This window comes from Pseudoalteromonas sp. APC 3893, assembly GCF_030408095.1.
Lineage (GTDB): Bacteria > Pseudomonadota > Gammaproteobacteria > Enterobacterales > Alteromonadaceae > Pseudoalteromonas.
Genome location: NZ_JASDCD010000010.1, coordinates 57672 through 163910 on the forward strand (window position 1 = coordinate 57672; position 106239 = coordinate 163910).

Consider the following 106239-nt stretch of genomic DNA (forward strand, 5'->3'; position numbering starts at 1 on the left):
AAAGCATATTGCTATGATGCAAGGTTTAAAAGAGTTATTTGCAGGTACTCACCCAGTTAAAAAGTTGATACGCGGTGTTGGTTTGAGCATGGTTGATAACCTAGGGCCGATAAAACATCTTTTTGCCAAACAAGCGATTGGTAAATAAAAGCAGCGGCGTGTATAAAAAAAAGAGCGCCAATGGCGCTCAACAAGGGGAGTGTAATTCTTTAAAATCGGTATTTATTCTTCTAGCTCAACGAGCATTTTATTTTCTATGATCTCTATACCTTGAGTGTTCTCGATAAATTTTTGCGCAAGGGCACGTTCAAAACCGTTGCTCGCGATGCCATTTAATTCAATTTTGTTACCTATCACGGTTAAGTTTAGCTGTGAGAGGTTTAAGTTTGGGTTGTTAAGTAACTTGTTAACTGTAAGCTGTTGTAAAGTGGGTTGAGTTGAAGCGCTACTGACCATAATACTGCTTGGCGCTGCACTCACTTGCGTTGCACAGGCAAGTAAAAAAACACAACTAAGCGATATAAGTGATACGGTTAATTTGAAGCGGTTCATGATTTCCCTCAAGCTTGCTTAATTAAAGATATATTCTTAATTACAAATACCATTCCAATAATTAACACATTGAAAATTAAAAGGAATAAGTTATGCTTTTGTTGTTTTACTCGTTAGTTAGGTATTTTTTACATCTAAATAAGTAAAAAATTCTTTATTAATGAGAACTTTTTATAGTGCTGCTTACTAAGAAAGTGTGAAAAGTAATCAGATCTAACTTTGAGCTAGGTTTTTTCGAGATGATTAGGGTGGAGTTCGGGGCACGCTGGGAGTGATAAAAAGCCGAGGCTCATTGAGGCTCGGCTTATCGTTTTATAAAAAGCTACTTCTTTTTCTTCACTTTTGCCTTCGCCTTTTTACGGGCTTTAATTTTAGCTGGATCTTTTAGTTTCTTGACTGGCATTTTAGCTTCTTTATGCTGTGGCTCAATGCCTTTTATTACGCGGCGTTTAAGTTTTTGCTCAGTGTAACGCTCAACCTTAGCTAAAACGGCCACATCGTGCGCTTCCACTAATGAAATCGCGATGCCTTTTTTACCTGCGCGACCAGTACGACCAATACGATGTACATATACGTCGGCGGTACGTGGCATATCAAAGTTAATGACATGGCTAATGTCAGCTACATCAATACCGCGTGCGGCAACATCTGTTGCAACCAAAATTTTGGTACGGCCACTGTGGAAGTTTTCCATTGCTTTCATGCGTTTGTCTTGTGGCATTTCGCCACGTAACCAGGCTGCTTTTACCCCGTTGTTGGTGAGTTCACCAATGAGGGTTTCAAGGCGCTCTCGAGTTTTAACAAACACAATTGCTTTGCTGACATCTGGGCCATTTAAGGTATTAACTAATAGCTCAAGCTTATGATGGTAGTCATCGGCTAAATGTACCCATTGATGGATCTTAGCTTTTTCTTTACGTGACGACTCTGCTTCAAGCAGTGCCGGATCATTTAAAATACGCTCTGCGAATTGCTCTACGCTGTCGCCTTCAAGTGTTGCTGAAAATAGAAAGCACTGACGACGGTTTTTAGCTTCATCACAAATGCGCAGCATTTCTTTACGAAAGCCCATATCTAACATACGGTCTGCTTCATCTAAAATAAGCATCTCAACATTTTCAGCATGAAAGTTTTCTGTTTCTAAGTATTCCATTAATCGCCCAGGGGTAGCGATTAAGATATCGTTATTTTTTTCAAAAATTTCTTTATGCGTGCCGTAATTAATACCGCCTGTAACCACACCTATTTTTAAATGTGTTTGTTTGGCAAGTAACTCACATTGTTCATGAATTTGATACGCAAGTTCACGGGTCGGGGTCATAATTAACACTCGCGCAAAGCCAGGCTCGCGGCGTGGGAAATCCAGTAAGTATTGAATTGCTGGAATTAAAAATGCAGCGGTTTTACCTGTGCCTGTAGGCGCTGATGCTAAAATATCACGCCCTTGCAGTGCTTCAGGAATAGCTTGTTGCTGAATGCTGGTTGGGGTCTCATAACCCATTTTAGCGACGGCGTTTAGTAACTTGTTATCGATATCAAAATCAGAAAATTGCATAGAGTGTCAAAAATAGAGGACAATTGACGTTAATTATACGCGCTATACTGCGGTTGGTGAACGAAAAGGTGAAAAAATGTCAGGTTTTGTGTTTAAACAATTTAAAGTCGAGCATGACCAATGCGCTATGAAGGTATCGACCGATGGCATTTTACTGGGAGCGTGGGCAAAATTAGTCAGCGGTCAAAGAGCGCTTGATATTGGCACTGGCACTGGTTTACTTGCATTAATGTGCAAACAGCGCGCTGCTAACTTGGTTATAACCGCTGTTGAAATAGACGAGCCTGCTTACATTCAAGCAAAACAAAATATCGCAAATAGCCCTTGGCCTGATATTGCACTTTTCCATCAAAGTATTCAAAATTTTGCAGCTGATGAACTATTTGACGTGGTGATCAGCAATCCTCCTTACTTTAATAATAGTTTAAAAGGGGATGATACCGCACGAAACGCGGCACGCCATACTGACGGCTTGAGTTTTAGCCAGTTGATTGCTGCATTTAAACGATTAACGCATCATGCTGCACTGTTTAACTTAATTTTACCAAGCAGCGAAGCTCAATTATTTATAGCACAAGCGTCTGCGCAAGGGCTTTATTTACAACATCTTTGTTTAGTGCAAACTAAAAAAACTAAGCCTGCAACGCGCAGCTTAATGTGTTTTGGCTATCAAGAGGTTGATTGCAATCCTCAGCATTTAATTATTCATAATGAAGACGGCCAATACAGTGATGATTTTGTTAAGCTGTGTAAGGACTTTTACTTAAAAATGTAAGCTTTATTGAATAGTAGGTACAAATAACGCACACTGACCAAAATGACTCGGAGTAAATAGATATGGATAATCAATTACCTAAATCACTCATGATACTGCTAGCAGTGTTACAAGGGATTGCTTTAACATTGTTATATCGCAGCCTTGAAGCCGCAACATGGCCCGCCGCCGACCCTATTTGGTTTACCTCTTTAGCTACATTTGTAATCAGTTTTCCTTTACTGACGTTACTCGCTGTGGAGCAAGGTAATATAAAAAAACTGCTTATTTATTTGCTTCCTTTTTGCTTATTGTTGTCACTATTGGGCGCATACATTGGATCTGAGCATTACCCGTTAGCGTTTATTGATAATGATTGGCTAACTGCTACGTTTGTAATGACCTCTTTGGTAGCAAGCTTTAAAGCTTTAATGTATATCCAGCAGTTTATAGATAAAGAGGCGATTCATTATGCTCAGTTGTTTAAACTTTCATGGCGTAATTTTCTTTTATTTATAGAGTGTTGGTTATTTGTATTAATTTTCTGGGGCATTTTAAATTTAGGCGCAGCCTTATTTGACGCGTTGGACATTGAATTTTTCACAACGCTATTAAGAAAAGAATGGTTTTGGATCCCTACAATTACCTTAGCGTTTGCTTTTGCGAGCATTGTATTTAGAAGCTTGTTAAATGCAGAGCAAAGCATAGCAACATTACTGCAAGTTCTAATTAAGTTTTTACTGCCTGTTTTAACTATTGTTTCTTTTGGCTTTTTAGCGACTTTACCCTTTGCTGGGCTTGAAAAATTATGGCAAACAGGCAGGGGGACTTCGTTAGTGTTGTGGCTGCAACTATTAACACTCTTTTTTATAAATACGGTTTATCAACAGGCGTCATTACAGCGCCCTTACAATGTTGTATTACATAGATTGATTATTATAGGTGTTGGTTTATTACCTATTTATAGCTTAATTGCGGCCTATGGGCTGTGGTTACGTGTTGAGCAATATGGTTTAAGTGTTGCTAGATGCTGGGCCATTTTAATGTGCTTTTTATTGGCGTGTTTTTCGTTTGGCTATTTAGTGGGAATTATTAAAAAGCGTGATGCGTGGCTTGAGGTTCAAAACAAGGTCAATATTGGTATGGGGCTCACTGTGCTGGTAAGTATGCTGCTGGTGAATTCCCCCATTTTAAATTTTCAACGTATCGCGAGTGATAGCCAGATTGCGCGCTTAAATGATGGTAAAGTCACACTTAAAGAGTTTGATTATAATTACTTTGCATCAAATCTGGGGCGCCAAGGTTACCTTGCAATGCAAGATTTGAAAGCGCAAATACAAAACTCACATCCAGAGCAAGTAGCAATCATTGAGCGAATGTACGTAAACCCTGACTTTGAGACTGTTAAAGAGTTTGAAACACTCTCAGAGTTTATTGCGCACAGTGTATTTTGGCCGCAGCAAGAAGCGTTTCCAGATGATTTAATCGAGTCTATCTTCGATACGGTGCATTTCAGCAACTGGGCACCTTTGCATAGCCATTCATTTTATTTTGTCGCTATTGATTTAAACAACGATGGGCAGTTAGATTATGTTTTCATCGATGAAACAAATGATTTCACCGATGCTAAATTATGGTCTCATAATGGAAGTAAATGGCAGCAGTATTACATGACTACTGATAACCCAGACCAAATTAAGTGGTTACAAAGTCTAATAAACGCCAATGATATAAGCGTAGAGCAGCCTCAATATAACCACTTAAGAGTCGGTGATGCAGTATTTACAGTCACAAATGAAATAGAAAATTAAAGTTACTAGTTCACTCAGTGATCGTTGCTTTGATCCCTGATTTGTCTAGAACAAAAGTATATGAATTATCGTATGATGTATGACAAATAGACAAAGGCTCATTATTCAATTCAATATCTGAATTACAGTCATCAACATAATACCAATCACTTATTTCACTTTGCTCGAGATTTAAGGTTTTACTATTAATTGTAATTGGCATATCTGTTGATGCTAAAAATCGGATAGCGAAAAAGCTACTTTTATTTTTACTTTGATTTTGAATGATGCTGAAGTTGAGTCGTTCATTATTTTGCCAAGCAATAAAGTGATAATCTTGTTCGTTTTTCACTTTGTATGTTTTTTTTACTCGTTTACTCTTGTGAGTATGCTCTTGAATATAAAAGGTGATTTCTCGATTAGTATTGTGTTCATGAGTGACTGATTTGGGCTCTGAGTCAGTTGAAAGTGTATCTATATAATACTTGTTTTTCTCTACATCACGGGGATCTCCATCTAGCTGTGTATTTGCTAGATGATAATCAATCTCTAGAGCAGTAGCATTTACTAATGTGTAGTCATTTTTGTAAAAGCTAGAGCCAAAATTTGCTGTTTCTAAGTCTTCAGAGTTACAGCCTGTAAAAGCGAGAGGAAATAATAATAAGCTAATTGCTTTTTTGAACATAGGTAAATCCTTTTAATTTATTTGAACACATAAATCATAATTCATCACTTGGTATTAATGTGTATAAAAATGTAATTTTTTGTATTAAAAAAAGGTAAAAAGAGTTGATGGATATATAAAGAGCTTTTGGGCGCTCATTGTATCTTTTGTGATTGCGAGTTGCTGTTTTTTTAATACACTAAGTGACGTTCGAAGCGATTTATACTTAGCCCTCGAGGTTACAAACCTCGCGCCGTGATTAAACCGCCCCTAGTTTGAATAAGCTTTAATCCGCAAAGGTCAATAGACCCTAAACAAAAGAGAGTTGTTTGATAACCAACTTAAATCGCTTTTAATTTTGAGGACACAGCGAGGAACAATCTTTTGTTAATTAAAGACTTTCACTATATTCGTTCATTATTTGCTCAACCCAGTTGGCAATTCGCTCATCACTGTGCTCGTATTGACTGTCTTCATCAAGAGCTAGGCCAACAAAATGTGTGTTATCTGTGGTGAGTGCTTTTGATGCTTCGAACTCATAGCTGGCGTCATTGGGCCATAAACCGAGTAACGTAAATTCTTGATTGCTAATTTCATCGTGTAGCATGCCTAGCGCATCTTGAAACCATTGGCCGTAGCCTTGCTGGTCACCCATGCCAAATAAGGCGATGGTTTTTCCTGTTAGGTTGACGTCTTTGATGTCATCCCAGATTGATTCCCAATCTTCTTGTAATTCACCAAAGTCCCACGTTGAAATACCAAAGATGATAAAGTCGTAATTCTCTGCATTTTTTAGTGGCTCATCTTTGATGTTATGTAAACTGACAATGTCTTGCCCAATAATATCGCGGATTTTTTCTGCTGCTATTTCCGTATAACAAGTTGTAGAGCCATAAAATAAACCAATTTGCATCGTATTTATCACTGTGTGTTTGCCTGATATGATAGGCTCAAGTTTACCGTAAGGTATTACTAATTGATACCTTGATTAAAATGGAATAACTGTGACTAAGTTTGCAAAAAATGAATCATTAAGCCCACTTACAGAACACCAAGACGAGCTTATCAATAATAGCGACTATCTTGAGTCGTTTTTAGATAACCTTTATCTTGAGCAGCATGTTAGTGATAACACGTTATCTGCATATCGAAGTGACCTAGATAAGTTCGGTTTATTTTTAGAAGGGCAAGATTTACTCACGGTATCCGCTTTAGACATTGAAAGTTATTTAGCGCATCGGGTTGATTTAGGTTTAAAATCACGCAGCACAGCGCGTAGCATTAGTGCGTTAAAACGCTTTTATCAATATTTAGTACGCGAAAAGTACTTAAGCGAATCGCCGATGGTGAATATTGCTCAGCCAAAAGCAGGGCAGACGCTACCTAAAACGCTTTCTGAAAATGAAGTTGAAGCATTACTTGCAGCCCCCAATGTTGATGAACCCATGGGGCTGCGCGATAAAGCCATGTTAGAGCTTTTATATGCAACGGGTCTGCGGGTTAGTGAGCTTGTAGGTTTACGTATGGAGCAAATAAACCTGCGCCAGTCTGTTGTGTTTGTTAAAGGCAAAGGTAATAAAGAGCGTTTGGTGCCACTTGGCGAAGAAGCCATGTATTGGCTTGAGCAGTTTTTAAAATTAGGGCGCGGGCAAATGATTAAGCATGCCACCGATTTTGTGTTTCCCTCTAAGCGTGGCGTGGGCATGACACGACAAACTTTTTGGCATCGGATCAAACACTATGCTATTTTGGCATCGGTTGAGTCGCCTTTATCGCCCCATACGCTGCGTCATGCTTTTGCAACGCATTTACTTAATCATGGTGCAGACCTTAGAGTTGTGCAAATGATGTTAGGGCATAGCGATTTATCGACGACACAAATTTATACCCATGTTGCGAATGAACGATTAAAATCGGTACATCAGCAACATCACCCGCGTGCTTAGTGAAATTTTTTTAGTACACTAGCGGTCATAGTAAAGATGAATTATCAGGATATAAGAGAACAATATGAAAAAGTTAGTATTAGCCGGTGCAATGTTAGGCACCAGTTTAAGTGCGTTTGCAAATGGTGTATTAGCCGTACCTGATGCCAATGACCCAATTGTGACTAAGTTTGCTGAGCTAGGCGTTACTGTAAAGCATATTAATCCAAGCCCTGTGGCTGGATTGAAAGAGTTAATTACCGATAAAGGTGTATTGTACGCAAGTGCAGATGGCCAATATTTAATGCAGGGCACCTTAATTGACTTAAACAATCGTAGTAATTTAACCGAACAGGCTCTTAACGGTGTTCGTAAAGAGGGGTTATCTGAATACGAAAACTCAATGATTGTTTACAAAGCGCCAAATGAAAAACACAGTATTACTGTTTTTACAGATATCAGCTGTGGTTATTGCCGTAAATTACACCGTGAGCTTGACGATTTACTCGAGGCGGGTATTACTGTTAAATATTTAGCGTTCCCACGTGGCGGTTTACAAGGTTCTGGTTATGCTGATTTAATGAATGTTTGGTGTGCCAAAGATCAACAAGAAGCACTCACTGAGGCAAAAGCAGGCGCTGACACTAAAGTGATACAAGGTTGTGCTGCACCAGTTGCTGAACACTATCAGTTAGGTCAGAGTTTTGGTATTAGTGGCACACCAGCTATTATTTTAGAAGATGGTACCATGATCCCAGGTTACCAACCTGCGGCAGCGCTTAGTGCTGCACTTGAAGCGAACAAGTCTTCATAATTAAATAAAACGTTTAAAAAAGGCCGTTTTAGGCCTTTTTTTGTTAGCTCTCCTAGCTTAAAAGTATCGCCTGCTGCATGAAAAAAATAATTCAAGCTCGACAATGTGTTGATGACTCACACCTACCCAATAATTTACACCCAGTTATTAAGCAAATTTACGCCAATCGCCAAGTAAGCCATGCCGATGAACTAAATAATAGCGCAGCCACATTGCATGATTTTAGGTTGTTTAAAGATATTGATAAAGCTACTGAGCTATTAATCTGGGCGTTGCAAACACAAAGTAAAATTCTTATTGTGGGTGATTTTGATGCTGATGGTGCTACCAGTACCGCAACATTAATGCACGGCCTGAGCATGTTTGGTTTTGCCCATTTAGATTACCTTATTCCTGACCGATTTAGCCTCGGGTATGGACTAAGCCCAGCGCTTGCTGAGCAAATAGTCACAATAGCGCCAGATTTAGTGATCACTGTTGATAATGGTATTTCATGTATTGCAGGTATTGAGATTGTTAAAGCCGCAGGAATTAAAGTCCTAGTAACTGACCACCACTTGCAAGGTGAGCAATTACCAAATGCCGATGCTATAGTTAACCCAAACCGTCACGACTGCGATTTTCCATCTAAATCAATTGCAGGTGTTGGGGTCGCGTTTTATCTACTGATAGCACTGAGGAGTGCATTACGTGATTTAGGCCACTTTGAACAGCAACAACCACCCAATTTAGCTGAATTACTTGATATCGTTGCGCTTGGTACAGTGGCGGATGTGGTCGCGCTGGATGCGAATAACCGCACTTTAGTGCATCAGGGGCTAGCACGAATTCGCAGTGGCAATACCCGCCCAGGGATTATCGCATTAATTGAAGTTGCAAATCGCAATGCTGCACGCTTAAGTGCCAGTGACTTTGGCTTTTCATTAGCACCACGCTTAAACGCAGCAGGGCGCTTAGATGATATGAGCTTAGGGATAGCGTGTTTGTTATCAGCGGATTTAAATCAAGCAAGGCGTATTGCTGGCGAGCTCGACAGCTTAAATCATGAGCGCCGCGAAATAGAGCAAGGCATGCAAGCTGAGGCACAAGCGGTACTCGACCGCCTAGCATTTAGTAGTGATACCGTACCAGATGCCATTTGTTTATATCAGCAAGATTGGCATCAAGGTGTAATTGGTATTTTAGCGGGACGCTTAAAAGAAAAGTATCACAGGCCCACCGTTATATTCGCTGGTGGTGATAATGGCGAAATCAAAGGCTCTTGCCGTTCGATTGAAGGGCTGCACATGCGTGACCTACTCGAGCGTTTGAATACCTTACACCCACATTTAATTAGTAAGTTTGGTGGTCATGCCATGGCTGCGGGACTGAGTATTAATGAACAGCACTTTAGTGAGTTTAAACAGGCTTTTGAGCAAGCAGTTACCGCGCAATTAAGCGAAGAGTATAAGCAGTGCGTTATTCTTACTGACGGTGAGTTACCCGCTGATTGCTTTAACATGGATTTTGCGCAGCTAATTAAACAAGCAGGGCCATGGGGGCAGCAATTTCCTGAGCCAGTGTTTGAGCACACCTTTGAAGTTGTACAGCAGCGTATTGTTGGTGAAAAACATTTAAAACTAGTGCTTAAACATCAATCTGGTCGTTTGGTAGATGCGATTGCATTTGGCGTTGACGTTAAAGCGTGGCCTGACACTGAAGTGCGTTTTGTTGATGTTGCTTATCAGCTGGATATAAATGAGTTTAGAGGTAAATATACGCTGCAATTAATTGTCCGTGAGCTACAAAAGAGCCCTTAAAAAATATCGCACTAGGGCGTATAAAGTACTAATAAAACGCGCGGTTTTTTGTTAAAATCGGGCGTTTTTATTATTTAAAGAAATTTATAGGGCAAATTGCCGTGTAAATCAGCCATTTTGGAGTAACGTAGATGTTTGAAGTGAATCCTGTGATTAATCAAATCAAGGAAATTCGCGAACGTACCGAGCTGCTTCGGGGGTACCTTTGACTACGCTCATAAACAAGAGCGCCTAGAAGAGGTTAACGCCGAACTTGAAGACTCAGCGGTATGGAATGAGCCTGAACGTGCGCAAGCACTTGGCCGTGAAAAATCAGCACTAGAGGCTGTTGTCGAAACGATTGACAACCTTGTTGCTGGTGCCGACGATGTTGAAGGTTTACTTGAACTTGCCATTGAAGCTGAAGACGAAGAAACGTTCGCTGAAGCGCAGAGTGAGCTGGATGACTTAAACGAGCAGCTCGAAGGTTTAGAGTTCCGTCGTATGTTCTCAGGAGCCCACGATTCAAACGATGCTTACTTAGATTTACAATCTGGCTCAGGCGGCACCGAAGCACAAGACTGGTGTAACATGCTGCTGCGTATGTACTTACGTTGGGGTGAAGCGAAAGGCTTTAAAGTTGAATTAGTTGAAGCCACTGACGGTGATGTTGCGGGTATCAAAGGCGCCACAGTACGCTTTGTTGGTGAATACGCTTATGGCTGGTTGCGCACAGAAACAGGTGTTCATCGTCTTGTGCGTAAGAGTCCATTTGATTCAAGTGGCCGTCGTCACACATCTTTTGCTTCAGCATTTGTATACCCTGAGATAGACGATAATATCGAAATTGATATTAACCCGTCTGATTTACGAATTGACGTATACCGCGCATCAGGTGCGGGTGGTCAGCACGTAAATACCACAGAATCTGCGGTACGTATTACCCACGTGCCAACAAATACGGTTGTACAGTGTCAAAACGAGCGTTCTCAGCATAAAAATAAAGCGCAAGCGATGAAGCAGTTAAAAGCAAAATTATTTGAGCTCGAACTGCAACAACAAAATGCTGAAAAACAAAGCCAAGAAGACGCCAAATCGGATATCGGTTGGGGTAGTCAAATTCGTTCATATGTACTTGATGACGCCCGTATTAAAGATTTGCGTACTGGCGTTGAAAACCGTAATACCCAATCGGTACTTGACGGTAACTTAGACAAATTTATTGAAGCCAGCCTAAAATCTGGTTTATAACCACCAAGCTAAAAAAGAGCTAAAAAATGACTGATCAAATCCAAGACGAAAATAAGTTAATCGCTGAGCGTCGTGGCAAATTAGACGCTATTCGCGAAAATTGCCCAGCCAACGGTCATCCAAACCAATTCCGTCGTGAGCATTACACGGCAGATTTGCAGGCTGAGTTTGGTGATAAATCGAAAGAAGAGTTAGTAGAGCTTCAGCATGTAGTTTCAATTGCTGGACGTATCCTTGCTAAGCGTGGTCCTTTCCTTGCAATTCAAGACATGAAAGGTCGCGTACAAGCGTATGCATCTAAAGATGTACAAAAAGACTTAAAAGCAAAATATGGTCAACTAGATATCGGCGATATCATCGGTGTTAAAGGTGCACTTAATAAATCAGGTAAAGGCGATTTATACGTAGAAATGACTGAGTATCAATTGCTTACTAAGTCATTACGCCCACTTCCTGAAAAATTCCATGGTCTATCGGATCAAGAAACTAAGTATCGCCAACGTTATGTTGATTTGATCACTAACGAAGCAACTCGTGAGACGTTCCGTATTCGCTCACAAGTAGTTGAAGGTATTCGTCGTTTCTTAGCTGACCGTGACTTCATGGAAGTAGAAACACCGATGCTACAGGTTATTCCTGGTGGCGCAACGGCGCGTCCATTTGTGACTCACCACAATGCTCTTGATATCGACATGTACTTACGTATTGCACCAGAGCTTTACTTAAAGCGCTTGGTGGTAGGTGGTTTTGACCGCGTATTTGAAATTAACCGTAACTTTCGTAACGAAGGGTTATCAACACGTCACAACCCAGAATTCACTATGATTGAGTTCTACCAAGCATACGCTGATTACATCGACTTAATGAACATCACCGAAGATATGCTTCGTACAGTGGCAACAAACGTACTTGGCAGCCCAATTGTTGTTAATACAACAAAAGACGAAAACGGTGAAGTGATTGACTCAGTAGAGTATGACTTTGGTCAACCGTTTACCCGTTTAAGCATGGCGGATGCAATCTTAAAATATAACCCAGACTTTGATGCTGCGGTATTTAACGACCCAGAAAATCATTTTGAAGAATTAAAAGCGTATGCTAAACAAGTGCACGTTAAAATTCCTGAAAACTGTGTGTGGGGCCCTGGTAAGTTCTTATGTGAGATATTTGAAGAAACGGCCGAGCACATGCTTATTCAACCTACATTTATCACAGGCTATCCGTGGGAAGTATCACCACTTGCACGTCGTAACGATGAAAACCCATTTGTTACTGACCGTTTTGAGTTCTTTGTTGGCGGCCGCGAGCTTGCTAATGGTTTCTCTGAGCTTAACGATGCACAAGATCAAGCAGAGCGTTTCACGCGTCAAGTTGAAGAAAAAGACGCGGGCGATGATGAAGCAATGCATTACGACGAAGATTACATTCGCGCACTTGAATATGGCCTACCGCCAACAGCAGGTGAGGGCATTGGTATTGACCGTTTAGTTATGTTGTTTACTGATTCACCTACAATCAAAGACGTTATCTTGTTCCCGCATATGCGTCCACAAGCTGACTAATACTATTTTTATTAAATAGTAGAAAAACGCCGCTTAAATGCGGCGTTTTTGTGTACGATATATCTGCAAGGTGCGTACGCTATTTCGTAGTATTAAATCTAACATAGTCGATAATCAGCTTTTTGCTGATGTAATTAACTGATTTTTATTAAATTAGATAATTATTTAGATGTAATCTTATTAAAAAGTACAAAGATATAAATATCGGGTAGATTATTAAGTGTAAATACAGCGTAAAGTATGTACTCGGATTTAGAAATTAACCCTAAAGTGTTTTATAGATAAATGGATTTAGATATGAAAGATAAGAAACAGCCAAAGCTAAGCTCTTTGGATAGCTTCACAGATGAACAGCAAAGACAAAACTACTATCGTGCGTGTATTGCCGAATTTCAACAATTAGGTTATCAAGATCAGTATTTAGAACAGCTAGGTGATGAGCTTGTTCCATTGTTGGGTGTTGAGACTGATATTAAAAAATCCTAAGTTGCTTAATCATCAAGCTTAAAGCGCTCTTTTTTTACACTAATGTGTATTCTCTAACCGAACAGCTACTTTTAACAAGAAAAGTGTTTGACATATTTTCTGAAATCTTTATTATACGCCCCACAAGACGGAGAGGTGGCCGAGTGGCCGAAGGCGCTCCCCTGCTAAGGGAGTATAGGGTTTGTAGCTCTATCGAGGGTTCGAATCCCTCCTTCTCCGCCATTTATTTTATAAATGGTCTCTTGTAATGTAAAGAATGGGCGCATAGCTCAGCTGGATAGAGTACCTGGCTACGAACCAGGCGGTCGGAGGTTCGAATCCTCCTGCGCCCACCATCCTTTACTTGCTTTTTAAAAGCAGACTCTACTTAGAGGATAAATAAGAAATCAAAAAAGTGGGCGCATAGCTCAGCTGGATAGAGTACCTGGCTACGAACCAGGCGGTCGGAGGTTCGAATCCTCCTGCGCCCACCACTTTTGAATACAATTAGTTTAGCAACTGATTAATGCCGTCAGATAAGACCTTAAAATCGAAATAGAATGTGGGCGCATAGCTCAGCTGGATAGAGTACCTGGCTACGAACCAGGCGGTCGGAGGTTCGAATCCTCCTGCGCCCACCACTTTTAACTCATGCTTCAGAGTATAAAAAAGTAAAGTGTTGGTTTAACAACCAAGCGGTCGGAGGTTCACTTTTTGAAGATACGTCCTACGTCCACCACTTTCTATTACTATTTAAGTTAATAGAAAATAGCCGACACAAGTCGGTTTTTTTATGTCCTTAAATAGAGTGTATGAGTCAGATAAGACCTTAAAATCAAAAATAGAATGTGGGCGCATAGCTCAGCTGGATAGAGTACCTGGCTACGAACCAGGCGGTCGGAGGTTCGAATCCTCCTGCGCCCACCACTTTCTATAATTTTTATAGAAAAAGTAACCGACGAGAGTCGGTTTTTTTATGTATGAAATTTGCAATAAGCTCTGGTTTATCCCGCGCTTTTTAAAGATTAAACCACCAACCGAGCGGTCTCAGGTTCACTCTTACAAGATACGTCCTGCGCCCACCACTTTCTATAATTTTTATAGAAAAAGTAACCGACGATAGTCGGTTTTTTTATGCATGAAATTTGCAATAAGCTCTGGTTTATCCCGTGCTTTTTAAAGATTAAACCACCAACTGAGCGGTCTCAGGTTCACTCTTACAAGATACGTCCTGCGCCCACCACTTTCTATAATTTTTATAGAAAAAGTAACCGACGAGAGTCGGTTTTTTTATGTCTGAAATTTGCAATAAGCTCTGGTTTATCCCGTGCTTTTTAAAGATTAAACCACCAACTGAGCGGTCTCAGGTTCACTCTTACAAGATACGTCCTGCGCCCAGCATTTTCTATTACTATTTAAGCATTTCGTTATTTCACCTTCTTTTTTCTTTGTGTAATAGGTTTTAAGTCAATTATTAACAATGAGCTTAAGAGGCATTTCGCTTTAAGAACTAGGAGGAAAGTTCTTAATTGATATCAGAATCAAATCTGGCGTGGGCTTGCATTGCTTTAAATGTAGCTGAGATTAATATATTTTTGTTTTGACAATTAAGTATAAACCTACTTCATAAGCGATTACATGAGTAATTTGGGTGGCGCTAAATCCTAAATAGTTAAAATCAGCCAAGTAGATAAATTTGCTTAGCCGTAAATTTGTGTTAGATTTAATAAAATATTCCTTTAATGTCGTTTTATTTAGAATTTAATTTTCATTATTTGTTCGAGCTATCTACATTGTTTAAACCTCAACTTGTTGCCATGTAGATAGGAGATAAATAGACTAGCGAATAAAAAATAACAACAATGGTAAAAACGAAACTAACAGATCAACTCATTTGTTAGTGATTCAACAAATTCTAGGGGGACATATGCGTCGTTCAATTATCGCCATTTCTATAGCTCTAAGTTGTGCTCTTTGTAGTCCTGTACAGGCTCAAGGTTGGCAATCTGATGTAATTGGCGTTACTCAGTCACAGCTGAGTGCGCAGCATTGGCTTAAACAAAATGTATCAGCCAAAGTGTTAATGCAGCCAGAGCAGATCCAAGCATTTAACCAAAAGCTAATTAGCGATAACGATTACATTGTAGACCCGCTTGATTATAAAAAAACACTCAGTAAAGACGATTTAGAAGCGGCTATTTTAAAAGCGAGTTCAGTGCCTAAAAGTCCGCGTTTTTATACTGATGGTCGTCAGCTGAGTGCCAAGCATTTTGCTAAATATACCGATAATTTAAATCTAAATGCAGTAAAAAATACTAATAAAGTGCGTTTTGGTATGGTGGTAAAGCGCACCGCATTACGTACTTTTCCAACATGGGATCGTGTTTTAAATAGTGGTTTAGATAAAGATCTCGATCGTTTTCAAGAAAGTGGCATGTTCCCTGGTGAAAGTGTAGCTGTACTGCACCAAAGTACAGATAAAAAGTGGCTTTTAGTTCGCGCTTATAATTATTTGGCTTGGACGCCAGCTGAAGATATTGCTTTTGGTGATGCGAATACTATTCGAGAGTACAAAAACCAAGTTGACTTTTTATTAGTAACGGGTGCCAAAGTGAGGACTGCATATGTGCCAGATGATAACTCTCGCTCAGAAGTACAGCTCGATATGGGGGTGCGCTTACCTTTAATGGCAGCAAAAGATGTTCCGCATTTACTAAATGGTCAAAATACCTATGCAAGTCATGTTGTGCAGTTACCGACACGAAACGAGCAAGGGCTATTAGAAATAAAACCTGCAATGATCAGTAAATCTGCGGATGTAAATATGGGGTATTTACCCTACACTGAAGCTAATTTGATCAAACAAGGTTTTAAATTTTTAGGTGAACGTTATGGTTGGGGCCATGACTACAATGGCCGGGATTGCACCGGTTTTGTTGGTGAAATTTATAAAAGTTTTGGTTTATTAATGCCTCGTAATTCAGGGCAACAAGGTAGTAGTGAGTACGGCACTAATAACCGTTTTGATAAACAAAGCACCGAGCAACAAAAGCTTGGTGTAACACAGCAAATGAAAATAGGTGATCTTATTTATATCCCTGGCCATGTAATGATGTACCTGGGTGAACAAAACGGCCAGCCATACGTGATCCACGACGTAAAAGGGTTAGGTTACAACAATGCTGATGGCAGTTTTTACTCAGGGTCACTTAACGGTGTATCGGTAACACCGTTGCTGCCTTTACGTTTATCCCAAAAGGTGAGCTATTTAGACCGAGTTTATAATATTAAGCGTATTCGTTAGGAGCCAATATGAAAATAAAAACAATACGTTTTGCCAAACTTAAAGTGCCGCTAGTTACCCCTTTTAAAACAGCGTTACGAGAAGTCAGTTTTATTGAAGACTTAGTGATTATTATTGAGACAAACTGCGGCCAACTAGGTTACGGTAGTGCAGCATCAACACCTGTTATTACGGGTGATACCCACCAAGGTATGATGAGTGTAATTAGTCAATTTATTGCCCCAAAATTGATTGATAGAGAGATAGAAAATATTAATCAGATTTGCCAGATTATTCAATCAACAGTGGTAGGCAATTACAGCGCAAAAGCAGCTTTAGAACTGGCTGTTTATGACCTGTGGGGTAAGTTGTATCAAGCACCGCTTTATAAGTTACTTGGTGGTGGCAGCAAAGATCTTAGAACCGACATAACCATTAGTGTTGATGCGATTGATAAAATGCTTGCTGATTGCCAACTTGCAGTGCAACAAGGCTTTGATATTTTAAAAGTAAAAATAGGCAACGACCTACAGCAAGACATTGCTCGCATTAATGCTATCTACCAAGATTATGGCCAACAAGCGCAAATACGCTTAGATGTAAATCAAGGCTGGTCAGCGAAGCAAACGGTGTTTGCGTTACAACAGCTTGAAAATAACAATGTACAATTAGAGCTTGTCGAACAACCCGTTAAAAGTGATGATTTTAAAGGATTAAAATACATAACAGAGCGTGTTAATACACCCATAATGGCTGATGAAAGTGCGTTCTCGCCGCAGCAGGTTATTCAGTTGCTAGAACAAAACGCAGTAGATATTATCAATATTAAAGTGATGAAGACTGGCGGCCTTAGTCGCGCGATAGAAATCGCCAATATTACCGCACAATATCAAGCACAATGCATGATTGGTTGTATGCTTGAAGGAAGTATCGCAGTAGCAGGCGCAGCTCATTTGGCATCAGCAAAAGCGCAGCAAATCACTAAAATTGATTTAGACGGCCCTGCACTTGGCCAGTACGATCCAGTACAAGGTGGGGTTGAGTTTAAAGGGCCTGCAATCACGTTAGGTGATGCGCCAGGTTTAGGGATAATTAAAATAGATGGGTTACAAGATATAACCGATGGAGTCTGGCCAATATGAAAAAATATATAAAAATAACCACTGCGGCACTTATATTGAGTAGTTCTGTGGGGTGTGCGCAGCAACATGTTAGTGCTCAAAACACGGTTATACCAGAGCAAACAAAACAATTGGTAGTCGTAATTGCTGATGATTGGCAAACCACACAAGCGCAATTGTATCGTTTTGAACAAAGTGAGAGTGGGTGGCAACAAGTCGGTGATGATTATTCTGTGGTATTAGGGCGCACAGGTTTAGCATGGGGAATAGGCTTACATCCAGAGCAAGGGGGCCTGCAAAAGCAAGAAGGTGATGGTAAAGCGCCTGCAGGTATTTTTGAGCTAGGTACCGCATTTGGTTATTTAGACTCATTACAAACTAACATGACCTATCAAGGTATGACAGCTAACGACTATTGCATAGATGTAAAAGGCTCGCCATTTTATAATCAATTAGTTGATAAGTCAGTCGTGGGTGATACGGCGGTTAAAGGGTCGTCCGAATGGATGCGCCGTGATATCTATAGTCAAGACAATCTGTATAAAAAAGGCATTGTTGTAAAGCATAATAGTGAAAATATCGATGGTGCTGGTAGTTGTATTTTTATGCATTTATGGCGAGCCCAAGATAAGCCAACCGCTGGCTGTACAGCTATGACTGAGCAAAATATGGATAGTTTATTAGCATGGTTAGATAAAAAAAATGCCCCATTAATGGTGAGCTTACCAAAGCAGCAATATGCACAAAAGCAAGTAGTGTGGAACCTGCCTAGTATTAAATAGCAGATTTTAAAGCAGAGTTGAGCAAATGAAATAATAAAATCATTTGCTTTTAATTTATTTGATGGAATAATATATTCCTTAAGTTGTTTTTTGTTGGGATAATAAATGAGTGCACAATACACCTTGTTAGATTGGCTCGTGTTTGCAAGCTACGGTGCAATTTTATTGCTTAGTGGCTGGTGGTTTAATCGTAAGCGTGCCAATTCAAGCCAAGATTTCTTTTTAGGCGGCAATAGTATGCCAACATGGATGGTGGCAATTTCGGTATTAGCAACATCGCAATCAGCCGCTACGTTTATTGGTGGGCCAGATCAAGGCTATCAAGGGGATTTGTCTTATTTAGCAACTAATATTGGTGCTTTCATAGCTGCCTTTATAGTATCTGTATTTTTGATCCCTAAGTTTTACCAGCAAAAAGTTTATACCGTATATGAGCTGCTTGAAAAACGCATTGGCCCAAAAGCTAAGCGTCGTAGTGGATTAATGTATTTATTTGGTCGCGTGTTTGCCAGTGGTGCACGTTTATATATGGCGGCTATAGCGGTAGCTATGATTTTGTATGGCAATATAGAAGCGCAAAGTGTGATCATAGCCACTTTATTGTTGGCTTTAGCTGGTTTGTTATACACCGTGTTTGGTGGCATTCGAAGTGTAATTTATTCAGATGTGCTGCAAAGCATTGTTTATGTAAGTGCCGCAATTGCCGTTATTTGGTGTTTGTTATTGTTAATACCGGCGGATTTTTCGACCATTATGGCAACTTTAAATGAGCCTGCTCCTGGTGCTGACTCTAAATTAGCCATTTTTAAGTTTGATCTCGATTTTGGCCCCAGTGGTGTGTTCAATATCGCCTCGGTATTAACCGGATTTGTACTATTAAATATTGCAGCATTTGGCTTAGATCAAGACATGACACAGCGGTTGTTAACCTGCAAAAGCGAGAAAGAAGGTAGTAAAGCCTTAGTACTTTCGATTGTGATGGTTATTCCAGTCATGTTGGTTTTTATCTTTATCGGCCTATTGCTTTATGTGGTTTATCAACAACCCTTATTGATGAACAGTGATGGTGCTCAAGTAGTGCAAGAGTTTAATGGTGAGAAGATTACTATTTTCATGTACTACGTACTCAATGAAGCCCCTGCCGGGGTAAAAGGACTTGTCAGCGTAGGTATTATAGCGGCGGCAATTTCTACACTAAATTCCGGTTTAAGTTCAATGTCTTCGGTTATAGTACAAGATTTGTATCGCCCATATTTAGAAGCTAAAAACAAGCAGGTCGCTGACAGTCATTTTGTTAAGGCAGGACGCGTGGGAATGGCGTTTGTGAGTCTTTCTTTAGCCGTTATGGCCATCCTTTGTTATTTTTGGCAGCAGTACTCTGATATGCCACTGTTAAAGTTTGCGCTAAGTGTCATGGTATTTTCGTATAGTGGTTTGTTAGGTGTGTATTTTACTACTTTGTTCACCAAACGTGGCAGTGAAAGTTCAGTGCTTGCAGCTTTGATTATAGGCTTTTTAGTCACTTTATTAATGCAGCCATACATGATTGACTGGTTATTACCGCAGGAGCAACGTTTTTACTTAGGCTTTACTTGGCAGCTTTGTATCGGCACTGCATTAGCCACAATAGTGTGTTGTTTAGGGAAGCCTGTATTAAGGAAGTCGGCGGATGAGTAAAATAAATTATTTACTCGCACTTGATGGCGGTGGAACTAAAATTACTGCACATATTATTCACTTAAACAGTGATACCACCTATGTGGCGCATGGCGGCGAAGCATCATTAAGTAATAACTTTCAAACGGCATTAAACAACATTGAAGCCATGATCTACAACTTGCTTGAGCAAAGTAACGCAAAACTAGACGAAGTTATTGCGGTCATGGGTGTGGCCGGAGGTGGCTCAAAAGAGCTGTCGGAACGGTTAACTGCAGCCCTTGAGCTTGGTTGTGACATAAAGTTTGCTCAATTACATATATACAGTGATGCAATAAGCTCTTTGTATGGTGCAAATGAAGGCAAGCCCGTTGCCATGGTAGCCTTAGGTACAGGCGCGGTTGGAGCAAGACTAACCGAAGATGGTAACACTCACCTTATTGGTGGCTGGGGCTTTATGGCTGATGATTTTGGTGGCGGCGCACATTTAGGTTTGAGCGCAGTTCAAGCGCTTCTTAATGATATAGATTGTTTTGGTGCGCCAAACAGTAAGGTAACTAAAAAAATAGCTAATCTCATTGGTTGCCAACGGGCTCAGCTTAGTACCTGGTTACATGCAGCTAAAGCCATTGACTATGCTCGTTTTACATACCTTATTTTTGAACTGCAAGACGACTGCGAAGTCGCACACACATTACTAAAAAATCATGCTCGACAAGTTGAGTATTTAATTAAAAAAACACGCGCAAACAGCGAATTACCTGTTATGTTAACAGGTGGCTTAGCTGATGTTACGATAGCGCTATTAAATCAGCAAATGCAGCAATTGATTACCCCTAGGTTGGGAGATTCATTGCGTGGTGCCACCTTATTGGCACACCAGCATTTGCAAAATGACTATATAGGATAAACCGATGAGTTCTGAATACGCATTTGAACAACAACGTACACTTTTAGAGGAACTAAATGGTATCGTCTCAGAAGGGCAGAACCCAGATACTCTAGATATTGACTTGCTTGATAGCATGCAAATCTTGACCAAAATAAATCAAGAAGATCAGAAGGTTGCCCAAGCTGTTAAATTGGTTATTCCACAAATTAGTGAAGCGGTTGACTATATTGAAACAGCGTTTAAACAAGGTGGCCGACTGATCTATATAGGTGCAGGCACAAGCGGGCGCTTAGGGATTTTAGATGCCGTAGAATGCGCACCAACATATAGCGTTAATGATCAACAAGTGATGGGGATTATTGCCGGCGGCGAAACAGCGTTTAAAAAAGCCGTTGAAGGAGCTGAAGATAGCCTTACTTTAGGTGTTGAGGATTTAAAAGCGATTAATTTACAAGCCAAAGATGTTGTAGTGGGGATTGCCGCCAGTGGCCGTACTCCTTATGTACGTGCTGCAATTGAATACGCTAAATCTGTGGGTTGTAAAACGGTTGGTGTTACCTGTAATCCTAATTCGTTAGTGATGAAGTTACCTGATATTGGTATTTGCCCAGTTGTTGGTGCAGAGGCGGTAACAGGTTCAACTCGGATGAAGTCTGGCACAGCGCAAAAACTCGTTTTAAATATGCTTAGTACTGCCAGTATGATCCGCACAGGTAAGGTATATAAAAACCTCATGGTGGATGTAAATGCTAGCAATGAAAAGCTTCATGCCCGTGCTATTCGTATTGTTATGCAAGCAACCGACTGCTCACATCAGCGAGCTGTTGATGCACTCGCACAGGCAAAACAAAGCGCGAAGTTAGCTATCTTAATTGTGCTAACAGGTAAAGATGCAGCGCAAGCAGAGCAAATGCTCACTCAAGCTGATGGCTTTTTACGTAAAGCAGTGGAGTTATAGATGTTTTTAAGAGCGCTTGTGTTATTAGCTTGCTTAGTGTTAGTGGCTTGTAACAATTCACCGCACGCTGAAGTCACTCAACCTGTGAGTCTAAAACTACAGGTAGCTGCAGCGCAATTTGAGCAATATTTACCTGAGCTACAAGGTAAGCGAGTTGGCTTAGTTGTTAATCAAACATCGCAAGTCGATGGTGTGCACCTTGTTGATGTGTTACGCGCTGAAGGTGTAAACATCATTAAAATCTTTGCTCCTGAGCATGGTTTTCGTGGCGATCATGATGCAGGTGCTCATGTAAAAAGTGCTGTAGATGCTAAAACAGGCATTGATGTAGTGTCGATTTACGGCAGTAATAAAAAGCCCGATGCCGAAGTACTGAGTGAACTTGATGTGATCATTTTTGATATTCAAGATGTGGGTGTGCGCTTTTACACTTATATCAGCTCGATGCATTATATGATGGAAGCCGCGGCGCAAAACAACGTAAAATTTATGGTACTTGATAGACCAAACCCAAACATTGCTTATGTTGACGGGCCAATTTTAGAGTCTGAGTTTCGCTCTTTTGTTGGGATGCACCCCATTCCAGTGTTACATGGTATGACTGTGGGTGAACTAGCCAAAATGATCAAAGGTGAGAATTGGATAGATAGCGCTAACGAACTTGATTTGAGCGTATTTCCTGTAGCCAATTATACTCGCAATACCTCATACCAAGTGCCCGTAAAGCCAAGCCCTAATTTACCTAATGCACAATCAATTACCTTGTATCCGTCATTATGTTTTTTCGAAGCAACACCCATCACGATAGGGCGTGGTACTGACTTTCCCTTTCAAGTTGTTGGGTATTCGCCTGTAGCTCTAGGAGAGTTTAGCTTTACACCTCGTGCGATTAAAGGCGCGTCTATGAACCCTAAATTTAAAGATGTGACGGTGCAAGGCGTAGATTTACGTGACAGTATGATAAAGGGACTCGATTTAAGCTTATTTATTAGTGCTTATAAAAAACTCACCGTTAATGAACAGGTGTTTTTCGAACGTGCAAGTTTTATGGATAAGCTGGCCGGCACCGATAAACTGCGCTTAGCAATTGAAGCAGGGCAAACCGAACACCAAATTAAACAGAGTTGGCAGCAAGGTTTAGAGCGCTTTAAACAACAGCGAAAGCCGTATTTGCTGTATCAATAAAAGCATAAAAGCAGTACCTTATTAACTTGATAAACGCAGACTAGTCTGCGTTTTTATTGCGCTTAAAAAAGGCGTATAGCTAAATTTAATGGAATAGAAATAATGAACCTGTAAGAAAGTGGTCTGATTTTTTAGTTAATTCGAGTCTTGTCCAATCTCACATGAGTACCCGTATTTTACCAAGCCAAGCAAATGTACATGCAGTTACATTAAAAGATAAAGATTACTTAACCTGAACTCTGGTTAAGAGATGTACTAATGTATTGACATTAAATCACAAATATATTTATTAGTCTCCAGCCGGAGACTTTTAGCGATAACAAGGCGAATTTACGCGTCAATAGCTGGCCTATTGCAAGTAAATTCAACGCAGTTAGCGTTGAAAGTAGTCGCTGGAGATAGATTTATTATCCAGAGTTCAGGTTACTTAAGCAAAGCGCTTGAAATGGATGGACAAGTTCTAATTGAGCTTTGTTATTGCTCTATCTATGAACAATGCTGGGTAGTCGACAGAAACAACCAACCCAAAGAGGTTGCTCAATGTGAAATTGCTACTGATCAGCGCTTTGTGCAATAAGTTCTGTATTTAAGGTATAAAAAAGGCCACTGATGTGGCCTTACCCTGGATTGGGGGAAATTAGTGCTTGGTTGTCTAACCCTTAAAATTCAAAGTTGAATGAAAGTTGTAACGTACGGGGGTTGTAGTAGTTACGGTATTCCCCAAATGTTTCTGAACTCATATATGGGTTATTGTTGTAACCTGTTTGGCGATTAAATACGTTAAACAAGTCAGCTCTAAATTGCATCTCGAAATCACCTGCAACTTTAAAGTCTTGCGTATAGTTTAGATCAAGTTGCCAGTGGCTCGCACTGCGACGGCTACCTGCAGGCTCTCCATAGCGGCTTGTGTCGCTTGAATAACCATAGATTGAACCATCCCATGCTTCCCATGGTTTACCTGATTGAAATACAAAGTAAGCGCCCACATTCGCTTCCCAAGGAACCGTGTAGTAACCATAAACTTTTAACAAGTGTGGTTTATCACCTGATAATGTGCCGGAGCGGTTATCCCATGGATAGCGACCACGACCATCACCATAGTAAGACGACCCAATAAAGTTATTCGCATCATTAGTCGCGGTGGTATTATCTTGGTCAAAGTTACCGTAGTAATGACTCCATACGTATGATGCATTTACATAGCTGTTTTCACCCATGTACTCAGCTTCAATGCTGGCTTCCCAGTATTTGGTTTCGCCGCCATCAACTTCAGCAATAACATAAGAAGAACCACCAATCTCATCACGAATCGCATCTAGATTATCGACATATAACCCTTGTGCAGCAATATCAGCTGGTACACCTGATGCTTCAACCTCTGAATAATCAGTTAAGCGTCCAGTATTCGGCATATCTTCCCAAAAGTGATTACCTTTACGATGACGTACGTGAGCACGAAGTACTAAATCAGAACCGACATACTTAGTCGTACCAATTGTAAATTCGGTTACACGTCGTGGTTTCATGTCATCGGCAAATACTTTACCTGATGAACCTTGGCGAGGCTCTGCATAGATAACATTACCTGCATCATCAAATTCTACTTCGACTTCAGCACGAGTATTACGGTCCCATGATGCTGCACGTGCTAGTGAACTTGCTTCAGGGTTATAGATTGAGAAGTTAGCAAATACTGAATCTTCATCAGAGTAGGTCCAAGTTGCACCTAATCGCGGCTGCAGCATGTCAGTCCAATCTGTTTGGTACATTTCATATTTATTACCCGGAGCAACTTCGTAACCTGATAGTGTGCCAGATGCTTCGCGTAAACCTTGACCATACCAAGTGTCTTGGCTTACTAGTAAGCCAAGGTTGTAAGTCCAGTCACCCACTTCAATCGTGTCATTAATTTCAAAGTTAAGACTACGTGTTTCAGATTTTATTCCTGAAACGGGTGTGCTGCCATCAGTTGCAAGGCTCATTTGTTGAACATATGCACGATAAACAACTGGCGCAGTACTGCCTTCTTCTAAGCTTTCATCAAGCCCACCTACGTAAGAAACTCGGCCCCATCCATTTGATAAACGAGTAAGCTCTTCAACGCCTTTCTCCCACTTAGCACCAAAGTGAAGTGTGTGGTATGTATCACCCCAATCAAATTCGTGTTCAAGGTTTACTTCAAAGCTATCGCGAGAAAAGTCTTGGTTATCATATTGATAATAAGCACCTACGCCACCGCCACCAAGCATTTGACCATCTTCAGTATAACCATATTGGTTAATAAGTGGCGTTGCACCGTTATTAAAGGCATCAATCTGTGCTTGGGTATAACTCCCTTCTGGGTCGTAATCACGAATACTAGGGACTGAGAAGTAACCCATTTGTTCTAGGTTACTGATATCGAGCTGGCTAGATAGCGACGGAGTTACAGACAACACGTTATCTGGCTGTGAGCCTGTATCTAGGTCAAATTTACTATATTGAAATGAGAGCGTAGTTGCTGAACCTAAAATCCAAGAACCATCTAACGTAAAGATATCTTGCGATGCTTTATCACCAACAGATACTGAGTCAGTTTCATAAGCACCAACAGAACGACCATTGATCTCTTTATCTGAAGTACGTTGTGAAATGTTTAACAGGAGATCATCAGTAGGGGCCCAAGTTAATTTACCAAAGTACTCATCACGTACGCTTTCGTAGTCTTTTACTTCACCGTAGGCGGTATCTTTATTCGAACGTGTTTCTTCTGGGCGGTAGTAAGAGGTATAAAAATACAATTCATCTTCAATCAGCGGGCCGCCTAAACTAGCTGTTAACCAGCTTTTATCAAGTTCATAGCTTTCTGAACCAACAGGTGTTGCAACAAAGCTTTTAGGTTGCACTTTATATTCAACGTTGCCGTGAAATTCATCAGTACCAGACTTTGATACAGTATTGATTGAAAAACCACCCGAGCGATTAAATCCAACGGCTTTTGCACCACCTCTGTCCATAGTAACAAACTCAACATCGTGAGTAGACGGTTCAGACGCTAAGTTACCATACATAGGCAATGATACATTTACGCCATCAAAGCCATATGAATTATCAACCCCTGAACCACCAGCAGATGGGCCAAGGGTTGAGTTTTGTGAAAGCTCAACACCGGGTACTAGTTTTAATAAATCGCGATAGTCTTGACCTACAGGTACGCTTTCAATCGCTTTTTTACCAAGCGAGTTACTTAATGACGAATTACCTTGGCGGAATAACTTACTGCCTGTTACCGTAATTACTTCAACGCTTTCTTTATTAGCACTTAGTACTACATTTGCACTCGAAGTTTGCTCAAGCAGTACATCAACGGTCATCGTTTGGGTAATACCGTTGTTGTCTTCAAACGTTAGCTCGTAAGTACCTGGTTTTAGTTGCGGTAAATCATAACTACCATCTTCACGCGTTACAACAGTACGTGCTTTTGGCATGACGTTACTGCGAGCTGTGATCGTTATTCCTGCGAGTGATTGGTTTGCTTGTTCTGTTACTACTTTACCTTTAATTGCACCGTTTAAGTTGGCGAGTGCTGGAGCACTACTCAGAGCTGCGGCTATCAGCGCACCTGTTATTGCAGTTTTTGGTACTCGCAAAGCGCGGTGTGTTGCTTGCGCTAAAGAGCTTATATTGAAGGTTGGTGCATGTTTTTTCATCGTTTCCCCGTCCTTATTATAAGTTTGTTTATTGCTCTGAACTGTGTTGATTTCCCGAATAGAGTCATAAACTTTTATTATTTGTTGCCATTCTATTAAACATGTGTTGCCAGTACTGGTCAAGAATAATTTCTTCTGAAACTGCTGTTTGATAGAAATAATATATATTAAAAGTATGGTGGTTATAATTTTTCACAATATGACTAAAGATAAATTTTAACAAAGTTGAATTAAAGCAATGAGTTACCTTGAGTCCCTCTTTGGGAAATATTTTCTTAAGTAAATAGCAAACGGGGTTGATTTGTAATTTAATAGTATCTTTTAAAATTAAATAATTCTTTATGGAGGTAGCGTTGAAATATTTTATAGAGAAAAAGGATGTTGTTGGATTCAATTGAAAATAAAAAGGCCGCGAATGCGGCCTATTCTATAGTGATATGTATTTAGTGGTTTCTAAACTCGCCAACTACATCATTAGAGTGCTCTAACAACTTGCGGCCTTGGCGACTAGACTGGGTTAATGCAATAAATAGGATGTCGATTACAAAATCTTGCGCGGTGCGAGCAAGAATAGATGATAAGCGCACGGATTCTTCTTCTGCAACAGAGTACAGTTTCACATTTGCTGCATCCGCCACGGGACTATTGCCAAACTTAGTAACAGAAATTACATGGCTATTGTTATGCTTTGCTTGTTTTACCACTTCAGCAATTTCACGAGTTACCCCTGATTCACTAATCGCGATCACTAAATCACCCTTACCAAACGTTGATACATAAGAAAGTTGTGCATGACCATCGGGTTCTGCGATAGCGGGCATACCAAGCTTTTGTAGTTTATAAGAGAAATCTTTGGCTACGAGCGCTGAGCCGCCTAAGCCACAAATTAAAATACGTTTAGCGGATTTAAGCAAACTAACAGCTTGTTCAAAAGAGGGGGCATCGTTAAGGTTTTTAGTTTCACTTAGTACGGCTAGCTTGCTACTTAATAATTTTTCGGCAATTTGTTCTAATGAATCACTTAATGTGATTTTACCGTGTAATTTCGGCTCGCTGGTTTCATCATTCAATGCATCGATAACCGCTAATTTAAAGGCAGGGAACCCTTTATAGCCCAGTTTCTGTGAAAATTTAACGACACTTGATTGGCTAACACCAACAACCTTGGCTAACTCAACAGAAGAAAGATTACGTATAGCATTAGCTGAATTCAATGTGAAGTCTGCTAGTTTTGCTTCACTGCTTGACAAAGACTGACGCAATGCTTTGATTTTAACAAATGTAGACATAGTGCTCGCTTATTAAAGTATTTAGTGTATTTATAGCATTAAATGAAATTAGCTTGTACTTATTTTGGGTTCACTTGTTGCTATAATTTATATATTAAATTTATAAGTAAATATAATATTCCAATTAGTTGTAAGTTTTTATTTGGAATAATACTTAAGAATAATAGGAATAATATAGTTTGACAACCAAATTAAGAAAAACTCTAATTAAAGCAATCGTAGAATCATTTTAGATATAAAATATCTTTCGCTATTTGTTTTTTGTAAATAAATTATTTACAACTTGTTCATCTGTGGTAGTGTTTAGCATAGGGAAAAGGTGAGATTGGTACTTGATAGTTTAAGCCTCACTATTTATGTTTATTATGATTTTTCAGTAATGAGAGAACTATGACGTTTGTATCTTGGTTTAAAAAGCTTGGCTTATTGACGACGGCAACCTTACTTGTAAGTTGTGCTTCTACGCCTTATGAATTTACTCAGTCAGCTAATTATAGCCATCGCGTTAAATTTTTAGTGATGCATTACACAGCCATTGATTATGAAAAATCGATGCGCGTATTGGTCGAAGAAGGCGGCCTAAGTGCTCATTACTTATTACCTGAATCAAACGATGCGAGCTACCCCGAAGACGAACTTAAAATTATTCAGTTAGTGGATGAGCACGATAGAGCATGGCATGCCGGACGCAGCTTTTGGCAAGGCCGAGAAGATTTAAACGACCAGTCCATTGGTATTGAAATAGTCAATGTGCCCACTTGCCATTACCCTGAGGTGCCCGCTGATGTACACATGGAAAATGATGCATCAAAACTGTGTATCTTTCCTGATTATGATGCCAAGCAAATGGAATTATTGATTGAATTAAGTAAAGGTATTTTAGCGCGTAATCCAGATATTGGGCCTACTCAAGTGGTCGGTCATTCCGATATTGCACCGAGTCGTAAAAACGATCCGGGCCCACGATTTCCCTGGTATCAACTTTATAAAGCTGGCATTGGCGCGTGGTACGAAAGTAAAACCGTTGATAAGTATTGGCAACAATTTAGTTTAGTTAAACCGTCGATAGCGTTAATGCAAAAAGCATTACGTGGCTATGGTTATGATGTTCAAGCAACAAACCAACTTGACCCACAAACACTTGATACCTTAAGCGCATTTCAAATGCACTTTTTACCTTGGCATGTAAGTGGTAATGCCGATGCCCGTAGTGCATCTGTACTGTTTGCTTTGATGGAAAAGTACTTTCCTAAAAAATTAACTAAGTTAATGGCACAATATGAAAAAGAACAAACAGTAGATGTTGCCAAACCAATCACCTTAAGTAATGCACAAGTTGTTGCACGGATCCCTGATAACAACCCAAGTAGCCGATTATTAGTTAATGACAGAGGGACTTTTAAAGCATATAAAGGCCGTGGCGAGCTTATTATTGAAAACACTAATGCAACCAGTGCGGATATTTTTATCAATGGTGAAAAAATCAACATTGCAAACCCATTAACCCCTCAACAACATTATAAATATAGCCTTGCTAAGCGCACTCATAATGGCACTAATACCTTCAAAGTAGATAACGTTATGCCTGAAGGTGCAAGTTTAACTTTACGATTTTCCTACCCAACACTTGCCAATAAAACCGCAAAAAAAGTGAGTTTTAAAGAAGTTGATGCATTGATCAACGAAGAAGTAAACCAAGGTTTCCCCGGTGCTGTTCTAGCCGTGGTAAAAGATGGGCAGCTGATTAAGTTAAACCACTATGGGGATGCAAAAAAATACTCTGCAGATGGAAGTTTACTAGCCCATCCGCAAAAAATGCACGCTGATACCCTATTTGATATTGCATCCAACACAAAAATGTTTGCCACTAACTTTGCGTTAATGAAGCTGGCTAGTGAAGGTCAACTGGATGTTGAAAAGCCACTATTTTATTACCTACCAGAATTTAGAGGTGCAGGGCGCGAGCAGCGCTTAGTGAAAGATTTATTGACCCATAGCGCAGGTTACCCTGCGGTGGTGGACTTTCACCGTAAAGATAATAAATTTGGCGAACGATTTTTCTCGCAAAATAGCTTGCGCACTAAAAACTTGTTACTGACAGGCATCCCCTTTGTGGCTGGGCGTAATGTAAGGCACCTCTATTCAGATATCGACTACATGTTACTTGGCGTATTAGTTGAGCGTATTACGGGGCAATCACTCGATAGCTACGTAGAAGGACAAATTTACCAACCCTTAGGCTTAACTCAAACTGTTTATAATCCACTGCAAAAAGGTTTTAACAAAAATCAAATCGCCGCGACTGAGCTGCAAGGTAATACCCGAGGTGGACGTTTAGAATTTGAAAATGTACGTACAACGGTATTGCAAGGCCAAGTGCACGATGAAAAAGCATTTTATGCACTCGGTGGTGTTGCTGGCCATGCCGGTTTGTTTAGCACCGGGCATGATATGAGCATAATGATGCAGCTGCTATTAAATGGTGGTGGCTATGGCAACAAACAATTGTTTACTCCACAAGTAATTGAGCAATTTACTAACGCACAAGCGAGCAACGAAACTTATGGTTTAGGCTGGCGAAGAGCCGGTCATGGGGCGCAAAAATGGCATTTTGGCCCTTATGCAAGCGCGCAAGCATATGGTCATACAGGGTGGACTGGCACAGTAACGGTTATCGACCCTGTGTATGACTTAGCAATAGTATTATTAACAAATGCCCGCCATACACCCATTGAAGGCAGTGACACTCACTATGAGTTTATCGGTAAAAAGTTTGAAACAGGCAAGTATGGCTCAGTGATTTCGCTTGTTTATGAAGCTCTTTTAAATCATTAGTCGAATTATGTTGAGTTTATTACGCAACATATTAAGCTAGTGGGCTTATTTTGGCCTCAGGCTGATAATAATTATAACAGCGGCGTAGTCGCAACTTAAAAGGTTTTTGTATGTCTTGGTATTCCATTTTACCGCCGTTGATAGCGATACTAATCGTATTTTGGCGCAAAGAAGTGATTATGGCACTGCTTGTTGCCGTTGCTTCATCAGAGTTTTTATTAGCCTTACAAGGCGACGGTAACACGCTGTTTAATACTTTTATCAACACCATTGAACGTGTCGTAAGTGTGGCAAGCTCACCGGGTAATAGCCGAATACTCATATTTAGTATTTTAATAGGTGCATTGCTTGCTTATATTCGTGAGTCTGGCGGTGTGGCTGCCACTGTTAATATGTTGATGAACAAAGGCGTGGCCAAAAGCAAACGCCAAGTTGGCTTTTTAACTATGTTCTCAGGGATTGCAGTATTTATTGAATCTAACCTAAGTGTACTTACTGCGGGTATTTTGTCGCGTGGTTTATTCGATAAATTCAAAATGAGTCGTGCCCGTTTAGCGTATGTTATCGACAGCACCAGCGCGCCGGTGTGTATTTTAATATTACTCAATGGCTGGGGGGCATACGTACTTGGTTTATTGGGTAACTATGAAATGGACGAATCGGCCGTATCGGTTTTATGGGGCAGTATAGGTTATAACTTCTACGCCATTATTACCTTACTGATTGTGTTTTACACTATTTCATTTGATAAAGTTCACGGTCCACTTAAAAAAGCAGAAGAACAATTAGAACATCAACAAACAGAACTACAAGAAGAAGTAAAAGGTACAAAAGCACGTTACATGCTAGTGCCGCTAATTACCTTAATTGGTAGTATGGTTGGCTTTATGTATTGGTCAGGTAATGGTGATATTGCCAGCGGTAGTGGTTCTAAATCAGTACTGTATGCCACTATTTTAGCCTGCGTAGTTGCTTACTTTTTAATGGTGTCATCACGCGAGTTTACTCACCATAAATTAGTTGATATTGGCTTTAAAGGCATGGGCGAGCTACTGCCTTTAGTTGCTATTGTTTTGCTATCACTTACTTTAGGTGCCAGCTTAAAAGACTTAGGCACGGGCGTATTTGTGGCAGGGCTGGTGGGTGATTACTTACCTATATACTTAGTGGTGCCAGTACTGTTTGTAACCGGTGCGGTTATCTCGTTCACCACGGGTACGTCTTGGGGCACGTTTGCAATACTTATCCCCATTGGTGTGCCACTGATCCAAGCGCTAGGTTTACCGCCTTCATTAGTGATTGCGGCAATCTTAGGTGGCGGCGTATTTGGCGATCATTGCTCGCCAATATCCGACACCAGTGCAGTTTCAGCAATTGCATCAGGTTGTGACTTACTCACTCACGTTAAAACCCAAATGCCGTATGCGCTATTCGCTGGTGGCTTAACATTTGTGGCTTACCTCATTACAAGCATTATTGTTTTGTAGAGAGTTAGCGAGAGTAAAGTTAACGAGAAAGCCTGCAAATTAGCAGGCTTTTTTATTGCTGAATTAACTTTTTATATTTGGCGGGAGTTATTTGCAAAATGGCATTGAATTCATTGTTTAGATGGGATTGATCGGCAAACCCGCATTCAAGGGCGATCTGTACCAAACTTAGCTGTGGGCTTTCTTTTATCAATTTTTTAGCCTGCCTGATTCTGTAAATACGTGCTAAGTGCTTGGCGGTAATGCCGCAGGTATTTTTAACGTAACGCTCTAATTGTCGCTTACCTTTTGGGCTATCATCATAAGCAGTAGTGAGTGGGGTCAGATTGATTATTTTATGGATCAGTGCTTGTGTGTGCTCAATAGTATGATGATGTACTTCTGGTGCATTGAAGTGTGCTGATAACAAATCTATAAATGAATCTAAATTCGCATCTTGGTCAAGCGCTTGTGCAATATCTCTTAAAGTAGTTGGTGCAACAAGGGAATGATTGACCTTTTGTAGGTGAGCATGCCCTGCGGGCTTAAACCTGATCCCACAAAAAATGGAGCCTGCAGTAAATGTCACTTTTTCTGATTGCGTAGAGATGGTTTGCATAGAATAGGGGAGATTCAATGGTTTGCCAGCTAAGTTAAGCTGCCCAGAAATTAAAAATATCACTCCTTGGGCGCCATCGCAGGGGAGCCAACTCTCCCCTGAAAATTGGGCGCGAGCAAACCAAATTGCTTGTACATAATCAGCTATTTCGCCTGTTGGGCTGTATAGCTCAAGTAATAGTTTATCGTTCATTAAACTCGACTGTAGGTTTAAACATTTTGACTATACGATTCCAACTATTTATAGCATTAATAGCTACGGTGAGCGCGACTAAACTTGGTTGATCAAATAATTTTTCCAGAGTCAGGTAAAAATCATCATCAATGTGCTGTGACAAGGTTAACTTCTCGCAAAGCGCTAATGCAGCACGCTCTTTATCGTTATAAAGAGGTGCGTCTTGCCAAGCACTAAGAGCGATAATGCGGTTAATGCTCTCACCATACTCCAGCGCTTGTTTACTATGCATTGCCAAGCAATACGCACATTGGTTTAACTGTGATGATCTTAATTTCAGCAGTTCCCAAATAGTCACTCCAAAAGTGTTTTCGACTTTTTGTTTGATCAATGCTTCTTGATCAATTAAGTAGGTTATTAACTCGGGTTCAACTTTATAGTAATTAGCTCTTTGCATAATCGTTCCTAATAGATAAATAACAGCTATCTAGTTTAGTGACGAGTAAATAAAAATAATTGCAAAAAAGCGACTTTAGTAACCTGAGAACAACAAAAAAGCCCTGAAAATATCAGGGCGTGAATGTTTAGTGGTAATCGTAGGTTAGGCTTTTGGCACTATGCGGTAAATTCCCATACCATCAATGCCCAGATATAAATCACCATTTGGGTGAGTTGAAATACTGCGTACGCGGCCAGCGCCTTCAAACAGCTTACTGTGACCCGTTACTTTATTGCCATCAAGCTCAACTAATACTAAGTGAGCAAACTTCATTGCACCAACGAGTACGTGACCTTGCCACTGCGGGTACTTATTACTGGTAACAAATTCCATACCAGAGGGCGCAATAGACGGCACCCAAACCCAATCTGGTTGCTCCATTCCTTCGCGGCTTGTTTCATCAGTGATTTTAGTGCCAATGTAATTAATGCCGTGGGTTACTTCTGGCCAGCCGTAATTGGCACCAGCCTTAATAATATTGATTTCATCACCGCCACGAGGGCCATGTTCATGACTCCAAATTGCCCCCGTTTGTGGGTGTTTTGCCATGCCTTGAGGGTTACGGTGGCCATACGAATAGATACTCTTATGCGCATTTGGCTGACTTACAAATGGGTTTGATTCAGGAATTGAGCCATCGCTGTTAATGCGGTGAATTTTACCTGCATCGTACTCAAGGCTTTGAGGGTGAACATCACGCTTACCGCGATCACCGATAGAAAAATATAAATAACCGTCGTTATCAAACTCAATACGCGAACCATAATGTTTGGTTGCCGTGGTATTAGGTGCACCATCAAACAGTAATTGAGTATTAACGAGCGCCATGTCTTTTAGTTGTGCGCGCATGATTGACGTATTATAGCCTTCGCCATCACCTTCATAGCCCGAGTATGAAAAGTAAATCCAGCCGTTGTCGTTAAAATTAGGATCAAGCTCAATATCTAATAAGCCGCCTTGTCCTTGAGCATGTACTTTAGGCACGCCAGTGATTTTTTGATCTAGCAATTTGCCATCACGAATAAGCCTAAGTTCGCCAGCGCGGTCAGTCACTAATAAATCTTGTTCGTTAAGCCATGCCATTCCCCAAGGAATTTGAATGCCTTTAGCGATTAATTCAAGCTCATATTTATCAGCACTTTTAGCGACCGGGATTGTTTGTTCGGATTGTGCGCAGGCTTGTAGGCTGGTTAAACCAATGAGGCTGATGATTAAGCTAGTACAAAAAGACTTTTTCATAATGACTCCAATTTTTAAACATGGTGCTATTAGCCTAGCGCGTTATGATTGAGATTGTTATTAACTTTCGCGAAAGTACGACTATTTACGTAATTATAAGATAAATGAGGGAGTTGCCGCGCGGATGTTGTAGGTTGGGTAGAGTGCAACGAAACCCAACGAGCTTAAATTGTAGAATGTCATTTAGGACGAAAAAGAGAATTTCACCACTGAGGGCACAGAGGCGCTTCGCTGCACAGAGGTTAAATATTTGATGTGGGAGATGGCTTTAGCCACGAAGGGATTAACATCAGTGATAAATGAGCCTCTAATAGGTGCTGAGCTTGCTGGCGCGTGTAATTTGTAGGTTGGTTAGAGTGCAACGAAACCAAACGGGTTTGGTTTAAATTGTAGGTCGCCCTTTAGGGCGAAAAAGTGAATCTCACCACGGAGAGCACAGAGGCGCTTCGCGCTGCACAGAGCTTAAATATTTGATGTGGGAGAAGGCTTTAGCCTCGAAGGGTTTAACACCATAGGCTCTGAGCTTGCTGGGCTTTTATCCCAAAAAGTTGCATCATCTTGGCTGAAGGTTTTTTCTGCTAACTTGCTAACTTGCTAACTTGCTAACTTGCTAACTTGCTAACTTGCTAACTTGCTAACTTGCTAACTGTTTAAAAAACCTTATTCAAGGTTTTGTCGCGCTGGCGACGGCAGCCAAAGAGGGGCTGCCGCTGGCCCCTCTCTGGACTCTCCCAGCGCCACCCGAGCATCACGCTTAATCCTTCAATGCGTAATTGATGTGAACGTAAACGGCGAAGATAGGCCAACTTGCACATCCATGTACGCTCCCCAGTTCGGTCATCCATGACCTCTCGTTCAAAGCTACGTTTTTCACCCATGGCGAAGTCACGGCTTAACGCGCATTGCCTACATGGATGTAGGTACTTAGGATTTGTCGGGAACAAAATCCTGCCATGCGCGATATTACTCATCAATTACTTATTTTCAGGGCGCGATGACGGGGGAAGGGTGTTAAACGTGAGATTAGTTTTTAGTCTTGGCAAGACAATAGGCCTTACTCAGTGCATTTTTATGAGGGCTATTTAAGAATTATATTTCTTAACTTTGTATGGCACTATATAAAAAAGAGATATTTAAGAGGGAATTTGATGGCTGATATAAATGACTTTGATTGGAGCACATCGCCAAATAGTAAAATAGATGAGTACTTTCCTGCTGATAAGTTAGATAGAGCTAAATACGCAACATTTCTCACAAGGTTATTAATTCAAGAAGGTTTTGACGAGAATAGGCCACATGAAGAGCAAAAGAGAAACTACGTATTAAACTTAAATGCCGAGTGGGGCGCAGGTAAAACATACTTTCTCAAGCGCTGGTCACAGGAACTCAAAAACTTTCCGGTTGTTTATATCGATGCTTGGCAACAAGATTATTCTGACGATCCTTTTTTAACTGTTATTGCTGGCATTATTAAGCAGCTTAGTGCGCAGGCTAATTTCGCTATTAGTATTCCAAATAAAGCAGCGTCAATGTTTAAAGCTGTTGCACCTGCTATAGCACAAGGCTTAACTAAAAAAATAACTGGTATCAATATAGATGAGTTAAATACATTACTCTTTTCTGAAGACGAAGGTGAAGAAACTGAGAAGGTAGAATCTAGCAAACAAAATAGCTCAGAATTCTCACCAGCAGTCAAAGCGCTTGCTCAAAATCTGATTAAAGAGCATGAAGCAAAAAATAAAAGTATCGAGGTCATAAAGTCTAAGTTAGCAGATTGGGTCAGTAAATTTGAGCAGCAGAAAGATAAAGAATTACCTATCTTCGTGTTTATTGATGAGTTAGATCGTTGTCGTCCAAGTTATGCTGTTGAAATGCTCGAAACTATAAAGCATATATTTGATGTTAAAGGCATCGTCTTTGTGGTGGCGACCGATACAGAACAATTACAACATACAATTAAGTCAGTTTATGGTGAAGGGTTCGATGCTAAAGTCTATTTAGGCCGATTTTTTAACAGCCGATATAGTTTAAAACGCCCTGCACTAAGTGAATTTTTAAATGTGCATGCCGACGGAACAAAGTTTGAGCCCGAATATCTTAAGAGCAGAAATATTCAAATATTACCTCAAACTGAAAAAGCTGAAACTGCATTCGCAAATATTTCAGTAGTATTAGATGCTTTTCAAGTATCGGCGAGAACAGCTATACAAATTACAGAACGTATTACAGCCATTATTGCAAACTTACCAGGCGGTAAAAAAGTAGATATTCTTGTGTTGGCTACTTTGTTTTGTATCTATGAAAAAGATCATCCGCTTTATGAAGAGATTATGAGTGGGCGATTTAAAAGAACAGAGCAAAATAATAAAGGCGAAATTAAAGACATAAGTTTGGCTGACTTTCTTCAATACAATATTTCAGATGAGTATTTATCAGCAAAGGTCGCATCCTTTATTGAGCCGCAAAAATATCAATTGAATTATGGAATTTACAGAGGTGGTAAAAAGGAATACATCATTTCTCTTGTTAAATTTATTGAACAAATATTTTCTAAAATCTTTGATGTTGAAACTTCAGGTTTTTATGATTTTATGGGAGGAAGTAGAGAGAGGAGGCCCTTGACGGAAATTCAAAAAGCAGAAGAAGCTTTAGTAAAACTTGATCATGAACGCTCTGAACCTGAGGAAGTGGGAATCCATTTGGTTAAATATATTTATGCTCATGATGAATATACCCAGATTACGAAAGAACATTATCGTGATTTTGTAGAGTTATCTTCGCCGTTAGATTACATGGGAGATAACTGATTTTTATACATGATAATTTTAGAACTTGGCTTTTTGAATAAAAGCTAAGCCAAGGTTTCACATCTCAAGCTCTTCTCTGTGTAGCGCGCAGCACCTCTGTGCCCTCGGTGGTGAAAATCACCCCTTACAGACCTTAACCCCACTCCCAGCATGCTTAAGTGCGATAATCTGGCCTTGGCTGTTGTGGGCCATGGCGAGCATGTCGCCCATGGTGATGTTGCTTTCAATGGCGTGTTTGGTGTTAAGGTCATTTAATAGCGAGTCTTTTATTTGAATGAGCATTTCGCTGTGGCAGCTGGCGATGTACCAGTCGTCATCAACGTTAACTAATTGGCCGTATTCAATATAGCGCTGTTGATGTAGGCGCAGGTCGGCGGCGAGTTTATCGTCGAGCCTCTGTTTTTTTCGGGTAATTTCACTTGAATAACTGCCCGCATTATCGACTTGATGAACTTCAATAAAATGATACTTACTTTGCTGTACGGCATACGTGTTAAGTGTGCTTAGTTGATCGGGATTGTTATCTGTTGTGTTAAACATGGTAAAACCAAGTGCCACTAATGCGCAGGCAAGGCCGGTCATTTGTAGGGGTAGTAAAAAGCGGGTGGGTTTTTTGTTTGGAGCGCTATCTGAGAGCTGCGCTAATGTGGCACGTTGCTCTGCACTGAGTGAATGGCGTTTTTTACGCTCACTAAAATGTTGTTCAAGTTGGTGTTCAAACTGCTCGTTATGCTTGGTCATTGTCAGCTCCTAGTATGATTTTTAAGTTTTGTTTTGCATAACGTAGCCGTGTTTTTACGGTTTCATGATTACTTTGGGTAATATGCTGTATATCGTCTAGTGAAAAGCCTTCTTGTTGTAAAGTGAGGGCTTCACGTTGCACAAAGCTTAGCTGCATTAAAGCGCGATTAAAGCTGTCATAGTCAAAACTGGGCTCTGTTTGAGCGGTTGTTATTGCTGTATTCTCTTCAAGTTCAACAAAGCGCTGTTGCTTGCGGTATTCATCAATTAACGCATTGCGAGCTAAGCGAAATAGCCAGGCTTTAGGGTTGTTTTGACCTTGATAGTGATGGCGTTTTTCCATCACTTTTAACCACGTTTGCTGGCTAATATCAAAGGCGAGTTGCTCATTACTTTGCGTCACTAAATAATGATATAAGTCGTTACCGAACAAGGTGACGAGCTTAGTTAAGTGACGTGTGTCGCCACTTTTTGCATAGTCAGCTAAGTAATCATCACTTGGCTGACTAATAAACCATGATTTTAAACTTGTAAGCATAGGCACCCTAGTATGTATTCGCGCTACTGGTTTTGATCTAATTTAAAGTCAAGCTGCACACTTTGACCAGTTTGCAGTTGTGCTATGCCATCAATCACTTTAGGGCGGTATTTCCAACGCTTGATTGCTCGCAGTGCTTCGCGGTCAAAAATACGTTTTGGTTCAGAGTCAGTTACTTGCGCATCAATAACTTCCCCACTTGGTGATATATTAAAGCTTAATTGTACCCAACCTTCAATGCCTTCACGTGCTGCAATTGTCGGGTATTTAGGGTTAATTCGCACAATGGGTGTTGCTTCACCTGTGGGTTGTTGTAAATGTGTTTTAATATCTCCACCTATTTTATCAATACTAATATTGGGTGTAATTGCTGTTGTGATTACATTGGTATCAGTGCTAGGCGGGTTACGGGGCGGTACCTTTGGCGGTGTTTGCATTTTTGGTGGCGGCGGTAGTGTTTGCTTTTGTTGCACTTTGGTATCTTCAGGTACTTGAAATATTTCTACTACAATATCTTTAGTGTTTAAATTTGTGGCGCGTTGCTCACCACTGATTAAGTATTGCATAAAAGCGAATGCGGCAAACGTCATGGCTGCACCACCAATAATTGCGGTTGATGTTTTTAATGTTGGGTTAGTGTGTGGAAAATCTAATGTTTGCATAAGCGAGCCTTTGTAATTAAGAACATAGTGATTAGTAAAACGTGTGATAAATTAAAAAGGGGTGATATTTTTTTATAGCTTTTGCTTATTTATTTAAATTTTTATATAGCTGTTTTATTAGGTTGTTGTATTTTATGTTAAAGTTAAAGGGCTTTAGTCGTCTTTCATTTATGTTTATACAAGGTATAAATTCCAAATATGTTTGTAATCGATAATATAATTCTTGTCAGTGCCGTATTAATTTTATTGGGGGTTATTTCGAGTAAGTTATCTGCTCGAGTTGGCCTACCTGTACTTGTTTTATTTTTACTTGTTGGCATGCTCGCAGGGGAAGATGGCATTGCCGGTATTTCATTTGATAATGCCGAGGCCGCTCATGCACTCGGTACGTTGGCTCTGGCGATTATTTTGTTTGATGGGGGGCTGCAAACACCGATAGGTTCTATTAAAAAAGTTTGGAAACCTGCATCAGCGCTGGCAACCGTTGGGGTATTTTTTACTGCGGTGATTACCGGCCTAGTGGCTACATATATTCTTCAATTACCTGTATTACAAGGCGTTTTATTAGGGGCTATTGTTGGCTCAACCGATGCCGCAGCCGTTTTTGCGCTACTACGAAGTGCGGGTATCCATTTAAATAAAAAGCTTAAATCAACACTAGAAATCGAAAGTGCATCAAATGATCCAATGGCTATATTTTTAACCATTGGCTTGCTTGAAGTTTTAGTCAATGAAATGAAATTTGGCGCTGGATTATTACTTTTGTTTGTCCAACAAATGGGCATAGGGGCATTGTGTGGTGTGCTCATTGGTAAGTTAGCTATGTGGCTGATAAACACAATTAAGCTCAATACATCGGGTTTGTATTTAGTGATGGTGACTGCATTTGGTTTGTTGTCATTTGGTTTATCAGCCTCGTTGGGCGGTAGTGGCTTTTTAGCTGTATTTATAACCGGTGTTATCATAGGTAATAGCGAATTTGTATACAAGCGTGGTATTTTTCTGTTTCACGATGGCTTAGCGTGGCTGGGTCAAATAACGATGTTTGTGGTGTTAGGTTTACTGATTAACCCTTCGTCATTAGTTGATGTGTGGTTAGAAGGACTACTCATTGCATTAGCGCTTATTTTTATCGCTCGTCCTCTTGCTGTGGCACCTATTTTAAAGTTATTTGGCTTCAGTAATAAAGAAACCGTTTTTGTTTCGTGGGTGGGGCTACGTGGTTCAGTGCCAATTATTTTGGCTATTTTCCCTTTACTATTTGGTTTACCGGGTGCTGAGCTTATCTTTAATGTGGTGTTTTTCGTGGTGCTTATATCGGCAACATTGCAAGGTGCAACGATGCCATGGATTGCTAAAAAATTAGGTTTGGTTGAGCCGCCGCCATTACATGCCGCAGCAAAGCTTGAAATTACCGCTCTTAATGAGATAGATATTGAGATTGTAGAATATACCCTCAGTGATGAGTCGCGAGTTGTAGGACGGCGCTTATCAAGAGCTGCACTACCTGAGAGTGTTGTAGTTGCGATGATTACCCGAGGTACATCAACAATTCCACCAAGAGGCTCAACGACATTAAAATCGCAAGATCATCTCTTTGTGGTTTTAAAGCCTAAAAATAGGGCGTTTGTAGATTTAGTTTTTGCAGCAACAGATGAAACGCATCAAGATGATAATCATCTAACAAAGAATGAACTTCGTGTTAAGGGAGTCACTTTAGTCGGTGATATTTATTACTCGTATAATATGAAAATAGATGCGCCCGAAAATCTAAGTTTAGAAGAGTTAATTAACGAGAAGTTAGATCAGCCTCTGTGTAAAGGGGCTACGTTGGTGATAAATAATGTGCATCTGCGTGTGATCACTATGGTTAATACGCGCATTGTGACTATTGGCTTAAAATATATAAATGATAAGAGTAAAGAAATTACAGTTAATTAAGCTGTGGTATGTTGGTACTAAAAGCTTGCGCTATTAGTTACAATAGCTTGTTATTTTTACTCTTATTTTACTAGGCAGTTATGCAACTTATTCAAATTGATAAAGCTCGTTATCGTAAGCACTTAAACCGCGTCATTATTGGCTGCGGTTTAGCGTTAGCGGGTGGCAGTTTAGCTATTTCGCAAACTTTGATTGCGTTGTTTCCGGATGAAAGTGGCAGCCACTTTCATTGGAATTTATTGGGTGTTGTGGTGACGAGTGTTGCTATTGCCTTTTTACTTAACAAATACCGCAAACACGACTGCATGACCGAAGTAGTGTACGTGTGGGAGCTTAAACAAGCGCTCAATAAAATTACCCGTAAAATGCCGAAGCTTAAAGCTGCTGGGCGCGAGGGCGATGCGAATGCATTACTCGCTATTCATTATAGTTACGCAGGGTCACGTTTGTTGTGGCAGCTTGACGATAATACTATCACTATGGATGAATTAGCTATTAAACAAGCTGAGCTAGATAGTGTTGCTGAGAAGTTTAACTTAACGTTAAACGCAGATGATTACGATGAAGCAATTCTAAAACAATATTAATGAACTCAATTAACGCTATAAGCGTATGTTTAATTAAATTAAAATACGTTTATAGTGCTGAACATGAATAAAGTAACCCCCAAAAAATTGCTCAACAGTAAATGGACAGCGGTATCTCCTATCAATAAAGACAAACATTTCATGATCACAGTGATAGAATTTGATGAAGAAGGCCATGTTATCCATTGTGAGATAGAAGCGCTTATGTCTAAACGTACGCAGGTTATCGATTGGCTACAATTAAAAGATCAACACATCTGGTTACAAGGTTGGAAGTGATAAGTTATGATAAAGTTCTTATCCATAAAAGGCTGTAAACATGATGAATACTAAGCTGTACAAAGTGGTACTTAATTTAGCTGGTGAATTGGTAGAAGCAGCGCAAAGAAAAGATCAAAAGCGGTTTGATATGCTTTACAAGCAGCTATCTACATTGTGTACTGAGAATGAAAATACGCCAAAAGATCACCCTGTGCAGTGGGAAACTCTCGCTGACTTTACCGATGAATTTGCTGATGCAATCACGCTTTATGAAAAGGCGTTAGCAAAAGCAACCGTAATCAATGCGAAAGATTACATGTCATCAATAAGCTATTCATTAGCCACTATGCACCTTGAGTTAGGGCAAGAAGAGGCGGCAATTACTGCGCTGGAAAGTGCCAAAGTCAGTGCAAATAAAATTGCCGATAAAGAGCTAAAAGCCGAAATTGATGAATTGTTAGCTGATTTAAAAAGTTAAGAAACAAGGATCTAAAGCCTGAAAAAAGTGCTGGTGGTATGTTTGGGTAATATTTGCCGCTCCCCAACAGGAGAGGCCGTTTTACGTGCTAAGGCATTGCAAAAGAATGTTGAGCTTGAGGTCGACTCAGCAGGGACGGCAGCTTATCACTGTGGTAACCCTCCTGATAAGCGCTCTCAAGCGGCGGCTTTAAAGCGAGGTTATTCATTTAAAGGGATCCGTGCACGACAAGTCGAGCAGGGGGATTTTGAATATTTTGATTTAATCTTGGCAGCGGATCGACAAAATCTAACGGATTTAAATGCTCTTTGCCCTGCACACTTACAGTATAAATTAGCGCTTTTCTTAAGTTATGGCGACAGTGATATTGAAGAAATACCAGACCCATACTACGGTGGCGATAATGGCTTTGAGCAGGTGCTCGATTTAATCGAAGATGGCAGTGATAAATTACTCGATAGTTTATAATGATAGCTCTAACAAGGGCTATCATTTGATAGCTTAACTGCCGATTCTAAAATCAAGTTGCACTTCAGTTGTGGCAACTACGGCTTGGCCATTTTCAAACTTAGGTGCGTAGCGCCATTTTTCCATGGCCTTTACTGCTTCTCTTTCAAAGGCTGTTCCGCCTTTAGATTTAATTACTTCAATATTTTCAACAAAGCCTGTTTTACTTACGTCAAAGCGCATCTGAACGTAGCCGTCTCGTCTTTGTTTTACTTTGTTCATTGGGTACTCGGGAGGTTCGCGATAAAGGGGGGTTTGTTCTTGATCTTCTTTCCAAGGCACCATTTTAGCTATGGCGATACAGTGTTTAGTGGCTTCGTCACTTTGGCCTTCTTTCTCATAAAGGTAGACAAGTTTTGAGTGCGCAGAAAGCTCTGCTTGGTGATCAAAGCTGAGCTCTTTATCAAACACACTGACTACACGGTTTAGTCGCTCTATTGCTGTGCTGTAGCGTTTTTTCCCTTGTGCAAATGCCGCCACTAAGAAGTCTGCTTTTATGCGTTCAACTGAGTTTTCGGGTAAATTTTTGCTATAGTATTCATCTGCTTGCTCTAAATACTTGCGTGCTGTTAGGTATTTACTACCTCGGTAGTTATAAGCGAAGTCTTTTGCGGCGCTAAGTTTTAAGTCCGCTGCAAGTTTAGGTAACCCTTGCTTATCTAGTAATTCTATAACTTGCTCGTATAAATCAGCAGCTCTATTTGCTGAAGGAGCGCTATTGGCCATGCCTGATAAAGGGTCGACAAGCTCTAAACTTTTGGCACTATGATTGTTTAGTAAAATTTCATAAGCGCTGTTGAATAGTTGGTAACGCTTAGCTTTTAATTCTTTATTGGTATTGGCTATTTCGTTAGCGTAATTAACAGCTAGATTTGCTGTGTTGTCTGATTGCAGGCCGTAAACTTTTTTACCCAATTTATAGGCTTGCTCAGCGAAAGGTAAGGCATCGTCCGTGGTTTGTTGTGCAGCTAAATAACCTTGGTAGGCTGATTTAAATTGCTTATTTAAGCTGTCATCAGCTGATACGTAACCGCTAAAAGCGAGGCTTAAGCACAGTATTAATGCAGGTACTTTCATAATCATCCTTATTATTGTTAGAAAGTTAAGACTATCAAATGGGTACGATATTGTCATTGAGTAATATGTTATAAAAGCAAAATTGGATGAAACGTCTTTTGAAACTCGTATCTTGAGGTGGTTCGGGTATAATACTTGAATTGCAGGTAACAGCCTCAATATAGTTACCACTTATTGCGATGAACTTCATTAATGCTATTTTGTGATGATCTTAGATTTACAGTATCACATTTGCAGTATCGCATTTACTTTATAAATTTGGATTTGTCGTGGCGCAAGTAAGAGCTAGAGTCCAACTAAACGTTGGCAAAAACAGTGATATCCCCGCAGAAATTATTTCCTTTAGCGGCTTAAATGATGGTCAAGAGCATGTTGCTTTGGTATTTAACAATGCCGATAGTAAACAGCCAGTGCCGCTTATTCGCATGCACTCAGAGTGTTTAACAGGTGATGTATTTCATTCATCGCGCTGTGATTGTGGTGAGCAACTCAATGAATGCATCGAAATGATGCATGAGCAAGGCGGAATATTACTCTACCTTCGCCAAGAAGGTCGTGGTATTGGTTTGTATAATAAAATTGATGCTTACGTGTTGCAGTCGCAAGGCATGAATACCTATGAAGCAAATAACCATTTAGGCTTTGCTGATGATTTACGTGACTTTTCTGATGCTGTTTTAATGCTTGAGGCAATGGGCTTAACTCACGTTAAATTGATGACTAATAATCCGAAAAAGCTAAATGCTTTAAAAGATGCTGGCATTGAAGTTGATTCGGTAATTGGCACTCACGCTCATATCAAGGCGGGTGTTGCTGGTAATAAGTCTTACCTCGAAACCAAAATTAAACACGGTGCGCATATGTTAGATATAAAGAAGGTTAAAAAACCGTAGTTTTACAGTCTCGCCCCTGTAATCCCATTAAGCGCCGAGTTATACTCGGCGTGTTTTGTTGTTAATTTAAGAGCGTCTATGTCAATCGAGTTACGAGTATTTAAAGCCGAAGCAGGGGTTAAGTGGTTTAAAGCCGGTTGGCTTATATTTAAAACCCAGCCACTCACATTCATTTTTATGCATTTATTTATTGGTGTGGTGGGTTTACTGTCGTTATTTTTGCCATTCCTACAAATTATAGCAGCCCTGGCAACTCCGTTTTTAACTGCTGGATTTTATCAAGCCGTGCTAACCAAGCAGCAAGGCGGAAAAATTATGCTGGCAGATATTCTCAAGCCTTTCTCAGCCAAAGGTAACCGTATAGGCTTGCTGCGTTTAGCGCTTTATCAAATGGCAGCGGGCGTTTTAATGGCGTTGTTAGCAAATGGCTTGTTTGGTGAGGCAGTGGCTATTATGAGTGACCCGAATGTTGATCCCAATATTGCATTACAACAAGTGATTGAGAGTATCTCGATGGCCAATTTAGTCTTGTTTTTATTAGCCGTTTCATTTTACCTAACGGCGTTCGCTTATGCAGTTCCACTGGTATACTTTAATCAACAAAAACGTATTTTTGAAGTACTGAAAAGCTCATTACTGGTTTTTTATCATAATATGGCACCATTGAGTGTGTATGGCGCTATTTGTGCGGTGTTTATGGTTATATCTGCGTTTTTAACCTTCTTACCGCTGTTGGTTTTAATGCCAATTTGCTACATTAGTTTTTTTGTTTCATATCAGGCTATTTTTATGCCAGTTGTTCCACCGGCCGAGAACGGGGCTGCTGAGCCGCAAAATAACGATACAGGGCGTTTTGACGCTTAATGACACAAATGGACGAAGCACTTAAAAAAAAGCTAAAGAATTACGTACTGTGGTTACTTGGTCGGCAAGAATATTCGCGTCGAGAGTTAACCCAAAAATTACAGCAAAAAGAAGCAACACCTGAATTTATCGATGATTTATTGAATTGGTGTGAAGAACACAATTTTATAAATGAACAGCGATATGTTGAAGGGTTTGTTCGCCGTCACATTGCTAAAAAGCATGGCCTAAAGCGTATACAAAACGAGGCCATGGGAAAAGGAATTGATAGAGCCTTGCTCAACACAATTGTTGAAACAATGGAAATAGATTGGTTTCAACTAGCGCAGGATGCGTATTTAAAAAAGTATTCAAATGCACAGAACGATTTCGACTACAAAGAAAAAGCCAAACGTACGCGCTATTTAATGTATCGAGGGTTCAGTTACGAACAAATAGATTTTGCAATGCAAGCACAGTAAAAAATGGGTGAGACTTTCAAATGCAGCACATGACTACCGCACAGATCAGGCAACAGTTTTTAGACTTTTTTGCCTCTAAACAACACCAAATTGTTCCATCAAGCTCGCTAATTCCGGGTAACGATGCGACGCTATTATTTAATAATGCCGGTATGGTGCAATTTAAAGATGTTTTCTTAGGCGCAGAAAGCCGCCCTTACAACCGTGCAACCAGCTCACAGCGTTGTGTGCGTGCCGGTGGTAAGCATAATGATTTAGAAAACGTAGGTTATACCGCGCGTCACCATACATTTTTTGAAATGCTAGGTAACTTTAGCTTTGGTGATTACTTCAAACAAGACGCAATAAAGTTTGCGTGGCAGTTCTTAACTGAAGTTGTGAAGCTTCCACAAGAAAAGCTACTCGTGACTATTTACCACACCGACGAAGAAGCGTTTGATTATTGGTCAAAAGATATTGGCTTACCAAGCGAGCGTATCATCCGTATTGATACCGCTGATAATTTCTGGTCAATGGGTGATACTGGCCCGTGTGGCCCATGCTCTGAAATATTCTACGATCATGGTGAAGAAATCTGGGGTGGTCCTCCAGGTTCACCTGAAGAAGATGGTGACCGTTTCATCGAGATTTGGAACTTGGTATTTATGCAATATAACCGTCAAAGCGACGGCACCATGGAGCCATTACCAAAACAGTCAGTTGATACCGGAATGGGACTTGAGCGTATTGCTGCTATCTTACAGGGTGTACATTCAAACTACGAAATCGACTTATTTCAAGGCCTAATTAAAGCCGCTGCGATAATCACTAATGCTCAAGATATGGATGACAAGTCACTACGTGTAGTGGCGGATCATATTCGTTCATGTGCGTTTTTGATTTCTGATGGTGTTATGCCTTCAAATGAAGGGCGAGGTTATGTACTGCGCCGTATTATTCGCCGTGCAGTTCGCCATGGTAACAAGCTAGGTGCTCAAGGTGCGTTTTTCTATAAGTTAGTTGCCGCGTTAATTGAGCAAATGGGTCAAGCATACCCAGAGCTTGCTAAGCAGCAAGAAATTATCGAAAAAGTATTACGTATTGAAGAAGAGCAGTTTGGTAAAACGCTTGAGCGAGGCTTAGCTATTTTAGAAGATAGCTTAACTAACTTGAGCGGTGATGTGATTCCGGGTGAATTAGTATTTAAACTTTACGATACCTATGGTTTCCCAGCCGATTTAACGGCTGACGTTGCCCGTGAACGTTTTATGACGATTGACGAGCAAGGCTTTCAAGAGTGCATGGATGTGCAGCGTAAAACTGCGCAACAAGCAGGTAAATTTGGTGCCGATTACAACCAGCAATTAAAGTCTGATAAACACACTGACTTTAAAGGTTATGACGCAACTCAATACAGCGGCACTGTGATTGAAATGTTTGCCCAAGGTGAATCTGTTTCTGTACTTGAAGATGGCCAGCAAGGCATTGTCGTACTTGACCGTACGCCATTTTATGCAGAATCAGGCGGCCAAATTGGCGATACCGGTAAACTAGTGGTTGCCGGTGGCGAGTTTAGCGTTACCAATACCACAAAATTAGGTAATGCATTTGCTCACCACGGTACTGTAATGGGCCGTATTGGTGTGAATGATAAGGTTGAAGCAACAATTGATGATGCCCGTCGTGAGCGCGTTAAAAAGAACCATACAGCTACGCATATCTTGCATGAAGCACTACGTCAATTACTGGGTGATCATGTATCGCAAAAAGGCTCTTTAGTTGATCCTGAGCGTTTACGTTTTGATTTCTCGCACTTTGAAGCGGTCACTAAAGATGAGCTTCGTGAAATAGAGCGCGTAGTGAACGACGAAATTCGTCGTAACTTTGCTCTTAACACTGAGCTTATGGCTATTGATGATGCTAAAGCAAAAGGTGCAATGGCCTTATTTGGTGAAAAATACGATGACGAAGTACGCGTAGTAACAATTGGTGATTACTCAATTGAGCTATGTGGCGGTACTCATGTTAAGCGTGCTGGTGATATCGGTTTATTCAAAATTGTATCAGAGAGTGGTATTGCAGCGGGTGTTCGTCGAATTGAAGCGGTAACAGGCGCCGATGCAATTGCTTATGTGAGTGAGCAAGAGCAATACTTAAATGATGTTGCCGCGCTTGTTAAAGGCGACAGTGCATCGGTACTTGAAAAAGTAACGGCTTTACTTGAAAAGTCAAAAGGCCTTGAAAAGCAAATCGCACAACTTAACGATAAACTAGCAAGTGCCGCTGGCGCATCATTACTTGACTCCATTGTTGAGATTAACGGTGTTAAACTGCTTGTTGCGAATGTTGAAGGCACCGAATCAAAAGCCTTACGTGGCATGGTTGATGACCTGAAAAACAAGATTGGCTCAGGTGTTATTGCGCTCGGTGTTGCAGATGGTGCTAAAGTAAGCCTTATCGCAGGTGTTACTAAAGACTTAACTGGTAAAGTTAAAGCTGGTGAGCTGGTAAATCACATGGCTTCACAAGTCGGTGGTAAAGGCGGCGGTCGTCCTGACATGGCGCAAGCCGGTGGTTCACAACCTGAGAACTTAAGCACTGCACTTGATAGTGTCACGCCATGGTTAACTGAGCGCGTATAAGCTTAAGTGGCACTTATAGTTCAAAAGTTTGGCGGCACTTCGGTAGGATCTATCGAGCGTATTGAAGCTGTCGCCGACCTTGTTGTTAAAAATAAGCAACAGGGGCACCAAGTGGTAGTTGTACTCTCTGCTATGTCAGGTGAGACCAACCGCCTTATTAACCTTGCCAAACAAATTGATGCTCGCCCGAGCAGTCGTGAACTCGATGTTTTATTAACCACCGGTGAGCAAGTTTCAGTTGCTTTGCTTGCGATGGCGATTATTAAGCGTGGCCATTCAGCTGTGAGTTTACTCGCCGACCAAGTAAATATTCAAACAGATAACATGTTTGGTAAAGCCCGAATTACCGATGTTGCGGCTACGCGTTTAAAGCAGGAACTAGAACATAACCGGATTGCAATTATTGCTGGCTTTCAGGGGCGTGATATTGAAGGTAATATCACTACATTGGGTCGTGGTGGTACTGATACCTCAGCAGTTGAAATTGCCGGTGCCATTAGTGCAGACGAGTGCCAGATTTATACCGACGTTGATGGCGTGTACACTACAGATCCGCGTATTGAGCCTAAAGCTCGGCGCATGAGTCATGTAACCTTTGAAGAAATGCTCGAAATGGCCAGTTTAGGTGCTAAAGTATTGCATATTCGCTGTGTTGAAGCGGCGGGGAAATATAATCTACCGCTTCGCGTATTATCTAGTTTTAACCCAGATCAAGGTACCTTGATAAGCTTTGAGCAAACCGACATGAAAAATAACGTAGTTTCTGGAATCGCATTTAATCGTGATGAAAGTTTAATTCAGGTCAAAAACGTGCCTGCTGGCACACAATATTTAGCTACTATTTTGAAACTTTTTGCAGATAATGGCATCGAAATAGATATGATTAATCAAGTTAATCATAAATTTGAAAAAATAGACTATGCTTTTACTGTGCACAGCAATGATTTTGAACAAGCGCTTGAAGTATTACAAAACAACCACCATATTATCAGTAGTACCGAAATTTCTGGTTGTCAGGCTGTTGCAAAAGTTTCAGCTGTTGGTGCAGGTATGAAATCACACTCTGGTGTGGCAAGTTTATTTTTTGATGCACTTGCTCAAGAAAATATTAAAGTGTTGTTGGTATCAACATCTGAGATAAAAATATCAGTTTTGATCGACGAAAAATATTTAGAGCTAGCTGTTCGTGCATTACACAGAGTTTTTTTAACAGAAAATGAATAGAAATAGAGTTTTTACTTACTTTTAAGATTTATTTTCTTTAAGATACGAACGCGGAATCTTTTAATTTATTGGAATATGGGAGCAAGAGAATGCTAATACTAACTCGTCGAGTAGGTGAAACCCTAATGATTGGTGACGAAGTAACAGTCACTGTACTAGGTGTTAAAGGAAATCAAGTACGTATTGGTGTAAATGCACCTAAAGACGTTTCGGTTCATCGTGAAGAGATTTACATGCGTATTCAAGCTGAAAAGTCTAACCCTAATCCGGGCAATGCTTAATCAACGAATCAATTGAATTGATATAAAAGAGCCGCTATTTAGCGGCTCTTTTTTGTATGTAGTTTATTGCTTCATCACTCAACACACTATTAGATATGTATTGCATCCCTTGCTTACTCTTAAGCAAAATACCACGAGGTGTAAAAATGACCTCATCGATTTGCTGCCATTTTATTTGATAGCTTTTATGTGGATTTTCACTGCTAAAGCCTTGCTCGTCGATTGTTAACTTTGCCTTTGAACCAGATGCACGACTGAACATTTGCCTTGTGACCCACCAAGGTCTACGGTAATAAAAAGCAACACATTCAAGAACAGCAGCCATAATCATAAAGTTACCTAGGTAGTGTTGTTCTAGCGCATAAATCGAAATTAACCCTAAGCTAATTAAAAGTACTAAAAAGGCATATTTAGGTTTGGCCTGCGCACTGTAAGGCAGTGACTCGTCGAAACATTCGTAGAAGTAGGGCTTATCAAGCGTGTAGCTGGTGGTAAATTGCATAATTTGGCTATTTATTTTATCAGTTGCCTTATTTTAACAAGACTAAATATAAAAAGCCGTTTCTTTTAGCTGTCATTATAAGATGGTTTAATAACATTGCTTATTTAGAGGAGTATGTATGTTCATAACTGTAAGTATGACCTTAGCTTTATCTATTGGGGCTTTATCGAATAATGAGTTAATGATTACCCCAGCAACCAGCACTGACTTTTTAGTTATTGCAGATATGCCATATACTCCAATAGACACTGCTAATTTACGTGAAGATGGAGTATTAGGTCAAAAATTAAAGCACAAACCCCATGGGTTCTTAATGCACCTAGGTGATATCAAAGCCGGCTCGCAGCCGTGTACAAATGAGCTACTTGAGCGTAATAAACAACTACTTCGAAACCTTACTGAGCAACCCTTTATTTATACCCCTGGGGATAATGAGTGGACAGATTGCGACCGCGCCACTTTAAGCCCGCGTTATGATGAACTCGAAAGATTGGCATTTATTAAAACCTTAATGTACACACAAGACACGCTTAAATGCGCCCGGAGATTACATGGTAAGTGATATAACCCAAGTAAGCATAATATCTAATGAAGGAAAGCCTCGTTGGCAAATAAGTAGCTTAAAAACCGGTAAACCATTAACGCGGGAATGCCGTTAAACTATGGTCGGTATATTTAATCATCCGCCATTCCTGCATCTTTTATCAAGTTTTCAAGTTCATCTTGTAGCTCAAATAATTCAGGTTCGATATGGCTTAGTTCGCAATCACTTTTCAAAGCGGTTTCTAAAGCTTCGGCTAAATTTTTCAGCTTAGGAACACCAGTATAACAACATGCACCATGGAATTTATGAATAATACTTAGTACATGTTCACAATCTTGGCTTTGTATCGCCTCGTCTAGTAAACGTAAAGTCTCTGGTACGCTTAATAGCAACATATTTAGCATTTCAAGCGCAAGCTCATGTTTGCCGCCAGCACGTTGCAATGCTAATGGCCAGTCAAGCGAACTACTGTTGAATGGTGGTTCATAGTGGGTTTGTTCTTGGCGGCTTTTATCGCGTTTAAGTGGCGACTTAGGGCTGTGATCACTAATGATCTGTTTTAGCATGTCTTCATCAATCGGCTTGGTTAAATAACCTTTAAAGCCATCTTTTATTAACTGCTCTTTTTCACCTGCTAGAGCATGTGCGGTTACAGCTATAATAGGTGTATCTTCGTTTAAGGATGATTCTCGAATGAGTTTACATGCAGTAATCCCATCCATAATCGGCATTTGAATGTCCATAAAAATAATATCGTATTTATGGCTTTTACTTAGGCTATATGCTTGAGAACCATTATGAGCAGTATCAATTATTTCGATTTGTTCTTCAAGTAAAGTACAAATGAGTTTTAAATTGGCGTCGTTATCATCAACCACTAATACCTTTAGTGGCAGTAGCTTCTCGTCATTTTCTTCAATGTTGTGCACCGGGTGATCAAGGCGATATGGCGCGGCCAGTACTTCACATAATTTACGGTGGTTTAACGGTTTACTTAAACACGCATCAGCGCCACTGCCAATATATGCTTCACGCATACTATGAGAGACGGTGTTGAGCATTAAGTAAAGATAATCAGTGGAATTGCGTGCAGCTTTTATGTAGCTTTTTAGTCGCTGCATTTCATCAACTGAAGCTACATGGCCAATAATACAAATATCGTAATTAAAGTCTTTATTAATTTCTTCTAAAAAGCACTCTTCACTAAAACAACCTGTAACTTGGGTATCCCATTCGTTTAATAATGATAATACGGCATGGTGGGTGTGCTCGTGTGGTTCAAGGTATAAGATACGCTTATTGGCAAGCGATTTACTTGGTAAGTCACTGTTATAACCATGACTCGGTAAATTAAATACACCGTTAAAAGTAAAGCATGTACCATGGCCCGGTGCTGAGTTTAACGTAATACGCCCACCCATCGCTTCAACGATGTGTTTGGTAATAATTAGGCCCAGTCCGGTGCCACCAAACTTACGGGTAATACTTGAGTCTGCTTGGCCAAATGGTGTAAACAAGGCGTCTTGTTTATCCATAGGGATGCCTACACCTGTATCTGTTATAGATACTAAAATAGAGGTGCGCTCTTCATCTAATAAACGATGCCCTACGTCGACTTTAATAGCGCCTTTCTCAGTAAACTTAATCGCGTTACTGATGAGGTTAATAAGTACTTGTTTAAAACGAGTTGGATCGCCGGTAATGTTGTCGGGAACTTGTGAATTGATATAAATAGATAACTCAAGTTGTTTTTCATCAGCACTTGGCGCGAGAAGTGTGAGCACTTCATTGATGTTATCTCGCAACTGAAACTGTATAGATTCAAGCTCCATAGCACCGGCTTCAAGTTTAGAAAAGTCTAAAATATCACTGATAATGGTCATCAAGCTATTGGCTGAAAGCTCAATGGTATCTAGGTAATCCTTTTGGTGCTTATTCAGTGGCGTTTTATGTAGTTGACGAGTAAAACCAATAACACCATTGAGCGGAGTACGTAATTCATGACTCATTTTGGCTAAAAAGTCAGATTTAACTCGGTTCGCATCTTGCGCGTCTGTTTTTGCAATATTGAGCTGGATATTTTGTGTTTCGTACATTTCAAGCGACTCACGCAAGTCGCTGGTAGCTTGGTCGATATGCTTTTGCATCTCGTCTTTTTGCATCACCATGGTATCTGAAATAGTATTTAAACCTTGGCGTAGTAGTTCAAACTCTCCCATCATTGGAGTATTCAGCCCAGTATCTCTTTTACCTTCAGTAAGCTTATCGGTGGCAAGTACTAACTTATTGAGTGGAGTCATGAACATTCTACTCAAACGTATTGCCAAAATAACCGCTAACAATAATGCAAAAATAATCACTATGCCGCTGACTAATAGCGCTTGTTGCTGGCCAATAATCGCTTGGTCTTTATTTAATTGAACAATCACAGTGCCTATGGATGTTTGAAATGCAGTATCATTCCAGTGCGCTTCTGGTGTTGAGTGATTTATGATTGGCGTGTAAAAAGTAATAAAGTCACTACTTTGCACCACTTTAGTTGTTTTATTAGTGCTCAGATGTTCGCTAAGCATAAGGTCGTCAAAATCACGATGATAATTACTAGTCAGAACGAGCTGTTCATTTACATCAAAAATAGCGATAGTTTTTATAGCAGGAGAGTGTTTGTTATGAGTATGACTGATCAGTCTATTGAGCAGTTGCTTATTTTTTACTAATAAAGGTTGCTCAATTGCGATAGATAAAGGCTCGGAAATAGTTGTCCCTTGCTGATATAATATTTCATCAAGCTCAAAGTAACGATTTATTGTAAAATAACCGCCGAGTAATAATCCGATCAGTACGGTGGGGATCAATGTGAGTGTTAAAACTGAGTCACGCAAACCGAGTTTAGTCATAGAATAAATGTTGTTATCATTTTTAGTTATCTAAGAGTATATACTTATAAGCGAGTAATCAATCTTGTCCGCAAAATCAATATGTAAGGTGTTGCCTGATGGCACAGTTTTTCCAAGCTAAAAAAAAGACCCTATCAGGGCAAACAGTGCCATTGACCATCACAGGCATGGATCACCAAGGACGAGGAATAGCCAAACACAAAAATAAAGTGTGTTTTGTCAGTGGTGCATTAAGTAACGAAGTCGTCAAAGCTCAGTTAACAGAGGATAAAGCTCGTTATAGCGTGGCAAAAACACTCAAAGTAGTACAAGCGAGTGATGCCAGAGTCGAGCCTTTTTGTGAGCATTATCATCAATGTGGTGGTTGTCAGTTACAGCATTTACGGTTGGATCAGCAGTTGGTTGAAAAACAAGCTGCTGTGAGTCAGTTGTTTGCTAAATTTGCAAAACTAGACGATATGGCGTGGCAATCACCTTTATTAAGTGAGTCAAAGCATTACCGCCGTAGTGCTCGATTGGCCGTAATGTATGACAAAAGCGCTAAAAGAATGTGCGTAGGTTATAGGGCACAAGGCTCTAAGCAAATTATTAGTATTAATAAATGCCCGGTGTTGAGCAGCGTTTTTGATGATGTTTTTAATCAATTTGATACGCTTTTAAATACCCATCATGAATTACGCAGTGTAAGCCACATTCAATTATGCCAAGCAGATGAGCAAAACGTTGTTATCTTGCGCCATACTAAAGCTATTAGTGAATCGCTCAAGCAAACCATTATTGAAATTGGTTTAGCACAAAAATGGCAAGTTATTTTCCAAGGTGAAAGTCAGCTTATTGAACATGACCATTTACCAACACCGTTTTATCGCTTACCAACACAACAGTTAAAGTTTGAATTTGGCTTAGAAAACTTTATTCAAGTTAACGCCAAAGTTAACCAAGATATGTTAACCCAAGCTGTTGACTGGCTTAGCTTAAATGGGGACGAACAGGTACTTGATCTGTTTTGTGGTATCGGTAACTTCTCTTTAGTGGTGGCTAAATGTGCAAAAAATGTGATTGGTGTAGAAGGAGTATCATCAGCGGTTGCAATGGCACGGCAAAATGCGCAAACTAACCAAATAGCGAATGCGCAATTTCATTGCTTTGATTTAACTCAAACAATTGAGCAGGCATCGTGGTTTAGTAAAGAGCTAAATGTTTTGTTGCTAGATCCTTCTCGTACCGGTGCATTAGCAATTTTAGAGCAACTGCCGCTTAAGCAATTTAAGACGATTCTATATGTATCTTGCGATCCTGTTACTTTAGCCCGTGACAGTGCAATTATTTCGCAGGCAGGATTTTCACTGCAAAAGATAGGGCTAATGAATATGTTTCCGCATACTGGGCATATTGAAACAATGGCGTTATTTCAACGGAGGTAGAGCGCAACATGGTAGCTACGAGACAGTCACACCAGCAAGAAAAGCCGGTAGATTTTAGCACCCGACTAGATTTGTTAGCAGTCGCACAAGAAAAACGTGAGCTATTAATTAAAGCAGATGGTTTATGTGCCGCTTTACCTGCTCAACAGCACCAAATTATGGCGATGGAAATGGTCGAAATTTTGGTGGAGATGAATCTTGATGCCGATACTTTGGCAACGGCTTATATTACTCCTTATTTTTTAGCTGATTTAGTCTCTATTGATATCGTGACTGAAGTAATGGGCGAGCATGTTGCAACATTGCTAACCGGTGTGGCGCAAATGGCTACCATTAGCACATTAGCTCATCAAGGTAATGGCACAGTGCAAGTTGATAACATTCGTCGCATGTTATTAGCCATGGTTGAAGACGTCAGAGCCGTGGTTATTAAGCTGGCGGAGCAAGTATGCCATTTACGTGAACTAAAAAACGCCAGTGAAGAAGAACGCGTTATTGCCGCTAAAGAGACGACTGATATTTTTGCGCCGCTTGCAAACCGTTTAGGTATAGGGCAATTAAAGTGGGAGCTTGAAGACCTTTCTTTTCGTTACCTTCATCCTGATCTTTATAAAAGTATTGCCAAACAATTAGATGATAAACGCCTTGGTCGTGAAGCGTATATGGCCGATATGGTTGAGCAAGTAAAAACCAAGCTTGAACAAGTGGGTATTACGGCCGAAGTATATGGCAGACCAAAGCATATATACAGCATTTACAAAAAAATGGCGCAAAAGAACTACGAATTTGATCAACTTTTTGATATTCGTGCGATGCGTATTGTGGTTGATGAATTGCAGGATTGCTACGGTGCACTAGGTATTGTGCATACGAATTGGCGTCACTTAAATAAAGAATTTGATGACTACGTGGCAACGCCAAAACAAAATGGCTACCAATCTATTCACACCGTAGTGTTTGGCCCTGAGGGTAAAACCGTTGAAATACAAATTCGTACCCACGCGATGCACCAAGATGCGGAACTGGGTGTAGCTGCACACTGGATGTATAAAGAAGGCGCATTACCTGGGCGTGGCTCAGGATACGAGCAAAAGATCAGCTGGTTGCGTAAATTACTTCAGTGGCAAGAAGAAGTGGTTGATGGCAGTGATTTAGCTGACGAACTTAAAAACCAAGTGGTCGAAGACCGCGTGTATGTATTTACTCCACGTGGCGATATTTTTGACCTGCCGCTGGGGGCAACGCCTCTTGATTTTGCCTATTACATTCATTCAAATGTTGGGCATCGCTGCATTGGTGCAAAGGTGTTTGGTAAAATAGTGCCATTTACCCACCAGTTGAGCACGGGGGATCAAGTTGAAATTCTCACCCAAAAACAGCCAAATCCGAGCCGTGATTGGTTAAACCCATCTTTAGGTTATATTAAATCATCACGAGCGCGAGCGAAAATTCATCATTGGTTTAAACAACTTGATCGCGATAAAAACTTAAGCGCTGGTAAAGAGATTTTAGATAATGAATTGCAAAAACTTGAGCTGACATATAAAGATCTTGAACCTGCTATCGCGCGCTATAATTTTAAAGAGCTTGATGACTTACTCGTTGCTATTGGGGCGGGCGATGTGCGTTTAAACCAGTTACTTAACTTTATAACTGACCGTACTGATGATGAACCGGTAATTCGCTTTAAAAACCCAACTAAAATGAGTGGGGATAAAAACGGGATTGTGGTTGATGGCGTAGGCAGTTTAATGAGTCACGTTGCTAAGTGCTGTCGCCCAGTACCGGGTGAGCAGATTATCGGCTATATCACTCAAGGTCGGGGTATCGCTGTTCACCGCGATGACTGTGATTCATTTAATAATTTAAAAAATAAACACCCAGAACGTGTCATAGCGGTAAGTTGGTCAGATGAAATAAATGGCTCATATGCACTAAGTATTAAAATAGAGGCAAGCGATAGGGCAGGCCTTATTCGTGATATCAGCTCAGTGCTTGCGAATGAAAAAGTAAATGTGTTGAATATGAATATGGAAACCCTTGAAGACAGGCAATTAGCTAAATTCACGATGCAGGTTGAAGTGCATGATTTATCAGGCACTAATCGCTTGTTATCAAAGCTGGATCAAATTGAAGGCGTTCACCAAGCTAAACGAGGTCAGTAGAGGGTTGTATGAGTAAGTCGGTCAGTGCATTACCAGAGTTATTAGCCATTATGGCTAAACTTCGCGATCCTCAAAACGGTTGCCCATGGGATTTGAAGCAAGACTTTAAATCCATCGTGCCGCATACACTCGAAGAGGCTTACGAAGTCGCTGATTGTATTGAGCGTGGCGATTTTACTGAGCTTAAAACTGAGCTCGGTGATTTACTGTTTCAAGTGATTTTTTATGCCCAGTTGGCCGCGGAGCAAAAACTCTTTGACTTTGAAGACGTAATAAGCGCATTAAATGATAAATTAGTGAGGCGCCACCCTCATGTTTTTGCAAGCAATAGTGAGTTGTCCGAGCAGCAGGTTGCACAGCAATGGCAAGCGATAAAAGCCCAAGAGCGGGCAACGAAAAATTTGGGTAATCCTCCCGCTTTATGGCAAGACATACCTGCAAACCTGCCAGGGCTTAGTAAAGCAAAAAAGATTCAACAACGGGTATCAGGGCTCGGTTTTGATTGGCCAAGTTATCACGGCGCACTTGAAAAAGTGGCTGAAGAAGTTGATGAAGTTAAAGAAGCATTAGGAGTTGATCCCTTTTCTGAACATAGTGCAGAAGAGATCGGTGACCTGCTATTTGCTACTGTTAATGTCGCTCGTCATATAAAACGAGACCCAGAACAATTACTTCGTAGTGCAAATGATAAGTTTTCGGCGCGGTTTGAAAAAGTTCAGGCGTATTTGCAAGCCAGAGGTCAATCGCTCGAAACGGCAACACTCGATGAAATGGACGCTGCGTGGGAGGCAATTAAAAAGCAGGCTTAAATAAGTAAATTATCGCGGTTGTTTTTTGTGCGCTCAATAGCTAATTTCTGCTGGATTGATAGTGAGCCTTTTGCTATAATTTCGCCCCGTCTTGAACATATTCCAAAATCACTTGTTTGGGTATTATATTCCTTTTAATTCCTGATATTCTAGGGTTCGCATGAGTACAAAATTTATCTTCGTTACCGGCGGGGTTGTTTCTTCGTTGGGTAAAGGTATTGCAGCAGCATCGTTGGCAGCTATTTTAGAGGCCCGTGGTTTAAATGTAACCATTTTAAAGCTGGATCCTTACATCAACGTTGACCCAGGCACAATGAGCCCAATTCAACACGGTGAAGTATTTGTCACCGAAGACGGTGCAGAAACAGACCTTGATTTAGGTCACTATGAGCGTTTCATTCGCACCAAAATGACAAGCCGTAACAACTTCACACAAGGCCGTGTATATGAAGATGTACTGCGTCGTGAGCGTCGTGGTGAGTACCTTGGTGCGACTATTCAGGTAATTCCACATATTACTAATGATATTAAGCAACGTGTTTATGATGGTGCTGAAGGTCATGATGTGGCAATCGTTGAAATTGGTGGAACGGTAGGTGATATCGAATCACAACCGTTCTTAGAAGCAATTCGTCAGCTAGGTACAGAAATTGGCCGTGAGCGCGCATTGTTTATTCACTTAACGCTAGTGCCGTTCTTAGGCCCTGCAGGTGAAGTGAAAACTAAACCAACGCAACACTCGGTTAAAGAGTTACGTTCGATTGGTATTCAACCAGACATTCTTATTTGTCGTTCTGATCGTAAGCTACCAAATAACGAGCGCGCTAAAATAGCACTTTTCACTAACGTTGAAGAAAAAGCCGTTATTTCGTTACCAGATGTAGACAGCATTTATAAAATTCCAGCTCTATTAAAATCTCAAGAGCTTGATCATTTTGTATGTCGTCGTTTCCACTTAGAAGCGCCTGAGGCTGACTTAGTTGAATGGGAACAAGTGTTGTACCAAGAGTCTAACCCTACGGGTGAAGTGACTATTGGTATGGTAGGTAAATACATTGAATTACCAGATGCATACAAATCGGTTAATGAAGCACTTAAACACGCAGGTCTTAAAAACCGTTTAACCGTTAATATTGAATATGTTGACTCACAAGATCTTGAAAGCAAAGGCACAGAGCTACTGTCTCACCTTGATGCTATTTTAGTACCAGGTGGTTTTGGTAGTCGTGGTGTTGAAGGTAAGATTTTAGCGGCGAAATATGCCCGTGAAAACAAAGTACCTTACCTTGGTATTTGCTTAGGTATGCAAGTAGCGCTTATTGAGTATGCACGTAACGTTGCAGGCCTTGAAGATGCTAACTCGACTGAGTTTAACCTAAAATCGGCTAATGCTGTTGTTGGTTTAATTACTGAGTGGCAAGATGCTGAAGGTAATATTGAAGTACGTGACGAAGGTTCTGACTTAGGTGGCACTATGCGTTTAGGCGCTCAAAAATGTCATTTAACACCAGGTTCTAAAGTACGTGAAGTTTACGGCAGCGATGAAATTGTTGAACGCCATCGTCACCGTTACGAAGTGAACAATAACTTTGTTGAACAGCTTGAGAAAGCAGGTTTAAGCTTCACAGGTTTATCTGAAGATAAAAAACTAGTCGAAATTATTGAGAATAAAGATCACCCTTGGTTTATTGCCGCGCAGTTCCACCCGGAATTCACGTCAACACCACGTGATGGTCACCCGTTATTTGAAGGGTTTGTTGCAGCTGCATACACTCATCAAAAAACGTCATCGTAATGTGAATAAGCCGTGCTCTATGCACGGCTTATTTGTTTTTAAAGCGGCGGTATTAAGGAAAATTAATAAAGCCGACAAACTCACCATTTTGGGAAAAGAGGAATCGAGATGTCAAATATCGTAAAAGTGATTGGTCGCGAAATTATGGATTCGCGTGGTAACCCTACTGTTGAAGCTGATGTACATTTAGCTGATGGTTCTTGGGGTCGCGCTGCTGCACCATCTGGTGCATCAACAGGTACTCGTGAAGCACTAGAATTACGTGATGGTGATAAAGCACGTTACTTAGGTAAAGGTGTTTTAACTGCAGTTGGTTATATCAATAACGAAATTAATAGCGCATTAGAAGGCCAAAACGCTTTAGAGCAAAGCACTGTTGACCAAGTAATGCTAGATTTAGATGGTACTGAAAATAAAGAAAAATTAGGTGCCAATGCAATCTTAGCTGTTTCACTTGCAACTGCAAAAGCTGCTGCACAATCGAAAAAAGTAGAGTTATATGAGCACATTGCTGACCTAAACGGTACACCAGGTGTTTACTCTATGCCATTACCAATGATGAACATCATCAACGGTGGTGAGCATGCTGATAACTCAGTTGATATTCAGGAATTCATGATTCAACCTGTTGGCGCTGCTAACTTCCGTGAAGCACTACGCATGGGTGCTGAAGTATTCCACAGCCTTGCTAAAGTACTTAAAGCCGACGGTCATTCTACAGCGGTAGGTGATGAAGGTGGTTTTGCTCCAAACCTAGAGTCTAACGAAGCTGCACTTGCTGCAATTAAAGTAGCTGTTGCTAATGCGGGTTACGAGCTTGGTAAAGATATCACGTTAGCACTAGATTGTGCTGCGTCTGAGTTTTATGACAAAGAAGCAAATATCTACGACCTTAAAGGTGAAGGTAAAAAGTTCACGTCTGAAGAGTTTAATTTATTCTTACAACAACTTACTGAGCAATACCCAATTGTTTCTATCGAAGATGGTCTTGATGAGTCTGATTGGGATGGCTTCGCACATCAAACAAAACTAATGGGCGATAAAGTTCAGTTAGTAGGTGATGACTTGTTCGTTACAAATACTAAGATTTTAAAACGCGGTATCGACAACGGTATTGCTAACTCTATCTTAATTAAATTTAACCAGATTGGTTCACTAACTGAAACGTTAGCAGCAATCAAAATGGCAAAAGATGCAGGCTTTACAGCTGTTATCTCTCACCGCTCAGGTGAAACAGAAGATGCAACAATTGCTGATCTAGCTGTGGGTACTGCTGCAGGCCAAATCAAAACAGGTTCATTAAGCCGTTCTGATCGTGTTGCTAAGTACAACCAACTTCTTCGTATTGAAGAGGCGCTAGGTGCAAAAGCACCATTTAATGGTTTAAAAGAAGTTAAAGGCCAGTAATTCTTTAGTATCTGATAAAACGTTTAAAAATCCTCGCTCCGGCGGGGATTTTTTTTTTAGGCGTAATTTTACATTGCGCTTTAATTTATTTTTAAAGCTGAAATTGTCGCTTGAGGATTTCCCCAGTAAAGTTGGTCTTTAAATAAAACCCACGGGGGAGGGTTTTGATGAGCTTACCATTTGGTCCGATAGCATCGGTGACGATTCTACTATTCGCTGCTTTTGGCCGTATTTGCATTACATCACCCAAATGACCCGAGATCTCATCAATGCGACCAAGGGCAATTAATTCCATTTGCTCTTCCCAATCCCGTTGTAATTGCGCATCTTGTTCAGCGCTTGGCTGCCATAAAAAGCCACTGCCAATGGTTCGTTCAAAGGGGATGACGTCTCGCTCACCTAAAATAGGCAGCCATAACACATGGTTTAGTTTGTTGCGAACATGACTTTGCTGCCATGTCATGCCGGTCACATTCAGTAGAGGCGTAATAGATACAAACGTGGTTTCAAGTGGTTTGCCTTTATAGGAAATGGGTAGCGTTTTGAGCTCAACGCCTAGTTCTTCAAAATCAGGTGTGGGTTTTGAACCCGCTGTTGCACCAAGTACATATTCAATAAGTTGACCTGTCCAGCCTTTTTCACGTAGTAAATCGTCAGGGGTTTTAAATTGATATTGTTGCGCCAATTGTCCCAATGTCATTCCTGCAATGTTATTGACTCGTTGCATTAATTCATTGATTGACTGTGGTTTTATCGCTCGCATGGTGCTTAATTCTATTGTATAAATTCGCTTGCCATGATAACAAAACAGTTTATCCGTGGATATCTTTGCCTTTGGCTGTTTTTTGTTCGCTGTTTGTTTGATGGGATTTTAATTATGTAGAAGCCCTTTAAAGTATAATTAAGATTATGATCTTAAAGCAATTTGTTGTTTTTTCATTACGTGATCAATATTAAAATAAAATGTATACGGGGATAAATACAGATATATAAACAACGTTATCCACAGATTCTGTGGAAAAGGCGTTTATTCAGATCACTTATTGTGGACTTGTTTGCAAAATAACCGTAGTAAGTCAAAGTTATGCACAAGCTGTGGGTAAGGTGCGTAAAACCGTTGCAGTATTATTTATATTGATATAAAACTGTTACTAAAATAAATTGATGATTAAATAACACACAAATTAGCTGTTAACTTTGTTGCTCATCTCTTGTTGATTATAATAGTGTTTGCCGTAACGCGGCTAATGTGGAACAATCGTTAAAAATCGACTTACAAATGAGGCACTAAGGTGATTGATGCCGAAGGTTTTCGTGCCAATGTCGGAATTGTAATTTGCAATAATCAGGGACAAGTTTTTTGGGCTAGGCGTTATGGCCAGCATTCTTGGCAGTTTCCGCAAGGGGGTGTCGACAATGGTGAAACGCCAGAGCAAACAATGTACCGTGAATTACACGAAGAAGTCGGCTTGCGTCCAGAAGATGTAGAGATTGTCGCAAGTTCAAAACATTGGTTACGTTATAAATTACCCAAACGATTAATCCGCCGCGACTCGAGTCCGGTGTGTATTGGGCAAAAACAAAAATGGTTTTTATTGAAACTTCGTTGTAAAGACGAAGATGTAGACTTACTAAAAACACACCATCCAGAGTTTGATGATTGGCGCTGGGTGAGTTATTGGTATCCTGTACGTCAGGTTGTATCATTTAAGCGCGATGTATATCGGCGTGTCATGAAAGAGTTTGCACCGTTCGCAATGCCGTTTAATAAGCGTGAGCAGTCAAAAGATTCATGGCGACATAAAGGTAGATAAGGACAGCTATGCTAGCAACACTCAGAGCTATTGCAGAATCCGTATCGCAGCAGGCGAATTTGGACAGTGCTTTAGCGTGCTTTGTTAAAATGGTGAAAGAGGCCATGCAAACCGAGTGTTGCTCTATTTACTTTGCCGACTATAGCCAAGATGATTTTGTCTTGATGGCAACCCAAGGTTTAAACCCAGCGGCAGTTGGTAAATTTAGAATTGGCTTTACAGAAGGCCTAGTTGGTTTAGTAGCGCAACGTGAAGAGCCAATCAATATTGCATTTGCTAAATCTCACCCGCGATTTAAACTCTCCCCCGAAGTAAATGAAGAAGGCTATAACGCTTTTCTATCAGTGCCAGTGGTTCATCAAAAGAAAGTTTTAGGCGTTATTGTTGTACAACAAAAAATCGCCCGGGTATTTAGTCAAGACGAAGAGTCTTTTTTAATTACTCTCTCAGCTCAGTTGGCCTCACAACTGGCTCATGCTGAAATCAAAGAAGTTTTGCGCCAAGATGAGTCGTCTCATCAAACTTCGGTCTTAAAAGGGGTTTCAAGCGCTCCTGGCATTGCAATCGGACACGCTTACGTGGTTATTCCTAAGCTTGATTTTAAGTCAATAGAGCTTAAAAAAGACGATAACACCGTGCTGCAACAGCGCTTATTTAGTCAAGCAGTATCAGCTACGCGTAAAGAGTTTAATACTCTATCAATGACCCTCAGTGATTCTATTCCTAAAGAAGCACTTGCTGTGTTTGATGTTTACCAGCAATTATTAGATGCAAAAAGTTTAGGGCAAAATGTAGAGGCGCAGCTACAACAAGGCTGGTGTGCGAAAAGTGCTTTAAAAATTGTCATTGAAAAACTAATAGCACAATTTAATGCCATGCAAGACCCGTACATTAAAGAGCGGGCTGTTGATGTTAAAGATATAGGCTTACGTGTACTGCACCACTTAGTAAATACTGAGCATGCAGCGAAGAGTTACCCTAAAGATACAATATTAATAGCCAATACTTTAACTCCTGCTATGTTGGCAGAGGTACCTAAAGGGCATTTAGCAGGTGTTGTCAGTGTAAATGGTGCAGCTAATAGTCACGCATCTATTTTAACGCGAGCCATGGGAATTCCGGCAATTTGGGGTATTGAAGATATCCCTTTGTTACAGTTAGACGCTAAGTTGATGATTTTAGATGCCTATGCAGGGCGTTTATATATCTCTCCTTCGCAAATGCTGCAAGACGAATACCGCCAATTGAAATATCAAGAAACGCTCCTCAACGATAAGTTCATTGCAGAAGAAGAGTGTGATGCAATTACCTTAGATGGCGAGCAAATTACCTTGCTGTTAAATGCAGGTTTAGATTTGAATACTGAAACAGCCAATACCAAAGTGTGCGATGGTGTTGGTTTGTATCGTACTGAAGCGTGGTTTATGCAAAAGGGTAAGTTCCCTTCACAAGCTGAACAAGAAGATTGGTATCGTCAAGTACTTACAAGTTACCACCCTGAACCAGTTGTCATGCGTACATTAGATATTGGTGGCGATAAGGTGCTTGATTACTTTGATATAACTGAAGAAAACCCATTTTTAGGATGGCGAGGTATTCGTGTCACTCTTGATCACCCAGAGTTATTTTTAGATCAATTAAAAGCCATGGTTAAAGCGAATATTGGCTTAGGTAATTTAAAAATAATGCTCCCTATGATCAGTGGCACAGAAGAGGTTGATGAGTCTTTAGCATTGTTAGAGCAAGCTTATTTTGAGCTTGAAGAGCAATACCCTGAACAAGTCATAGATCGGCCTGAAGTGGGTGTGATGTTAGAAGTACCTTCAAGTGTATTTATGATGCCAGAATGGTCTAAAAAAGTTGATTTTTGTTCTGTAGGCAGTAACGATTTAACCCAATATTTATTAGCGGTAGATCGCTCAAATGCCCGCGTTGCAGATTTATTTAACCCATATCATCCTGGCGTATTGCGAGTGTTACAAAAAGTAGCGCATGAGTGTGAACAATATGATTTATCTTTAAGCTTATGTGGCGAGCTTGGGGGCGACCCTGAAGGTGCTATACTATTGATTGCTATGGGTTATCGTCGTTTAAGTATGAATAACTCTTCATTGAGCAAGGTAAAATGGGTACTCAGGCGTTTAAAAGTCTCTGATATGGAAGCACTGTTAACTCAATGCTTAGCGCAATCAACTGCAAAGCAAGTACTGCGATTAACACGAAACTTTATGATTGAGCATGATCTTGGCGATTTATTTTATACACCAAACCATAGTTAGTCAGGGCTGCAATTTTAGCTGTGAACATACTTTATAATACATTAGTATATGCATATAACATTTTATTTATAAGAGTGTGCTATGCATGATTTAGTTATATTGATCGTAAGCTGTGCAGTACTAGGAAGCATTGTTGGCTTTTTAGCAGGGTTACTTGGTATTGGCGGCGGCTTAATCATAGTGCCTGTATTAAGTGTATTACTAGTAAAATTTGAAGTTGCCTCCGCAGATCACGTACTGGTGGTTGCTATTGCTACTTCGCTAGCCTCTATATTATTTACTTCTACTTCTTCAGCGCTCGCTCATCATAAAAATAATAATGTGCCTTGGGAAATTGCTCCTTGGGTTATGGGCGGTGTTGGTTTAGGTGCTCTGATAAGTGGCTTTGCCGCCAGTTATATCCCAGAGCAATTGCTACGCGGTGTATTTGCAACGAGTGTTGTGTTTATTGCTGCTCGTATGGTGCTTTCTACACGAAAGGTTGAGCAAAGTAACCATGCAATGCCCAACGGGCCTATTATCGGTGCGTTCAGCGCTATAATGGGTGGGTTGTCAGGTTTGATAGGCATAGGTGGAGGTGCACTTATAGTCCCACTGCTTAACCACTTTTCAGTGGATATTAAAAAAGCGATTGGCTGTGCTGCCGCATGCGGTATCGTTATCGCGTTATTCGGTTCGGTTGGTTATGTGTCGGCCGGCTGGCAAGTGACAGATTTAGCACATGGCTTTGCAGGGTTTGTTTATTTACCCGCGTTATTAGGTATAGTGATCACTTCGTGGTTTATGGCGCCTATTGGCGCAAAAACAACTCATTATTTACCCGTTGCGACGATTAAAAAAGCGTTCGCAGTATTATTGGTTATCATCGCACTTCAAATGGTGTTTAGTTAAGGTTTAATTTTTATGGCTCTTGAGTTTCCACAAATCGATCCGATTATTTTTACGGTTGGTCCATTGAGCGTACGTTGGTACGGTTTAATGTATTTAATTGGTTTTGCTTTTGCCATGTGGTGGGCAAATCGTCAGGCACAAAAGCCTAATTCAGGATGGACAAAAGAAGAAGTAAGCGATTTACTTTTTTACGGCATGCTCGGGGTTATATTAGGCGGCCGAATTGGTTATGTACTGTTTTATCAATTTAGTTACTTTTTAGAAAATCCATTGTATCTATTTAGAATCGATCAAGGCGGCATGTCATTTCATGGTGGCACGCTGGGTGTGATCACCGCTATTTGTGTATTTGCCTGGACACGTAAAAAGCAGCTGCTAGCGGTAGGGGACTTTGTTGCTCCACTGGTGCCAGTGGGTTTATTAGCAGGGCGAATTGGTAACTTTATTAATGGCGAGCTTTGGGGACGCACAACAGATGTGCCTTGGGCGATGGTATTTCCAACCGGAGGGCCGCTTGCACGCCACCCATCGCAGCTTTATGAAGCATTTTTTGAAGGCTTTGTTCTATTTATTATCCTTTACTTGTTTACTAAAAAGTCACGCCCGGCAGGCAGCGTAGGTGGATTATTCTTATTAGGGTATGGCGTATTTCGCTTTGCCATTGAGTATTTCCGTGAACCTGATGCACATTTAGGTTTATTTGGCGGATTTATTTCTATGGGGCAAATTTTATCGTTACCGATGATCATTGGCGGCCTTGGTTTGATATTATGGGCTTATAACAAGCCACAACCAGTGACTGCAAAAAAGGCCTAAGAAGAAAACAATGAAACAATATCTAGAATTATGTCAGCGCATAGTTGATGAAGGCATTTGGGTTGAAAATAAACGCACCGGAACACGTTGCTTAACTGTTATTAACGCTGAGCTTGAATACGATGTAGCGAATAACAAGTTCCCAATGATCACCACACGTAAAAGCTATTATAAAGCTGCCATTGCAGAACTTTTAGGCTATTTACGAGGCTACAGTAGTGCAGAGCAGTTTCGTGACATTGGCTGTATGACTTGGGATGCTAATGCCAATGAAAACCAAGCATGGCTTAATAATCCTAATCGTAAAGGTGAAGATGACATGGGCCGCGTTTATGGCGTTCAAGCGCGTGATTGGCAACGCCCAGATGGCACGCCTCTGGATCAGCTGAAAAAAGTGATTGATAACCTTAAAAACGGTGTTGATGACAGAGGCGAAATAGTCACCTTCTACAACCCCGGTGAGTTTGACTTAGGTTGCCTTCGCCCTTGTATGCACACGCATACATTCTCACTTTTGGGTGATACGCTTTATTTAACATCGTATCAACGTAGCTGTGATGTACCACTAGGTTTGAACTTTAATCAAATACAATGTTTTGTTTTGCTTGCTTTAGTAGCACAAATTACTGGGCATAAAGCAGGTAAGGCGTATCATAAAATTGTTAATGCGCATATTTATGAAAATCAGCTAGAATTAATGCGTGATGTGCAATTAAAGCGTGAGCCATTTGACTCACCGCAATTACATATCAACCCAAAAATAAAAACATTAGAAGACATAGAAACATGGGTAACCAGAGATGATTTTGAAGTGATTGGCTACCAATGCCATGATGCGATTAAATACCCATTTTCAGTATAATTAGGTAACTCTGATTGTGTTAAGCCAGTGGTCAAATTAGCCTGCTAAATTAACATTGGTTTTAACCAACCAGAATCATACCCACTTAAGGAGAGACGAATGAAAGCTGTTATCCCTGTTGCAGGCCTAGGAACCCGCATGTTGCCAGCAACAAAGGCTATACCAAAAGAAATGCTACCCGTTGTTGACCGTCCGCTAATTCAATATGTAGTTAGCGAAGCGATTGCTGCTGGCGTTAAAGAAATTGTTTTGGTTACGCATTCAAGTAAAAATTCAATCGAAAACCATTTTGATACCAGCTTTGAGTTAGAAGCGACGCTTGAAAAGCGTGTAAAGCGGCAACTATTGGCCGAAGTACAAGCTATTTGCCCTAAAGATGTAACTATAATTCATGTACGTCAAGGTGAAGCGAAAGGTCTTGGTCATGCAATTAATTGTGCGGCACCGATTATTGGTGATGAACCTTTTGTGGTGATATTACCAGACGTGATCATTGATGATTATGAAAGTAATCTTGAAAAAGATAACCTTGCTGAGATGATCGCCCATTTTGAGCAAACCGGTGAAAGCCAAATAATGGTTGAGCCAGTACCTATGCAAGATGTTGATAAATTTGGTGTGGTTGACCTAGGCGATGAAAAAATAGGTCAAGGCCAAAGTGCTGCTATTTTAAATATGGTTGAAAAGCCTCCTGTAAATAAAGCTCCGTCAAACCTTGCTGTTGTGGGTCGCTATGTTTTAAGTAAAAATATTTGGCCATTACTTGCTAAAACCCCCGCAGGCGCAGGCGATGAAATTCAATTAACTGACGCTATCGCGATGCTAATGGAAAAAGAAGCTGTTGCTGCTTACGCTATTAAAGGGCGTAGCCATGATTGCGGTAGTAAATTGGGTTATTTAAAAGCGACAATTGAATACGCGCTTCGACGTGATGAATTTAAAGATGATTTAAGTAATTTTATTAAAGACTTAGTAAAATAAATATCATTTAAATAATGTATTAAAAAGTGCCTTAATGGCACTTTTTTTGCTTAAAACAAACTATATTGTTCTCTAAAAGCTAATTGAAAATGCATATAAAACAGCGTGTTTTGCCAGCTCTAATATTAGTAACAACCGCTTTAAGTGGCTGCGCTAATAACCAAATTGACAATAAACCTTCGCTTATCTCTGATCAGCAAGTTAAAGAATATGTTGAACAATGGCAGCAGCAGCAAGATAGTATAAGCCGTTTGGCTGAAATGGAAGGCGACCTAAAGCTATTAATTATGGCGCTATCGTCAAACTCTCAATTAGCGCAAACCCCAGTAGAGCTTCGCTCAGATAGCATTGATGTGGTGCATCAAACAAATAATATGGCTGTACAACCTCAAGGCAATACAATCCCAAAAACGACTAATCAACCGCCTAATCTTTTAAACGACGCATTACCTGGCGCACAATTAGGACTTTATTTAAAACCACAACTGGTAAAATCGCAAATCGCTCGCCTTTATCGTGAATACCCTCAGGCATTTAGTCAATTAGGGTTTGTAATGACGGAGCGAAAAAATAAAGGTGTCACTTTGTATGGTCTACGGGTAGGGCCCTTCGAAGACTATACGCAAGCTAATGCTTTTTGCTTAATAGCACAAAAAATGGGGCAAAAATGTTTAAGTGCCCCTTTTGTTGGCCTACCACTTTAAAATTTTTAGCCGACTTATCTTATTTTTCAGTAATTAAGCTTAAAGTAATTGTTCTAAGTGTCGATAATAACTAAGATAGGGGCAACATAGGGTAATGTCCCATCTTTTATAAGGATTTAGTATGAAATTATCTTTTCCATTACTTGCTGTAAGCACCTTAGCTGTATCTTTTTATGCGATATCTGCTACAGAGACGTTTCGAGCAGAAGTGACGGTACAAAATGCTGTTGGGCTTGACGGTACTGATTTGAACTTTGGTACCGTGCGTGCAGTTGCAGACCCTGGAGGTAAGGATATTGCAGAGCTGATTGTAAGCGCTACGCCTAATGCGACTCCTATTACTGAGAGTAAAAACAATACTGCTAATGCATTATTTGCGATTATCGAAGACGGTGCGCCGGCTACTTTTACAGTATCAGAAGCTGTACCAAGCGCTGTCTTGAGAATACTTGACCCAACAAAAACAAATTTAGAGTTTGAAAATGGGCAAGATACCGACCGCCCTGATTTTACTATTGGCGATTGGAAGTATGTGATCACCAGTGGGGATAACAATAACGCCGACTATACACCTTTGACACCCAACCTACAGGTGGGCCAAGATGGCACTGTGTCATTCAATCTAGGCGCAACACTAAAAACATCTAGCAAGGTAACCACTAAACCGTATGCTGATGGTGTGTATGCAGGTACTTTTCAAATCGAAGTTGCGTATTAATTATATTTAATGCACCTACTTTCGTATGCAGTGGCTGTAAGTGTTTTAATTTACAGCCCTAATTATCTTGCTAAGAGTATTGAGCAGCAGTCGCTTGACTTTGGTACTTTGGTTATACCAAGCAATACAAACACGAGCTCTGTGATCATCAAAGCTGACGGCGACATAAATACATTAGGTAATATTTATGTGCTTGAAAAGGGGCGCCCTGCTGAGCTATTACTGACTGATTTCCCAGCCAATACAAGCTTGACTATGAACTTGGTTAACACTGCAACAGTTCAGCACAATACACAAGGCAGCAGTAGTGCCGAGTTTGAAGTACGCCTAAATGGTTTATCTAATAAGTCAGTCACAACTGATGACTTTGGTGAAGCTAAAGTGTTTATTGGTGGCACTTTAATAACAAAGCCTAGCAGTAAAAGTTATTCTGATGGCGATTACTCCTCAACCACCAACTTAGAAATTTCGATTGACTACTAAGGACTGACATGTTCAATAAATTAACAGTGATGTGTGTGCTACTAACAGCATTTTTTAGCCAAATGGCCTTGGCAAACTTATTGATTTCACCTACCCGTGTTACTTTTGACGATCGTCAGCGCAGTGCTAAAGTCACGGTGATCAATAACTCTGATGAACAACGTACGTATCGTGTAGTTTGGAGTGAAAAACAAGCTTTACCAGCTGGCGGCTATAATAATTTAGCGCAAGTAACAGCAAACAGTTTATCGCCAATGACACGCCTTTCACCAAAACAAGTGACCTTAGCACCGGGTGAAAAACAAACCGTTAAAATTGCTATCCGAAAACCCAAAGGTTTGCAGGCAGGCGAATATCGTTCTCATTTATTGTTTCAAGCTTTGCCTAATGAGAATAAAGAGCAGAAGTCGGGAATACAGATAAATATGATTATGAGCTTTAGTATTCCCGTTGTTTATCGTGAGCAAGCAGAGCAGCCTAGGGTGACTATTACGCAGGCAAGCATTGTAAAAAGTGCTGATCAAGCCAAGCCAAAAATTCAAGTTCAATTGCAACGACATACTAACTTTAGTAGCTATGGCAAGCTCAGTGCTTATGTTAAAAATGCATCGGGTGGGCAAGAGAAAATTGCTGAAATTAGCAATTTAAGTATTTACCCTGAAGTTGATAAAGCTATAGCAACGCTCAGTTTATTTAAAGATAAACAGTTACCTGAAAATGGCGTTGTGCTAATCGATTACGAAGGGGCTGAGGAATATAAGGCGGTTGATTTTGCCTCTTACACTCTGGCTATAGGGGAATAGCTTTAAGCGATATTAAGTTATTAAAGTGACCCGTATATTGGCCATTGGCCTCATGCTGTTAAGCTCACACTGCTTTGCAAGCACTGTGCAGCCAAATGACGTGCTGCGCACGCTGAAAGCGATTCAAGCTAAATTAAATCAACCTCACTCGAAAGGCATTGTATTGCAGCCCGCTACAGTTGAACCTAGCCAGCCTGCTACGCACCGTATTGCGACAGGTGAATTTTTACTTTTTTCTTTATCTCTCAACGATATGTACCTTGGTGAAGTGTTTGCAATAAAAAGTGAGCAAGGAGTCCTGCTTGGCTTATCGGGGTTAGTCGAAATATTACAACTTGCTATAAATGTTGATACGGCAAGTGGCTCTGCAGCGGGGTGGTTTATTGAGCAAAGTAATTTATTTTCACTCAGTGCCACTAAACCAGCCAGACTCCTTGTAAATAATCAAGCGGTGGTACTTTCTTCACAACAACTATTGATTAGTGATGATATTTATATTGATGCAGCAGTTTTAGAGTCTGCTTTTATGGTTAAGGTCTCTCCTGATTACGCGAATTTAGCGCTCGAAGTAACCAGCGATGAGTTGTTTCCTGTTGTCGCTCAACAGCAAAGGAGAAACCAACAATTTAGTTACCAACAGCACGGAAATAATCAACCTACCCAACCTTGGAAAGCCAGCCCTTATCAAGTGATTTCTGCCCCAGTGGCTGATTTACAACTTAATTACCGCCGAGATAATGACAGTAGCCGCACTAGTTATTCATTATTAGGTGCGCAAGATTTTGCATACCTTTCAGCAGAATACTTTTTAGCCGGGCGAGAGCAAGACCTATTAACAGACTCGCGACTAACATTCTCTAAACAAGCGCTAGATAGTAGTCTACTCGGTGCCTTTGCTGCAAGCGAAATACGGTTTGGTGATATCACCGCGACACAAGTCGGGAGTCGCTATAATAGTCAGTACGGACGTGGTGTTAAGTTTTCTAATTACCAGTTAGACCGCAATATAGATAATAATCGAATTAACCTCACCGGTGCTATTCAACCGGGTTGGGATGTTGAGCTTTATCGCAATGGTTTGTTAATTGAGCAACAGTTAAGCCTCGCAGATGGTCGCTACCTATTTGATAATATTGATTTATTATATGGTGAAAATAACTTTGAATTGATCTTTTACGGCCCGCAAGGGCAAGTTGAACGTAAAACAGAATATTATTTTATTGACGGCAACCAATTAGGCCAAGGTGAAGCGACATACGAAGTGTCAGTGTCAGAGCAAGGTAAACAATTACTAGGAAATGAAAGTAACTCACAACAAAGTGGCTGGTTGGCCGCGGGGCGTTACGAACGAGGCTTAACGGATAATATTGCTATTTATACCGGTGCTATGGCGCAAAAGCGTGAAGACGACGACTTTTACCAATTTGCCTTTGGCAGCAATATTAACCTGTTTGAAAGACTGTTGTTGAATCTAGACTATGAGCAAAACAATCAACAACAAAATGAATTTGAGCTCACCGCGAGAACGCAATTGGCAGAGCAATCACTCCTTTTTACTGTAAGTGATAGTTCGGATCAACAGCAAGATTTTCAAAGCTATCAATTCGATATGTCAGGCGAATTGATGGAAAATAATTATGGCCGGCTTCATTATCAAAATAACTTTTTATTACAACAATCAAGTTTAGGGCGTGATTTACAGCAAGCCTATAACCGATTTAATTATAGCTATTCAGGATTTTCGGTAAACAATCTTTTGCAATGGCAAAAAGTAAATGAACATAGTCAAGTGTATGGCGCAACTCGTATACAAGGACGAATAGGTCGGGTATATAGTCGTTTTGGTGTTGATTATTTAATATCACCACAGAGTGATATTTTAAGTTACCAAGCCGAATTCAGCCGCAGTATTACGGCGAAATTGCAAGCTGAATTGACGCTTAGAAACACGTTAAATCAGAATGTTCAATCTGCTGATCTAGGTTTGAATTGGCAAAATGATAACTTTAATTTAAGCAGCACTGTTAACTACGATAGTAATGATAATTGGCTTGTTAGCTTATATAGCCGCTTTAGCTTTGGGTTTGATGCACAAAACAACCGTACTTTTATGACAAATCGCAGTTTAACGAGTACTGGTAGCTTAATGGTTCGAGTTTTCTTAGATCAAAATAACAATGGCACCATGGACGAAGGTGAGCAGGGCGTTGCTGGTGTTAAGGTTAAAGGCTTACAAAACTACCGCCAAGCAGTGACCGATGAACAAGGTATTGCGTTACTTACTTCAATGCCGGCCAATCGCACTACAGATATCGTGCTAGATAAAGACAGCTTTCCAGATCCCTTTTTAGTACCAGCTCATGAAGGCTTTTCAATTACTCCGCGGGCTGGGTTTATTGAATATATGGATTACCCAATTAATAACTCAAGTGAAGTGGAAGGTGTGGTGTATTTACATAAGGGAGAAACAAATGAAGTTAAGCCCTATGCAAAAATTGCATTACTCGACATACAAGGTAACAAAGTGGCGCAAACACAAGCTGCATACGACGGTTATTATCTTTTCACTGATTTAAGACCTGGCGAATACCAAGCTGTTATTGAAGATAATTACAAAGATAATAAAGGCTTAAAAGAAACGCAGAATATAACTGTTAATTTATCCCCACAGGGCGACGTTGTGATGGGGGTTGATTTTGTTTTAACTGAAAAAGTAAAGGCATCAGGCTACATTGCTAACGCGGGTAGCTTTTCTTCATTAGCGTTTTTGAAAGCGTATTTTCAGCTAATAAAACAGCATTTAAAGCCTGAATCATTAAATGAAGCGTTCTATTTGCAAGAAAATGAGCGTTATGTATTAGCTATTGGCTATGCCATAGATGCTTCTACAAAGCTTGAAAGCACATGTAATAACCTAAAAAATAAAGGCTTAAATTGCACAGTTAAGGCCCAACAAATAACACATTAATAAAATAGGGAGCTTTTGATGGCGTTACGATATATTTTTAAAAGTATATTAACTTTATTGGTATGCACTACCTTTGTTGGCTGCAACAGTACAGATGCTGGAAATAAACAAAGCCAAGTTACCAATGACGAAGTGGTAAGTATTTCAGCAACCGAGCTTGCGCAATTAAAAGAATCAGCAGCTCAGTGGCAACAAGCAAAACCTGGAGTTGAACGATTGCTGGTCATAGAACAAGATCTAAAATTGTTAATAAATCAACTTAATGCAGTTGTAGCACAAGAGTCTTCTAAAGCTGAACAAGCAGAAGTTACTTCGCCCGAGGTTAAGCCTGCTGCTCCAGTAACGGCAGTAAAGCCAAAGGTTACGACTCAACCTATTTATGCACTTCAAGTTGCTTCAGTAACACAGAAGGTGCGGCTAGCTAAAAGCGTTGCAGATCTCCAAGGCAAAGCACCACAATTATTTGAAGGTAAGTTTGTAGCAAATGTAGAGCCTATTGATGTGAACGGCGTTACTTATTACCGCCTCAAACTAGGTGCTTATCAATATCAACAAAATGCAAAAGATGCTTGCACGAATTTTAAGCTGTATAATGTGAGTTGTTTAGTAACGCACTACACCGATAACCCATACCAGCCATAAATAGGCATAATAATTGCTTTGTATTTGCCATGCTTCACGAGGATGGCAAATATGCGCCTTATAATACTTTTACTTTCAATCAGCCTTACAGCCTGTAGCTTGACTGGTGATGAGCCAGATACAAGACAAAGCCCTATTGAAAACCCAGCGATGGCTCCGTTTACTGTGCATCAGTACGTTAGTGACTTGAGCACCCAGTTAAGCCACATTAAAGGGCCTTTTAAAAGCTCGGCACGCATTGCTGTTACGAGCTTTTATCTAGCTGATTCTTTAGAGACAGGCCTAGCTCAAGGGCAAGGTGATGGCCTTAGTCAACAAATTCAAGAAAGCCTGATTACTCAGCTCACTCAGCTGGGGTATAACATTATTGAATACCGCCTAGAAAACACTATAAACTTATCAGCCTCTGCCGATAGTATGCTTAGCAGAGATATATCAAAATTACGTCAACGCCAGAATATTGACTATGTGATCACCGGCACGCTTACGCGGCAACAACATGCCTATATTGTTAATGCCCGTATGGTGAATACGCAAGATAACGTAATTACGTCTGCGGCAAATACTGAGATCCCTATCAATGTCATGTGGGGTGATGAAAAAATTCAGCAACGCGATGGTTATATCTATCGCAGTGAATACTAATTAGGAGCCCTTATGAAACGCTTATTACTTACTTTATGTTTGCCATTGGGCTTTGGTTGTTCGCAAATGATGGACGACAACAGCACCGTTGTTGAAGATAATTCGCCTCAGTTAGCAAAACAACGCACAGTTGCTGAACCTGGACAAACATCTTCGCTTTATCAAAATACTGCAGTAATGAACGACAGCAGCCAAATAACGCCCCCAACACGTAAAAATATAAACCATTACGTGCGGGGTATAATGCAAGATATGGCTGAGAACCTGCAATACGTAAACACGAAAACGCCTTTAGCTGTATCGAGCTTTATTTATCTTGATGATGAATATAACGATGGCACTTTATTAGGAAATCAACTAGCTGAAAGCTTTATGCACGAATTACACAGTTTTGGTGTACCTGTTATTGACTTTAAAGCCACAGACTATATGCGGGTAACACCAAGCGGTGACTTTGTATTTAGCCGTGACTATTTAGAGCTAAGCCAAGAGCAAAACTTTAACTATGTGTTGGCCGGTACTATGGTAAACCACCAAGGTGGCGTATTAGTGAATGCCCGTATCGTAGGTTTAACCAGTAAAGCAGTGGTGGGCTCTGCGCAAGGTTTTATTCCACAGTCAGTGGTTGATGCGCTAGACAGCAGTTATCGCACCGATGGCGTAATGCTTAAACAAGCGAATGAGTGAGACGAGTATGGCATTTTTAACTAAACGTGGTGCTGCAATTGCTAGCTTAAGCCTAACAACTTTGCTGTTAGTAGGGTGTAATGCAAATAACACGAGTCACGAGCAGCCAAAGGTTGATAACGTACAAGCGACAACAACCAGCTATGATTTAAATCAGCTAATTCGCCAAGCACAACTAAATGACGAACAGCAATATCAAGATTCAACCCAGTTTACTCCGCTAAAGCACCATAAAACATTGGTCAATTATGTTGAACAAATGGCGCTGGATTTGGTTGATACTATGCAGTCAGAGCAAGACATTGCGATTGCTGTTACCTCGTTTGTAGATTTAGATGCAAGCTTGAATAACAGTAGCCAATTAGGTAACCAATTATCGGAGTCGTTTATTCATCAACTCCAGCAGTTTGGTTACGGGGTGGTTGATTTTAAAACTACAGATCAAATCTTAGTTAACCAACGTGGCGATTTTGTGTTTTCTCGTGATATTGAAAACCTAGCCAACAAACGTATCGCCAGCCATGTTTTATCAGGCACGTTAATTTATCGCAGCAGCGGGGTAGAGGTAAACACCCGCGTGATAGATGTAAAAAGCAAGCGAGTGATCGCCAGCAGCCAAAAAGTATTGCCGTATTATGTGTTAAAAAACGATGATATAAATCTCAAACGCGCGAGTATTAACTAGCCTTGTATTAAGTCCATTTAACAGCTTGATTATAAATAGGATAAACCGTTATACTTTTGCTATCAGCTATCAGCTATCAGCTATCAGCTATCAGCTATCAGCTCGAATGTGGCCTCTTAGTTAAATGGATATAACGGCCCCCTCCTAAGGGGCAGTTGCAGGTTCGATTCCTGCAGGGGCTACCATTAAAATCAATAATTTACAGTTTTCTTTTCTTTTTATTCTGTTTCTGTGTAGCGTATTTGTAGCTGTTCAAAGCCTGGACTTGACCTGCTTGTTCCTTAGGCATATATTATCTGTAGACTCAATAACATGGAATGTTGAAAGGGTAACAAATTTTCAATGCTAACTTTCATGTTTCATAAATACGGTGTTGTATGACTAGAAATATGCAAATTTTAGCTTCCTTAGGTCTTTCCTTTAATACTAAAACAATTAAGTCTGGCGTGATTCGTGACACCGCTGGAAATGATTGCGACTTTAAAATTGAACTGGGTTGGGATATTCAATCTGCTAACTCATGTGATCTGAGTTGGAGAGCTTACAGAATTAAGCTTGCAGAGTATTTAGATGCAAACTTTCAGCAATCAGAAATCAATGACATTCTTAAACAAATTCCTACCGAGGATTGTCATTGGTGTTGGGTAAATAAATCAAAGGCTTTTAATTCAGATGAATACTCTTGGTTTTTCTTTCATACAGATGAGGTTGAATCAGTATGTTTAACTTATCACCCTAAAAGTAGTGAGTTAAAAGATAGTAATATTTTCTACATTGAATACATAGCAATTGCACCTTGGAATCGTGATGATCCTTATAAGTCAAAGAAATTTAAAGGGATTGGTTCTTTATTGATAAAAGAAGTTCTTAAATACTTTATAGATACTAAAGGCTATGAATTAGGTTTCTCTCTTCACTCTCTGCCACAAGCTGTCGGTTTTTATCAACGTATAGGAATGCAACATGTGTCATCGGCTGACAAAGAAGGTCTCCGTTATTTTGAAATGCCGGATGATAAAGCAGCTGAATTTATGGGGGAGGCGTTATGAACTATGACAAAGATGATAGTTTTTTAACAAAATATGCATCCGACAGCTTCGAGAGCTTTTACAATGATTATAAAGTTCTCAAGGAGCATATATCTCGGTTACCTGCCAGTATAAGGAGTGAAAGGTTTAGAAATGATGATAAATACTTGCATATGGCGGAGTTACAAAGTGGTTTGTCGAAAGGTAAGAAATTACTGTTTAGAAAGAAAGATGATACTAATGATTACTTAGTTGAATCTTGGCTCGCAGGAGTTTTAAACAAAGCCAAGGCCGTTGAATTATCATTTATGACACCTGAATTTAAAGGTTTAAATAAAAAGTTTTTATCTGACTTTGCAAAACTAAGTGTCAATGATGAAATCTATACTCATTTACCAAAATTGCTTTTTGAAAAAGGTATTATTTTAATATACGAGCCCTCATTTGATGGATTAAAGCTTGATGGCGCTGTTTATAAAAATGATTCATGCAACCCTGTTATTGCTATGAGCTTACGTTATAAGCGTATAGATAATTTCTGGTTCACATTAATGCACGAGCTAGCGCATATAGTTTTACATTACGAGCAATTAGATACGATGATTATTGAGGACTTGGATGAAAAAAACAAAACTTTAATTGAGCAAGAAGCTGATCGCTTAGCTCAGGATAGTTTAATTAAACGCAATGTTTGGAGGGGGAGCGATGTTAGAAGGTTACCTAGTGATGAAAACATTACTAAACTAGCAAGTGACTTAGGAATACATCAAGCAATTATTGCTGGAAGAGTTCAGAGAGAGATTAATAGGTACGATTTATTTAGGGTATTTACTGATAGTTGCGATGTGAGACAGAAGGTATTCGGATGAGTAAGTACACTCCGTTTTTGAAGATGAAAAACAGTGAAATAAGTGCTTTAACAGAGTTAAAGAAAGAGTATCAGAATTTAGTGCCTTTTTTCGACTTTCCTAAAAGGGATATAAAAAAAACAAGAGATGTAACAGCTGTTATCAAGACAAAAGAGGAGCTTCTACTCGATTCAGCTGATTCATGTTCGAGTAGGGTTAATAAAAAGCTTTCTTGGCTAACCGAATTTTATTTAGATAATTTTGATATTGAAGATAACTTGTTACCTAATGGGTTATATAACTATCAGATTATTATAGATAACTTTGCTCAGCTAGGAATGATACCAGTATTTGGTGTTGATCGTTCTGAAAAACATATTGATTGCATTATTTCTAATGCAAAAAAAGGTGTGTTTGTTCATGATAGAATTGCTCTTCGTATCACTAAGGATGATTTCTTTTCGTTCAATATTATTCAAGATGATATAAAAGATTTGTTTGATGCGTTTGATGGTCTTTTTGATAAAGTCGATTTAGTGCTTGATTGTCGCGTTGTAAAAGTCGGTGAAGAAAATAAGCTAGCTGGAGAAATAATAAATTTCATCAATGATTCATCAAAATACTTTGACTTTAATAAAATAATTATAACAGGTTCAATGTTGCCAGCTTCAATTACGACTTTAATGCAACCAAACACTTTTATTGATACTGAAAGAACTGAGTTATCAGTCTTTAGAGCTGTTTCAAGTCACTATAATCATTTAGATGTTTCATGTGGAGACTATACCTGTGTCACACCTGAATATTCTGACCCTGATATGTTTGTGGAAGATATGAATAATATTATGACTGCTAAGCTAATTTATCCATACCTTGATAGAGTTTATATTGAAAGGGGAGGGAAAGTTAAGGTAGATAAAACTCAATATGTAAGAATAGCGAAGAAGATTGTATCTAGTCCATTTTACAGGCAAAGCTCTTTTTCTTGGGGAGATCATTATTTATTTAAGCAATCGAATGGAACAGGGCCTAATGCCACTCCTGCATCTGTTGTGAAACCCCAGATAAATCTTCATATTTCTTTTATGATGAGTTATTTATAAACGTTCAGTTAATTTAGTACTAATCTCAAGGTTTATACCCTCTTTACTAGCTGTTTTTGAAACTTTTTCAATTATAGCATCTCTTGTCATTTCACTACGATTGAGCTTTACATTGAAATGACTTGCAATTTGCAACATTTCACTTTTCCAAAGTGTTTGAAGAGCAGTTTTCTTATCAAATTGAGGGTTAACTTTAGCTTTTCTTAAATACTTGAATTTTATTGTTTCATTCATATCAACATAGGCGATAAGAATCCCCCAATTTTGAGGGGCAAGCTCGATTGATTTTTTTGCATGCTTTTCAGTGGTGACAAGGGTTATTCTTCTGAAAGCTAAATTATAAGAAGATCCTTGCTTCTCTATTCGTTCTATTTTATCCCCGTCCCCTTTTATTTCATAACAATGAGCTTCTTTATGTATACTGACAACGTCAGCAATAGCTTGTCCTAAATTGACTGATAATTCCTCAATGATAGTTTTTGGTGGGGTCGCAAGTTTTTGTAACTTTTGAACTAAAGCTATTCTTATATTTTTATCGTTTAACTTTTTGGTCATTGAGCTTTTAGAAGTTTTAACTGAGAGATTTGCCATTATAACAACTCTTCATTTTTTTAGTTAAAAATTTAACATTGAGTCTTTTGGTACAGTTATTTACAGAACTCCAAGTAAGAGCTTTCTTGCCATTCTGGTAAGTGGGTAGCTAAAGGTTGTTTTTGAAGTTTGGTAGAGGATTTGAAGTACCTAAAGCTCGCTTTATAGTTTTAGGAACCTAAAGGGTCAAATCTTGACTTCAGACATCATACTTCAGTTGACCTGCAATCAATAATTAACCGAATCTAACTCGTTTAATTTTAGTTGTGATATCTATCTTCACATTCATTGTTTTACACTTTATTGCGCGAATAAAACCCGCAGCAGGGTTTGCATGTGCCAACAGGAGTTGTTCATCAATTATGGGAACCTAAAGGGTCAAATCTTGACTTCAGACATCTTACTTCAGTTGACCTGCAATCAATAATTAATCGAATCTAACTCGTTTAATTTAAGTTGTGATATCTATCTTCACATTCATTGTTTTACACTTTATTGCGCGAATAAAACCCGCAGCAGGGTTTGCATGTGCCAACAGGAGTTGTTCATCAGTTGTGTAATTATGGTGACGTTGATCTTGAGTTTATTGTTACTTCAACACCGCCAAGTCACGGTGATAAAGTGATCATTTAACTCAAAGTACATGATAATAAAAAAGGAAGCCGAGGCTTCCTTTGTTGTGTGCGTATTTGTTTAGGCGCTTGGTTTATGCGCCTGGGCCACATTCCATACAGTGGTTTATGATATCTGGGCCAAATTTAAGTTTGGCGTTTAAATCACGAAGGGCGGTACGCAGGCCTTCTTCAATCACTGGGTGATAAAATGGCATATCAAGCATTTGTGGTACGGTCATTTTGTTTTGTACTGCCCATGCTAGTAAATGGGCTATATGCTCGGCTTGTGGGCCGATAAACTCAGCGCCGATAAATAAGCCTGTACCTTGCTCTGCGTATACTCGCATATGGCCTTTGTTTTTTAGCATTACACGGCTACGGCCTTGGTTTTCAAAGCTGACTTCGCCGACTTCAAAACACCCACATTCACCTAAACGATCAGTTATTTGCTTGTAGCTTTCGCCTACCATCGCGATTTGCGGGTCACTAAATACCGCTGCAATAGAAGCACGACGTAAGCCATTTCGTACATCTGGGAAACGTCCTGCGTTTTGCCCAGCAATGGTGCCTTGGTCACTTGCTTCGTGTAATAGTGGGATCATGTTACTGGCATCCCCGGCAATAAATATATTTGAGTCGCCACATTGCATAGTATGTTTGTCAGCGATTGGTACGCCGCGTTCATCAAGTTCAATGCCTGTGTTTTCAAGACCTAACTTATCAGTATTGGGTACGCGGCCAGTGGCGGCGAGTACAAAGTCAAATTGTTCGGTTTGTTTGTCGCCGTTTTTGTCAACATAAGTAAGTTGCGCTTTATCGCCGACTTTTTGCATATCAGACACATTTGAGTCGGTATCCACAAAAAATTCTTCTGCAAATACTGTGTTGGCGTAATCTTTAATGACAGGGTCGGTAATTGGGCCAATCGCACCACCTACACCAAATAGTTTTACCTTCACACCTAAGCGGTGCAGAGCTTGGCCAATTTCAAGGCCAATAACGCCGGGGCCAAACACGGCAACTGATTCTGGCAAGTCTTGCCAATCAAACACGTCGTCATTAATTATTAATTTATCGCCAAAGTTATTAAATACGCCAGGGTAAGCAGGGCGAGAGCCTGTTGCTATCACAAAGCGCTTTGCGTTAATGATTGTGTGGTCGTCAATTTGAACGCGGTTGGCATCTAAAAATCTTGCATAGCCACGAATTTTATCTTCACTTGGAATTTCATCTACGGCTTCAACCACAAAGCCGACAAAGCGGTCACGTTCATTGCGCACTCGTGCCATTACTTCAACACCATTAATAGTGGGTTTTGAACTATGTACACCAAATGCCGGTGCGGTTTCGATTGAGTGGGCAGCTTCAGCGGCGGCAATCAATAATTTACTTGGCATACACCCAACACGTGCACAGGTAGTGCCGTATGAGCCAGCTTCAATCATTAATACGTTTGGCGTGTGTTGTTTTGCGTTGCGATATGCGCTTAGGCCTGCTGTGCCTGCACCAATTACAACAACATCAGTGTTTAGTTCTTTCATGGTGATGTCCTCAATACCAATTTTATTAAAAAACTGGTTTTTAAAATAAGTTAATAAAATGGGTATGTAAAAAGGTGGAAGTAGGGGCATTGTTGCCCCTAACTGTTTACTTAAATAATTACTTAATTAAGCAAAGTATTTTTCTAAATCGTCAGAGCCACCAATGTGCGTTCCGCCAATAAATACTTGTGGTACGGTTTCACGGCCTGAGATGGCTTTAAGACTTGTTAAAGATGCACCTGCACCCATGGTGATTTCCTCAAACACTAAGCCTTTTTCTTCTAGTAACGCTTTTGCTTTACTACAGAATGGGCAACCAGGTTTAGTAAATATGCTTACTGCTTGTGGCTTTACTTGCTCAGGGTTGATGTAATCAAGCATAGTGTCTGCGTCTGATACTTCAAACGGGTCGCCTGGTAAATCTGGCTCGATGAACATTTTGTCAATCACGCCGTCTTTAACCAGCATTGAATAGCGCCAGCTGCGTTTGCCAAAGCCTAGGTCATTTTTGTCTACTAACATGCCCATGCCGTCTGTAAATTCGCCGTTTCCATCTGGTAATAAAGTAATGTTTTGTGCTTCTTGGTTTTGAGCCCAAGCGTTCATTACAAAAGTATCGTTTACTGATACACATACGATGTCATCAACACCATTTTGTTTAAGTACCGCTGCAAGTTCGTTATAACGTGGTAAGTGAGTTGATGAACACGTTGGCGTGAATGCGCCTGGTAGTGAAAATACAACAACAGTTTTGCCTTTAAAAATGTCGTCTGATGTTACTGACTTCCACTCATCATTTACGCGAGTTGCGAATGTAACTTGTGGAATTGTTTGACCTTCAATATTGTTTAACATGTTTTTTAGTTCCTCTTGATTTGTTGATAGCCATTATGTCGTGAAAGTTGTAATAGCTCCAATCGTTTATTTGCATTACTATGATAGGTATTACCTATTATGTTTGAGCTTACTATGAATTTAAAAGATCTTGAATATGTAAAAGCAGTTGCCCACTTTAAACATTTTCGTAAAGCGGCAGACGCTTGTTATGTTAGTCAGCCAACGTTGAGTGGCCAAATTAAAAAGCTAGAACAAGAATTGGGCGTTACATTATTTGACCGTTCTACTAAGCAAGTTACTTTAACGACGCAAGGTGAACGTTTGTTGACACAAATAAAGTTAGTGTTAGAGCAAACCCAAATATTAAAAGAGCTAGCGGCAACGTCGAATGCACCATTACAGGGTAGAGTAAAAATAGGTATTATCCCAACCATTGCGCCGTATTTGTTACCAACCTTACTCACCTCAATGAAAGAAGCCTTTGCTGATAGTCAGTTTGCTTTTGTAGAAATGCAAACTAGCGCTATTTTAGCGGCACTCGATAATGGTGAATTAGACATTGCAATACTAGCAGATGTGTCTGAACTTAAGCTTTATCATACAGTTAATATATATAAAGAAGATTTTTTAGTGGCCTTGTCTGCGCAAAATAAACTCGCTCAGCGCAGCAAGATAGCGTTAGATGAGTTAAAAACGTGTAGCTTATTAATGCTCAGCGATGGGCATTGTTTTAAAGATCAGGCTCAGCGCTTTTGCTTTGCGGCAGGTGTAGATGTATCAAATGAGTATCAAGGTAATAGTTTAGAAACGTTATTAGCTTTGGTTGCCATGGACGATGGGGTCACTTTTGTGCCTAAGCTTGCAGCTGCTGAGCGCGAGGGAATTAAATATTTGCCTATATTTCCAACTCAGCAGCGCAGCGTGGTGTTAGCATCTCGTAAGCATTATCCGCACTTAGCGGGTGTTGAGTTGTTGGCAAATTGGCTAGGTGAGCACCCTAGTTTACGTAAACAATTAACTAAAGCGATTGTTTAGCAAGCTCTACAATGTCGTTAATCTGAATATTTGGTAAAGGTTGTTTATCAACACTCATGGTTACAGCGCTTTGTTGATACACCTGTTCAACTTGCACTTGGTTAAGTGTGGTAATGAAATTAGGCATTTTATTACCCGCAGCATCGGTTAGGTAATTATGATGGGCAATATTTAATATTTGCCCTTTTTCAAGGCCGTGTGCTTTACCAAGGTTAATGATTAGTTTGTCGTTTTCAATATGTAATATCTTACCTTGGGTTTCAAGGCATGCCATGGCTGCTTGTAGGTCATAGCTGAGGGTTTGGTTTATATCAACAATGGTTTGCCCGTAGTCTGAGCCCCAAAACTTTTCGCTATATACATCAATTAAATCAGTTTTTTCAAATGGCCAAATACCTTGACCACGATAGTTCTTTTGCCAGAGTCGTTCGTAGGTGATGCCATCAAATAATACAAAATCAACATTGTATGCGCGCTTATAGGTTTCATCTTGCCAAAAAGCGTAGCTATTATTGAGTTTATCACTATTTGATATATCAACTATTTGACTCAGTAATACATATTGTGAATTACTACGAGAGGCAATTTCTTCAAGTAGAGCGTTGCTGTAATCGTATTGTTGAGTAAAAAACTCACTTACACGAATAGGGTAGTTAAAATAAGCGGTAGGGCGCGTACTTATTGGTGATTCGTTTAACGTGTTATACAGGTTTTCGCTAGTGGCTTTATTGATGTCAAAAATTTGACCCATTCTAGCTTGTTCACGGTGTTTAAGTTGGGTTTGCGTAATTGCAACAAACTTGTTGAAGTTGCTGGCCGGGCACTGCTCTTGCTCTGGAAAAATATCTAAACGTAGGGTGATTGCAAATTGATCGCCGTGCCTGTCTTCGCTGATCATTTCAATTTTTTGTATTTCACCATGGCTGTTTATTTTTAGCTGATCTTGGGTAAGTACGCCATCTACAAGGGTTTGCATTGAACTAACGCGGGCCCCTGAAAACACCAGTGCTTGAGTTATGGCATCTTTTATAGCGACAGATTTAGCTTTGGCTATATCATTATTTTTAATGCTGGCATGGCCGGTAGATTCAAACCATTGTGCATTTACACAGGGACTTACGCTCAATGCAAGCCAAGTCGCAGCTGTAACAACGCATGTTAATAGTTTTTTCATCGTAAGATCCCACGCCAAAATATTGGTTAATTACCTTTAATATGCATGTATTACGCAAGGACTATACCAATTGTTTTAAATACGAGAGTAAAGCAAGAACATGGCATTGATCATGCATTCATTGCGACTATTAAACCATTTACTTTAACGTGAGCTCCTATGCGTATAGTCCTTTTTATTTTAGCAACTTTAAGTTTATCTGGTTGCAGTAGCATTTTTGATAAACATGTTGAATATAAATATATAGAGCCTGATAGTTACCCAGTACTTAAGGCGATAGGCTACGCCCCAATCAGTGCCCAACCAGGCGATAACGAGTCACAGCGTTCGTTAATGGCGTTAAAAGCGTCAAAGCTTGAAGCGTATCGTGAGCTTGCAGAGCAAGTATATGGGCAAAAAATTACCGCTGGCACAACGGTGCAAGGCAGTATTGCGCAAAACGATCAATTACAAAGCCAAGTACAAGGCGTCATTAAAGGCGCGCAAGTAGTAAAAAGCTACCCTGTTGGCGACAGCTACGCAACGGAGCTTAGGCTTGATATGAAACGCGTACATGATTTATACATAGGTGAGATCAAACCAAGAGAAGTGAAAAAAGTTACTTACTACTAAGCAAAATATCTCATATTTACCTGTGGGTGCTATGCTTGATTTAACAATTCTTTTTGATCGAAAGCTGTGATACGACAAGGTAACAATTACTTTTTATTAATTATGCAATGGCCAAGCCTATGTACGCTTTTATAAAGCGAGCTCGTGTTTGGTCGACGGGCTACCAAGGCTATATATGGCGTGGGTTATTATTAGTTTTACTCGCTAATAGCTTGGTTTTTGCTGCTCGCCTACCTATCCAGTTCAATGTTTTTTTTCAGCAAATGAATCAACAGTTTGGTCCTACAAGACTGCCAGTAGCACGAAGCTGGCAAACCATGTTAGTGCAAACTCAAAACAAATCAGAACAACAAAAAATTTTAATTGTGAACGATTTTTTTGCTCGCAACCTGCGTTACCGCACCGACATCCAACTGTGGCAACAAAAAGATTACTGGGCGACTCCACTTGAAACGCTAGGTAAAGGTTTAGGTGATTGTGAAGATTATGCCATTGCTAAATATATTAGCCTCAGAGCACTGGGTATTGATGATAATAAATTGCGACTTATTTATGTAAAAGCACAAATAGGTGGCCCACGTTCAAACAGATCGCAGGCTCACATGGTATTAGGTTACTTTGTGACGCCTAATGCTCAGCCGATGATTTTAGATAGTTTAATTACCAAGGTATTACCTGCGGCAAAACGCACAGATTTAAGCCCTGTATTTAGCTTTAATAGCCAAGGATTGTGGGCGAACAATTCAACTAAAAGTGTTGCAAATCCGACTGCGCGATTGTCGCGCTGGCGTCGGATATTAGAGCAAACACAAAGAGAAGGAGTTATGTGGTAATGGCATTATTTTCCTTATTTAAGCGTAATAAAAAAAGTAGTATCACGCTTCGCCAAGAGCTTTGGTTTGCCATTCTTATGGTGATATTAGTAGGGTTTATTAGCAGCTTGTTAATAAGTACTTACTCGGCAAAGGTCTATTTTTCGTCTCAACTGTATTTAAAAAACGTGGATAACGCGAACAGTTTAGCCTTAATGGTGAGTCAGTTAGATAAAGATCCTGTGAGCTTAGAATTGCTTATTTCGGCAACTTTTGATACGGGCCATTACCAACGCATTGAATTACAAAACCCTGCTGGGGAGGTGATTGTAAAACGCGAGTTTTCTGGTGATTTTGATACTTCAACACCAGATTGGTTTCATCATCTTTATCACTTAAATGTAGCGCCGGGGGTGTCTCAGATTAATGATGGTTGGAGCCAGTTTGGTACTGTGTATTTAGAAAGTCATAGTCAATATACTGAACAGGCACTATGGCAAAGTGCGGTAAGGTTGTTCTTTAGTTTTTTAATTGTCGCGATTGTCGCATGTATTGCAAGTAGCTATTTTCTGTCAAAAATACTACGTCCACTTGATGATGTAGTGTATCAAGCAAATGAACTGGGTAATAAGCGTTTTATAAAATCAAAAGTGCCAAATACTTATGAGTTTGCTCGTCTTGTTAGCTCAATGAACCTGCTATCTGCTCGTTTTAGTAAAATTATAAAAGAAGATAATAAGCGTCTTGAAGAGTTTAGATTTAAAAGCCAACATGATGAATTAACTGGCTTGGCCAATCGGGAGTATTTTTCTGCCACTTTAGAAGCTCAATTAAAACAGTCTGAAGATCATGCTCATGGCGCTTTATTTTTATTTCGAGTAATGAATCTTGATCAGATAAGTGAACAGCTTGGCCGTGTTGAAATGGTTAATTTTGTAAGGCGTTTTACTAAGACCTTGATCCTGTTTTTAGAAGAAAATGAAGATCGTTTCTCTGAAAACCATATTGCCCGTATGTCCCATACAGATTTTACGGTGTTATTTACCGATGTTGAAGATTTACAATTGCTTAGTGATCGGGTTTTACGGCTGCACAAAACATTAGTATCTGAATATCAGAGTGTTGATTTAGCTCTGCCTCACAGTTGCACATTTATTGAGAGTAAAGATACTCGCTTTACTTTATTAAAGCGCGTTGATGACTTACTCAAAATCGCATCAAGTGATAAATCAACACAAGCTAAATTTACCGATAATAAAAACAAAAATGAGTTATTTGATAGTGCTGATAGCTGGCGTTCAGCTATTGAAAAAGCATTAGATAACGATGATCTCGATGTTATGCTTTACCCTGTTACCAGTTTTAGCGGTAAGTTATTACACAACCAACTAACCTTGAACTTATTGTTAAACGGCGAACTTTATCGCTCGGGCTTTTATTACCAGTGGGCTAAGCGATTAAAATTACTGGCGCGATTAGATTGGGGGATCATTAAATATTTAGTGAGGGTGTTTGATGAACGTGAAGATTTAAAGCTTATATCAGTGGAAATATCCGAAGAAACGCTATTAGATGATAGCGCGCTCGCCGCTATTCTGACTTACTTGTTAGCATTTCCTAATTTAGCTAAACATATTTGTTTTGATGTAAAAGAGAGTATTGCGGTTGCTGAACTGGCTGTATTTAGAGACTTTTGCGGGCAGGTGAACAGTATGGGGGCTAAAGTCTCACTAAAACGGGTTGGTTCTGCGTTCACTAAACTTGATAAATTACAAGAACTTGGCCTTGAGATGATAAAAATAGACAGTATCTATGGTCACAAAATTAGTTATAGCCAAGATAACCAAACTTTCTTAAGAGGAATGTGTGCAATGGCTCATTCGCTTGGTATTAAGGTGATTGCAGAAGGTGTGAGTAATCCTGATGATTTAGCTATGCTTCAGTCTCTTGGTTTTGACGGTGTGGTTTCGCAACCTGTTGATGCGGCGGGTATGGAACGTAAAAAGTAACCCTAATTACAGGTTGCCTGTCAACTCCCTTTAACCGCGAGCATAAGGTGCATTCTGTCGCGTACCTTGAGCTTATTAAACACAGAACTCATATGCTCTTTGACTGTGCGTTCAGTTATGTTTAGTTGATTGGCCACTTGTTTATTAGTGGCACCAGTTACCACAATGTCTACAACCTGACGCTCTCTTTTTGTTAGGCTGTCTAGGTCGCAATCATGTTTATAATTAACAGGCTGATTTGATAGTGCGCCAACTAAATTAGACAGTAACTGACCTGGAAGCCATATACCACCACTGAGAATGGTGTCGGCAACTTGCTCAATGATTATTTGACTGGCAAAGGCTTCAATATAGCCCCTAGCACCCATCTGCAAAGCAGCCCCGAGCTCATTAATATCTAACTCTCTGGCCATGACGATTACCGGAATACGGTTTTGGCTGTATTTTTTAACTAATTCTAACCATTGAGGTATACCAGCTAATATCCAGATCACACTATCAGCAGTGATATGCTTTGGCGCTATATGTTTTATCGCACAATCAGGGTAAGCATTTTTCCAATGAGGAGAAGTCAGTTCCTTCTCGCTAATAAATAGGTGTAATCGCATTTTTACTCCAGATTTAGAATGTCAGGCTGACTTAGCGTTCAGTCATAGCTAATGAAGTAGCCCGTAAAACAGGTTTGAGTAAGTATTCTAAAACGGTTTTTTTGCCCGTAATGATGTCAACCTGAGTAGTCATACCAGGAATAATGGTTAGGTCGTCGGCAAATTGGTTTTTATTGGTTTTTAATTGCACCAAGTAAAAGGTGTTGTCACGTTCATCTGTGATAGTATCAGCGCTGATCTGCATAACTTGGGCATTGAGACCACCGTAAATGGCAAAATCATATGCACTAAATTTTATCATTGCCGCTTGGCCAGGGCGCAAAAATGCGATGTCTTTAGGGGGGATTTTAGCTTCTACAATTAATTGGTCATCAAGGGGGACTATTTCTAGTACTTCACTGCCGGGTTGTAAAATTCCGCCAACAGTGTTGACCATTAAGCGTTGTACAGTGCCATTTACTGGGGATTTTATTTCAGTCTGAGTTACTTTATCTGCGAGTCCTGACTCGGTTTCTTTTATCGACTCAAGGCGCAGTAGTGCTTCTGATAATTCGTTATTCCAACGATTTATCATGACCAGCTCAACCTCAGTTACTTTATTTTTAGCTTCATTAATCGCAGATAAACTGCGATTTATTACTGCTTTCGTTCTACTTATTTCACCTTTTAGCTCAACGGCTTGTCGCTCTAAACGAATGATGTCTATATCAGACACTGCGCCCGACTTTAATAGTGGGCGGGTCACTTGTAACTCACGATAGATTAACCTTAGAGCGTCAGTATGTTGCTTAAGTGCGGCTTGCGCTTCAATATGATCTTGACGACGTTGTTCTAACTGGCGTTTATGAATAGTGACTTGTTGGTCTAGCTCTTCTTTGTTACTGAGATATAGCGCTTCCTCATGGATCACAGCGTTGGGAGAGTCCGCTTTTAATTGCTCGTCGAAAGTTAACGGCTGCTTTTGGGTTAGCGCTTTTAATCTTGCTACTTTGGCACTGAGAGATTGTACTTTAGACTGGTTTTCACGAAAACTTGATATATATCGGGTTGGGTCTATTTTAATTAATACATCGCCAACGTTTACTATTTGCCCTTCGCGTACATTAATTTGTTCAACCATACCGCCATCATAAGATTGAATCAGCTGTAACTTATTCGAAGGGATAACTCGGCCCTCACCACGAGCTACTTCATCTAAACTTGCAAATGCAGACCAAACAATCAATAGCAGTATACTTAAACAAATTAAGTACAGCAGTAGCCGTGCCCGCGCGGGTTGTTGTTGCATTTTTTCCCATTGCGCATCGACCACCCAATCTTGGCTGTTAGGTGGTGATAACCAGTTTTTAAATAAACCATTAAATATGGAAGGTTTGCGACCTTTTGATGCTTCAATAGCACGACCCATCGATTCAAATGAACGTTGTTCTAGAGGTGGTTTTTTGTCACTCATGAAGCACGCTCCACAGGTCTGTTATTTAATGATGCGATAACTTTGTCTTTAGGGCCATCTGCAACTATTTTACCGTTATCTAATACAATCACCCGATCAACAAGTTCCAGTAGAGAGGTTCTATGTGTAACAACTATAAGGGTTTTTTCCGCACTGTGTTGTTTCAGGTTTGCGATAATTCTTGCTTCGCTGGCATGATCCAACGCAGAGGTTGGTTCATCCAAAATAAGTATTGGTGGATCATTTATAAGCGCTCTTGCGATACCTACGGCTTGGCGTTGGCCACCAGATAATAACCGGCCTTGTTCGCCGACCTGTAAATCAAAGCCGTCAGGGTGGGAGTTAATTAAATCAAATAGCTGGCTTTGTTCGCATGCAGAGATAATTTGCTCGTCTCTAGCATGCCAAGCACTTAAAGTTATATTGTCTTTTAAGGTGCCATAGAACAAAGAAACGGTTTGCGGTACGTAGCCAATATTGTGGCGTAATTCAGCTGGGTCTATTTGGTGGATATCCGTATTATCCACAGCTATCGATCCGGCGGTTGGTTCGTATAATCCTAAAATAAGTTTTTCTAAGGTACTTTTACCTGAGCCATTACGCCCTAAAATAGCTACTTTTTCACCTGCTTTTATACTTAAATTTATTCCTGAGAGTGCGTCATTACTTTCATCAGAATATTTAAAGCGTACATCTTTAAATTGAATATCGCCTCTTAAAACAGGGTGGCTCAACCAATGCTTTCCCGGTGGACGTTCTACTTCATGTTCCATAATTTCATTGAGTGAATGCATTGCGATTGCCGCATGATGAAATTGGGCCAAAACGGCGGCAGATTGCCCGATAGGGCCCATTGCCCTCGATGACAATAAGTAAGCTGCAATTAAGCCACCTTGAGTGAGATCGCCGTTAATTACTAAATGAACACCGATGATCATAATGATCACTCCCACTGATTGCTGCACCCATGCTGCGGTTGTTGAAATAGATCCTGATATAAGCCTACTTTGTGCATTTACACGGGCAATAAAAATGGTCGATTTTTCCCAGATAGACTGGGTTTTACATTCGCTATGAAAGCTTTTCACGTCTTCAATATTGGTGAGGCTTTCAACCAAGGTTGCATTTCGCATTGAGCTTGCTTTCATGGTTTGCTCAGAAAGAGCTTCTAATTTGCGGTGTGCTGCTAACGCGTAAAAGAGTAGTAGCAAAGCACCAACGATAATAGGAATGCTCAGGGGGACGCCGATTATCGCAATAACGGTGATGTATAAAAGTACAAACGGAAGGTCCACCAAGGCGATCAACGTAACTGAGCTAAAAAAGCTTCTTACAGATTCAAATGATTGAATATTACTCGCAAATGATCCTGCTGAGGCCGGCCTGTTTTTTAACTTCATGCCGAGTACACGCTCCATGATCACCGCCGATACTTTGACATCAATTCTGCTGGCAGCAAGTTCAACAAAATAGCTTCGTACTAGGCGCAGAGCAAAGTCAGCTGTGAGGGCGATTAAAACACCAATTGCTAATACCCATAATGTTTCAACTGCTTGATTTGGCACAACTCGGTCGTATACGTTCATTACAAATAATGGCATGGCAACAGACAATAACCCGAGGGCAACAGCTGATATAATCACGTCTTTATAAAGTGATCGACACTCTTTTATGACACCCCAAAACCAACCATCTTTAGAGAGCTTTTGTAAGACCGGCGAACGAGCGTCGAAGGCAAACTCGGGTTGTGCATAGATAATAATATCAGTGGTGTTTTGACTTAGCTCTTCAATACTTATGTGTACTGCTGAGTCACTCAATTCAGGGTAAATTACCTCTACCATTGCAGTATCTGTGTCTACAGAGGTCACAACGCAAGCTTGATTATCGCTAAGTAATAATATAGCGGGTAATAACGCAGCGTTTATTTTAACAAGTGGTTTATTAACCACTTTTGTTTTAAAACCTATACGCTTTGCAGCCCTCGAAAAACCTGACGGAGTGAGGTTGCCTTGCTCAAGGGGTAAGCCACTTAATAAAGTTTCACGGGAGAACTCGCGACCATGGCAATGGCATAAAATTGCAAGGCAATCTACCAACACGCCACCATGGCTTGTTACATCATCTATTTCCATGTAATGACCAACGTTGTAATTCAGTTTGCAGAACTAATTAGCTTAATTAGAATCCATTGCTTGCAGCTAAACTGCCGCTAGTATCTGTTATGATGGCCTCTATGCGTCGGTTAGCAGCATTTGCACGTACAGATATTTCCTGTATTTTTGGCAGATCAGTTCCATACCCCAAAGATTTAACTCTGCTTGGGCTAATACCGTATTGCTGAGTGAGTATTTGTGCAACCGAAAAGGCTCGTCTTTCAGAGAGTTTACGGTTGTATAATGCAGGACCCTCTAATGAGGCATGGCCTTGGATTTCAACTTTTTTGTTGGGGTGTTGAGTTAAAAAGTCAGCTAACCGTTGTATTTCTTGCATGTATTGTGGGCGTACCTCACTGGAGTCGGCTGAAAACGGGATGCCAATTTCTACATTGGCAGAATCAGCTTTATATTTTGTGCAGCCTGTTTCGTCAACGTCAGTAAAAGCAGGTGTTGCTGGACAGCCATCATTTTCGTTAGCAACACCATCACCATCATCATCTTGAAAGTCACTCATACTGTTTAATGTCGTATTTAATGCTGGTGCCTCTAAGTACCTTGGCATTGCGGTCACTGACATATAGGCGTTATCTTGCATTTTCTTTTTTTGTAAAAAAGCTTGGCGGTTTATAGTTGCTCCAACGTCATATTTAGGACAAATAGTTTCAGGGTTGTGCGCAAGCGGATCGTCAGTTAAATCACTTATTTTAGGAAATTTATCTGATGTAACATTGAGTGTAGGTAAAAGTTTACCCATTTGCGCTAGCATGGTTAGAATCGCTTCTTGGCGCTCATAAAGTGCCGAGATATATGAGCGGGTAGATTGAAAAGATTCGTTCTCTGCATCAAGGACGTCAAGCAATGTACGTTGGCCAATATCAAACTGATCTTTGTAGGCAAATTTCACTTTATTAGATGAACGCTTGTGTTGCTCTAATGCTGGTAGTTTGCTTTCAAGTACTTTCACATTATTATAAGCTATTTGTAGGCTTTGTCTTATCTCTATGCATGACTGATCACGCTGGTATTTTGCAACATTAACCTCTTGATATGCTTGTTCTAAATTAGCACTATCAAGGCCTCCTTTGTACAAGTTATAGCTAACATCTATACCGACTCGTGCTTCTGTACGTGTTTCATTAAATCCAAGTTCATCACGGTCTTGTGTGCCATAACGAGCTGATAAATCAACATTTGGGTGAAATGCAGATTTTTGTGCTTGGGCATTCGCCTCTTGTGCGGCAATATTATATAACGACGCATAAAAGTCGTGGCTGTTTTTATAAGCGATATCAAGAGCTTGATTTATTGAAATCGGTATACTGTCTTCGCTTAGCCTTGCCTCAACTGTGCCTTGTTGAGGTAGTTCACCAACAACTCTTAAATAGCGGGCACTTACATCATGTAGGTTTGCATATTCGGTCATTACGTTTGATTGGGCTAATGAGAGACGGCCACTTATTTGTTCTAAATCGGCAGCACGGGCTACGCCTGCACCAACACTTTGTTCGATTTGTTGATACACAGACTCGTGCTCTTTTAGGTTTTGTTGAGCAAGTTCAACTAAGCGAGTGAACTTTTGTACATCGATGTATGCTGCGCTGGCCTCTAATGCGATTTGTTCTGCTTGCGACATCATTTCAAAATAACGAATTAGTTGAATACGCTCAAAGCGCTCTACTGTATTTGATGTTCTAAAGCCATCGTATAGCATTTGCCCTAGAGTTAACTCTGCAGTATTACGATTGTATTCGTTTTCGACGCCGTAGTTGCGTTTTTCATAGCCAGCGCTAACAGTGGCATCTACAGTGGGCAAATAGCCCGAATAAGCGGCATCAACACCATACACTGATGCCTTAAATGCATGCCATGCTTGTTGTACTTCAGGGTTATTAGAAATTGCTTTGTCAGCAACATAGGTTAAAGGCATTAAGGAAGTTTCCTCCGCATGCACTTTAGGTATAACTCCATTTATGGCTAAAGTTAGGCCAATAGCCAAGATAGTTTTACTTTGCTTTATGCTATTTTTTCTAATCATTGCATCCTCTTAGATCAGTTAGAAGCACCTCTAATTAAGTTTTAGACAATGAAGTTAAATAGTGCAAACCTAATTATGAAGTAGCATAAAAATTAATTTATACCACCTATTTTAGTCGTATTTTTTTAATTCTTTTTTTGTAGCCCTGTACTTTAGTCCAGTAGCTCTTTAGTACGGTTTGTCTAAATTTTATCTATATAGCAAATTTTTTTGACTGAGTAGGTGAAATCATGGATGCAAATCAATTATTAGTTATTGACGTACAAGGCACAGTACAGGTTGCTTTAGACGATGGCTCTTTTCGCACGCTAACATTAGGCGACACAGTGACTGTTGGCGAGATTGTTGTAACTGCAGCAAACTCTTCGTTAATAATCGATGTCAAAGGTTTGTCACTCGCGATACCTGCAAATCAAAGAGTTAAAATTACGCCTGATTTAATGGCACAAGCCGCTCGAGATGACTCTGAAACCACCTTGTTTGATGAATCAATTGATGATGCTATTGCTAGTTTGAACTCACCCGAAGCACAAGACCCCACAGATACACAAAATCCAGATGTAACAGACTTTTTGCAAGCGTTAGAAGGTGATGGAGATATTCTTGACGCTTTAGATGCAACTGCTGCTGGTGGCAATACACCGGGTACGTCTGGTGGTGGTACATCCTTTGTTACATTGACTCGAATTGCTGAAGCTTTGAGTAATAACGGTTTATCGTTTGATGATAGTTACGAAAGTTTTAATGATGGGATTTTTAGTTTAAGAGATACCACCGATGGCGTGTTACCAGAGACCAATCAATTGGCATCATTAACTATTAACGACTTGGGTTTGATAAACAATGCGCAACCTGTGATCACCGGTACGAGTGAAAATCTGGCTGGCCAAGCTGTTACTATGATAATCACGGATTCTGCAGGGGAGACGCAAACTTTAGTTGTCGTAATTGAAGAGGATGGTACATTTTCAGCTGCTGTAGAAGAGCCACTAATAGATGGCCCTATTGTGATAGATGCGACAGTTACAGATTTAGATGGAAATCCGATTACCGAGACAATCACCGCAGAGATTGATACCACGGCACCTGTTGTGAGTATTAATGCATTAGCTGACTCATCTTCTGAAATAGTGACAATAAGTGGCTCTGTGGCAGGTGTGGCGGCGGGTAATAATGTGCTCGTGACGGTGACTGATAGCGCAGGGCAAGTTCAAAATTTTACTGTTGTTATAGACGAGCAAGGTAATTGGTCATTAACAACACAAGCCTTATCTGAAGGTGCTTATACCGTTGATGCTGTTGCAACTGATGATGCAGGCAATCAAGGCGTTGACTCTACTTTAGCGATAGTAGATTTAACTGCCCCCATCATCACTATTGATGCTTTAGCCCCATCAAATAACACAACCCCTGTTATTAACGGTGGGGTGAGTGGGGTGTCTGTTGGCAGTCTAGTTACAGTTAGTGTTTTAGATGCAGCAGGAAACGAACAGACCTTTACTAGTATAGTGGATGACAATGGTCGTTGGTCAATTGAAGTTTCCGAGTTATTAAGTGAAGGAGAGTACACAGTTACGGCTCAGGTAGCAGACTCTGCGGGTAATCAAGCTTCGGATACAGCGATAAATCAGATAGATTTGACAGCTCCTACGATTAATATTTTACCGCTTGATGATTCTCAAAATACTACTCCAATAATTACAGGTTCAGTGCAGGGAGTCCCTCAAGGAACTGTAATTATAGTTATGGTTACTGACTTTAATGGCCAAGAGCAAACATTTACCGTTTTAAGTAATGCTGATGGTAGCTGGGCAGTCAATGTATTAAATGAATTGTCTGAAGGTGAGTTTAGTATTTTAGCTACTGTTACGGATGCAGCTAATAACCAAGCGCAAGATATTGAAAGAGCCTTAATTGATTTAACTGCTCCTGAAATCACTATTTCATCAATCGCTGACACGAATGACACAACACCTACCTTTTTTGGTCAAGTTGAAGGTGTAGAACCTGGCACAATACTGACTATTGATGTTGTGGACAGTGCTGGTGTGTTACAGCAATTAACAGCACAAGTTGATAACGACGGTCGTTGGAGTATTGAAGCTTCACTAGCCTTAGCTGAGGGAGAATTTACTGCAACTGCTTCAGTGTCTGATACAGCAGGTAATAGCGCATCGGCACAAACTGTCGGTCAAATTTCATTTTCAGCTATAACAATCGCTATAAATGCAATTGCTGATTCTAATGATACGACTCCATTTTTGAGTGGTACAACTGAAGGGGTTGCATCTGGTAGTACAATTTCACTTGCCATTACAACTAGTGATGGTAATACATTTTCGTTGCTAGCTATTACTCAAGCTGACGGCTCCTGGTCTATTCAACTTAGAGAACCTTTACCTGAAGGAGACTTTACAGTCGTTGCAACGGTTACAGACCCTCAAGGTAATGAAGCACAAGCGAGCGCCGTTGGTAATATAGATTTAACCGTGAGTATTAATTTTATTATTGATACAAATGATACTACACCTGTTATTTCTGGTTCAACTCAAGATGTGGAGCCTGGCGCGCTGGTGACCGTTACTTTTGTTGGCAGTAATGGGCAAGCTGAAATAATAGAGGTACTTACAGATGAAAATGGAAATTGGTCTGTAGAAGCAAGTATTCCACTTGCTGAAGGTGAGTTTACGGTATCTGCTACTGTGACAGATGCTGCAGGTAATACTGCACAAGCAACTGAAGTTGGAGTAATCGATTTAACCGACCCAACGATTCAAATTAATCCTATTGCAGATACAAATGACACGACTCCTTTAATCTCTGGGACTGTTTTAGATGTAGACGCTGGTACAGTTGTTACATTACTAGTTACGGATAGCAATGGTGCTCAACAAACACTAACAACGACAGTGGATTTAAATGGAAACTGGCAAGCAGATGTTTTAAACGAGCTTGATGAAGGTGATTTTACTGTCACTGCAAGTGTTTCTGACGCTGCGGGTAATAGCAGTACTGCAACAGCAACAGGCACTATTGATTTAACGTCTCCTGAAGTTTTCATTGACTTTATTGGTGATATAAGTGATTTAACGCCTACTTTAACTGGTACGACACTCGGTTTACCTGATGGAAGCACCGTTACTCTGACTATTACGGATAATGCAGGAACAGTACAAGTGCTAACTACGACCATTGCATCGAATGGACGTTGGTCTATCGAAGTTAGTAATGAGCTAGCAGAAGGCGAATTTGACGTTGTTGCAGATACTCAAGATGCTGCAGGCAATACAGCTCAAGATATTAGTACAGGTAATATTGATACTACAGCGCCGACGATTAACATAGCTGACTTTACAGATACTAATGATGTTACACCTATTATATCTGGAAGTGTTTCAGGTGTTGCTGTTGGTACGTCCGTTACTGTTATTGTTATTGATAGTGATGGGAATCAACAATTATTAACGACAGTTGTTAATGCTGATAGCAGCTGGCAAGTAGGAGTGAATAAATTACTTTCTGAGGGTGAGTTCACAATAACAGCAACAGTTTCTGATAGCGCTGGAAATGAAGCTATTGATTCAACTGTTGGTGTGGTTGATTTAACTGCCCCAATCATTAATTTAGATTCAATTAATGAGGGGGCAGACAGCACTCCTGTTATATCAGGGCAAGTACAAGGAGCTACTACAGGGTCAATCGTTAGCTTGATAGTTACTGACTCTGACGGTGTTGAGCAGCAACTCATGACTCATGTTTTAAGCGATGGTAGCTTTTCAATTGAAGTTCCTAATAGCTTAGCTCAGGGAGAGTTTTTGGTCATTGCTACTGTGGCTGATGCGGCAGGGAATGAAGCTTCAGATTCACAAACTGGCTTGATTGATTCAAGTTTACTTTCTATTTCAATCAATGTTATTGGCGAAACAAATGATACTACTCCAACAATTTCAGGTAGTACCCAAAATACGATGCAGGGCGATCAAGTAGCCATAATCATCACCGCACAGAATGGTCAAACAGAAACGTTATTTACTGTAGTTGATGCCCAAGGTAATTGGACTGTTACACCAACACAAGAGTTAGTTGAAGGAGAGTTTTCAATTACGGCCACTGTAACTGATAGCTTTGATAATGAAGCAAGTAATAGTTTAACGGGTGTTATTGATGTGACAGCGCCGAGTATTACTCTTAATTTTGACTCTTTAACGAATGATAGCACTCCACTATTTAATGGAACAACAGATGCGCCAATAGGTAGTGAAGTGACACTGGTTATTACAGACAGCGCTGGAAGTATATATACATTAGTGGCGCTGGTGGACGCCAATGGTAATTGGGCAATAAGCCCTGAACTCCCATTAGACGAAGGGGAGTTCACAGTTACAGCCACAATTTCAGATGAGGCTGGAAACCTAGCATCAACTTCAGGCAGTGGTGTAATTGATATTTCAGCACCAATTATTTCTATTGATAGTATTGGCGCGGTAAATGATCCAACCCCGACTATTAGTGGGCAAACAGATGAGCCTGTAGGTAGTACGGTAAGTATCACTGTTTCAGATGGCTTGAATACATATACCTTTACAGCAATTGTTAGTGTTGATGGGAGTTGGAGTGCAGATGTACCAGAGCCACTACTGGATGGCGAAATTACTGTTGCAGCAAGTATTACTGACTCCGCCGGAAATCAGGCTCAAGCAACATCGTCGTTTGATCTAACTAGTGAAGCTCCTAGTTTTAACATTGATGCATTATCTGACACCAATGATACAACGCCAACTATTACAGGTTCTAGTGATGAAATAGGCGCGACAGTAACTTTAACTGTCACAGATGCCGATGGCACAGAGCAAAACCTAACTGCTACAGTACAAGCTGATGGTACCTGGTCAGTAGATGTGCCCACTGATTTAGCCGAAGGTGCGTTTACCGTTGATGCCAGCGTGACGGATGCAGCCGGTAATACCGCCAGCGATTCAGAAACCGGCGGCGTGATTGATACGCAAGCGCCCACATTTGATATTGATCCATTAAGTTCGACGAATGACACCACCCCAACGATAACAGGCTCCAGTGATGAAATTGGCGCGACAGTGACTTTAACTGTGACAGACGCAGCCGGTGTGGAACAAAACCTAACTGCCACAGTACAAGCTGATGGTACGTGGTCAGTGGATGTACCGACAGAGCTTGCTGAAGGTGCGTTTACCGTTGATGCGAGCGTGACGGATGCAGCGGGTAATACTGCCAGTGATACAGAAACCGGCGGCGTGATTGATACGCAAGCGCCCACGTTTGATATTGATCCAATTAATGCCACCAATGATACAACACCAACTATTACAGGTTCTAGCGATGAAATAGGCGCGACAGTGACTTTAACTGTGACAGACGCAGCCGGTGTGGAACAAAATCTGACAGCGACAGTACAAGCCGATGGTACGTGGTCAGTAGATGTGCCCACTGATTTAGCCGAAGGTGCGTTTACCGTTGATGCCAGCGTGACGGATGCAGCCGGTAATACTGCCAGTGATACAGAAACCGGCGGCGTGATTGATACGCAAGCGCCCACGTTTGATATTGATCCAATTACAGCGACGAATGACACTACACCAACCATTACTGGCTCCAGTGATGAAATTGGCGCGACAGTGACTGTGCTTGTTACTGATGTCGCGGGTAATGAACAAAATCTGACAGCGACAGTACAAGCCGATGGTACGTGGTCAGTGGATGTACCGACAGAGCTTGCTGAAGGTGCGTTTACCGTTGATGCGAGCGTAACTGATGCAGCGGGTAATACTGCCAGCGATACAGAAACCGGCGGCGTGATTGATACGCAAGCACCCACATTTGATATTGATCCATTAAGTTCGACGAATGACACCACTCCAACTATTACAGGTTCTAGCGATGAAATAGGCGCGACAGTAACTTTAACTGTCACAGATGCCGATGGCGCAGAGCAAAACCTAACTGCCACAGTACAAGCCGATGGTACGTGGTCAGTGGATGTGCCAGCTGATTTAGCCGAAGGTGCGTTTACCGTTGATGCCAGCGTGACGGATGCGGCGGGTAACACGGCCAGTGACAGTGAAACAGGTGGCGTGATTGATACGCAAGCACCCACATTTGATATTGATCCATTAAGTTCGACGAATGACACCACCCCAACGATAACGGGTTCTAGCGATGAAATAGGCGCGACAGTGACTTTAACTGTGACAGATGCGGTGGGTGATGAACAAAATCTGACAGCCATAGTACAAGCTGATGGTACGTGGTCAGTGGATGTACCGACAGAGCTTGTTGAAGGTGCGTTTACCGTTGATGCCAGTGTGACGGATGCAGCTGGCAATATCGCAAGTGATACAGAAACCGGCGGGGTGATTGATACACAAGCGCCCACGTTTGATATTGATCCAATTAATGCCACCAATGATACAACGCCAACTATTACAGGCTCCAGTGATGAAATAGGCGCGACAGTGACGTTAACCGTGACAGATGCAGCAGGTAATGAACAAAACCTAACTGCCACAGTACAAGCCGATGGTACCTGGTCAGTAGATGTACCGACAGATCTTGCAGAAGGGAGCTTTACGGTAGGTGCCAGCGTAACGGATGCAGCCGGTAATACTGCCAGTGATACAGAAACAGGTGGCGTGATTGATACACAAGCGCCCACGTTTGATATTGATCCAATTAATGCCACCAATGATACAACACCAACTATTACAGGCTCCAGTGATGAAATTGGCGCGACGGTAACGGTGCTTGTTACTGATGCAGCGGGTAATGAACAAAACCTAACTGCCACAGTACAAGCCGATGGTACGTGGTCAGTGGATGTGCCGACTGATTTAGCTGAAGGTGCGTTTACGGTAGATGCCAGTGTGACGGATGCAGCGGGTAATACCGCCAGCGATACAGAAATCGGCGGAGTAATTGATACGCAAGCGCCCACGTTTGATATTGATCCAATTACAGCGACGAATGACACTACACCAACTATTACAGGTTCTAGCGATGAAATAGGCGCGACAGTAACCTTAACTGTCACAGATGCCGATGGCACAGAGCAAAACCTAACTGCCACAGTACAAGCCGATGGTACCTGGTCAGTGGATGTACCGACAGAGCTTGCTGAAGGTGCATTTACCGTTGATGCCAGTGTGACGGATGCAGCCGGTAATACCGCCAGCGATACAGAAACAGGTGGCGTGATTGATACACAAGCGCCCACGTTTGATATTGATCCAATTACAGCGACGAATGACACTACACCAACCATTACTGGCTCTAGCGATGAAATTGGCGCGACGGTAACGGTGCTTGTTACTGATGCCGCGGGTAATGAACAAAACTTATCTGCCACAGTACAAGCCGATGGTACGTGGTCAGTGGATGTACCGACTGATTTAGCTGAAGGTGCGTTTACCGTTGATGCCAGCGTGACGGATGCGGCGGGTAACACGGCCAGTGATACAGAAACGGGCGGAGTAATTGATACCCAAGCGCCCACGTTTGATATTGATCCAATTATAGCGACGAATGACACCACGCCAACCATTACAGGTTCCAGTGATGAAATTGGCGCGACAGTGATGTTAACCGTGACAGATGCAGCAGGTAATGAACAAAACCTAACTGCCACAGTACAAGCCGATGGTACCTGGTCAGTGGATGTGCCGACTGATTTAGCTGAAGGTGCGTTTACGGTAGATGCCAGTGTAACTGATGCAGCCGGTAATACCGCCAGCGATACAGAAACCGGCGGCGTGATTGATACACAAGCGCCCACGTTTGATATTGATCCAATTACAGCGACGAATGACACTACACCAACCATTACTGGCTCTAGCGATGAAATAGGCGCGACAGTAACTTTAACTGTCACAGATGCCGATGGCACAGAGCAAAACCTAACTGCCACAGTACAAGCTGATGGTACGTGGTCAGTGGATGTACCGACAGAGCTTGCTGAAGGGAGCTTTACGGTAGATGCCAGCGTGACGGATGCGGCGGGTAACACGGCCAGTGATACAGAAACGGGCGGAGTAATTGATACCCAAGCGCCCATGTTTGATATTGATCCAATTACAGCGACGAATGACACTACACCAACCATTACTGGCTCTAGCGATGAAATAGGCGCGACAGTGACGTTAACCGTGACAGATGCCGATGGCACAGAGCAAAACCTAACTGCTACGGTACAAGCCGATGGTACGTGGTCAGTGGATGTACCGACAGAGCTTGTTGAAGGTGCGTTTACTGTTGATGCCAGCGTGACGGATGCAGCCGGTAACATGGCCAGTGACAGTGAAACAGGTGGTGTGATTGATACCCAAGCGCCCACGTTTGATATTGATCCAATTAATGCCACCAATAATACAACGCCAACGATAACGGGCTCTAGTGATGAAATAGGCGCGACAGTGACTTTAACTGTGACAGATGCGGTGGGTGATGAACAAAATCTGACAGCGACAGTACAAGCTGATGGTACGTGGTCAGTGGATGTACCGACAGAGCTTGTTGAAGGTGCGTTTACCGTTGATGCCAGTGTGACGGATGCAGCTGGCAATATCGCAAGTGATACAGAAACCGGCGGGGTGATTGATACACAAGCGCCCACGTTTGATATTGATCCAATTAATGCCACCAATGATACAACGCCAACTATTACAGGCTCCAGTGATGAAATAGGCGCGACAGTGACGTTAACCGTGACAGATGCAGCAGGTAATGAACAAAACCTAACTGCCACAGTACAAGCTGATGGTACTTGGTCAGTGGGTGTGCTCACTGATTTAGCCGAAGGTGCGTTTACCGTTGATGCCAGCGTGACGGATGCAGCCGGTAACATGGCCAGTGACAGTGAAACAGGTGGCGTGATTGATACACAAGCGCCCACGTTTGATATTGATCCAATTAATGCCACCAATGATACAACGCCAACTATTACAGGCTCCAGTGATGAAATAGGCGCGACAGTGACGTTAACCGTGACAGATGCAGCAGGTAATGAACAAAACCTAACTGCCACAGTACAAGCCGATGGTACCTGGTCAGTAGATGTACCGACAGATCTTGCAGAAGGGAGCTTTACGGTAGGTGCCAGCGTAACGGATGCAGCCGGTAATACTGCCAGTGATACAGAAACCGGCGGAGTAATAGATACCACCGCACCGAGTGTGAGTATTAGCGCACCAGAACTAACGAACGACAACACACCGCTGGTAACGGGCACATCAGACTTAGCCAACAGCGATATTATCGTGACCTTCACTGACAGCAATGGCAGTCACAGTGTGACGGTGCAAACGGATGACAATGGTCAATGGCAGGCAGAAGCCAGCCAAGCATTAGCGGATGGCAACTACAGTGTCAGTGTCAGTCTCAGTGATGCCGCAGGGAATACTGGCACCGCCAGTGATAGTGGGGTTGTTGATACTATTCCACCGGCACTTGCGTTTACGCCAACCTTCTTGTTAGGTCAAGTTGTGACATTAT

At 40.6% G+C, this 106239-nt stretch carries 84 protein-coding genes and 6 tRNA genes (1 of these 90 cut by a window edge); 66 read left to right on the forward strand and 24 right to left on the reverse strand.

From position 1 onward, the window contains the following. Positions 1-148: the 3' portion of an FAD-dependent monooxygenase gene (locus tag QMA12_RS12595; RefSeq protein ID WP_087532911.1), read on the forward strand. It extends 1019 nt beyond the left edge of the window; only the last 148 of its 1167 coding nucleotides appear in the window; its start codon lies beyond the left edge, outside the window; it ends in the stop codon at positions 146-148. A gap of 74 nt (positions 149-222) precedes the next feature. Here the strand turns inward: QMA12_RS12595 and QMA12_RS12600 are convergent, their stop codons facing one another. After that, complete coding sequence (locus QMA12_RS12600) at positions 223-552, reverse strand: BON domain-containing protein (protein WP_290209300.1); 330 nt, start codon at positions 550-552, stop codon at positions 223-225. A 322-nt stretch (positions 553-874) separates the two neighbouring features. Beyond that, positions 875-2107 carry an ATP-dependent RNA helicase SrmB gene (gene srmB / locus QMA12_RS12605; protein WP_087532914.1) on the reverse strand — a complete coding sequence of 411 codons (1233 nt, stop codon included), beginning with the start codon at positions 2105-2107 and terminating at the stop codon, positions 875-877. A 76-nt stretch (positions 2108-2183) separates the two neighbouring features. On the opposite strand from srmB, the gene QMA12_RS12610 reads away from it, so the two are divergent. Both QMA12_RS12610 and QMA12_RS12615 read left to right on the forward strand, forming a co-directional pair. Beyond that, positions 2184-2882, forward strand: a complete 699-nt coding sequence (locus QMA12_RS12610; RefSeq protein WP_087532915.1) for a methyltransferase — start codon at positions 2184-2186, stop codon at positions 2880-2882. Between the two features lie 62 nt (positions 2883-2944). Continuing rightward, positions 2945-4672 carry a DUF4153 domain-containing protein gene (locus QMA12_RS12615; RefSeq protein WP_290209301.1) on the forward strand — a complete coding sequence of 576 codons (1728 nt, stop codon included), beginning with the start codon at positions 2945-2947 and terminating at the stop codon, positions 4670-4672. A 10-nt stretch (positions 4673-4682) separates the two neighbouring features. Here the strand turns inward: QMA12_RS12615 and QMA12_RS12620 are convergent, their stop codons facing one another. Continuing rightward, positions 4683-5336, reverse strand: coding sequence for a hypothetical protein (locus QMA12_RS12620; RefSeq protein WP_290209303.1), 654 nt, complete (start codon positions 5334-5336; stop codon positions 4683-4685). Between the two features lie 370 nt (positions 5337-5706). Then, positions 5707-6228: a flavodoxin FldB gene (gene fldB, locus QMA12_RS12625; protein ID WP_290209370.1), complete on the reverse strand. Its 522-nt coding sequence runs from the start codon at positions 6226-6228 to the stop codon at positions 5707-5709. 151 nt (positions 6229-6379) lie between these two features. Between fldB and xerD the strand changes: the two genes are divergently transcribed. The 19 genes from xerD to QMA12_RS12720 all read left to right on the forward strand — a co-directional run bounded on the left by xerD (position 6380) and on the right by QMA12_RS12720 (position 23564). Next, a complete protein-coding gene (gene xerD, locus QMA12_RS12630; protein WP_290209372.1) occupies positions 6380-7261 on the forward strand; it encodes a site-specific tyrosine recombinase XerD in 882 nt (293 codons plus the stop codon). A 64-nt stretch (positions 7262-7325) separates the two neighbouring features. After that, entirely contained in the window at positions 7326-8054 is a 729-nt protein-coding gene (gene dsbC / locus QMA12_RS12635; protein ID WP_087532919.1) for a bifunctional protein-disulfide isomerase/oxidoreductase DsbC, read from the forward strand. A 77-nt stretch (positions 8055-8131) separates the two neighbouring features. Then, positions 8132-9853 (forward strand): single-stranded-DNA-specific exonuclease RecJ, encoded by a 1722-nt coding sequence (gene recJ / locus QMA12_RS12640; protein ID WP_290209304.1) that lies wholly within the window; start codon positions 8132-8134, stop codon positions 9851-9853. A 131-nt stretch (positions 9854-9984) separates the two neighbouring features. Then, positions 9985-11083, forward strand: a protein-coding gene (gene prfB, locus QMA12_RS12645) for a peptide chain release factor 2 (RefSeq protein WP_290209305.1) whose coding sequence is annotated in 2 segments (ribosomal slippage) — positions 9985-10059 and positions 10061-11083 — 1098 coding nt in all. Because the reading frame shifts where the segments join, the coding sequence is not laid out codon by codon here. A 26-nt stretch (positions 11084-11109) separates the two neighbouring features. Then, on the forward strand, positions 11110-12645 hold the full coding sequence (gene lysS / locus QMA12_RS12650) for a lysine--tRNA ligase (protein WP_290209306.1): 1536 nt from the start codon (positions 11110-11112) through the stop codon (positions 12643-12645). 297 nt (positions 12646-12942) lie between these two features. Continuing rightward, entirely contained in the window at positions 12943-13131 is a 189-nt protein-coding gene (locus tag QMA12_RS12655) for a hypothetical protein (protein WP_290209307.1), read from the forward strand. A 129-nt stretch (positions 13132-13260) separates the two neighbouring features. Continuing rightward, positions 13261-13353: transfer RNA gene (locus QMA12_RS12660), tRNA-Ser, on the forward strand. 36 nt (positions 13354-13389) lie between these two features. After that, positions 13390-13466, forward strand: a tRNA-Arg gene (locus tag QMA12_RS12665). A gap of 61 nt (positions 13467-13527) precedes the next feature. Continuing rightward, a tRNA-Arg gene (locus tag QMA12_RS12670) sits at positions 13528-13604 on the forward strand. Between the two features lie 70 nt (positions 13605-13674). Beyond that, positions 13675-13751 (forward strand) — tRNA-Arg (locus QMA12_RS12675). Between the two features lie 209 nt (positions 13752-13960). Beyond that, a tRNA-Arg gene (locus QMA12_RS12680) sits at positions 13961-14037 on the forward strand. 1000 nt (positions 14038-15037) lie between these two features. Next, positions 15038-16414 (forward strand): NlpC/P60 family protein, encoded by a 1377-nt coding sequence (locus QMA12_RS12685; protein ID WP_290209308.1) that lies wholly within the window; start codon positions 15038-15040, stop codon positions 16412-16414. 8 nt (positions 16415-16422) lie between these two features. After that, positions 16423-17535: a dipeptide epimerase gene (locus tag QMA12_RS12690; RefSeq protein WP_087532923.1), complete on the forward strand. Its 1113-nt coding sequence runs from the start codon at positions 16423-16425 to the stop codon at positions 17533-17535. Then, the gene (locus tag QMA12_RS12695) at positions 17532-18296 is read left to right on the forward strand and encodes a L,D-transpeptidase family protein (RefSeq protein WP_217896186.1); all 765 of its coding nucleotides are present in this window, start codon (positions 17532-17534) and stop codon (positions 18294-18296) included. The genes QMA12_RS12690 and QMA12_RS12695 overlap by 4 nt, the downstream gene beginning before the upstream one ends. A gap of 105 nt (positions 18297-18401) precedes the next feature. After that, positions 18402-19973 (forward strand): sodium:solute symporter, encoded by a 1572-nt coding sequence (locus QMA12_RS12700; RefSeq protein WP_087532924.1) that lies wholly within the window; start codon positions 18402-18404, stop codon positions 19971-19973. Next, positions 19966-20862 carry a BadF/BadG/BcrA/BcrD ATPase family protein gene (locus QMA12_RS12705; RefSeq protein WP_290209309.1) on the forward strand — a complete coding sequence of 299 codons (897 nt, stop codon included), beginning with the start codon at positions 19966-19968 and terminating at the stop codon, positions 20860-20862. The genes QMA12_RS12700 and QMA12_RS12705 overlap by 8 nt, the downstream gene beginning before the upstream one ends. A 4-nt stretch (positions 20863-20866) precedes the next feature. Continuing rightward, positions 20867-21802, forward strand: a complete 936-nt coding sequence (gene murQ / locus QMA12_RS12710; RefSeq protein ID WP_087532926.1) for an N-acetylmuramic acid 6-phosphate etherase — start codon at positions 20867-20869, stop codon at positions 21800-21802. Then, positions 21803-22987, forward strand: coding sequence for a DUF1343 domain-containing protein (locus tag QMA12_RS12715; protein ID WP_290209312.1), 1185 nt, complete (start codon positions 21803-21805; stop codon positions 22985-22987). 352 nt (positions 22988-23339) lie between these two features. After that, entirely contained in the window at positions 23340-23564 is a 225-nt protein-coding gene (locus QMA12_RS12720; protein WP_087532928.1) for a hypothetical protein, read from the forward strand. Between the two features lie 82 nt (positions 23565-23646). On the opposite strand, the gene QMA12_RS12725 is transcribed toward QMA12_RS12720, so the two are convergent. Continuing rightward, positions 23647-26676, reverse strand: coding sequence for a carboxypeptidase regulatory-like domain-containing protein (locus QMA12_RS12725; RefSeq protein ID WP_087532929.1), 3030 nt, complete (start codon positions 26674-26676; stop codon positions 23647-23649). A gap of 443 nt (positions 26677-27119) precedes the next feature. Continuing rightward, the gene (locus QMA12_RS12730; protein ID WP_087532930.1) at positions 27120-27965 is read right to left on the reverse strand and encodes a MurR/RpiR family transcriptional regulator; all 846 of its coding nucleotides are present in this window, start codon (positions 27963-27965) and stop codon (positions 27120-27122) included. A 390-nt stretch (positions 27966-28355) separates the two neighbouring features. Here QMA12_RS12730 and pbp4b point away from each other — a divergent pair, with 390 nt between their 5' ends. After that, positions 28356-30800 (forward strand): penicillin binding protein PBP4B, encoded by a 2445-nt coding sequence (pbp4b, locus tag QMA12_RS12735; protein ID WP_290209317.1) that lies wholly within the window; start codon positions 28356-28358, stop codon positions 30798-30800. 110 nt (positions 30801-30910) lie between these two features. After that, positions 30911-32287, forward strand: coding sequence for a Na+/H+ antiporter NhaC family protein (locus tag QMA12_RS12740; RefSeq protein WP_087532932.1), 1377 nt, complete (start codon positions 30911-30913; stop codon positions 32285-32287). Between the two features lie 52 nt (positions 32288-32339). Here QMA12_RS12740 and QMA12_RS12745 read toward each other — a convergent pair whose 3' ends face one another. The 3 genes from QMA12_RS12745 to QMA12_RS12755 all read right to left on the reverse strand — a co-directional run bounded on the left by QMA12_RS12745 (position 32340) and on the right by QMA12_RS12755 (position 34797). Beyond that, positions 32340-33077 (reverse strand): helix-turn-helix domain-containing protein, encoded by a 738-nt coding sequence (locus QMA12_RS12745; RefSeq protein ID WP_290209318.1) that lies wholly within the window; start codon positions 33075-33077, stop codon positions 32340-32342. After that, positions 33067-33516 carry a carboxymuconolactone decarboxylase family protein gene (locus QMA12_RS12750; protein WP_290209320.1) on the reverse strand — a complete coding sequence of 150 codons (450 nt, stop codon included), beginning with the start codon at positions 33514-33516 and terminating at the stop codon, positions 33067-33069. Before QMA12_RS12750 ends, QMA12_RS12745 begins: the two co-directional genes overlap by 11 nt. A gap of 144 nt (positions 33517-33660) precedes the next feature. After that, positions 33661-34797, reverse strand: coding sequence for a PQQ-dependent sugar dehydrogenase (locus tag QMA12_RS12755; RefSeq protein ID WP_290209321.1), 1137 nt, complete (start codon positions 34795-34797; stop codon positions 33661-33663). 1148 nt (positions 34798-35945) lie between these two features. Here QMA12_RS12755 and QMA12_RS12760 point away from each other — a divergent pair. After that, on the forward strand, positions 35946-37604 hold the full coding sequence (locus QMA12_RS12760) for a P-loop NTPase fold protein (RefSeq protein WP_290209324.1): 1659 nt from the start codon (positions 35946-35948) through the stop codon (positions 37602-37604). A 117-nt stretch (positions 37605-37721) separates the two neighbouring features. Here the strand turns inward: QMA12_RS12760 and QMA12_RS12765 are convergent, their stop codons facing one another. The 3 genes from QMA12_RS12765 to QMA12_RS12775 are packed head-to-tail and all read right to left on the reverse strand — an operon-like array spanning position 37722 to position 39545. After that, positions 37722-38345: a hypothetical protein gene (locus tag QMA12_RS12765; RefSeq protein ID WP_290209326.1), complete on the reverse strand. Its 624-nt coding sequence runs from the start codon at positions 38343-38345 to the stop codon at positions 37722-37724. After that, positions 38332-38883 carry an RNA polymerase sigma factor gene (locus QMA12_RS12770; protein ID WP_290209327.1) on the reverse strand — a complete coding sequence of 184 codons (552 nt, stop codon included), beginning with the start codon at positions 38881-38883 and terminating at the stop codon, positions 38332-38334. The genes QMA12_RS12765 and QMA12_RS12770 overlap by 14 nt, the downstream gene beginning before the upstream one ends. A 23-nt stretch (positions 38884-38906) precedes the next feature. Further along, positions 38907-39545, reverse strand: coding sequence for an energy transducer TonB (locus QMA12_RS12775; protein WP_290209328.1), 639 nt, complete (start codon positions 39543-39545; stop codon positions 38907-38909). Positions 39546-39743: 198 nt separating this feature from the next. Between QMA12_RS12775 and QMA12_RS12780 the strand changes: the two genes are divergently transcribed. The 5 genes from QMA12_RS12780 (at position 39744) to QMA12_RS12800 (ending at position 43280) form a co-directional block, all read left to right on the forward strand. Continuing rightward, positions 39744-41486, forward strand: a complete 1743-nt coding sequence (locus tag QMA12_RS12780) for a potassium/proton antiporter (RefSeq protein WP_290209329.1) — start codon at positions 39744-39746, stop codon at positions 41484-41486. Between the two features lie 80 nt (positions 41487-41566). Further along, on the forward strand, positions 41567-42073 hold the full coding sequence (locus QMA12_RS12785; RefSeq protein ID WP_290209331.1) for a DUF3087 domain-containing protein: 507 nt from the start codon (positions 41567-41569) through the stop codon (positions 42071-42073). A gap of 63 nt (positions 42074-42136) precedes the next feature. Next, positions 42137-42352: a TIGR02450 family Trp-rich protein gene (locus QMA12_RS12790; protein ID WP_087533796.1), complete on the forward strand. Its 216-nt coding sequence runs from the start codon at positions 42137-42139 to the stop codon at positions 42350-42352. Between the two features lie 40 nt (positions 42353-42392). After that, positions 42393-42812, forward strand: a complete 420-nt coding sequence (locus QMA12_RS12795; protein ID WP_087533795.1) for a Replicative DNA helicase — start codon at positions 42393-42395, stop codon at positions 42810-42812. An 18-nt stretch (positions 42813-42830) separates the two neighbouring features. Beyond that, entirely contained in the window at positions 42831-43280 is a 450-nt protein-coding gene (locus QMA12_RS12800; protein ID WP_290209373.1) for a low molecular weight protein-tyrosine-phosphatase, read from the forward strand. Between the two features lie 33 nt (positions 43281-43313). Here QMA12_RS12800 and QMA12_RS12805 read toward each other — a convergent pair whose 3' ends face one another. Continuing rightward, the gene (locus tag QMA12_RS12805; RefSeq protein WP_087533793.1) at positions 43314-44396 is read right to left on the reverse strand and encodes an energy transducer TonB; all 1083 of its coding nucleotides are present in this window, start codon (positions 44394-44396) and stop codon (positions 43314-43316) included. 269 nt (positions 44397-44665) lie between these two features. Between QMA12_RS12805 and ribA the strand changes: the two genes are divergently transcribed. From ribA to csrA, 6 genes are all read left to right on the forward strand, one after another. Further along, positions 44666-45289, forward strand: coding sequence for a GTP cyclohydrolase II (gene ribA / locus QMA12_RS12810; protein WP_087533792.1), 624 nt, complete (start codon positions 44666-44668; stop codon positions 45287-45289). Positions 45290-45367: 78 nt separating this feature from the next. Next, positions 45368-46153, forward strand: a complete 786-nt coding sequence (locus tag QMA12_RS12815; protein WP_290209333.1) for a BPSS1780 family membrane protein — start codon at positions 45368-45370, stop codon at positions 46151-46153. 8 nt (positions 46154-46161) lie between these two features. Next, complete coding sequence (locus QMA12_RS12820; protein WP_087533807.1) at positions 46162-46614, forward strand: regulatory protein RecX; 453 nt, start codon at positions 46162-46164, stop codon at positions 46612-46614. Positions 46615-46634: 20 nt separating this feature from the next. Further along, entirely contained in the window at positions 46635-49235 is a 2601-nt protein-coding gene (gene alaS / locus QMA12_RS12825; protein ID WP_290209335.1) for an alanine--tRNA ligase, read from the forward strand. Between the two features lie 6 nt (positions 49236-49241). Continuing rightward, positions 49242-50459: an aspartate kinase gene (locus tag QMA12_RS12830; RefSeq protein WP_087533789.1), complete on the forward strand. Its 1218-nt coding sequence runs from the start codon at positions 49242-49244 to the stop codon at positions 50457-50459. A gap of 89 nt (positions 50460-50548) precedes the next feature. Next, on the forward strand, positions 50549-50740 hold the full coding sequence (gene csrA, locus QMA12_RS12835; RefSeq protein WP_004587515.1) for a carbon storage regulator CsrA: 192 nt from the start codon (positions 50549-50551) through the stop codon (positions 50738-50740). Between the two features lie 34 nt (positions 50741-50774). Here the strand turns inward: csrA and QMA12_RS12840 are convergent, their stop codons facing one another. After that, positions 50775-51242: a YcxB family protein gene (locus QMA12_RS12840; protein ID WP_290209336.1), complete on the reverse strand. Its 468-nt coding sequence runs from the start codon at positions 51240-51242 to the stop codon at positions 50775-50777. A 118-nt stretch (positions 51243-51360) separates the two neighbouring features. Between QMA12_RS12840 and QMA12_RS12845 the strand changes: the two genes are divergently transcribed. Then, on the forward strand, positions 51361-51804 hold the full coding sequence (locus QMA12_RS12845; protein WP_290209337.1) for a hypothetical protein: 444 nt from the start codon (positions 51361-51363) through the stop codon (positions 51802-51804). A gap of 113 nt (positions 51805-51917) precedes the next feature. Here QMA12_RS12845 and barA read toward each other — a convergent pair whose 3' ends face one another. Then, positions 51918-54683, reverse strand: a complete 2766-nt coding sequence (gene barA, locus QMA12_RS12850) for a two-component sensor histidine kinase BarA (protein ID WP_087533786.1) — start codon at positions 54681-54683, stop codon at positions 51918-51920. 98 nt (positions 54684-54781) lie between these two features. Between barA and rlmD the strand changes: the two genes are divergently transcribed. The 5 genes from rlmD to eno all read left to right on the forward strand — a co-directional run bounded on the left by rlmD (position 54782) and on the right by eno (position 62283). Then, the gene (gene rlmD / locus QMA12_RS12855; RefSeq protein WP_290209338.1) at positions 54782-56107 is read left to right on the forward strand and encodes a 23S rRNA (uracil(1939)-C(5))-methyltransferase RlmD; all 1326 of its coding nucleotides are present in this window, start codon (positions 54782-54784) and stop codon (positions 56105-56107) included. Between the two features lie 8 nt (positions 56108-56115). Beyond that, entirely contained in the window at positions 56116-58272 is a 2157-nt protein-coding gene (relA, locus tag QMA12_RS12860) for a GTP diphosphokinase (RefSeq protein WP_290209339.1), read from the forward strand. Between the two features lie 8 nt (positions 58273-58280). After that, positions 58281-59081: a nucleoside triphosphate pyrophosphohydrolase gene (gene mazG / locus QMA12_RS12865; RefSeq protein ID WP_290209340.1), complete on the forward strand. Its 801-nt coding sequence runs from the start codon at positions 58281-58283 to the stop codon at positions 59079-59081. A gap of 160 nt (positions 59082-59241) precedes the next feature. After that, positions 59242-60876: a CTP synthase gene (locus QMA12_RS12870; RefSeq protein WP_087533782.1), complete on the forward strand. Its 1635-nt coding sequence runs from the start codon at positions 59242-59244 to the stop codon at positions 60874-60876. 108 nt (positions 60877-60984) lie between these two features. Continuing rightward, entirely contained in the window at positions 60985-62283 is a 1299-nt protein-coding gene (gene eno / locus QMA12_RS12875; protein WP_087533781.1) for a phosphopyruvate hydratase, read from the forward strand. Between the two features lie 91 nt (positions 62284-62374). Here eno and mutH read toward each other — a convergent pair whose 3' ends face one another. Next, entirely contained in the window at positions 62375-63046 is a 672-nt protein-coding gene (gene mutH / locus QMA12_RS12880) for a DNA mismatch repair endonuclease MutH (protein ID WP_290209341.1), read from the reverse strand. Positions 63047-63575: 529 nt separating this feature from the next. Here mutH and rppH point away from each other — a divergent pair. The 19 genes from rppH (at position 63576) to QMA12_RS12975 (ending at position 81240) form a co-directional block, all read left to right on the forward strand. Beyond that, complete coding sequence (rppH, locus tag QMA12_RS12885; RefSeq protein WP_087533779.1) at positions 63576-64097, forward strand: RNA pyrophosphohydrolase; 522 nt, start codon at positions 63576-63578, stop codon at positions 64095-64097. An 8-nt stretch (positions 64098-64105) separates the two neighbouring features. Next, on the forward strand, positions 64106-66376 hold the full coding sequence (gene ptsP, locus QMA12_RS12890; RefSeq protein ID WP_087533778.1) for a phosphoenolpyruvate--protein phosphotransferase: 2271 nt from the start codon (positions 64106-64108) through the stop codon (positions 66374-66376). An 81-nt stretch (positions 66377-66457) separates the two neighbouring features. Further along, a complete protein-coding gene (locus QMA12_RS12895) occupies positions 66458-67267 on the forward strand; it encodes a sulfite exporter TauE/SafE family protein (protein WP_290209342.1) in 810 nt (269 codons plus the stop codon). A gap of 12 nt (positions 67268-67279) precedes the next feature. Continuing rightward, positions 67280-68083: a prolipoprotein diacylglyceryl transferase gene (gene lgt, locus QMA12_RS12900; RefSeq protein ID WP_290209344.1), complete on the forward strand. Its 804-nt coding sequence runs from the start codon at positions 67280-67282 to the stop codon at positions 68081-68083. A gap of 10 nt (positions 68084-68093) precedes the next feature. Beyond that, entirely contained in the window at positions 68094-68945 is an 852-nt protein-coding gene (locus QMA12_RS12905; RefSeq protein WP_290209345.1) for a thymidylate synthase, read from the forward strand. A gap of 99 nt (positions 68946-69044) precedes the next feature. Continuing rightward, the gene (gene galU / locus QMA12_RS12910; protein ID WP_087533774.1) at positions 69045-69926 is read left to right on the forward strand and encodes a UTP--glucose-1-phosphate uridylyltransferase GalU; all 882 of its coding nucleotides are present in this window, start codon (positions 69045-69047) and stop codon (positions 69924-69926) included. Between the two features lie 89 nt (positions 69927-70015). After that, positions 70016-70630: an SPOR domain-containing protein gene (locus tag QMA12_RS12915; protein WP_087533773.1), complete on the forward strand. Its 615-nt coding sequence runs from the start codon at positions 70016-70018 to the stop codon at positions 70628-70630. Between the two features lie 121 nt (positions 70631-70751). Beyond that, positions 70752-71348: a DUF4402 domain-containing protein gene (locus tag QMA12_RS12920; RefSeq protein ID WP_087533772.1), complete on the forward strand. Its 597-nt coding sequence runs from the start codon at positions 70752-70754 to the stop codon at positions 71346-71348. A 9-nt stretch (positions 71349-71357) separates the two neighbouring features. Continuing rightward, on the forward strand, positions 71358-71831 hold the full coding sequence (locus QMA12_RS12925; protein WP_087533771.1) for a DUF4402 domain-containing protein: 474 nt from the start codon (positions 71358-71360) through the stop codon (positions 71829-71831). An 8-nt stretch (positions 71832-71839) separates the two neighbouring features. Then, the gene (locus tag QMA12_RS12930) at positions 71840-72634 is read left to right on the forward strand and encodes a fimbria/pilus periplasmic chaperone (RefSeq protein ID WP_290209346.1); all 795 of its coding nucleotides are present in this window, start codon (positions 71840-71842) and stop codon (positions 72632-72634) included. 25 nt (positions 72635-72659) lie between these two features. Next, the gene (locus tag QMA12_RS12935) at positions 72660-75602 is read left to right on the forward strand and encodes a hypothetical protein (RefSeq protein ID WP_290209347.1); all 2943 of its coding nucleotides are present in this window, start codon (positions 72660-72662) and stop codon (positions 75600-75602) included. A gap of 18 nt (positions 75603-75620) precedes the next feature. Beyond that, complete coding sequence (locus tag QMA12_RS12940) at positions 75621-76244, forward strand: SPOR domain-containing protein (protein ID WP_290209348.1); 624 nt, start codon at positions 75621-75623, stop codon at positions 76242-76244. Positions 76245-76295: 51 nt separating this feature from the next. Continuing rightward, positions 76296-76889, forward strand: coding sequence for a FlgO family outer membrane protein (locus tag QMA12_RS12945; protein WP_087533806.1), 594 nt, complete (start codon positions 76296-76298; stop codon positions 76887-76889). Positions 76890-76901: 12 nt separating this feature from the next. Next, entirely contained in the window at positions 76902-77576 is a 675-nt protein-coding gene (locus QMA12_RS12950) for a FlgO family outer membrane protein (protein ID WP_290209349.1), read from the forward strand. A gap of 7 nt (positions 77577-77583) precedes the next feature. Next, positions 77584-78261, forward strand: a complete 678-nt coding sequence (locus QMA12_RS12955) for a FlgO family outer membrane protein (protein ID WP_290209350.1) — start codon at positions 77584-77586, stop codon at positions 78259-78261. A 110-nt stretch (positions 78262-78371) separates the two neighbouring features. Next, positions 78372-78446, forward strand: a tRNA-Arg gene (locus tag QMA12_RS12960). Positions 78447-78638: 192 nt separating this feature from the next. Further along, positions 78639-79310, forward strand: coding sequence for a GNAT family N-acetyltransferase (locus QMA12_RS12965; RefSeq protein WP_290209351.1), 672 nt, complete (start codon positions 78639-78641; stop codon positions 79308-79310). Continuing rightward, a complete protein-coding gene (locus tag QMA12_RS12970) occupies positions 79307-80158 on the forward strand; it encodes an ImmA/IrrE family metallo-endopeptidase (protein WP_290209352.1) in 852 nt (283 codons plus the stop codon). Before QMA12_RS12965 ends, QMA12_RS12970 begins: the two co-directional genes overlap by 4 nt. Further along, positions 80155-81240, forward strand: coding sequence for a hypothetical protein (locus tag QMA12_RS12975; protein ID WP_290209353.1), 1086 nt, complete (start codon positions 80155-80157; stop codon positions 81238-81240). The genes QMA12_RS12970 and QMA12_RS12975 overlap by 4 nt, the downstream gene beginning before the upstream one ends. On the opposite strand, the gene QMA12_RS12980 is transcribed toward QMA12_RS12975, so the two are convergent. The 3 genes from QMA12_RS12980 to QMA12_RS12990 form a co-directional block, all read right to left on the reverse strand. Then, positions 81235-81831, reverse strand: coding sequence for a sce7726 family protein (locus QMA12_RS12980; RefSeq protein ID WP_290209354.1), 597 nt, complete (start codon positions 81829-81831; stop codon positions 81235-81237). The two genes, QMA12_RS12975 and QMA12_RS12980, sit on opposite strands and share 6 nt — an antisense overlap. 706 nt (positions 81832-82537) lie before the next feature. Beyond that, positions 82538-83986, reverse strand: coding sequence for a dihydrolipoyl dehydrogenase (locus QMA12_RS12985; protein ID WP_290209355.1), 1449 nt, complete (start codon positions 83984-83986; stop codon positions 82538-82540). A 126-nt stretch (positions 83987-84112) separates the two neighbouring features. Beyond that, on the reverse strand, positions 84113-84841 hold the full coding sequence (locus tag QMA12_RS12990; RefSeq protein WP_290209356.1) for a glutathione peroxidase: 729 nt from the start codon (positions 84839-84841) through the stop codon (positions 84113-84115). A 114-nt stretch (positions 84842-84955) separates the two neighbouring features. Here QMA12_RS12990 and QMA12_RS12995 point away from each other — a divergent pair, with 114 nt between their 5' ends. Beyond that, a complete protein-coding gene (locus QMA12_RS12995) occupies positions 84956-85858 on the forward strand; it encodes a LysR substrate-binding domain-containing protein (RefSeq protein ID WP_290209375.1) in 903 nt (300 codons plus the stop codon). Here the strand turns inward: QMA12_RS12995 and QMA12_RS13000 are convergent. After that, the gene (locus QMA12_RS13000; protein ID WP_290209357.1) at positions 85842-87032 is read right to left on the reverse strand and encodes a flagellar assembly protein T N-terminal domain-containing protein; all 1191 of its coding nucleotides are present in this window, start codon (positions 87030-87032) and stop codon (positions 85842-85844) included. The genes QMA12_RS12995 and QMA12_RS13000 overlap by 17 nt on opposite strands. 159 nt (positions 87033-87191) lie before the next feature. On the opposite strand from QMA12_RS13000, the gene QMA12_RS13005 reads away from it, so the two are divergent. The 3 genes from QMA12_RS13005 (at position 87192) to QMA12_RS13015 (ending at position 90465) form a co-directional block, all read left to right on the forward strand. Then, a complete protein-coding gene (locus QMA12_RS13005; RefSeq protein WP_087533750.1) occupies positions 87192-87644 on the forward strand; it encodes an LPP20 family lipoprotein in 453 nt (150 codons plus the stop codon). 119 nt (positions 87645-87763) lie between these two features. Beyond that, a complete protein-coding gene (locus tag QMA12_RS13010; RefSeq protein ID WP_087533803.1) occupies positions 87764-88477 on the forward strand; it encodes a transglutaminase-like cysteine peptidase in 714 nt (237 codons plus the stop codon). Beyond that, the gene (locus QMA12_RS13015; RefSeq protein ID WP_290209359.1) at positions 88477-90465 is read left to right on the forward strand and encodes a LapD/MoxY N-terminal periplasmic domain-containing protein; all 1989 of its coding nucleotides are present in this window, start codon (positions 88477-88479) and stop codon (positions 90463-90465) included. Before QMA12_RS13010 ends, QMA12_RS13015 begins: the two co-directional genes overlap by 1 nt. Positions 90466-90485: 20 nt before the next feature. Here QMA12_RS13015 and QMA12_RS13020 read toward each other — a convergent pair whose 3' ends face one another. From QMA12_RS13020 to QMA12_RS13035, 4 genes are read right to left on the reverse strand one after another with little or no spacing between them, the layout of a single operon-like run. Then, positions 90486-91073: a response regulator transcription factor gene (locus QMA12_RS13020; RefSeq protein WP_290209360.1), complete on the reverse strand. Its 588-nt coding sequence runs from the start codon at positions 91071-91073 to the stop codon at positions 90486-90488. Between the two features lie 31 nt (positions 91074-91104). After that, on the reverse strand, positions 91105-92526 hold the full coding sequence (locus tag QMA12_RS13025; RefSeq protein ID WP_087533747.1) for an HlyD family type I secretion periplasmic adaptor subunit: 1422 nt from the start codon (positions 92524-92526) through the stop codon (positions 91105-91107). Beyond that, positions 92523-94661, reverse strand: a complete 2139-nt coding sequence (locus tag QMA12_RS13030) for a type I secretion system permease/ATPase (RefSeq protein ID WP_290209361.1) — start codon at positions 94659-94661, stop codon at positions 92523-92525. The genes QMA12_RS13025 and QMA12_RS13030 overlap by 4 nt, the downstream gene beginning before the upstream one ends. A gap of 46 nt (positions 94662-94707) precedes the next feature. Beyond that, a complete protein-coding gene (locus QMA12_RS13035; protein WP_290209363.1) occupies positions 94708-96720 on the reverse strand; it encodes a TolC family outer membrane protein in 2013 nt (670 codons plus the stop codon). 230 nt (positions 96721-96950) lie between these two features. On the opposite strand from QMA12_RS13035, the gene QMA12_RS13040 reads away from it, so the two are divergent. Beyond that, a partial coding sequence (locus QMA12_RS13040; RefSeq protein WP_290295278.1) for an Ig-like domain-containing protein occupies positions 96951-106239 on the forward strand: 9289 nt, incomplete at its 3' end.

Bases quoted from the DNA above. Each gene is read 5' to 3' on its own strand.
- QMA12_RS12600 (WP_290209300.1), bottom strand. From the start codon at position 552: ATGAACCGCTTCAAATTAACCGTATCACTTATATCGCTTAGTTGTGTT.
- srmB (WP_087532914.1), bottom strand. From the start codon at position 2,107: ATGCAATTTTCTGATTTTGATATCGATAACAAGTTACTAAACGCCGTC.
- QMA12_RS12610 (WP_087532915.1), top strand. From the start codon at position 2,184: ATGTCAGGTTTTGTGTTTAAACAATTTAAAGTCGAGCATGACCAATGC.
- QMA12_RS12615 (WP_290209301.1), top strand. From the start codon at position 2,945: ATGGATAATCAATTACCTAAATCACTCATGATACTGCTAGCAGTGTTA.
- QMA12_RS12620 (WP_290209303.1), bottom strand. From the start codon at position 5,336: ATGTTCAAAAAAGCAATTAGCTTATTATTATTTCCTCTCGCTTTTACA.
- fldB (WP_290209370.1), bottom strand. From the start codon at position 6,228: ATGCAAATTGGTTTATTTTATGGCTCTACAACTTGTTATACGGAAATA.
- dsbC (WP_087532919.1), top strand. From the start codon at position 7,326: ATGAAAAAGTTAGTATTAGCCGGTGCAATGTTAGGCACCAGTTTAAGT.
- recJ (WP_290209304.1), top strand. From the start codon at position 8,132: ATGAAAAAAATAATTCAAGCTCGACAATGTGTTGATGACTCACACCTA.
- lysS (WP_290209306.1), top strand. From the start codon at position 11,110: ATGACTGATCAAATCCAAGACGAAAATAAGTTAATCGCTGAGCGTCGT.
- QMA12_RS12655 (WP_290209307.1), top strand. From the start codon at position 12,943: ATGAAAGATAAGAAACAGCCAAAGCTAAGCTCTTTGGATAGCTTCACA.
- QMA12_RS12685 (WP_290209308.1), top strand. From the start codon at position 15,038: ATGCGTCGTTCAATTATCGCCATTTCTATAGCTCTAAGTTGTGCTCTT.
- QMA12_RS12690 (WP_087532923.1), top strand. From the start codon at position 16,423: ATGAAAATAAAAACAATACGTTTTGCCAAACTTAAAGTGCCGCTAGTT.
- QMA12_RS12695 (WP_217896186.1), top strand. From the start codon at position 17,532: ATGAAAAAATATATAAAAATAACCACTGCGGCACTTATATTGAGTAGT.
- QMA12_RS12700 (WP_087532924.1), top strand. From the start codon at position 18,402: ATGAGTGCACAATACACCTTGTTAGATTGGCTCGTGTTTGCAAGCTAC.
- QMA12_RS12705 (WP_290209309.1), top strand. From the start codon at position 19,966: ATGAGTAAAATAAATTATTTACTCGCACTTGATGGCGGTGGAACTAAA.
- murQ (WP_087532926.1), top strand. From the start codon at position 20,867: ATGAGTTCTGAATACGCATTTGAACAACAACGTACACTTTTAGAGGAA.
- QMA12_RS12715 (WP_290209312.1), top strand. From the start codon at position 21,803: ATGTTTTTAAGAGCGCTTGTGTTATTAGCTTGCTTAGTGTTAGTGGCT.
- QMA12_RS12725 (WP_087532929.1), bottom strand. From the start codon at position 26,676: ATGAAAAAACATGCACCAACCTTCAATATAAGCTCTTTAGCGCAAGCA.
- QMA12_RS12730 (WP_087532930.1), bottom strand. From the start codon at position 27,965: ATGTCTACATTTGTTAAAATCAAAGCATTGCGTCAGTCTTTGTCAAGC.
- pbp4b (WP_290209317.1), top strand. From the start codon at position 28,356: ATGACGTTTGTATCTTGGTTTAAAAAGCTTGGCTTATTGACGACGGCA.
- QMA12_RS12740 (WP_087532932.1), top strand. From the start codon at position 30,911: ATGTCTTGGTATTCCATTTTACCGCCGTTGATAGCGATACTAATCGTA.
- QMA12_RS12745 (WP_290209318.1), bottom strand. From the start codon at position 33,077: ATGAACGATAAACTATTACTTGAGCTATACAGCCCAACAGGCGAAATA.
- QMA12_RS12750 (WP_290209320.1), bottom strand. From the start codon at position 33,516: ATGCAAAGAGCTAATTACTATAAAGTTGAACCCGAGTTAATAACCTAC.
- QMA12_RS12755 (WP_290209321.1), bottom strand. From the start codon at position 34,797: ATGAAAAAGTCTTTTTGTACTAGCTTAATCATCAGCCTCATTGGTTTA.
- QMA12_RS12760 (WP_290209324.1), top strand. From the start codon at position 35,946: ATGGCTGATATAAATGACTTTGATTGGAGCACATCGCCAAATAGTAAA.
- QMA12_RS12765 (WP_290209326.1), bottom strand. From the start codon at position 38,345: ATGACCAAGCATAACGAGCAGTTTGAACACCAACTTGAACAACATTTT.
- QMA12_RS12770 (WP_290209327.1), bottom strand. From the start codon at position 38,883: ATGCTTACAAGTTTAAAATCATGGTTTATTAGTCAGCCAAGTGATGAT.
- QMA12_RS12775 (WP_290209328.1), bottom strand. From the start codon at position 39,545: ATGCAAACATTAGATTTTCCACACACTAACCCAACATTAAAAACATCA.
- QMA12_RS12780 (WP_290209329.1), top strand. From the start codon at position 39,744: ATGTTTGTAATCGATAATATAATTCTTGTCAGTGCCGTATTAATTTTA.
- QMA12_RS12785 (WP_290209331.1), top strand. From the start codon at position 41,567: ATGCAACTTATTCAAATTGATAAAGCTCGTTATCGTAAGCACTTAAAC.
- QMA12_RS12790 (WP_087533796.1), top strand. From the start codon at position 42,137: ATGAATAAAGTAACCCCCAAAAAATTGCTCAACAGTAAATGGACAGCG.
- QMA12_RS12795 (WP_087533795.1), top strand. From the start codon at position 42,393: ATGATGAATACTAAGCTGTACAAAGTGGTACTTAATTTAGCTGGTGAA.
- QMA12_RS12805 (WP_087533793.1), bottom strand. From the start codon at position 44,396: ATGAAAGTACCTGCATTAATACTGTGCTTAAGCCTCGCTTTTAGCGGT.
- QMA12_RS12815 (WP_290209333.1), top strand. From the start codon at position 45,368: ATGTCAATCGAGTTACGAGTATTTAAAGCCGAAGCAGGGGTTAAGTGG.
- QMA12_RS12820 (WP_087533807.1), top strand. From the start codon at position 46,162: ATGGACGAAGCACTTAAAAAAAAGCTAAAGAATTACGTACTGTGGTTA.
- alaS (WP_290209335.1), top strand. From the start codon at position 46,635: ATGCAGCACATGACTACCGCACAGATCAGGCAACAGTTTTTAGACTTT.
- csrA (WP_004587515.1), top strand. From the start codon at position 50,549: ATGCTAATACTAACTCGTCGAGTAGGTGAAACCCTAATGATTGGTGAC.
- QMA12_RS12840 (WP_290209336.1), bottom strand. From the start codon at position 51,242: ATGCAATTTACCACCAGCTACACGCTTGATAAGCCCTACTTCTACGAA.
- QMA12_RS12845 (WP_290209337.1), top strand. From the start codon at position 51,361: ATGTTCATAACTGTAAGTATGACCTTAGCTTTATCTATTGGGGCTTTA.
- barA (WP_087533786.1), bottom strand. From the start codon at position 54,683: ATGACTAAACTCGGTTTGCGTGACTCAGTTTTAACACTCACATTGATC.
- rlmD (WP_290209338.1), top strand. From the start codon at position 54,782: ATGGCACAGTTTTTCCAAGCTAAAAAAAAGACCCTATCAGGGCAAACA.
- relA (WP_290209339.1), top strand. From the start codon at position 56,116: ATGGTAGCTACGAGACAGTCACACCAGCAAGAAAAGCCGGTAGATTTT.
- mazG (WP_290209340.1), top strand. From the start codon at position 58,281: ATGAGTAAGTCGGTCAGTGCATTACCAGAGTTATTAGCCATTATGGCT.
- QMA12_RS12870 (WP_087533782.1), top strand. From the start codon at position 59,242: ATGAGTACAAAATTTATCTTCGTTACCGGCGGGGTTGTTTCTTCGTTG.
- eno (WP_087533781.1), top strand. From the start codon at position 60,985: ATGTCAAATATCGTAAAAGTGATTGGTCGCGAAATTATGGATTCGCGT.
- mutH (WP_290209341.1), bottom strand. From the start codon at position 63,046: ATGCGAGCGATAAAACCACAGTCAATCAATGAATTAATGCAACGAGTC.
- ptsP (WP_087533778.1), top strand. From the start codon at position 64,106: ATGCTAGCAACACTCAGAGCTATTGCAGAATCCGTATCGCAGCAGGCG.
- QMA12_RS12895 (WP_290209342.1), top strand. From the start codon at position 66,458: ATGCATGATTTAGTTATATTGATCGTAAGCTGTGCAGTACTAGGAAGC.
- lgt (WP_290209344.1), top strand. From the start codon at position 67,280: ATGGCTCTTGAGTTTCCACAAATCGATCCGATTATTTTTACGGTTGGT.
- QMA12_RS12905 (WP_290209345.1), top strand. From the start codon at position 68,094: ATGAAACAATATCTAGAATTATGTCAGCGCATAGTTGATGAAGGCATT.
- galU (WP_087533774.1), top strand. From the start codon at position 69,045: ATGAAAGCTGTTATCCCTGTTGCAGGCCTAGGAACCCGCATGTTGCCA.
- QMA12_RS12915 (WP_087533773.1), top strand. From the start codon at position 70,016: ATGCATATAAAACAGCGTGTTTTGCCAGCTCTAATATTAGTAACAACC.
- QMA12_RS12920 (WP_087533772.1), top strand. From the start codon at position 70,752: ATGAAATTATCTTTTCCATTACTTGCTGTAAGCACCTTAGCTGTATCT.
- QMA12_RS12925 (WP_087533771.1), top strand. From the start codon at position 71,358: ATGCACCTACTTTCGTATGCAGTGGCTGTAAGTGTTTTAATTTACAGC.
- QMA12_RS12930 (WP_290209346.1), top strand. From the start codon at position 71,840: ATGTTCAATAAATTAACAGTGATGTGTGTGCTACTAACAGCATTTTTT.
- QMA12_RS12940 (WP_290209348.1), top strand. From the start codon at position 75,621: ATGGCGTTACGATATATTTTTAAAAGTATATTAACTTTATTGGTATGC.
- QMA12_RS12945 (WP_087533806.1), top strand. From the start codon at position 76,296: ATGCGCCTTATAATACTTTTACTTTCAATCAGCCTTACAGCCTGTAGC.
- QMA12_RS12950 (WP_290209349.1), top strand. From the start codon at position 76,902: ATGAAACGCTTATTACTTACTTTATGTTTGCCATTGGGCTTTGGTTGT.
- QMA12_RS12955 (WP_290209350.1), top strand. From the start codon at position 77,584: ATGGCATTTTTAACTAAACGTGGTGCTGCAATTGCTAGCTTAAGCCTA.
- QMA12_RS12965 (WP_290209351.1), top strand. From the start codon at position 78,639: ATGACTAGAAATATGCAAATTTTAGCTTCCTTAGGTCTTTCCTTTAAT.
- QMA12_RS12970 (WP_290209352.1), top strand. From the start codon at position 79,307: ATGAACTATGACAAAGATGATAGTTTTTTAACAAAATATGCATCCGAC.
- QMA12_RS12975 (WP_290209353.1), top strand. From the start codon at position 80,155: ATGAGTAAGTACACTCCGTTTTTGAAGATGAAAAACAGTGAAATAAGT.
- QMA12_RS12980 (WP_290209354.1), bottom strand. From the start codon at position 81,831: ATGGCAAATCTCTCAGTTAAAACTTCTAAAAGCTCAATGACCAAAAAG.
- QMA12_RS12985 (WP_290209355.1), bottom strand. From the start codon at position 83,986: ATGAAAGAACTAAACACTGATGTTGTTGTAATTGGTGCAGGCACAGCA.
- QMA12_RS12990 (WP_290209356.1), bottom strand. From the start codon at position 84,841: ATGTTAAACAATATTGAAGGTCAAACAATTCCACAAGTTACATTCGCA.
- QMA12_RS12995 (WP_290209375.1), top strand. From the start codon at position 84,956: ATGAATTTAAAAGATCTTGAATATGTAAAAGCAGTTGCCCACTTTAAA.
- QMA12_RS13000 (WP_290209357.1), bottom strand. From the start codon at position 87,032: ATGAAAAAACTATTAACATGCGTTGTTACAGCTGCGACTTGGCTTGCA.
- QMA12_RS13005 (WP_087533750.1), top strand. From the start codon at position 87,192: ATGCGTATAGTCCTTTTTATTTTAGCAACTTTAAGTTTATCTGGTTGC.
- QMA12_RS13010 (WP_087533803.1), top strand. From the start codon at position 87,764: ATGTACGCTTTTATAAAGCGAGCTCGTGTTTGGTCGACGGGCTACCAA.
- QMA12_RS13015 (WP_290209359.1), top strand. From the start codon at position 88,477: ATGGCATTATTTTCCTTATTTAAGCGTAATAAAAAAAGTAGTATCACG.
- QMA12_RS13020 (WP_290209360.1), bottom strand. From the start codon at position 91,073: ATGCGATTACACCTATTTATTAGCGAGAAGGAACTGACTTCTCCTCAT.
- QMA12_RS13025 (WP_087533747.1), bottom strand. From the start codon at position 92,526: ATGAGTGACAAAAAACCACCTCTAGAACAACGTTCATTTGAATCGATG.
- QMA12_RS13030 (WP_290209361.1), bottom strand. From the start codon at position 94,661: ATGGAAATAGATGATGTAACAAGCCATGGTGGCGTGTTGGTAGATTGC.
- QMA12_RS13035 (WP_290209363.1), bottom strand. From the start codon at position 96,720: ATGATTAGAAAAAATAGCATAAAGCAAAGTAAAACTATCTTGGCTATT.